Origin of the sequence: Zhongshania marina (assembly GCF_002915595.1) — a bacterium.
Taxonomy (GTDB): Bacteria; Pseudomonadota; Gammaproteobacteria; order Pseudomonadales; family Spongiibacteraceae; genus Spongiibacter; species Spongiibacter marinus_B.
The window spans coordinates 93734-209076 of sequence record NZ_PQGG01000028.1; the positions used below are offsets into that span (position 1 = coordinate 93734).

Below are 115343 nucleotides of genomic sequence, written 5' to 3' on the forward strand. Positions count from 1 at the left end.
GTGGCCTAGGACACTGCCCTTTCACGGCAGTAACAGGGGTTCGAGTCCCCTAGGGGACGCCAATTTCTACGTTACAGCGCGTAGAATACTGTCAGATAAATTGCCTGCCACGGCGGTGTTGACAGTTTAAAGAAAACTTTTTATTATGCGCCCCGTCTTGAAGAGGGCAGTAAAAAAGTGTTTTTTATCAAGGCTGTACGGAATTTGTGATTAACAATATTCCGGAATTTGCGGGAATAGCTCAGTTGGTAGAGCGCAACCTTGCCAAGGTTGAGGTCGGGAGTTCGAGCCTCCTTTCCCGCTCCAAATTCTAAAAAGCGAAGCAGATGCTTCGCTTTTTTTTCGCCTGTAATTTTCTTGTTTGTGATAAGCGACGCTTTTGCTCGCTTAATGCATGTTAAAGACCTGTGCGCGTAGATTGCGATAGCTGACGTTTTCGTCGGTATTCGTTAATTCGTAGTAGCGCTCTTCCAGCTCTTGGTATTTTTGTATTTCTTCGTCCCCCAAAAAGTGCAGGCAGTCGCCACCAAAAAACCAGAGTAAGTCCCGGTGCACCTGCGGTGTGATGTCGGGGTAGTGGCTGACAATTTTGTTAATGATTTGCTGGCCAAGTAGTGCGTAATCTTCATTGTTGGCGAAGCAGTCGTCTAGCTGAGTGAATAACTCGAGTAATTCATTATTGCTTTCTTCGCTGTGATTTGGGTGCTGGGCAACCACCTTGTTACATAGCTCGTTGAGTGCGTCGTTTAGGTGGCGGTAGTATTCTAAGCGCGTCGTCACTGTGACTCCATTTCTCGTAGATTTAAGACTTTAGTGTATTCCACTGCGCGGGCGTGGCAAAATAAGCGGCTAACAGTAGGTGTTCTCGTCAGTTAATACATTTCATAAAGATGAGTATTGTTTGCTTTGCAAGCGGTGCTTTTTAGTGATTGTTACGTTTCGTAAATCTAAGTCGCTTAAGTGACCGATTTGGTTTTGTACATTTCAGCAGCGAAAATTTTAGGCAGATACTATGGCAATTGCCCTGCAAATTAAAGGATTGCGTAAGGTCTACGACAATGGTTTTGAAGCCTTAAAGGGTATTGACCTTGAGGTGAAGGAGGGTGATTTCTTTGCCCTGCTCGGTCCCAATGGGGCAGGTAAGTCGACGACTATCGGTATTGTTTCGTCTTTGGTTAAAAAAACGGCGGGCGATGTTCATGTGTTTGGGCATTCCATTCAGACAGATTTAGCCGCGGCAAAGCGTGAGATTGGGGTTGTTCCTCAGGAATTTAACTTCTCTAATTTTGAAACGGTTTGGGATATTGTGGTTAACCAAGCTGGTTATTACGGCTTGAGCCGAGCAGTTGCCGGTGAGCGCGCCGAAAAATACTTAAAAAAGCTGGGCCTTTGGGATAAGCGCAAGGTGGCCTCGCGAATGCTGTCCGGTGGCATGAAGCGGCGTTTAATGATTGCCCGGGCGCTTATTCATGAACCCCGTCTTTTGATATTGGATGAGCCTACCGCAGGGGTAGATATTGAGTTGCGGCGCTCGATGTGGGAGTTCCTGACGGAGATTAATAAAAGCGGAACGACCATTATTTTAACTACCCACTATCTAGAAGAGGCGGAGAGCTTGTGCCGCCATATTGCCATTATCGACGGTGGTAATATCGTAGAAAATACCAGTATGAAGGCGCTATTGCGGCAGCTTCAAAAAGAAGTGTTTATTTTAGATACGCCGGAAGCGATTAGTCCCGATTTGGTGGTTGAGGGTTTTGATACTCGCTATATCGATGAGCATATGTTCGAGTTGGTGCTCAATAAAGGGAGTTCGTTAAACGAGGTATTTGCCGCCTTAAATAAACAAGGTCTGGTGATTAGTAGTATGCGTAATAAAGCGAATCGCTTAGAAGAGTTGTTTGTTGGTTTACTGAACGCGAAGTAAGTCAGACCCTGTAATTATGATTCCGTCGGTGCTGGCCGGCGCTGAAGATATGGAGTAGTGAATGACATTAGCTGAACAGTGGGTGGCGTTTTACACTATTGTCCGCAAAGAAATCCGCCGCTTTTTGCGTATTTGGATGCAGACCTTATTGCCACCTGCCATCACCATGTCACTGTATTTTGTGATATTTGGCGCGCTCATTGGCTCGCGTATTGGCCAAATGGGTGGTTTCACCTATATGGAATTTGTTGTGCCGGGTTTGATCATGATGTCGGTCATCACAAATGCGTATTCCAATGTCGTGTCGTCATTCTTTGGGGCTAAATTCCAGCGTTTTGTCGAGGAGATATTGGTTTCGCCAATGTCAAACAATACGGTTTTATGGGGTTTTGTGATCGGCGGAGTTGCGCGGGGTTTACTGGTAGGTTTAATTGTTACATTGCTGTCCTTATTTTTCACTAGCCTCCACATTCAACATATCGGCGTTACTATTGCGATTGTGTTAATGACCTCAATTATGTTTTCGTTAGCCGGTTTTATTAATGCGGTTTTTGCAAATAATTTTGATGATGTATCCATCGTGCCGGTGTTTGTTCTAACGCCATTAACCTATCTTGGTGGCGTATTTTATTCGATAGATTTATTGCCGGATTTTTGGGCTGGCGTGTCGCGCTTAAATCCCATGCTTTATATTGTTAACGCTTTTCGTTACGGCGTGCTTGGTGTGTCAGATGTAAATGTTACGACGGCGTTTTTAATGGTTGGCGGATTTACGATAGCTGCCTATGCATATTGTATGTATTTGTTGTCTAGCGGCACGCGTCTTCGCCAATAGGGGCGTTAAGTAGTATGAGTGATCATAAAAGCCACGGCCCGCTCGGCGAAAAAGTTACTTATCCTGACCAGTACGACCCGACATGTTTGCACGCTATTCCGCGTCAGCAGGGGCGGGGGGAGTTGGGTATCGATTCGGCAAAATCACTACCATTTAGCGGTGTGGATATTTGGAATGCCTACGAATTGTCGTGGTTAAACGCATCAGGAAAGCCGGTGGTTGCATGTGCCGAATTTCGATTTGCCGCTGGCAGCCCAAATATTATCGAATCTAAGTCCTTTAAATTATATTTAAACTCGTTTAATCAAACGCGAATTGCGGACCTAGACATCTTAAAGCGAGCGCTAGAGCGCGATTTAAGTTTGGCAAGTGGCGCCGCGGTTGAGCTTAGTCTGTTTACCGCGGATCGCTGGGAAGACGCTTACGGGGTGTCTTGCCCTGAAGGTGAATGTTTGGATGATTTGGATATTTGTCCGACATCGTATAGCCCAAATTCAGACCTTCTTGTGGTGGAAAATACCGAAATTTGCAGCGAGCACTTATATAGCAATTTACTGCGATCGCGGTGTCCCGTCACCTCGCAACCAGATTGGGCTAGTGTAGAAATTCGCTATACTGGGCCCAAAATTCAGCGCGAAAGTTTATTGGCTTATATCGTCTCGTTTCGCGAACATGATGAGTTTCATGAGCACTGTGTTGAGCGAATATTTAGCGATATCAGCAAGCGCTGCCAACCCAAATACCTGAGTGTTTATGCGCGCTATACCCGTCGAGGTGGATTGGATATCAATCCCTGGCGCAGCAGCGATAAATCGCTTACTCCTAACAACACGCGGGGCGTTCGTCAGTAGCAGCTAGGGGGGTAGCGCGTCGACATGATAGGTAATTCACCGGATAGTTTGCGGCCCCTGTAAGCGCATAATAGCTCTCATTCAATGATGGAAAAGAGAGCCGCGATGCTGATTGCTAGCTATTTACTTGGTTTTGACAATAAAGATACGGTAAAGCACCTTGCCGTTGATAATGTCTTGCCTGAGCAACTGCAGCACGTTGACATGCGCCTGTGCTCTAGAGGCCATGGTGCTGATGGCAGTTCTGCTATCGTTGATCTAGTTCTGCTGTTCCCTGAGGCTTGTGCGCCGAATAATATTGTGTGTTTACCTGCGATTCCTTCGAATACGGTGAGGCATTTATTGGCTGGCAAGGCTTTACAGCTTATTGATTTTGCCCACGGACGAAAGTTGTCATTGGTGTATACCATTGAGCAGCAACGGTGCGCTTAATGGGATATATGCAAAAAACTCGGCCCCTGGAATCGCGACATTATTCCGTTCACGGCCCGCAATCGACCATTAGCCTTTGTTTGCAGCAGCGTCGAGTGAGTTATGGTCCCAATTTTTTAGCGCAGATTCCTGACAGTATCGGAGATCGTCTAGGAGAGGATTGCCGAGAAATAGTTGGTGCAGATTTGTTGCATTACTTTATAGAATTGGGCGAAAACCTTTCCCAGTAAGGTCGCTAGCTGGCGATCCCTCCACATTATAAAGCGGTAAATAGTCGCTGCTTAATACCTCGTCCTTGTTTATTATGTGCACTCAGATTTTAGATGGGTGGGTTTAATAGTGTCTGATTCAACGCGTCGTCCAGCTTTTATCACTATGCTGGATTTGCAGAACCGCATGAACAGCAAGGTGAATAGCGATTGGATGAACCAAGGCAATGCGTGGTACCGCGCAGCTTGGATCGAATGTGGTGAACTAATGGATCACTACGGTTATAAATGGTGGAAAAAGCAGCAGCCTGATTTAGGTCAGGTTCAGCTAGAAGTCGTCGATATTTGGCACTTTGGTATGAGTGCGCTGTTTCGTGACGGTGTGGCAATTGAGTCGCTAGCGGATGAAATTATTGAGGCCTTGGCAGCACACGCTCCATCAGGCTTGGGAGTATTGGAGGCTACCGAGGCCTTGGCGGAACACTGTCTGCGAACAAAAGGATTTTCCGTGCCCTTGTTTTGGGACCTTATGGTGGCAGCCGAACTAAGTTTCGATGATCTTTATAAACAGTATGTCGGAAAAAATGTTTTAAATTTCTTTCGCCAAGATCATGGCTATAAAGACGGCAGCTATATAAAGATATGGCAGGGTGAAGAGGACAATGTGCATTTAGTGGATATTTTGGCTAAAGCCGATGCCCAATCTAGCCAATTCGCCGATGAGGTTTACCAGGGTTTAGCTGCGCGCTATCCCAAGACATAGGTAATAAGGAATGTCCTCCGACAAACTGTCTACGTCAGCATTAGCGAAGCAGGGTGAAATCCCTGTGCAGCAGCTTTTTTCTGTTCTCAAAGATTACGGCTGGATTCGCAAAGTAGATGAGGGTTGGGCACTCACTGCAAAAGGAGAATTTGAGGGCGGTAGTTACCAAAGCAGCAAACGCTATGGCCGTTATATTGTGTGGCCACAGAATTTGCTAGAGCATCAGCTATTTAGGGCGATGGAAAGCAATAAGTTGCTGTCTGCGGTGGCGCTAGGGCGTTCTGAAGGCTTTAGTGGGCGAGAGTTGAACCGCCTATTCGTAGAGCTGGGCTGGCTAAAACCTAGCCCCCGAGGCTGGGAGCTCACCGCGACGGGGAGCGCAATTGGCGGTCAGGTCTTCGAAAATCAGCAAAGCAGCCTAAGTTATGTGCTGTGGCCTGAGGATATTCGCGAGCGAGAGGCGTTTACTCGTCTAGTGCGGGAATGCAAAATTGAGTCGCAGGTCACCGATGATTTATTCGCGGGCAGGGCGTCCGGCTGGACTGCTATTGATGGCGTGACTTGCAAGTCTCAGGAGCATTGTTGTATAGCCCAGTGGCTGTATTTAGCGGGGGTTCGTTACAGTATTTACCGCGCTTTGCCAGTTGATGAACATCTCGTTTGCGATTTTTATTTGCCCGACAGTGGAGTGTGCCTTGAATTTTGGGCTAGCGGTGAGCTTGCAGATGCAATATCGGCGCGAATGCGTCGCGCCGATGTTTGTAAGCAATTAAATATATCTGTATTAGATATTCATCCGGAAGATATGCCGAATTTAGACGATTATCTAAGCCGCCATTTGCAGCAGCTTGGTGTTGCGTTTTATTAGCGTCCAAACTCAATTTTAATCGCTTCGGCTAGGGCGAGATCTTTTGCAGTAAGGCCGCCGGCATCATGTGTTGTCAAGGCAATGGTAACGGTTTTGTATACATTGCTCCATTCGGGGTGGTGGTCAATCTTTTCAGCGCGAATTGCTACCCTCGTCATAAAGGCGAAGGCGCTAATAAAATCATCAAACTCAAACACGCGGCATAATTTGCCGTCTTTTAATTCCCAGTCTGGTAGATCGTTTAGTGCATTGCTAATTTCTAAATCGGTTAGCTTCACTGTCATGGCTGGACCCTTCTTTTTAAAAATACCCCACATTCCATATGATGAGTGTACGGGAACTGGTCGAACAGGGCGAAGGCATCTGCGGCATGAGTTTTGGTTAATATTTGCAAATCTCGGTGTAGCGTTTCTGGATTGCAGGATATATAGACGATATTCTCAAAACTAGAAATCAATTCGCGGGTATTGTGATCTAGGCCTGCGCGAGGCGGATCTACTAACACCGTGTCGATATTGTAGCTGTCTAAATCGACGTGCTCTAAACGGCGGAAGCTGCGTTCTTTGTTAAGCGCAGAGGTGAGCTCCTCGCTAGACATGCGCAACACTTCGATATTGCTTACTTTATTTAAGGCGAAATTCTCGTGAGCGGCTTTAACTGAGGTTTTTGATATTTCTGTTGCCAGTACTTTTCTGAATTGCTTAGACAGCGGAATGGTGAAATTACCGTTGCCACAATAAAGCTCTAATAAATCGCGGTCTAACTTCTCTTTAACTTGCTCTTTAGCCCAGCTAATCATAGTCGCATTGAGTATGCCATTAGGCTGGGTAAACCCACCCTCGTACTGCTTATAAATAAAGGTTTCGCCGTCTACCGGTAAATTTTCGACGACATAATCGCGGTCTAATACCAGCTTTTGCTTTTTACTGCGACCGATAATTTGAATGTTAAGCTCACTCGCTAAAGTCCTTGCTACAGCTTCCCACTCTTCATCTAGGCGTCGGTGATAAATCAGGCTAACGAGCATATCGCCGCTTAAGGTGCTGAGAAACTCAACTTGGAATAGGCGTTTGCTCAATACTGTTTGGCTATTAATCTTGTTTAACAGTAGCGGCATCAAGTCGTCTATGGTCTTTGATGCAGTTGGGAATTTATCAATCCGCACAGGGGTTTTCGGTTCGGCGGGGTCGAACATTGCGTAGTAGGCTTCCGCATTGTCGTGCCACAGTCGAAACTCAGCTCGCAGCCGGTAGTGGACGGCTTGAGATGGAAAGATCGTCGGTGCTGGCAGCGTTAAGTCCTTAAAAATCGATGCGACCTCTTGTGCTTTGTCTTGCAAAATAGCGGGGTAGTTGTCGATGTCGATAGGGTTAATGCTCATATTGTGTCCGTGGTGTAGCGCTTTTCAGCGTGGTGAGAGGCGCGCGCGATTTCGGCTCTGCCAAATGTCAGCTGCCTGGTCTAGGCATTGCTGTTGATCGAGTTCAGGGGATCTCAGTTGTATAACAATGGCGATAGTGCCGAGAATGGCGAGGCGTCCGTATTCGTCGACGCTATCGTCGCGCCAAGCGTGAATAAGATCGTCAATATTCAGTGTTTCCAGCTTTTCTTGCCGGCCATCAACCAGCTTCGGCCATTCAGATTCAGATAGCTCCGAGTTGTGAACCATTTTCACCTTGCATAGCGCTTCTGGTTTTCGTTCTGCCTCACCAGCTTCACCTTTAAAGACCGCAGCGTGTGCTTGGCCGAGGAGGGCGGCGGCGCGCTGGTGATTTTCTGCATAGGCGGGATGAAAAATACTTTGCAGGGAGTAGGGTGCTGATAGCGGATTTAATAGTCGAGACAGTGTGTGCACTGGAGAGCGCAGCCCAAATTGATTGCGCAGGTCTATCATCCGCTGTAGCACCGGTGAAAAATGGGCTAGTGGCAGATAAGCAAAATTCGATTGATCTAATTTGTCGCTAACTTCCTGCCAGTTTGCTGCAGCTGCTTCACCTAGTGACGCAAGCACGTGCTCGCTGTAAATCCGTTCTGCGGTGTGACCTGCCGCCCCGTGCATAAAGACCCGCAAGCCGCTATCGGCAAGTGCTAAGGCTGCGAGCAGATACCACGGTAATTGTCGGCGTTTGCCTGCATAGCTTGCCCAGTCGATATCTACCGCTATCGCAGGTGCCGAAATGTCATCTCTTGCCGCTATTACAAAACCTGCGAGTTCTTCGTGACTTTCTTCTTTCACCCGGAGCAGCATAAGAAATGCGCCGAGTTGAACGTCTTCAACGTCACCTCGTAAAATCATGCCCATGGCTTGCTGCGCTTCGGTTTCGTTAAGCGATCGCGAACCTGTTTTTCCTTTGCCTAGAATCCGCACATACTGTGCGAAGGGATGTTCTACCGACATGATGTACTCATTGAGGTTTAGAGGCAGTTATCGGGTCGTGGAAGACCTGCGATTTTGCTGAGTATTTTTGCGGGGCTGCCAGGAAAGAGTGTTAAAAAATAGAGACTATTTCCTTTTTCGGGCCCCAGTGTAAGCTTTGCGTATTTTATCAGCGGCCGCATCGCTGGTGATAGGCCAAATTCTTGATAAAAGCGCTGCACCAGCTCAATTAGCTCCCAGTGTTCGCTCTCTAGGTGTATTTCACATTCGTTTGCTAGGGCGTTGGCGACATCTGGCGACCAGTCGCTTAGGTTTTTTAAAAAACCGTCTGGATCGGTGGCAATGTTTTGGCCTAGAACCGTAAGAGTTGCCATTTTACCAGCTTAGGCATTGTGTGTGATCGGCACATAGATCGACGAATTCGCTAAAGCTTAGCGCTTTAATGCGGTCTGGTGGGTTAATGCCTCTGCGTGCGAGATCGTCATTTAAGGCGAAAACCGCAATACTTGCGCTTACTTTCTGCAAAATCGAGGTCGATAGCACAACGGCGTCTTCAATTAATATTATTGAATCCGTGTCAGAAATACTGCTTTGGCATCGGCTCAGGCTAGCGCTGCTATTAAGAATATGGAGCTGCATTAGAAACTTTGTACCCGATCTGCGGCGGCTATCAATTGCTGTAGTGCCGGGCGCGTTATAGCCGTCGCGTGTGTCAGAAGACTGCTTTCACTTATGGCGCGATGTTGGCGGTCATCATCTAGGTAATAGATATTCTCTATATCGTACAAGGGCAGGGCATTTATTACGCCGGTATGCGGTTTGGCCTCGACACTCTGAGCATCTGTGGCGTTTAGGAGCTGATATATAGCATCCTCTAAAAACACGATGCTCACCTTTTGATCAAAAGCTGCCGTCGCTAAAGCCATATCTAGAGCTTCACGCGCCAGGCTGTGCCCGTAGGCCTGCCGGCTAAATAAATAAAGGAAATGCATTTAACTTCCAAACCGAATGACGCGATCGGCATTAATACAGGCATCTACCCACTGGCCTAATCCGCCGATATTAAAACCTTCTGCCATATTATGGCCAGTTACGTCATAGCGATGCGCTTCTTTTTGATCGATAACGCCGCGACGCAATGCGCTGGAAACGCAGATAACTAAATCGAGATCGTGTTCCTTCTGAAGTGCCTGCCACTGTCTTGGGATGGCTTGCTCGTCTTGCGGAGGGGTAATAAAGCTATTGGCGCAATGTACACCATCGTTAAAGAAGAAGACGCGATAAATACTATGCTGGCGTTCGATTAAGGCTTTGCAAAACTGCAGTGCAGTTCTGCTGGATTGATCTGAATAGGGCTGACCCGTGACTAATATAGCAAAACAGAGGCTCATAAGAGCCCCTGTTCGGTGATATTCAAATCAATGTTAGGGGTGTGATTAGTCATCACCACTAAATACACCTAATAAATGCAGCAGGTGAACAAATAAATTATAAATGTCGAGGTATAGGGCGACTGTGGCGCGAATATAATTGGTTTCGCCACCGTGAATGATACGGCTAGTATCAAATAGGATGAGCCCAGACATAATAAATACCGCAGCTGCTGAAATAGCTAGCGAAGCGGCGGGGACTTGGAAGAACAGATTCGCAATGCTGGCGACAACCATCACAAGCAAGCCGATCATCAAAAAGCCGCCAAGGAATGAGAAGTCTTTACGGGTAGTTAAAACATAGGCAGAAAGGCCAAAGAATACTAAGGCGGTGCCACCAAGTGCCTGCATAACCAGCTCGCCTCCATTGGGCAGAGCAAGATAGGCCTTCAGCATTGGTCCCAAGGCTGCGCCAAGCAGGCCAGTGAAGACGAAAATGGCAAGAATGCCTTTGCTTGAGTCGGCGGTTTTGTTCACGACAAACAGCATTACAAAGCCGAGGAGTGAAAGAACAAGTCCAGTGCCGTGGCCAATATTCATTGCCATAGCTAAACCAGCACACAATGCGCTAGTTACTAGTGTCATGCCTAGCAGCATGTAGGTGTTGCGAAGAACTTTACTAGTTTCCAGTGCCGCTAAGGGCTGCGTATGCGCCTGAAAGACCGATTTGTCTTGCATGTCTTACTCCGTTAATTACTAAACAAAGATAGTGTAAACAGAGCTTATCATACTGGGTGTGGAGTGACTTGGAAAGGAAGATCGGATGTTGAAACGTGGTGGATAAAGTGGCGGAGGGGCAGGGATTTGAACCCTGGGTTGGGATGAACCAACGCCGGTTTTCAAGACCGGTGCAATCGACCACTCTGCCACCCCTCCGCAGCAGTTGCGAATTATACATAGCTTGTTTAGCGAAACAAGCAGTATTATAAAAAAGACTTATAAATCAGTTTGATGACGTGCAGATTGGCTGAAATTTAGACAAAAAAAGCCCAGCGTATAAGCTGGGCTTGGATTTAGCTAAAGAAGGTAGCTATTAGTTGCGTGGATCGTTAGCGGCTCTTGGCATTTTTGGCCGGTTTGGATCCGGCATAGCGACGATATTCGCGTCGAGTGCCGGTGGCATTGGCCGCGCTGTGCTAATTTGTAAATTTTGAACTGGCTGCGGCGCAATTCGAGGATCGTTTGCTGCGCGACCAACAGGTTTTACCTTTTTGACTGTATTGCTAGTGTCATCGCTCTTCTCAGCAGCTTTCTCCACAGCGGGTTTGGCTGGGGGCACAGTTTCTTTGCTCTCTGTTTTTACGGGCTCAGTAATTGGTGCGGCTTTAACTTCATCAACTTCTTCGGCAGTGGTTTGCTCGTTTGCTTGGTCTTGTTCTTGGGTCGCTGTCGAAGCAGTTTCCTCAGTCTTCTTCTCTTTAAGGTCCTCATTTGCGGCAGGACTCGCTGTAGCTTCAGATATAACTGGCGCGCTGAGCTCCTCCTTAGCAAGCTCGGTTTCAACTGGTGCTATTTCTGCGGCGCTAGTTTCCTTTGGCGCAATTGATTCCGGTTGCTCTAGTTTGGTGATGTCACTTGTTTGATCAATTGTTGTTTCGGCAACTGTATCTGCTTTGGCAGCGGTGTTGTCGCTGCTTTGGCGTTTGGGCTGCTCGACCTTTGTACTCGACGCTTCACTTGCGGATTGTGTTTCGGCGTTAAGCGGCTTCTGTGCCTCATTTACGGGCTCAGCTGCGTTATTTTCCTCGCTAACGGGTGCAGGAGTACGTTTGCGCTCCTGTGAGTTGCGGGGCTTGCGATTACCTGGGCGACGTTTTGGTCTGTTATTGTTTTCGTTGCTGTTATTCTGCTCGTTGTTTGTGGAAGCTGTATCTGCAACGACTTCATCTTGTTTTGGCGTGTTATCAGCTTTATTGCTGCGATTATCTGTAACGCGTTTGTCGTCGCGAGGGCCGCGCTGATCCGGGTTGCGACGGTTGCGGCCGCCACGATTGTTATTGCGGTTGCCTGAGCGATTGTTATTGCGCGGGTTGTTGTTGCGCTGGCGCGGTGCCGGAGTTGGCTCGGGCTCTGGTTCGGGCTCGGCTGATTTGAATAGACCGCTAATTGCCTTACCTAGCTTGCTGAAAAAGCCTTCTTCGCTTTCGGTATTAGATTTGTCTTTCGCTTTTTCGCTGCGATTTTCTGCAGGAGCCGGTGTCGGTTTCTTGGGTGCAAGCGTACGCACAACGGCTGCGGGCGCGGGAGCGCTAGTCGTTACTTCATCTAAAGCTTCAGCTTGCGCTTCAAGGTCGGCAACGATTTTATAGCTAATTTCCTTTTCATCACCAATATCGCTGTCTCGCAGACGCATTACTTCAAAATGCGGTGTGTCTAGTGCAGGAGTGGGGATGACGACTACTCGTACGCCGCTGCGTTGCTCTACTTCATAAATAGCGGTGCGTTTTTCATTTAGTAGGTAAGACGCGACATTGACGGGCACGACTACGCGTATTTCGGCGCTTTTTTCCTTGTTAGCTTCTTCTTCGACAAGGCGAAGTATAGAGAGGGCAAGTGAGTTGGTGTCGCGGATAGTGCCTTGGCCGCTGCAGCGCGGGCAGACTTTTGCGCTGGTTTCGCCTAGTGATGGGCGCAGGCGTTGGCGGGACATTTCTAACAGTCCAAAACGCGAGATACGACCAATTTGGATGCGGGCGCGGTCAGGTTCCATTGCGTCACGTACGCGATTTTCGACTTCGCGCTGGTTTTTTGCCGCCAGCATGTCGATGAAGTCAACGACGATTAGGCCGCCGATGTCCCGCAGGCGTAGCTGGCGGGCAATTTCGTCAGCAGCTTCAAGGTTGGTTTGTAGTGCTGTCTCTTCAATATCGCCACCTTTGGTTGCACGGGCGGAGTTGATATCGATAGAGACAAGGGCTTCAGTGGGATCGATAACGATGGAGCCGCCTGATGGCAGTTGCACTTCGCGTTGAAACGCTGATTCGATCTGGCTTTCAATCTGGTAGCGATTAAATAGAGGGACTTGGTCCTTATAAAGACGAATCTTGTTCTTAAAATGCGGCATAACCTGTTCAACAAAGTGCATGGCTTCGTTGAAGGATTCTTCGGCATCTATCAAAACTTGGTCGATATCGTCTCGTAAATAGTCGCGAATTGCGCGGATAATAACATTGCTTTCTTGCAGGATCAGGATGGGCGCCTTGCGTTCATCTGAAGCTTGCTTGATCGCCGACCAGAGGTGCAGGAGGTAGTCTAGATCCCATTGTAGCTCTTCTGAGCTGCGACCCACGCCTGCGGTGCGAACAATGACGCCCATTGAGTCTGGAATATTGATTGAGCTAAGTGCGTCGCGCAGTTCGCTGCGCTCGTCACCCTCAATGCGGCGAGAAATGCCGCCAGCGCGCGGATTGTTCGGCATTAACACCATATAGCGGCCGGCGAGGCTGATAAATGTTGTTAAGGCCGCGCCTTTATTGCCGCGTTCTTCTTTTTCAACTTGGACGATGACTTGGGTGCCTTCCTTGACCAAATCTTTGATTTTGGCGCGACCACTGACATCGGAAGGATTGCGGTAAAAGTATTCTTTAGAGATTTCTTTGAGGGGGAGGAAGCCGTGGCGTTCAGCGCCAAAATCGACAAAAGCCGCTTCTAGGCTGGGTTCTACGCGGGTAATGGTGCCTTTGTAGACGTTGGCTTTTTTCTGTACACGTGTACGGTTTTCTATATCCAGATCAAATAAGCGTTGGCCGTCTACGAGGGCAACGCGCAACTCTTCTGGCTGAGTTGCGTTTATAAGCATTCTTTTCATGAGCTAAAAATCCCAAAAGCCGGGATTTGTCGCGCCACTCGTGCGATCGAGCATCTTTAAGCGTTCTGATGTACGCTGCATTACCTTGTGGGTGCGGCAGTAGTTTATGCTGCGTTGCACGGGTACATCAGTGTGGCCTGTAACCTGGCCTTTATATTCCAGTTCGCTAGGGTCTATATCTTTATGATCCCGCGCTGGGCGTCTTTCATCTATTACTGTTGGGCGCTTATCTACTGCGCCAGTATTGGTAACGTTCTTTACGTCGCTTTCTCAGAGTTCTTTCACAGCCGTGGTGCAAACAAATATCGGCAGTACTATTAATTAATGTACCGACACTGCGTTAGAATGCCGCCGGTACACTGCTATTCACTGATGGAAATAAGGCTATGCGTCTTAATCGCGGTCTTTGCCTTAGTAGATGGCCGGCGGTCTTCCCTCACGTCACAGCCATGCTGTGGCGGGAACCGGACCCGGTAGCTACCGGGCGACTATATCAGTATTCAATAACTAACTCAATGAGTTACGGGAGTGTAAGTGAGTCCAGAAACTGTCATCAATCCGACTGTGCGCTTGGTGGCTGTCGAGGCTGATTATGCGGGTCAGCGTATCGATAATTTCTTAATGCGAGAATTAAAAGGCGTCCCTAAGTCACGGATTTATAACCTTTTGCGTCGTGGCGAGGTTAGGCTAAATAAGGCCCGGGTTAAGCCTGATCAAAAGCTGGCTTTTGGCGATATAGTGCGTGTTCCGCCGGTTAGGGTTGCGGTGCGCGAGGGGGTTGTAGTGCCAGGGGGCTTGGATTCCAGTCTTCGGTCCGCCGTTTTGTATGAAGACGAGGGCTTGATCATTATTAACAAGCCTTCAGGCTTGGCAGTTCATGGCGGTAGCGGTATTTCCTTAGGTTTAATTGAGGCGCTGCGGCAAATGTATCCTGAGCAGCGCAGCCTGGAATTAGTTCATCGCTTGGACCGCGATACCTCTGGCTGTGTGATGGTCGCTAAAAGGCGCAGTGTTTTAAAGCAGCTCCACGAGTTGCTAAAAGCGCGGAAGGGAGTTGATAAGCGCTATTTGGCTTTGGTGGCGGGTAAGTGGCCGGTAAGGAAGCAGCAAGTGAATGCGCCCTTGCAGAAGAATGTATTGAATTCCGGCGAGCGAATGGTACGGGTTGAGCTGGAGGGTAAGAAGTCGCTCACCGAATACACCGTAATCAGTCGTATATCTGGTGCCACCTTGGTCGAAGCGCGGCCTGTTTCCGGTAGGACTCATCAGATTAGGGTTCACTGCCAATATGCGGGTTATCCAATCCTAGGTGATGATAAATATGGTGACGATCAGGCAAATGCAAATTTTAAGCAGTTGGGCTTGAAGCGCTTGTTTCTTCACGCCCACTCTTTGGCTTTTACTTTGGATGGGCGGCGAATTAACGTTCAGGCGCCTTTGCCGCCTGATCTAGAAAAAATATTAGAAATAGGTGGTAGTGAGCTGTAATGCTTATAATTTTTGATTGGGATGGTACGATTTTAGATTCTAGCGATAAGATTGTGTTTTGCATGCAGCAGGGGGCAAGGGATTTTGGTGTTGCAGAGCGAAGTGCTGACGAGATACGAAATATAATTGGTTTGGAACTCAGCTTGGCCATAGCCTATTTGTATCCTGAGCTAGATGCGAAAGGGGTGGAGGGAATGCGCGGGCATTATGTGCGCTGCTTTATTGACGCTGATCGCAGGCCTTGCCAGTTATTCCCCGGCGTGACTGAAACGCTATATGCCCTAAAAGACGCTGGGCACGATTTGTGTGTGGCGACAGGCAAAAGTCGCCGAGGATTGGATAGGGTTTTTGCCAGCTTGGATATCTGTTCGCTGTTCAGTGCTAGTCGCTGCGCAGATGAAACTGCGTCTAAGCCCGATCCCTTAATGCTTCGCGAATTGTGCGCTGAACGTTCGGTGAACCCAAGTGATGCGGTTATGGTGGGTGACACTGAATATGACCTGGAGATGGCCAGCCGTATTGCTATGCCACGTATCGGTGTTTCTTACGGTGCCCACAGCGTAGAGCGCTTATTGCGTTGGGAGCCGCTGTCGGTGCTGGATGAGTTTTCCGAGTTATTGTCAGAAATTGAGCGACATAAGCGCTCTTTTAAATAATAGATAATCCTTCGTTTCTAAGAAACTCGCAGACTGTAATAAGGGGGAGGCCGATTAAGGCGTTGGGGTCGTCGCTCCGAATGTGCTTAAAAAGACTGATGCCTAAGCCCTCCATTTTAAAGCTGCCTGCGCAATCGAAAGCAGGCTCCTTCTTTATATACCTTTCAATTTCGCTGCTGCTTAGATTTCTGAAGTGAACAAATACCTCCGCAATGCGGTGTTGCAGTTGTTTGGTGGCGGAGTTTAATACGCAGACTCCGGTGTGAAAGACAATTTCGCGGCCTGAACAATAAGTTAATTGCTGTTTTGCGGTATCGGCATTCCCAGGTTTGCCTAAAATCACGCCGCCGGCATCGCAAACTTGATCGCCCGCGATAATAATAGCGTTGCTGTGACTTTTTGCGATCTTGTGTGCTTTTTCTATGCTTAATCGACTTGCTAGCTCCCCAGCGCTTTCACCTGAGTGGGGCGTCTCATCTATATCGGGGGAAATGCAAAGTGGGTCTAAGCCTATTTGCTGTAATAGCTTTTGCCGATATTTGGAGCCCGAGGCTAAAATTAAATAAGGGGGAACTTGGGTGCCGATTTGCATTGGAGGGGGTGTCCTGTTTGTTGGGCGTGGGCCGAATTCTGCTTGCAAACACAAGGTGTAGTGCTTTATAGCCCTAAGCCCCCAATAATACGGGTGTTTTTGCTTTGACAATAGACTGCGAAGTCCCTATGATTGCGCGCCTATGCAAAGACAGCCCCTGCCCAAGTTTGTTGATGCTCGTAAATTTGTTGCGTCTGGCATGGAAATTCATGCTTATCGACAAGTTGATGGCCTCGATCTTTTCGTTGCCGGTCTCGCCAATAACAGCGGCTCGGTAGACGTTGATTTGCGTTTTTTTCGAGATGAGCAGGGGTTTAAGTGCATACAAGGCAACGCGGTTGCGCAGGTTGAAGTTATTTGTCAGCGCTGCTTAAACCCGATGCCTATATGCATTGAAGCTGAATTTAATTTAGCTATCGTGTGGACGGATGAGCAGGCCAAGGCGCTGCCAAAATCATTGGATCCTTTGATTTTGGAAGAGGAAAGTCTAGTGCTCGCTGATTTGTTGCAAGAAGAGTTAATCATAAATACTCCCTTTGTCAGTTTTCATGACGAAGAGTGTCGCGAATTTATACCTGAGCCCGAACCGGTTGAGGTTGTTCAAGACGTAGAGGAAGGTGATAAGCCGTTTGCTATATTGGGGCAATTAAAGCCCCGCGATTAATCTTTAGTACGAGGAATTTTTAGGCCATGGCTGTTCAAAAAAGTAAAGTGACCCGTTCACGTCGCGGTCAGCGTCGTTCACATGATGCACTGACTGGTGCAACTCTGTCTGTTGATCAGACTAGCGGCGAAAAGCATCTTCGTCACAATGTGACTGCGGACGGATTTTTCCGCGGCCGCAAAGTTGTTGCTGGTAAAGACGACTAAATATTTGCGTGGCATCGCAGCTGCGATTAGCCGTTGATGCAATGAGCGGAGACCACGGTCTTCGCTCATCTATTTCTGCCTCGCTCAATGCGCTGAATCAAAATTCAGCCCTTCATATTTGTTTGGTCGGTGATGAAGCCGCCATTCGATCATCTCTACTTGCTAGCAATTACGACAGCGCGAGACTGTCAATTTGTCATAGCCCCGATGTTGTGGCCATGGACGATCTGCCCTCTAAAGCCCTTAGATACAAAAAACAATCTTCTATGTACCGTGCCCTTGAACTCCTTCGTGACGGCAATGTTGCAGGTGTTGTCAGTGCAGGTAATACCGGTGCGTTAGTGGCGATGGGGTGTATTATTTTGGATCGTTTGCCGGGTGTTCGTCGTCCAGCTATCTGTGCACCGGTTCCCGCTAAAAACGGCTATACCCTCATGCTTGATTTGGGTGCGAATATTGAGTGTGATGCTGAGCATTTATACCAATTTGCGGTGATGGGAGCGGCGCTATCTAATGCATTAGATGGGCGCGATGCACCGCGCTTGGCTTTGTTAAATGTCGGTGCAGAATTAATTAAAGGCACGTCTGTAGTAAAAGAAGCGGCCGAGCTGATATCTGCCGATTCCCGTCTCAATTACATTGGCTTTGCCGAAGGGAACGATATTTTTTCTGAAAATATCGACGTTATGGTGTGCGATGGGTTCACCGGTAATGTTGCTCTTAAGGTTTGTGAGGGCACGGCTAATTTTATACGCGGCCAATTAAAAGAAACCTTTATGAAAAGCCTGTATGGCAGGTTGGCGGCGCTGGTGGTTAAGCCGGTATTAAATGCATTTCAAAAAGACATTAATCCCGAGCGTTACAATGGCGCTGCTCTATTAGGCTTAAATGGCGTGGTCATAAAAAGCCATGGCGGTTCTAGTGTAAAAAGTTTTGAGGCAGCAATTCACCAAGCAGCGCGCGCGGTGGATGGTGATTTGACGCAGGCTATTGCTCGCCAATTACACACAACTGAATCTTAATAACTCGACGTTAAAAAGGAAGACATAATGGATACTCAGCAGCTTGCACTGGTTTTTCCAGGTCAGGGTTCTCAGAAAGTCGGTATGCTGGCCGAATTAGGTGAGTCATTTAGTATAATTAAAGACACGTTTGCAGAGGCGTCGGAAGCGCTTGCTTACGATATGTGGGATCTGATTCAGAACGGCGAGCAAGAACAGCTTAATCTTACCGAAACTACTCAGCCAGTTTTGTTGACCGCGAGCGTTGCAGTATGGCGCTTATGGTGCGAGCAGGGTGGATTGCGGCCTTCATTATTAGCAGGGCATAGTTTGGGTGAGTTTTCTGCGCTGGTGTGTGCTGGTGCCTTGAATTTTGCTGATGCGGTGCGCTTGGTACGTGCGCGTGGTCAATATATGCAAACGGCGGTACCGGTAGGTGAGGGTGCGATGGCTGCGGTATTGGGTTTGGAAGACGCGCAGATTGTCGAAATTTGCGCTCAGGCATCCGGCACTGGAGTGGTTGAGGCGGTGAATTTTAACTCGCCAGGTCAGGTGGTCATTGCTGGGCAGGTAGCGGCCGTTGATCAGGCAATTGAGCTATTGAAGGCCGCAGGCGCAAAGCGTGCCATGCCGCTACCTGTAAGCGCACCGTTCCATACGTCTTTGATGCGTCCTGCGGGCGATAAATTGGCCTTGGCACTTGCTGATATTAGCGTGCAACAACCTAACATTCCTGTTGTGCACAATGTGCATGGCAAAACCGAATCTGATCCAGCGGTGATTAAAGCTCTTTTGGTAGAGCAAATTTACAGCGCGGTTAAGTGGGTTGATTGTGTCGAAACGATGCTTGCCGCAGGAATTACTCACACAATTGAATGCGGCCCAGGCAAAGTGCTTAGCGGCTTGAATAAGCGCATTAACAAATCACTGAATTGCAGCAATATCGATTCACCAGAAAGCCTTAGCGCAGCCTTGGAATCTATCGCCTAATTTGTTGTTTGGGAAAATAAATTTATTAAGGAGTTTGGCATGACTGCAAAAATTGCATTAGTAACCGGCGCTAGCCGCGGAATAGGGCAGGCCATTGCGATTGCCGTCGGAAAAATGGGCTATACGGTTGTTGGTACAGCAACCTCGCAAAATGGCGCCGATGCTATTAGCGCTCATTTTAAAGAGTCAGGTGTTGAAGGTGTGGGCATGTTGTTGAATGTTGCCGACTCTGAGTCAGTAGAGACCGTGGTTAAGGCGATCGGCGAGCAATACGGTGCACCATCGGTATTGATTAATAATGCCGGTATTACCAAAGACAATATTATGCTGCGTATGAAAGATGACGAATGGTATGACGTTATCGATACCAACCTCAATTCGCTTTACCGTTTAAGTAAGGCATGTCTGCGCGGTATGACCAAGGCGCGTTGGGGTCGTATAGTTAATATAAGCTCTGTTGTCGGTGCGATGGGTAATGCAGGTCAAGCGAACTATGCGGCGGCTAAAGCAGGTATGGATGGCTTTACCCGTGCTTTAGCCCGTGAAATTGGCTCACGTGGTATTACCGTGAATGGTGTGGCACCGGGGTTTATCGATACCGATATGACCAAAAAGCTGGGCGATGATCAGCGTGATGCGCTAAAGACCCAGATTCCATTACAGCGTCTTGGTAGCCCAGAGGAAATCGCAGCTGTTGTTGCCTTTTTGGTAAGTGATGCTGCGGGCTACGTTACCGGTGAAACGATCCATGTAAACGGTGGCATGTATATGGCGTAAACATTTGTTCAGGAAGGGTTTTTTTGTCCTGAATGTGAATTTTTCATATTTTGCTATGCACAAGCGGCATTAGTCGCGGTAGAATGAGCGCCCAAGTGCTAGCAGTATGAAACACGATTTCGGCGGCTGCGGTTTTGTATAGGGTTTTACCCTTCTGCAAAATAAACAGCAGCCCTAAAATTTTAATTTTAATTAGGAGTCACCAACGACCATGAGTAGCATTGAAGAGCGCGTCAAGAAGATTGTTGCAGAGCAACTAGGTGTTAAAGAAGAAGATGTGTCAGAGTCTGCATCATTCGTAGAAGACCTGGGCGCGGATTCTCTGGATACTGTTGAGCTGGTAATGGCTCTCGAAGAGGAATTCGAAACTGAGATTCCTGACGAAGAAGCAGAAAAAATTACTACTGTTCGTTTAGCTATTGATTACATCAAAGAAAACCTACAGTAAGTATAATATAACGGCCTAGCCGTTTAAAAAGCCGTTTCTATGTAATGTAGGGCGGCTTTTTTTATGCCCGAACGCATAACATCCACAGGGAGAATATTGCGTATAATGGCATAAAGGGATTACGGGGGGATTTATGGCAAAAAGAAGAGTTGTCGTCACTGGCATGGGTATGATCAGCCCGCTAGGAAATTCAGTGGCAGAGACATGGCAAAACATTTTGGCAGCCAAAAGTGGTATTGCCATGATAGACCGCTTTGATGTATCTGAATTCGCTACCCGTATTGGCGGCGCAATTAAGAATTTTGACATCGCAAGCTATATGTCACCAAAAGAGGCTAAACGCTTCGATCCGTTTATCCATTATGGTGTGGCAGCAGCCGAGCAGGCCTTATCTGATTCTGGTATCGAAATTAACGACGCGAATGCTCATCGTATTGGTACTGCTATTGGCTCCGGTATCGGTGGTATTGGCTTAATTGAAAATAGCCGCGTTACCATCGACAAAAGCGGCCCCCGCAAATTGTCTCCCTTTACGGTACCCGGAGCCATTATCAATATGGTGGCTGGTGTATTAGCGATTAAACATAATTTACAAGGTCCGAGCGTCGCCATCACTACGGCGTGTACCACCGGTACTCATAATATTGGGGTCGCTGCACGGATGATTTCCTACGGCGATGCCGACGCGATGTTAGTGGGGGGCGCTGAAATGGCGACCACTCCGGTTGGCTTAGGTGGCTTTGCCGCTGCTCGAGCTATGTCTACCCGCAACGACGATCCCCAGGCAGCTAGTCGCCCCTGGGACAAACAGCGCGATGGTTTTGTTTTGGGTGACGGTGCGGGCATGTTGATGCTGGAGGAATACGAATTTGCCAAGCGTCGCGGTGCACGTATTCACGCTGAATTATTAGGTTTTGGTATGAGTTGCGATGCTTTTCATATGACATCGCCGCCAGAAGATGGCCGAGGTGCTCGCGCGGCGATGCAGAATGCACTTCATGATGCCGAATTAAATGCTGAGCAAATTGATTACATTAACGCCCACGGCACCTCAACCGTGGCTGGCGATATAGCAGAAAGTAAGGCTATTGAGCAGTTGATGGGGTCAGCCGCTGCAAAGGTGGCGGTGAGTTCAACAAAATCGATGATTGGTCATTTGCTCGGCGCTGCCGGTGCCGTTGAGGCGATATTTTCTATATTGGCTCTAAAGGATCAAGTGGCACCGCCAACGATTAATTTGGGCGAGGCTGACGATGGCTGTAACTTGAATTACGTTCCTAATACCGCCCAGCAACGCAAAATCGCTTACGTCCTGTCTAATTCCTTTGGCTTTGGCGGCACTAATGGCAGCTTATTGTTTGGTCAATTACAAAACTAATGGCAGGGGCGCTGGGCTTAACGCTGATTAATGGTCAGTTTCAAGAGCATATCTCAGCAGAAAACCGTGGTTTAGCCTACGGTGACGGCCTGTTTGAGACGATACTTGTTCGAGACTCTAGGCCATTGTGGTTGGAAGATCATTTGTGCCGGCTGTCCGAGGCTGCAAAGCAGTTAGCTATTCCCTGCGACCTCGTTAAATTAAAGCGGGATTGTGCATTATTATTGACGCGTATTGACCAGCCATTCGCAGTGTTAAAAATTGTGCTTACTCGCGGCCATGTTTCGCGGGGCTATACGCCTCATCATGCGCCCTCCGAGCGTATTGTTAGCGTGTCTAATTACACACAAAACCGCAATGCTTGGGAGCGGGGGATAGATTTAGCAATTTGCCAAACTTCGCTTTCAGAGCAGACCCAGTTGGCGGGAATTAAGCACTTAAATCGCTTAGAGCAGGTGCTCGCAGCGGAAGAGCTTTTGCGGCGCGGTTATCCCGAGGGCCTTATGATGCAGCGGGGATTAATTGTGGAAGGTAGTCGCAGCAATGTGTTTTGTGTTGCTAACGATGTCTTGATAACGCCATCCTTGAGTCAGGGTGGCGTACGCGGCATTATGCGGCAGCATATTATAAAACACGCAATTAAGCTGGGAATCGAAGTTCGCATTCGCGATATTGGTATTTCCACACTGCAGCGCGCTGAAGAGGTTTTTGTCTGTAATAGCGTTTTTGGACTTTGGCCTGTTAAAAAAATAGAGTGTATGCATAAATCCATAGGCCCAGTAAGCCGACTATTGCAGCGGGAATTTGATACCTACTTCTATGTTTAAACTATTCAAGGCTGCTTTGGCGGTCATTTTTCCGCTCATTTTGACAATGCTCGCTGCCGCGTGGTATTTGAATACCAATCTAAATAAAGAGCTGCCTTTGGCCGATGCAAGTGAAGTGTTTGTTTTGGCCCCAGGCACCGGATATTCCGCGATGATCAATCAGTTGCATCAGCGTGATTGGATAAGCAATCCGCAGCTTCTGAAGTTATATGGGCGTATAAATCCTGCGGTTGCTGAAATCAAAGCTGGGGAATACCGTTTTGAGCAGGGCATTAGCCTTGGGGAAAGTTTGGCGATGATGCGGGCTGGCGATGTTGTTCGTCATCAGCTTACCTTGTTAGAGGGTTGGACGGTCGCTCAGGTATTTATCCATTTAAATAATCAGAGCCTGTTAAAGCAGCAAGAGCTGATAAATGATGAAAGTATTTGGGAGCTGCTCGGCATTGCCGAACCGCTGTCGCCAAAACCTGAAGGCTTATTCTTCCCCGATACTTACGATTACCATCTTGGCGACGAACCTAGCGCGATTTTACTCAGGGCCTATAAGCGCTTGGAGCGTGTATTGAACGATGAGTGGCAGGCCCGCGACGCTAATCTTCCCTATAAAAGTGCTTATGAAGCACTAATTATGGCCTCGATTATTGAGAAAGAAACTGGCGTGCCTGAAGAGCGTGCTGAAATCGCTGGGGTCTTTGTGCGTAGGCTGCGATTGGGCATGCGCTTGCAAACTGATCCCACGGTTATTTATGGTTTGGGCACTAGTTTTGACGGGAATCTACGCGGCTCCCATTTGCGCGACGATGGCAATATTTACAACACCTATCGCCAAGTTGGCTTGCCGCCAACTCCGATTGCCTTGGCGGGGCGGGAGGCTATTCATGCGGCCTTACATCCAGCTGAGGGCGATGCCATTTTCTTTGTTGCGAAGGGCGATGGTACACATGCTTTTTCGGCAACTTTGAAGGAACATGAGGCGGCGGTGAGGCACTATCAGCTGAACCGACGCAAGGCTAATTACCGTTCCGCACCACCTGCCCCGGAGAAATAAATGAGCGAGCAAGTGAGAGGGCGTTTTATCACGGTCGAAGGCACGGAAGGTGTTGGAAAATCGACCAATATTGCGTTTATTCAAACCTTATTGGATAAGGCTAATATTCCTCATATCGTCAGTAGAGAACCGGGTGGCACACCTTTGGCTGAAGAGATTCGCAATGTGCTGGTCGTGCCTCGTGATGAGTCTATGAGTGAGCTCACCGAGTTATTGCTGGTGTTTGCAGCGCGAGCGCAACATTTAAAAAGTCTGATTGAGCCGGCGTTGGCAAAGGGTGTATGGGTGTTGTGTGACCGATTCACAGATGCCACATTTGCCTATCAAGGTGGTGGTCGCGGTTTGTCCGAGGCGGCGATAGAACAGCTACAAGAATTAGTGCAAGGTAGTTTAAGGCCAGACTGTACGCTCTTATTGGATGCGCCGGTTGATATCGGTATGGCTAGAGCCGGTGCGCGGGGCGCGCTAGATCGCTTCGAGCAGGAAAAGCAGGTGTTTTTTGACAAGGTTCGCAGTGCCTATTTGCAGCGGGTTGAGCGGGAGCCGGCTCGGTTTGCTGTGGTTGATGCCAGCGCCGAACTGGACACAGTGCAGCGTGAAATAGCGCTGGCCTTAAAACCGCTAATCGAACGCTATAATGGCGGTGCTCATGGCTGAGCCGGTGGTGGCCTATTCCTGGCAAATGAATCAATGGCAGGATTTGCAGCGCTTAATTGAATCCGGACGTTTGCCCCACGCCTTATTGCTGGCGGGCCCAGATTCCATTGGTAAGCTTAGATTTGCTAAGGCGCTGGCGGGATTTTTACTGTGTGAGTCACCTAGCAAATTAGCGGCCTGCGGTGAATGTCGAAGCTGTCATTTTCAAATTGATGCTAGCCACCCCGATTATCGGGAAATCTGTCCGGAAGAGGGCAAGCGTCAAATCGGTATTGATCAAGTACGAAGCCTGCAAAATTTTTCTGCCCAGCATGCTCACCGTGACAACGGTAAGAAAATAGTCGTTATTCATCCCGCCGAGGCGATGAATGTATTTACCGCTAATGCCTTGCTTAAAACACTAGAAGAACCAAGCGCGGGAACGCTGTTAGTGTTGGTAAGCCATAGCAGCAGCCAGCTGTTACCCACCATTCGATCACGTTGCGTTCAACTGCGGTTTGGCATACCAGATGCAGGATTAGCAGAGTCTTGGTTGCGCGATTATGTTGGCGATCAGGCTTTAGCTAATAAATTGCTAATGGAAACCGGTGGTCGCCCCTTGGCCGCTCGGCAAACTTTTGAAAATGATGGCTTGGCTCTCAGAGATCGTTACGATGCAGGCTTGCTAGCGATGTATGAGGGGCGCAAAACAGCTCTGCAAATCGCTGATGAATTGCTTGATCAGGACATTGTGCAGTTACTAGACTGGTGGTGCGCACGTTTAATGGAATTATCGCGGCATCAGCTTGCCTCCCAGCCCTTACAGTCAGAGATATGGCATTCTTTCAAAGCGCTACCCAGTAAATTGGTCATGCATACCCTGCAGCGGGGCTTGGAGTTGCGGGCCAGCTTTGCGCGTGGGGTGGCGCTGAATAAACGTTTGATTTTAGAAACGCTCTTTTTAGAGTGGATGGCCTTGTGCCAAAATCGTGCGGCATCGTAAGCATATTGGTATAGTGTCGGCACAACCGCAATTGGCTGAATGAGGTTAGATCTATGAGTGGTGCGCAAGGTGCACGTAACGGTATTTTATCTCTCACGATCAGAGACAAGGCTGTTCTCTACGCTGCGTATATGCCATTCATTCGCGACGGCGGTTTGTTCGTACCAACCACTAAGCCTTATCGAGTAGGCGACGAAGTATTTATGTTGCTTACTCTGATGGATGAGCCAGAAAAGCTGCCTATCGCCGGTAAAGTAGTGTGGATTACACCGCGGGGCGCCCAGAGTAATCGGGCAGCCGGAATAGGTGTGCAATTCGTTGGTGGCGACGGCGTTGCGAATAAAAAAATTGAATCCTATCTTGCCGGTATTATCGAGTCAGACAAGCCCACCCACACAATGTAAATTCATCGCTGACCGGTTCCGGTCGGCAAATAATTGGATATTTCATGCTCGTAGACAGTCATTGTCATCTAGATCGTATTGATTTGAAGCCCTACGGCGGTGATTTGAACTTAGCTGTTCAAGCCGCAGCTGAGCGCGGTGTTTCTAAAATGCTGTGCATTGGGATAGATCTAAATAACGCGCCTGCAGTTGTGGGTATTGCTGAGCGTTTCCCGCAGATATACGCCTCGGTTGGGGTGCATCCCTTAGATATTAGCGACGAGATCTGCTCGGTAAAAACCTTGAGCGAACTTGCCGATCACCCCAAGGTGGTTGCGATTGGCGAAACGGGCTTGGATTACTATTACAGCAGTGAGCGCAAGGAAGATCAGCAGCGTAGTTTTGCCCAGCATTTGCAGGTTTCCGCCACCTGCGGCAAACCGACAATAGTGCATACCCGTGATGCCCGCGAAGATACTTTGGCGATTATTGCTGAGCACGGCAAGCCAGAGGTGGGTGGTGTTTTGCATTGCTTTACCGAATCTTGGGAAATGGCAGAGGCGGCAATGGCGATGGGTTACTACATTTCCTTCTCGGGCATTATCACCTTCAAAAATGCCGACGAGCTACGCGAGGTTGTGCGGCGCGTTCCCATAGAGCGCTTATTAGTCGAAACCGACTCGCCGTATCTTGCCCCCGTGCCATACCGCGGCAAAAAGAACGAGCCCAAATACGTGGTTGAGGTGGCGGAATGTGTGGCTGAGTTAAAAGGTCTGTCCTACCAGCAGGTATTGCAGCACACCACTCAGAATTTCGAGCGGCTTTTTCCGCTAGCCAAATAAAATTTCATCTATATTTACTTGTTCATTCCAGTTTGGGAGATAGTGCATTGAGCACCGAGAGTTTGTTGCTTACCCCCTTGAATGCCTTGCATCGCGAGCTATCGGCAAAAATGGTTCCCTTTGCCGGTTATGACATGCCGGTGCAATATCCATTGGGGGTGCTGAAAGAGCATTTGCATGTACGCAGTGCCGCGGGCTTATTTGATGTTTCCCACATGGGGCAAATTAAAGTAAGTGGCAAAAATGTCGCCGCAGAGCTAGAGAAGCTCATGCCGCAGGACATTATTGGGCTACCCTTGAATCGCCAGCGCTATGGTTTGCTTACCAATGAGCACGGCGGTATTTTGGATGATTTGATGTTTGCGAACTGTGGCGATCACTATTTATTAATTGTGAATGCGGCTTGTAAGCAACAAGATTTTGCCTGGCTGAGAAAGCATCTCCCAGCTGATATAGAAATGACCATGCTCGACGATCAGGCTTTGTTGGCGCTTCAGGGGCCTCTTGCGCGCCAAGTTATGAAGCGCCTAGCGCCAGAAACGGCCACAATGACGTTTATGGATACGGCTAGCTGCGAAATCGAGGGTATTTCCTGTTGGTTAAGTTGTTCTGGTTATACCGGCGAAGATGGTTTTGAAATTTCGCTTAGCGCCGCTGACGCAGAGGCTTTGGCCCGTATATTACTGTCGCAGCCTGAGGTGGAATTTATTGGTTTAGGTGCGAGAGACTCACTGCGTTTAGAGGCAGGCTTATGCCTTTATGGCCACGATATGGACGATACAATCAGCCCGATATCTGCCAATCTCCTGTGGTCTATTTCCAAGGTTCGGCGCCCGGGTGGTGAGCGCAGCGGAGGCTACCCCGGCGCGGCGGTCATCGAAGCGCAACTTAGTCATGGTACAAAGGACAAGCGCGTACTCATCGACGTTGAAGGGCGGGCTCCGGTGCGGGAGGGTGTTGAGATTGTTGACGCCAGCGGCATTGTTGTTGGTCGCGTTAGTAGCGGTGGTTTTGGTCCCAGTATCGGGCGGCCTATGGTGATGGCGTATGTGTCCACTGCGGCCATGGATTCCGGTGATGCCATATTTGCAAGCGTGAGAGGCAAGCAAATACCGCTTACTATCAGGCAGTCGCCCTTTGTAGAGCAGCGTTATTATCGCGGATAATTTCTAAACTGTGGGGCTCTATGAGTAAACCTTTTACGCGGTCGATTATTGAAGGTTTTTATGGTCGCCAATGGAGCTGGGTGCAACGTTTTGCGTTGCCGGAATTACTTGCACAATGGCAGTACGCGAGTTACATCTACGCGCCAAAAGGCGATGCGAGTCTGCGCAATAACTGGGCACAGCCATTTACTACAAGCCATCGCGCGAATTTAGAAAACCTTGCGCAGCATTGCCACGCCGCTGGATTGAAGTGGGGGCTGGGCTTGTCACCGGTAGGTTTGCAAGCTGAGTACGATGTTGATAAACAGCTTGCACTAGAAAATAAAATTAAAGAAATTCAATCTCTTAAACCCGATATATTATGGGTTTTATTCGATGATCTGCCCGCAGGAAACCGGCATTTAGCGCGAAATCAGATCGCAGTGGTCAATGATATTCAGCGCTTAATGCCTGGCGTCGAGTTGGCGATGTGCCCAAGTTATTACAGTTTCGATCCCATATTGGAGGAGCTGTTTGGCGCCTGTCCTGAAAATTATTTCAAGGATTTGAATGCGGGACTTTCTCAAGAAGTTGAGCTGCTGTGGACGGGGAATCGCGTCATCAGTAGCGGCTATTCAGCAGAGGACTGCCGCCGTGCGACGGAGGTTTTGGGCAGAAAACCCTTGATTTGGGATAACTATCCCGTCAATGACGGCCGTAAAACCAGTCGATTTTTGCATCTTGCTGCATTTGACGGGCGCCCATATGAAATGGCGCAGTGGTGCAGCGGGCATGCTATAAATCCGATGAACCAGTTTCATTTATCACTGCTCGTTTTGCCCACCCTAGCGGAGGTTTATACGAGAGAGGCGGGCTACGACCCGATAGCGGCGTTTAATAATGTATTAGAAGGTTTGCCGCCGGCACTTTCCGAACTGTTAAAACGTGACGCTGGCTTATTTCAGTATTCTGGCCTAGATGCCATGAACCTTGAGCAAAAACAAAACCTAATTAAAACATACAGTGAAATACAGCATCCGGTAGCCAACGAAATTTGCGCATGGTTGCAGGAGGAGTACCGTTTCGATCCGGCGTGTTTAACGGATTAAATTGCGGCTTTGCTTGCCAAGAATTTCCGAATACGGTAGTTTTAGCATCCAATGTTTACATGGTAAACATGAAATATATGGCAAATGCCGCCGCCACCACTCACTTTGAGGAAATAAAATGATTTATCAAGGCAAGGCGTTAACTGCAAAGTACCTAGAAGAAGGCATTGCGGAACTCTGTTTCGACCTAGAGGGCGATTCAGTAAACAAATTTAATCGCGTAACCCTGCAAGAGTTGGGCGAAGCGACTGCGGCTTTAGCGGCCGAGCCCAAGTTGACCGGTGTTCTTGTTACCAGCGGTAAATCAGTATTCATCGTTGGTGCAGACATCACCGAGTTTACCGAATTATTTAAATTGCCAGATGCGGATTTGCGCGATTGGGCAAGCAAGGCTAATGATGTGTTTAATGCCTTTGAGGATCTGCCTGTTCCAACCGTAGTGGCCATCAATGGTGTCGCTCTGGGTGGCGGTTTTGAAATGTGTTTGGCCTGTGACTTCCGCGTGATGTCATCAGCGGCGATAGTGGGATTGCCAGAGGTGAAGCTGGGTATTAATCCAGGCTTTGGCGGCACAGTGCGCTTGCCCCGTGTTATCGGTTGCGATAACGCAATGATGTGGGTGGCGACCGGTAATCATCAGAAGCCAGATGCGGCACTTAAAGACGGCGGTGTTGATGCCGTAGTTGCCCCGGATGCGCTTCGCGATGCGTCGCTAGATCTGCTGAAAAACACGATTGCGGGTGAGTTTGATTACAAAGCGCGCCGCATCGAGAAAACCTCACCGGTTAAGTTAAATGACATTGAGCGCATGATGTCGTTTACAACCGGTAAGGCAATGGTTGCGCAACAGGCGGGGCGTCATATGCCAGCGCCGTTGACAGCGGCTAAATCGATGGAGCGTAACGCTGGCTTAAGTCGAGCTGAAGCCATCGAGGTTGAAATTGATCATTTTATTAAATTGGTGCGTACGCCCCAGTCTGCGGCCTTGGTCGGATTGTTTTTGAGCGAGCAGGCGGTGAGCAAGGCCGCCCGTGGCTTTGCCAAAACTGGTGGCGAGATTAAACAAGCTGCTGTTTTGGGTGCGGGCATTATGGGTGGCGGTATTGCTTATCAGTCGGCCTATAAGGGCACGCCTATTTTAATGAAAGATATCGCCGAGGCCGGTATTGAGCTGGGCATGAAGGAGGCGGGTAAATTGCTTGCCAAGCGCGTATCCCGCGGTCGGATGTCTGCTGATAAGATGTCAGCGGTACTAAATAGCATTCGCCCCTCGCTGACTTACGACGGTTTTGATAAGGCTGATGTAGTTGTCGAAGCGGTTGTCGAGAACGCCAAAGTTAAGCGTGCGGTACTTGCAGAGACAGAGAAACATATTCGTAAGGATGCGGTACTCGCATCAAATACTTCCACAATTTCTATTACTCACCTAGGCGAAGCGCTGGAGCGTCCAGAAAACTTCTGCGGTATGCATTTTTTTAACCCAGTGCACGCAATGCCACTTGTAGAGGTTATTCGCGGCGAAAAAACCAGCGATGAAACTATTGCCAAAGTTGTGAAATACGCCTTGCAGATGGGTAAAACCCCGATTGTTGTTAATGATTGCCCAGGCTTCTATGTGAACCGCGTGCTGTTCCCGTATTTTGCCGGCTTTGACATGTTGGTGAGAGATGGTGGCGACTTCCGCAAAATAGACAAGGTAATGGAAGGCTTCGGTATGCCAATGGGGCCTGCCTATCTTATGGACGTTGTGGGTATCGACACCGGCTACCACGCTGCGGAAGTCATGGCTGAAGGTTTCCCTGACCGTATGCGTCACGGTTTTACCGGTATTTCGCAACTTATGTTTGAAGCCAAACGCTATGGCCAGAAAAACGGTATTGGCTTTTATCGCTACGAAGAGGATGCCAAGGGCAAGCCCAAGAAGTGCGAGGACGACACCGCGCTGGCAATGGCTGAATCCGCTAAGCAATCTGCCGTGGAATTGTCTGATGATGACATTATCGCGCGCATGATGATCCCCATGTGTATTGAAACAGTACGCTGCATTGATGAGGGTATTTTACGAGATCCGGCTGATGCTGATATGGGTTTGATTATGGGGATTGGTTTCCCTGTATTCCGCGGTGGCGCATTGCGCTATATCGACCAAATGGGTGTGAAAGCGTTTTGTGAAATGGCCGATCGCTATGCGGCGCTTGGGCCTTTATATCACCCAACAGAAAGCCTTCGCCAAATGGCGGCAAATGGCGACTCTTTTTTTAAATAATCGGGCGGAGACTCAACCATGACTTTTAAAGCAAATGATGTAGTAATTGTCGATTGCGCCCGTACTCCTATGGGGCGTTCAAAAAACGGTGTATTTAGGAATGTGCGTGCAGAGAATATGTCTGCTGCGCTAATCGACGGCCTATTGGCTCGTAATGCCGGTATTGATCCCGCTTTGTTTGAAGATGTGATTTGGGGCTGCGTAAATCAGACCAATGAGCAGGGCTGGAATATTGCGCGGATGATTTCGGTCATGACCAAGCTGCCCCATGAAGTTGCTGGGCAAACGGTAAGCCGTTTATGCGGTTCGTCGATGTCTGCATTGCATACCGCTGCGCAAGCGATCATGAGTGGGTTTGGTGATACGTTTATGGTCGGCGGTGTTGAGCATATGGGGCATTTGGCCATGAATCACGGCGTTGATCCCAATCCGCAGGCTAGCAAATACGTAGCGCGGGCGGCGGGCATGATGGGTATGACCGCTGAAGCGCTTTCTATGATGCATGGCATCGGTCGCGAGCAGCAGGATGAGTTTGGTCTGCGCTCACATTTGCTAGCTGCAGATGCACAGGCAAATGGCCGTTTCGATAAAGAGATTATTGCTCTTGAGGGGCATGGTGACGACGGTCGTAAAATTCTGGTGAAGGCCGATACGACAATTCGCCCAGAGACGACCTTAGAAAGCTTGGCTCAGCTTCGTCCAGCGTTTGACCCTCGTAACGGTACCGTTACGGCTGGTACCAGCTCGCAAATTGCCGATGGTGCATCTGCGATGATCATGATGTCTGGTCAGCGGGCGATGGACTTAGGGCTTAGCCCCCGCGCTAAAGTCACGGGCATGGCAGTTGCGGGTGTTGATCCGTCGATAATGGGTTACGGCCCAGTGCCATCGACCCAAAAAGCGCTGAAGCGTCTCGGTATGAGCATGGATGATATCGAAACCGTTGAGCTTAATGAGGCTTTTGCCGCTCAAGCTTTGCCAGTCTTAAAAGACCTTAAGCTGCTCGACAAAATGGAAGAGAAGGTCAACTTAAATGGCGGCGCGATTGCGCTAGGTCATCCATTTGGTTGTTCTGGTACCCGGATTGTGACGACGCTGATCAATGTGATGGAGCAACGCGATACCTCGGTTGGTCTTGCTACCATGTGTATTGGTATGGGGCAGGGTATTAGTACAATTATTGAGCGGGTGTAAGTCGCCAAAAGGCCGATATTGGTGGTTTTATGCGCAATATCGGTCTTTCACAATAAATGTTTGTAGGTCTGCTTGATCGCGCCCATGTGCTGTGGCACAATCTCGTTCCTCGCGGAGCCAAGGCTTTGCGATATCATTTGTAAACCGTGATAATTCAATACCTTAAGGCGGTTTTACAAGTGTGCGGATGTGGTGAAATTGGTATACACGCCAGATTTAGGTTCTGGTGCCGCAAGGCGTGAGAGTTCGAGTCTCTCCATCCGCACCATTTCATAGAATTCTTTTAAATGGCCGCTTTGAATTCATAGTGGCCATTTGTGTTTAACAGCCCTGTTTTGAGGACCCCCCATGCAAGTCTCAGTTGAAACGACTTCTGGCCTAGAACGTCGCCTGATAGTAGGCGTTCCTGCTGCGCGCATTGATAGTGCAGTTGATTCACGTCTGCAAAATGCAGCGCGTACTATCAAGCTAGACGGCTTTCGCCCAGGCAAGGTACCAATGCGTGTCGTTCGTCAGCGTTTTGGCGAGTCCGTGCGTATGGAAGTGCTTGGCGAAGTAATGAACGAAAGTTTTTACGAGGCTATTCAGCAGCAAGGTCTAAAACCGGCTGGTCGTCCAAATATTGAGCCAAAGAGCCTAGAGGCTGGTAAAGACGTAGAGTTTGTAGCGACGTTTGAGGTTTTCCCAGAGGTTGAGGCAAAAGATTACAGCTCAATTGAGGTTAAAAAGCCGGTATCTGAGATTACAGCGGCCGATATCGACAAGATGATCGAAAATCTGCGTCAGCAGCGTGCTGAGTGGCAGCCTGTTGAGCGTGCTGCGGCAAGCGGCGACAAAGCAAATATCGACTACCTCGGTACAAAAGGTGGCGTTGCTTTTGATGGCGGCAAGGCCGAAGGAAGTGATTTGGAGCTGGGTTCTGGTCGCATGATTCCAGGCTTTGAAGATGGCATTGTTGGCATGTCTGCCGGCGAAGAAAAAGTGCTTGCCTTGTCTTTCCCTGATGATTATCACAGCGAAGACCTTAAAGGTGCTGCGGTAGAATTTAAAATCACCGTGAATAGCGTTAGTGAGAAAAAGCTTCCAGAATTGGACGAAGCATTGTTTGAAGCCTTTGGTGTTAAAGAGGGTGGTGAAGAGGCATTTCGCGCTGAAGTAGAAAAAAATATGGCGCGCGAGTTGAAAAATGCCACTAAGTCCCGCATTAAGAATCAAGTGATGGAAGGTGTTCTTGCCATCCATTCTGATTTACAAGTACCAAAAGCATTGGTTTCTCAAGAGATTGACGCATTGCGCAACCAGCAAATGCAGCAGTTTGGCGCAATGGCAGAAAAATTGAATGCCGCTGATATCCTGCCTGATGAGCTGTTTCGTGAAAATGCAGAGCGTCGCGTTAAGTTGGGCCTAGTGCTAAATGAGTTGATTAGCATTGAAGGTATTAAGGCTGAAGAAGACAAAGTACGCGCTGCTTTAGAAGAAATGGCTGCTAGCTTTGAAGACAAAGACGAAATTATTAATTGGTATATGAGCAACCCACAACAGCTTCAACAAATCGAAGGTATGGTTATTGAAGAGGAAGTGGTTGAAAAATTGCTTGAAAAATCGAAGGTTAGCGAAGAAACTTTAAGCTACGAAGAAGTTATGTCGCCACCAGCGAAAGAGGCAGAAGAATCCTAATCTGAATAAGGATACTCTGGTTTTTTCCGCTCAAGCGACTGAACGAAGGTTCCGTCGCTTGATTTTTTTCCGCTGGCCGTAAATTTAGAACATTAATTACGTACGGAAGAGTATTCAATATGTCGCGCAATTCGATTGATGGTTTGAACAATAATACTGTAACCAATCTGGGCTTGGTGCCTATGGTTGTAGAGCAAACGGCCCGTGGTGAGCGCTCCTACGATATTTATTCCCGGTTGCTAAAAGAGCGCGTTATTTTTTGCGTGGGCCAAGTAGAAGATCATATGGCCAACCTCATTGTGGCTCAGCTACTTTTCCTTGAGTCAGAAAACCCTGATAAAGATATCCACCTTTATATCAATTCTCCAGGTGGCTCGGTGACGGCGGGCTTGTCAATTTATGACACCATGAAGTTCATCAAGCCTGACGTGAGCACTATGTGTATCGGTCAGGCGGCCAGTATGGGTGCATTTTTGCTGAGTGGCGGCGCCAAAGGTAAGCGATTTATCGTGCCTAATGCCCGCACCATGATTCACCAGCCAAGTGGCGGGGCTCAAGGGCAGGCAACGGATATCGACATTCAGGCGCGTGAAATCTTGATTATTCGCGAAAAGCTGAATCATTTGATGGCCGAGCACACAGGGCAAACTTACGAGACTATCGCGCGGGATACCGAGCGCGATAACTTCATGAATGCACAGCAATCCTGCGATTACGGTCTCGTTGATGAGGTTTTAACTTCTCGCGGATAAGGCATTTAGCGGTGTTATCCGTACTAGCTTGCGGATAATGCAAACTTGCAAAAGTGGGTAAAAGGCGTCATCTTTACCCCAAGGTGCTTCGAACACCCTGCAAAATCAGAACAAGGTAGGTATGAATGAGTAGTAAAGACGGCACAGATGATAACGGCAAACTGCTGTACTGTTCCTTCTGTGGTAAAAGCCAGCACGAAGTCCGCAAATTAATTGCCGGACCGTCTGTCTTTATCTGTGATGAGTGTGTCGATCTTTGTAATGACATCATTCGCGAAGAAGTTCAGGAAGCTGCCAGCGAAGCGGGGCGCGATAAGCTGCCAACGCCGCAGGAAATTAATAACACTCTAGATCAGTATGTAATAGGGCAAAAACGCGCTAAGCGGGTTTTGGCAGTTGCGGTATACAACCATTACAAGCGTCTGCGGTACGGCGACAAGCACAAAGACGAAGTTGAGTTGGGCAAAAGTAATATTTTGTTGGTTGGGCCAACGGGTAGCGGTAAAACACTGCTAGCTGAAACGCTTGCGCGCCTGCTTGATGTTCCATTTACCATTGCAGATGCTACAACGCTGACTGAAGCGGGTTATGTCGGTGAGGATGTTGAAAATATCATCCAAAAGCTGCTGCAAAAATGCGATTACGATGTGGAAAAAGCCCAAATGGGCATTGTTTACATCGATGAGATCGACAAGATTTCACGCAAATCAGACAACCCCTCAATTACCCGTGACGTATCGGGTGAGGGCGTTCAGCAGGCACTTCTAAAGCTTATAGAAGGCACTGTAGCCTCGGTTCCTCCTCAGGGTGGGCGTAAACATCCGCAGCAGGAGTTTTAGCAGGTAGATACCTCAAATATTCTGTTTATCTGTGGCGGTGCATTTGCCGGCTTGGATCGCGTTATTCGCGACCGTTCAGAAAAAGGCGGAATCGGTTTTGGCGCTGAAGTGAAAAGTAAAAACGAGGCGCGTAACGTGGGCGAGATACTTGCTGATGTTGAGCCAGATGATTTGGTGCGCTACGGTCTGATTCCCGAGTTTGTTGGTCGTTTGCCGGTTATTGCCACCTTGGAAGAGCTGGATATTGATGCGCTAGTAAGCATTTTGACCGAGCCTAAAAACGCCTTAACCAAGCAATATGCCAAACTTTTCGATATGGAAGGTGTTGAAGTAGACTTCCGCGAAGACGGCTTGCGCTCAGTGGCTGAGAAAGCCATGACGCGCAAAACAGGTGCTCGTGGTCTGCGTTCGATACTTGAGTCAGTACTACTGGATACGATGTATGATCTGCCATCTATGGATAATGTCAGCAAAGTCGTTATCGATGATTCGGTAATCAAAGGCGACTCGACGCCAATACTTGTGTATCACAATAGTGAGCAGCGCAAAGCGGCTCCTAAAGAGTAGTTCCCGCTAGTCTAAACGCCGCAAAAGTCCTTTTTTGCGGCGTTTTTCTTTTTTGTCAGTTTCTTTACAGTCAAGTCTTGTTTTTAACTCTGCAAATCCCCATCTTAGAACTATGCTGTCTTTAATACAGGCAAATATCCGCTGCGGGCGGATTGAACCGAATTAACTAAGAGGAAAAGTAATGGCTGATACAAACGAGATACTGGAATTGCCACTGCTTCCTTTGCGCGATGTGGTCGTTTATCCCCATATGGTCATCCCACTATTTGTGGGGCGGGATAAATCAATTAGAGCGCTTGAGCTGGCTATGGCTAGTAATAAGGAAATCGTACTAGCTGCCCAGCGCAATCCGGATTTGGACGAGCCGGGCACCGACGATCTATACGATATTGGGACCGTGGCCAATATTCTTCAGTTGCTTAAACTTCCAGATGGCACGGTTAAAGTGCTGGTAGAGGGTAGCTACCGTGCGCAGCTTAATGCAGTTACCGCAGAAGAAGATTACTTCAGTGCTGAAATTACTGCTTTAGAAGGCGAGCGGATTGCCGCAGAAGAGTCTGAGGTGATGCTGCGCTCTGCTATTTCTCAGTTTGAAAAATACATCAATTTAAGTAAAAAAATTCCCGCTGAAGTGCTCACTTCTTTGTCCGGTATCGATGATCCTGGTCGTTTGGCAGACACCATCGCTGCGCATATGACAATGGAGTTAGAGCAGAAGCAAACTGTGCTTGAAATGGTAAACGAGCGCGAGCGCCTTGAACATTTGATGGGCCTGATGGAGTCGGAGATCGACCTCTTTCAGGTTGAAAAGCGCATTCGTGGTCGTGTTAAAAAGCAAATGGAGAAAAGCCAGCGCGAATATTATTTAAATGAACAAATGAAAGCGATTCAACGTGAGCTTGGCGAGTCCGAAGAGGGCGTCAATGAGCTTGAAGAGCTGGAAAATCGCGTTCAAAAAGCTGGCATGAGCAAAGAGGCGCTAGAAAAAGCCAAGGCCGAGTTAGCGAAACTGAAGATGATGTCGCCGATGTCAGCAGAAGCCTCGGTCGTGCGCGGCTATATCGATTGGCTAGTCAACATTCCCTGGCAGAAGCGCTCGCGGGTCAAGCATGATTTAAAGCGTGCACAAGAGATTTTAGATGAAGATCACTACGGCTTAGAGGAAGTAAAAGACCGAATTCTTGAGTATCTCGCGGTGCAAAAGCGGGTGAAAAAAGTAAAAGGTCCTGTACTTTGTCTAGTTGGACCGCCAGGTGTAGGTAAAACCTCCTTGGGTGAGTCTATCGCCCGCGCAACCAACCGTAAGTTTGTGCGTATGGCCTTGGGCGGTGTTCGGGATGAAGCGGAAATTCGCGGTCATCGCAGAACCTACATTGGCTCTATGCCGGGTAAGGTCATTCAAAAAATGTCTAAAACTGCGGTACGTAACCCATTATTTTTGTTAGATGAAATCGACAAAATGGGTATGGATCATCGCGGTGATCCGGCCTCAGCTTTGCTAGAAGTGTTAGACCCCGAGCAAAATCATGCCTTTAATGATCATTACCTCGAAGTCGATTACGACCTGTCAGATATTATGTTTATCTGTACGTCTAACTCTTTGAATATCCCACCGGCCTTAATGGATCGTATGGAAGTTATTCGTATACCTGGCTATACGGAAGACGAAAAAATCAATATCGCTCGTCGATACCTCATACCTAAACAGTTGAAAAACAATGGCTTGAAGGAAACTGAGGCTGAGATCGATGAGGAAGCCTTGCAAGATATCGTTCGCTATTACACCCGAGAAGCGGGTGTGCGTGGTTTGGAGCGTCAAGTTGCCAAGGTATGTCGCAAAGTTGTTAAAAGCGTCGCATTAAACGGCGATAGCGGCATAATTTCGGTCACTAGCGCGAATTTAGAAGACTATCTCGGTGTGCGCCGCTATACCTTTGGCAAGGCTGAGGAAGAAAATAAAGTTGGGCAAGTTACCGGCTTGGCTTGGACGCAGGTGGGTGGTGAGCTGCTGACTATCGAAGCGGTTTCCGTCGTTGGTAAAGGTCGTCATATCAAAACTGGCTCTCTTGGCGATGTGATGCAGGAGTCGATTCAGGCAGCTACGACAGTGGTGAGAAGTCGTTCTAAGCGTTTAGGCATCCCTGCACGCTACCACGACCGCCACGATATCCATATCCATATGCCAGAAGGGGCAACACCAAAGGACGGGCCATCTGCCGGTATTGGCATGTGTACCGCTTTGGTTTCTGTCATAACTGGTATACCCGTGCGCTCTGATGTGGCTATGACCGGAGAAATCACGCTTCGGGGGCAGGTGTTGGCAATTGGCGGTTTAAAAGAAAAACTGCTTGCGGCTCACCGTGGCGGTATAAAAACCGTTATAATCCCGATGGAAAACGAAAGGGATCTGAAAGAAATTCCGGAAAACATAAAAGCGGATTTAGAAATTCGTCCGGTCAAGTGGATTGACGAGGTTCTAGATATAGCGCTCGAAAGTCTTCCTGAAGAAATTTCTGAAGAAGCTTACCTTGCGGGTATTGACGACAGCCATAAAAACGTGGATGCGAATGGCGATATTCTTGGTGAGTCCCGTGCAAACGCACACTAGACGCAGAGATATCTTGACCATATACGGCGCAGTTGGTATAAATCCCACTCTTTACGCATACGGCTTTTGAAGCCGATGCGTATGTTTGTGACGGTCACCAGTCAGTTAATGTAAAAATATTTTTTATAACAATTTGAAGGGGAAGAATAAGTGAATAAATCTGAGCTAATCGACGCTATCGCAGAATCTGCAGATTTGTCTAAAGCAGCGGCAGGACGTGCATTGGATGCAGCCGTAGAAGCAATTACTAATGCACTGAAATCAGATGATTCAGTATCTTTAGTTGGCTTTGGTACTTTCAGTGTTAAAGACCGCGCAGCTCGCACTGGTCGCAACCCACAGACTGGCGCACCGATTGAAATTTCAGCTGCTAAAATTCCAAGCTTCAAAGCTGGTAAGGCGCTGAAGGATGCCTGTAACTAAGGTATAGGCCGCCATTCCCGTTTTACGGGGGGCCGTAGGGGTAAAACCTCTTACAGAAGGCGCATCGAGAGGTGCGCTTTTTTTTTGATTCGGAATCAGGTTTAGCATCAATGCTGCAAAATATTCGCAATAATATCCAAGGAACAGCGGCCAAAGTTATCATCGCGATAATTGTAGTGCCGTTTGCACTATTCGGGATCGACAGTTTATTCACTAGCTCAGGGCCCGCTGCGGCAGCGGTGGTGAACGGTGAAAAGATTTCAGAGGCGGAGTTGCAGCAGGCTATTAGTCTGCAGAAACGTCGCCTATTAGGCATGATGGGTGATCAAATAGACCCTGCGATGCTAGACGATGCAATTCTGCGTAAACCAGCGCTCAATACGCTGATTAAGCAGCAATTATTATTGCAGGCTGCAAAAGACGAAGGCATAGAGGTATCAGACCAACAACTGAATGCCACAATTGCTGCAATGCCTCAGTTTCAAGAAGATGGTCGTTTTTCTCAGGAGCGCTATCAGCAAGTACTTCGCCTGCAAGGATATAGCGGCAGCTTTTTTAAACAGCTACTTAAATCTGATTTAACGATTCAGCAATTATCTACTGCGGTCGCGGGCTCCGCCTTTATTAGCGATGCAGAGTTATCTCGCAGTGTTGGTTTGTTGTACGAGTCGCGGGATTACCATTACATTGATATTCCTCTCGCCAACTACAGTAAAAATGTCAGTGTCAGCGATAAAGAAATAGCCGATTATTACGCTAATAACGTCGAATCATTTTTGACCGATGAACAGGTTCGCTTTTCATATATAGAGCTAACGGAAGAGCAATTTTTTGAGCCGGTTTCAGAGGATCAGGTGCTTGCTGAGTATCAGCGATTGGTCGATACCAATAACGCACAAATTGAACGCGAGGCGGCGCACATACTTCTAGATATCACTGATGACAGAAGCAGAGAACAAGCGTTTGAGCAGCTTGAAAAAGTACGTAGCGATATTAATGCAGGCACTGACTTTGCCGAAGCAGCAAAGCAGGTCTCTGTTGATGCTGGCTCCGCTGCGAGTGGCGGTGTTTTAGGATTTACAAGCGGTGACAGCTTTCCTGCTGAATTTGAAGAGACACTGTCTGGCTTAAATGTCGGGGACGTGTCGCCGGTTGTTGAAACCGAGGCCGGTCTACACTTGATTAAATTGCTTAGTATTCGAAAGCCCGAGCTACCTAGTCTAGATGAGGCCCGCTTACAGATTACTGAGCAACTGCGTGCGCAAAAAGCACAGCCTCGTTTGGTGGGTGCCGTCGATACACTGAAAGATTTGGTGTTCAATGCAGAAAGTCTAGCAATGCCAGCAAAAGAAATGGCGTTAGAAGTCAAACAAGGTGATTGGCTGAGTAAATCTTCTGATGAGGGGCTGTTCGCCTACCAAGCTGTTAAGGAGGCCGCATTTAATGCTGAGTTGCGCAGCCAGGGTTTGAATAGTGATGTCATCGAACTTGCACCAGATCGTTATGTTGTTATTCACATCGAAGAACACAAAGCTCCGCAGGTTCAAGATTTAGAAAATGTACGGAATGATATTCAATCAATTTTGTCTGAGAATAAGGCTGAATCTGCAGCGCTGTCCAAGGCGGAAGAGTTGCAACTTGCTCTTTCATCTGGCGAGCGTGTCGAAGACGTGGCGAAAAAGCATGATCTCAAGTGGAATGCCATCGTAGACGGCAAACGAAGCGATATTGCCGTTGAAGCCGCTATACGGAATCAGGCATTTGCCATGCCTCGTCCGGAGGCGAGTGCTTCAATCAGCACTCTCCGTAAAAGCAATGGCGATTGTGCTGTAGTGCAGTTATTTGATGTTCGCTACGGTAATCTCGCCGCATTAAATGCAGATATTGTACAAGAGGCGGAAAAGAGCGCTTATAGAAATAAATCATCCCAGGAATTTTCTGCTTACTTTAATAGTTTGTGGGAAAGCGCTGAGATTAAAATTAATTGATATTATGCACTCACTCCTCGGTACTTTGGGGCCGAGGAGTGAATGCTTGGATAAATAAAAATAATGATTTCTGCTGTAGAAAAAAGACAGTCGGTAGCGGGCCACGTTGATGTTTGGTATTGCTTTACCGACGATCACCGTCTGAATAGCCGACTCGATCAATACGAAACCATGTTGTCTTCTGCTGAATTGCAGCAGTATCAACAACTGATGCATGGTAGCAATGGTAGAGATTACCTTATTAGTAGGGCGTTACTACGCACAGTGCTGTCGGAATATTGTGGTTATTCTCCTGAAAAAATCAGTTTTTGCGTCAATGCATATGGCAAGCCCGAACTTATTAATGGTGAGGGGCAAGGCCAAATTCAATTTAATACCGCCCACACCAGTGGTCTTACGGTATGTGTTGTTACCCGCGACAATGATGTTGGCGTCGACGTTGAAAGCCGAGCTGAAAACCGCGGTGTTTTAAATATGGCAGATGATTATTTCTCTGCGCTTGAGCTACAAGCTCTGAATGCACGGTCAGATGATCAGCAGTTAGATTATTTTTACCGCTATTGGACTTTGAAAGAAGCTTATATCAAAGCGCGGGGAGAGGGACTTTCTATCCCTCTACATGATTTTTCTGTAGTACTGGATGAAAAAGGTGTCTTTAGCGAATTTGTTGGCCCAGAGGCTGATCGCTGGGATTTCGATATCTTGTGTAAAAATCCTAATTACACTGCGGCATTAGCCATGGGCGGCAAAATAAATAGCATAGCGTATTTTCATAGTATTCCGCTTGGGCAGGAAGTTGAGCTGAGTGCTGAAGATGCATTCAATCATTTTCCAAATAACGTCAGCGGGCAACGCAACCGAATGATTGGATGACAAATTCGAGGATTAATTTGTGTATAAAGTATTAACCTTAAATCAAATTTCTACAAAAGGTTTGGAACGTTTACCACGCGAAAGCTACGAGATTGCCAGTGAGTTTAGCTCGCCAGATGCGATTCTACTGCGCAGCCATAAGCTACAAGCTGAGGATATCGCAAAGTCGGTAAAAGCAATTGGCCGCGCCGGTGCGGGAACCAATAATATACCCGTGGGAGCTTGCACGGAGCGTGGAATTCCGGTGTTTAACAGCCCTGGTGCAAACGCTAATGCAGTAAAGGAATTGGTGATTGCTGGTCTTGCACTTGGCTCGCGAGGCATTTTACCAGGTATTGCCTACGTCAACTCCCTTGGGCATATGAATGATGCCGGCGAAATGGCGAAATTGCTTGAGAAAGAAAAGAAGCGTTTTAAAGGTAATGAGTTAGCAGGAAGAACCTTAGGTGTCGTCGGCTTGGGTGCAATTGGTTCAATGATCGCCAATGCCGCGCTTAATTTGGGTATGGAAGTTGTCGGCTATGACCCGGCACTTTCAGTTGATGCAGCATGGCGTTTGCCAAGTTCTGTGAAGAAAATGGAAAACATCAACAGTCTTTTTGCTAAGGCTGACTACATCACCTTGCATTTGCCGGTATTAGATTCGACTCGGGGCATGGTTAATGCAGACTTATTATCTGCCTGTAAGCCAGGATGTTGTTTATTGAATTTTGCCCGCGAAGAGATTGTGAATGTTGACGCGGTTATTGCCGCCCTTGATAAAGGCCAACTCCGTCAATTTATTACTGATTTCCCAGTGCCGTCTTTGATTGGTCGTGAGGACGTAGTGCTTATGCCACATATTGGCGCTAGCACCGATGAAGCCGAGGATAATTGCGCGGTGATGGCTGCCGAACAGATTGATGATTTTCTGAAAAACGGCAATATCAAAAATTCGGTTAATTTTCCAAACCTTCAGCTAGAGCGAAGCGGGCATTGCCGTTTGGCGATAGCTAATCACAACGTGCCTAAGATCCTTGGTAGCATTTTAGGTATTTTGGCTGAGGCCAATATCAATATCGTCGATATGTTAAACAAGAGCAGGAATGAAATTGCGTACAACCTTATCGATTTGGGTGGCGACGTAAGCTCTGACTTATTGGCTGAGTTGGCTGCTCTTGAAGGTGTAATCAACGTAAGATTGATTCATTAAGCGTTTTTTGCGTAAGCTTTTCAATTCGCTGGGGGGTATTAATGGCGACATTAGCAGATATTGAAAGCTTGCTGAGTAATCAACGCGGCTCGCCGCCAATTGAAAACTGGCACCCAGATCTGAGTGGCGATATTGATATCGTCATTCGCAGCGATGGTCGATGGATTCATGAAGGCGGCGAAATAAAACGCCATAAACTCGTTAAATTATTTGCCTCTATACTCCGCCGTGAAGATGACGGTGAGTATTATTTAGTGACACCGATTGAAAAATGGCGTGTCACTGTCGAAGATTTACCTCTGCAGGTTGTCGATTTTGAGCTTAGCTCTTCTGGGGCAGCGCAGCGTATTGCCGTTAAGACCAATGTCGACACCTGGTTAGAACTCGGTAAAGAGCATCCACTACAGGTTAAAACCGATGCACTTACCCAAGAGCCTAAGCCATCGGTATTGTTGAATCATGGATTATCCGCAAGGGTTAATCGGGCGAGCTTTTATAAGCTTGTTGAGTTGGCTGAATGCCGTGACGATCAGATGATTCTTCATGCGGGCGGCGAGGAATTTGTGCTAGGGAAAACCTAATCACGATGGATGTCACAAGGAAACAAAAAAAGGCAGCTATCTTTAGCTGCCTTTTTTTGACCTTATTTTTCTTCTGGCTCAGCTGGTAATAAGCTTTTTAATTGCTTTTCTAACTGCTTTATCCGGTTAGACATCTCATCCAACTGGGTATAGCGGACGGAGTTGCGGCGCCATTTTTTGACATCTTGCATAGGTGGCGTAGAGGCAAAGACGCCGGCTTCGGTATTGCCTTTGGTGACGATGGTGCCACCGTGGAAATGACTATTGTCGGCAATGCTAATATGGCCGTTAATGGCGACGGCACCTGCGACTGTACAATTTTCACCAATGATGGCGCTTCCTGCAATTCCGACACAGCCCGCAATCGCCGAGCGCTTGCCAATCTTTACGTTGTGAGCGATATGCACGAGATTGTCGATAATAACGCCGTCTGCGATAACAGTGTTACCCAGCGCGCCGCGATCAATTGAACAGTTAGACCCAACTTCAACCTTATCGCCAATAATAACGCCGCCGAGTTGATGTATTTTCGTCCAACCGTCACGGCTTGGCGCAAAACCAAAACCGTCAGACCCGATAACTGTACCACTGTGAATGACGCAGTTTTTGCCAATACTAACCCCGTGGTAAACCACGACATTGGGATGGACGAGGGTGTTGCTGTCAATACTCGCGCGATCTCCAACGGAGACACCTGAATAAAGACGCACGCCACTGGCAATGTGCGCCTGTTCACCGATGACGCAATGAGCGCCAATGGCTGCATCGGAGGCGATATTGGCACTAGATGCCACAACGGCAGTAGGATGGATTCCCACCGGCAGTTCCGATAGCGATTCAAATAAAGCCGATACTTTCGCGTACGCTAAATAGGTATTGGCGACAACAAGCTTATTGCCGGCGTATTTATCAGCAAAATCAGCGTTAAGGATGACCGCCCCAGTTGCAGACTGGGGGAGATACTGTAAATAGGATTCTTGATTTACAAAGGACAGTTCAGATGTAGAAGCACACTGTAAGTCGGCAATGCCCGAAATTCGGTGCTCGGCGTCGCCGATTAATTCCGCATCAAGGTATTCCGCCAGCTCCGACAAACTTCGTTCGGTATTACCCATAGGGTTCGCTCCGTTGCTACCCTGCTAGGGTATAAATTAATTTCATGCTGAATACGGAATATAAAACTGCATGTGAGTATGCTTCAGGTTATTTAGCTAGTACGCTTATCGTCATCCTGAAATTTGTAGCGGTATTGTACATTTGCAGTGTGTTAATTGAATGAAAATGTTTTGTTGGCGTTAACCTACTTATTTTTTCAATACGGCATGAGTTGGCCAGCCTATCTTAATGCTCTTCTTTACCCCTTAAGTTTACGAGGCAGACGATGATTGCTCCAGCTGCTGCGCCGACAAGGCCATTAAATAAGGTCTGCGTAAGGCCGTCGGCAAGGGCGCTATTGAAAAGGTGTAAATGGGAGAGGGCGATCGCAAGCTCTAAATAGTGATCTGCGCCGTGGCTTAATATACCGCCACCGACCAAGAACATCGCTATTGTCCCCACGACGGTTAGCGTTTTCATGAGCGCAGGTGCCAGCCAAAGCAAAAATCTACCAATACTAAGTAGTGCTGAGGTGCTAGATTTAAGCAAATACAGCCCAAGGTCATCGATCTTTACAATGACGGCAACTAAGCCGTACACAGCTAAGGTAATTCCGAGCGCGACTATGGATAACACCAAAGCCTGCTTAGCAAATGGTGCGTCTTGCATGGTGCTCAGGGCAATAACAATAATTTCTAGACTTAAGATAAAGTCAGTCCGAATCGCACCTTTAACACGATCTGCCTCTATTGCCAGCAAATCTGCTTCGCTGTCTACAATGAGTGCCTTTGTTTGTGAATGGTCTTTGGCGTGGCGATGAATAATGCTGTGCCAGACTTTTTCTGCGCCTTCAAAACATAAAAATAGACCACCAAGCATCAGTACTGGGGTAATTAACCATGGCATAAATAGGCTAGCCAAGAGGACAATCGGCACAATAATAACTTTATTAATTAAAGAGCCTTTAGCGACAGCCCAGACTACCGGCAACTCGCGCTCAGCGCGAACATTGCCAACCTGCTCAGCATTTACGGCCAAATCATCGCCTAATACGCCGGCTGTCTTTTTTACAGCGAGTTTAGACATGACGGAAATATCATCTAATAGGGTCGCAATATCGTCAAAAAGAGCTAAAAGAGAAGCTGCGGCCATCGAGGCTACCTTTCAAATAGGAGTCATCACATAAATATACGGAAAGCATACTACAAGGAGACGCTCGAATATCGGCTATAGGACTAAGAATTGGCTGGCAGATTTATATGTTTGGCACTTATCTGAGCCTGCAAAAGATGAGGTTGTGCGAAGAGCAGGGTTTATCAGTGATCTTTCGGCAAAGCTATTAGGCGCAATTGAGTGGAGTAAAAACAAAAAGGCCGGCTTTGAGCGTCCGAACTCAAAACCGGCAAGCAGGTTTTTGTGGCATTACCAGCGATATGACGCTTGCAGTGCAAAAGTCCTAGGAGGGTTGGTGAAACCGTGATGGGTGGTCGTGCCCGCAATGACTTTCTTAGCTACGGGGGTATCGACGGCGTATAAAATAATCAGCTCGTCGCTAAGGTTTTTACCGAGCAATGCCACTTCCCACTGGCCATCATTAGATGACAAGGAAATTCGTCCGTTGTATTGAATAAAAGCATCCTGTTTAACGCGATCGTCTAAATTCGGAGACGGATGATATTCGTCGCTGAATATAGCGTCGAGATTGGCGCGTAATATTAATGTATTAGCAATTTCACGCTCGTAGCCAAGTAAGATATTCCCAGAATAGTCGGCAGCGTACTGATTGGTTTTACCACTATAGTCGCAGTTTATGCCGTTCGGGTTGTCGGGTAATTGGTCTTGAATGCAGGTACCAAATTTATGGTCCTGAAATTCAAAATCTAAAAACGCTAAACCAGCGCCCAAAATAATGTGTTCGCTTAATGCCACGCGTCCGTCAAACTCCATGCCTTGGGTTACAGCACCCGCAGCATTCCCGACGTTAAATCCCAGTGTGCCATCAAATACGCTGACCTGAAGATTATCGAATTGGGTGTAAAATAGTGCGGAATTTAGTTCAGCGATGCCGTCGAATAAAGTGGTTTTTAAACCAAGTTCATAGGAGGTTGCGCGCTCTTCCTCGAACTCGAAACTACCAATTAATACTCTAGGGTTTGCAGACGTTGCAGTAGGGTTAGTGGGAGTAGGGTCTGCACTGGGAGAGGAATTAGATCGCGCATCATAACCACCTGATTTAAAACCACGTCGTGCAGAGAAATATGCCATGGCCTCGTCGTTGACATCCCATTGCAGATTTAACAAAGGTGCAAACTGGGATTCGCTTCGTTTCCCTGCTAGGTCGTGGCGTTCTGCTGCAAATGTTACCGCTGCGGCGGTATCGGTTTCACCAATAGGCAAGATTGATCCATCGGGTAAGCCGAATTCTAGTTTACGACTACCACTCTTCTTTTCGTAGGTGTACCTGCCGCCAAGTGTTAGGCGCAGAGTATCGGTCATTATCCAAGTGCCCTGTATAAATGCAGAAGCAATAATGGAATCGCTTTTAAAATCCCGTGGCGATCGAATATCTATAAGTGAATTCCCAGCATCACCGATACCTAGTAGTTCAAAACCAGTGCTACCGTTTGCACCGGGATCAATATCCCCACGAGCACCTCCTTCTAGTATGTCGGCGGCGTTGATTAGCTGTGGTATAAGGGTAGATGGCAAAACAATCGAGTCAAAAAAGTAGAGTTCGTTGTACTGAAAATAAGTCCCTGCGATTAAGTCAAAGTTTTCACCAGGTGCAGATACCCAACGAAATTCTTGACTATATTGTTCGTACTCTTCTTCAAAGACCACCTGAAATAATGGTGCGCCGGTAAAATCACAGTCACACTCTTCGTCATATTGATAAGCCATGTAACCAGTAATCGATGTGAAAGTATTACCATTGGAATACCAGTTCATATTGACGGTAATATTTTGAGTATCGTTATTACTGAAGTCGCCGTTAGAAGAGCGCTTACGATCTGCTTTGCTATCCAATACCGAATCATCGGCCTGCATGTTAAGAATAGAACCGTTTGGTTGCAGCTGAATTAGATTGCGAATACCTGCGGGTAAAGAGCCTAACAATCCGCCAACGGCGCCCAGATCTGGAAACACGGTGTCGTTTAATATTTCACCGTAGGTGCGATCCGTGAACAAAAAAATGTCAGAATCGGAGGGGTAATCGGTCAAAATTTCTGACTGTCTCCCAACGACATCAAAGCTACCCATTTCAAGTTTTAACTTTGCATCAAAATCACTGCCTGCATCCCAGGAAAATTTCAATCGGTAGGTCGCTTCATTTCGCTCTGCCTCATCACGGTTTAAAACTTGGTTTTTAACAAAACCGTCGGTATGTCGTTGGCGCATGGCAAAGCGTGCAGTGAGTTCGTCGTTTATCGGGCCAGAGGCAACGAAATCTATTACTTGCTCGTTAAGGTCGGGTTCGTAAGTCCCTTGAACAAAGAACTCTGCTTCATTGCTTGGCGATGCGGTCCCGATATTTATTGCACCGGCTATACTGTTTTTGCCAAGTAGAATATTTTGCGGGCCGCGTAGTATTTCAACACGCTCAAGATCCAAAAAAGGTGCGCGGGCGAGCTGGGCGCGGCCATAGTAAATACCATCTACGTACATACCAACAGATTGCTCAAACCCCTGGTTCTCACCTGAGCCGATCCCTCGAATATAGATATCAGTGCCGATACTTGACTCGGTCATTGTAAAATTAGGAACGTAAGCTTGCAGATCCTCAATTTTAGAGAGGCCGGCCTCCATCATTTTTTCGCCGCTAATCGCACTAACCGACACCGGTACATCTTGGAGGCTTTGTGCTCTTATTTGAGCGGTAACAATCACCTCCTCAAGCTGGGGTGCTGCGTAGACCAATGCGCTTTGCATTGCAGTGAGGGAAATTGTGCTTAGCAATGTTGCTTTCTTAATCATAATATTACCTCTGTGGTGAGGCATGACGCGCCCACCTCGATCTAGTTATTGGATTGTTCGCGCGTTATGCGCTGAGGCCTTGATTAAAGCTATTGAAATAAGGTTTTAAAGTTTTAACTTTACGTGGATGAACATTTGCCTTGTTAAAATCTCCGCGATGATGCTCCACGACAAGCGGGTCCATGACCTTAAACCATAGCGGGGGAAAGTACGCTAACATCATCATTGAGGCGTAACCTGAAGGTAATTGCGGACTATCCTCGAAGTGCCGTAGCGCTTGAAAGGCACGATTTGGGTGGGCATGATGATCTGAGTGGCGTTGCAATTGATACAGAACAAGGTTGGTTACGATGTGATTACTATTCCACGAATGCTTAGGTAAGCATCGTTCGTAGCGCCCGTGGGCATCTTTCTGTCGTAACAAGCCATAGTGCTCAACATAGTTAATTACCTCAAGTAACGATGCGCCGAGTACAGCTTGTATTAAGAGGAAGGCTAGTGCTGACCAACCCAGTACAATTGTGCAAGCGCTATACAGAACGACGGTCATAGCCCAGGCTTGTAGAACGTCATTTCGCCACGTCCAAAATCCCATACCTTTACGGTAAAGTCGTTGGCGTTCAATCTCGCAGGCGGATTTAATACTTCCCACTACTGTGCGAGGCAGGAATTGCCAAAAATTCTCTCCCATTTTTGAGCTTGCGGGGTCTTCCGGTGTCGCGACTCTGCGGTGATGTCCAAAATTATGTTCCACGTAGAAATGCCCATAGGCGACGGGTGCAAGTGCTATTTTTGCTAAGAATTGACTTAAGGCGTCGCGTTTATGGCCGAGTTCATGCCCCGTATTAATGCCGATTCCGTTTACGTAAGCACAGCTGAATAGGCCGGCGATAATTCCTAGTGGGCCAAGTTCAGTGCAGGCAAACCATAAGGTAATTAACGTGCCTGCATACTGAAGTGGAATGTAGGCGTAGACGATATAGCGATAATAATTGTCGCTTTCTAATTGTTTAACCGCAGATTCTGGTGGGTTAGAGCGATCAGTTCCGATTAAAAAATCTAAGGCAGGGATGATTGCATACACGATGACGGGTGTTAGCCACCAACCCCAAATTTGTCCGGTCTGCATATAAATTATGGCGCCGAAGATTGGGAATAGAGGCACTAAAAGCCCCAGTGACCATAAATAGCGTTTCGGATCGTGCCATTGTAGTTCAGCGCTAGTATCCACTTTTTAACCCCTTTATTATGTTTACAAGTGTTAAGTTGTAATTTATGGCATAACTTTACGGGTGTCAAGTTGGGGTTTGTGTTATTTTCTGCGCTCAGAAATATTATTGATTTGCCGTAAATTCGGCGCATCGTCATACTATTCAACAGCAAATGCTGTATTGATATTGAGGAAGGTATGAGTTCGAGTAAGACCAAGCAGAGTCGAAAGGGTAATCGCGAAAAGTTAATGAATGCGGCTCTAGAGTTATTATTAGAGGATCAGAGTGGCTTGTCTGGTATCAGCCTGCGTCGTATTACTAAAGCTTGTGACTTGAGTCCACCAGCGTTTTACAGTCATTTTTCATCAATGGAAGAATTGGGTTTAGCGCTTGTTAACGAGGTTGGTAGCACGCTTAGAAGTATCTTAAAGGGTGTGAGAGATGCCGATACAGAGGCATTAGTTATTGCTGCGTCTGTTGAAGCCGCATTTGGGTATATTCGCGGCAATGAGTCTTTGTTTATATTAATTGCACGAGAAAGAGCAGGGAGTTCTGCTCTAATTCGAGGTGCAATTCGAAATGAAGTTCGCCAAATAGTTGAAGAAATGGCTAGTGACTTTCACTCGCGGGGGCTTTTCGCCCAATTTAGTTTGCCTGAAAAACAGGCGGCAGTAGCTGCGATAGTGTCTTTAGGTTTAGGCTTAATTCCAGATCTATTAGATTTGTCCCGAGAATCCGCTGCTGAGGGCGATGCGCTTTTGTCGCAATTTGAATCTCAAGTGCAGTTTATTTTCTCTTAATGGATGAATGGTTGGTGTTTGAAACCCTGCGCGCTTTAATTATATTTTTACACAAACGAAAAGTGCATTACCGGATTGGCCATTCCAAGGTAGTAATTTTTCATAATCGTGCTCAAATATATGGACTTCGAAGTAGGGTGAGAGAAGATTTTGAAGTTCAGCAAAACTTACCGCAACCATTGTATGTTCGTCCTGCCATAGCTGCTGGGTATTTTGCGTGGTTTTTTGAATGCTAAGTTTTAGACATTGTTGTTCACCTTTGCCGCAGTAATACCACCTAGAGCTAAATATGAATTGGCTGCCATCTTGTTCAGCACTGTGACGTGTAAATGAGTTATTGTCGATTTTATTTTTATCAACAGCGTTAAAGCAAAGCATACCATCCGGTTTTAGTGTTTTGTATGCACTCAGAATACAGCTTTTTAGATTGTCTATGCTGCCGCTATAGTGAATGGAATATAGAAAGCAACTAATTACATCGACGGATTCAGAAATTGTAAAATCGCACATGTTTTGGCGACTGAACAGGGCTTCTGGGCAACGTCGCTGCGCGATATCGAGCATTGCTTGGTTTAAATCAAGTCCTTGGCAGTGATAGCCAAGATCAATGAAATGCCTAATATGAGGCCCAGTGCCGCAGCCCAAATCTAAAAGGTTTTTCCCTTGGTTTCCAAAAATGTGTTGCAGCCTGTGGGCGGTATTGCTTTGTGCAAGGTAGTCGATATCTGCACACATTAGGTCGTAATATGCCGACAGGTCGGAGTAGAGAATGGTGTCGGTCATGAGTGTTTGCGCGGCGGTATAGATGGGGCCGCGCAGTATAGCAATTGCGCGAATTAAGGGAAGAAAAAGTGGCGGCGTAGCGCCGCCTTACTGGGTGCTTACTGCGGCCCTGTTTGTTGGCTGGGGGCAGTCCATAAGGCTGACCAAATATAATCTCCGGATAAAAAGTAGACGGCGTCGTCGTGAATAACTGAACGATGCTGTCCACCGTACCAATTTTCATTGGGAGCGGGGCTGGCGATAATATCGCCGATCAAGTCGAGGCTGGCGGCTGCAGCGTTTTCTTTGCCGTTAATTTCCATGAGATATAAGCGGTTCTCGTTTACGTAGCCGTTTTCTTCGCTGTTGTACGAGGACTGAACAGGCACCGTAAGACGGTCGCTGCCATCGGCTTGTTGAAGATAGGTAAACGCGTGGCGGTTGTACTGAGCCTCTGAGTAATTCCAGCCATCTTCCTTGCCTAATAGCAGGGTAGTGAGTTCGCTTGGATTACTAATATCAGTCACGTTGAATAGGCTGAGTTTTACTAAACCTTGATTCTGGGCAGATTGACCAACGCCGAGTAAAAGATTGTTATTTACTGGGTGTAAGAAATCTGAAAAGCCGGGAATTTCTAGCTCGCCTGCGATATATGGGTCCGCTGGGTTAGTGAGGTCGAGCACGTATAAAGGGTCAATCTGCTCAAAGCTCACAAGATAGAGGCGGTCGTCTAAAAATCTCACGCCATATAGATCTTCATTTGGTTTGCCGATTTCAGCAGGTCTATTTTTATTGGGTAAAACAGATATTTGCTCTAGGCGTAAGTCGTTCGACGCTTCTTGTAAGATCGTTAATTGGTGGTCGCGAATATCGCTGCTGTCGCCTGTATAGAGGGTGGTAACCACGCGCAACATATCGTCTTTCTCAGATAATCTAAAGTCGACTTGACCGCGATTCCATAAATACCCCATTAAATCTGCGGAACCGCGATAGGCAGGTTTGCCGCTTCCCAGTGCAAATTTATGTATACGGGTTTGGCCCTCGCTATTCCCGTAGCGAGCTTGACTTAGATAAAGCGCTTGGGCAGACATATATACACCGCTGGCGTCTTCGTTGTAACAGGTGGTTTGGGCGTTACTGGGGTTGCTTAATGGGACCGCAGTAATGCTAGTAATAACGGGATATGCATATTCGTCGCTGGGGTCGTCGCGGGTAATTAAACAGTCTTTTGCCGCAAATAGCGGCCGAGTCTGCTCGTTGACGGTGATATTGGGAATAATGTCTGCTGGCGTCGTATTGGCTAAGGTCTCTTTGTTTGCGTCAGCTTCTTGTTTATTTGCTGGATAGTAATAAATATTATCCCAGTGGGGGGTGTGACGGCTAATAAGGTACAGCGTGTCGCCAATGCGGCGACTATCCACAAAGCCTCCTTCAATCCTCAGATCCCAAGTTTTTTCGATATTATCTATATCTGCCGTATCGTAAATTTTAATGGCCAGCGCCTGCTGTCCCCAAGGCGCGATTTGTTGCCAAACATCGCCGTAGGTGCCGTAGTATTGGCTGGTGGCGATACTGATTAGGCTGTCGTTTTGGATGAATAATCCCTGTACATACTCACCATCTTCCAGCGGTATTGTCGCTACCTGTTGCGCTGTTGCGGCGTCTGGATTGGTACTTAAAATCCGAATACTGCCGGGGTTCTGTGGGTTTGGTGGTGGCACTAGGGCGTCGCTAGCAAAAGCCGCATCGGTGACAAAACAACAGCTGTGCTGGATGGTCGGTACGATATATAGATAGTCGCCGTCGTATTTGAGTACATCAAATTCATCAACATCAGTTTCTAATGTGTAAGTGCTCGAATATCCACCGGCAGATGCGTCATCAGCGGTGACACCTCCTACGGGCTGCTGCGCAGACAGTTCCTGTTCGTTGCGAGTAGTTTGGGTGTACGCGGCTTTAAAGCGCGAAACGAATTCCTCTTCGCTATTCACCGCGCGTAATAAGCTGCTTGATTGATCATCGTTGTTATTCGGAGGAGTGCTTGAACCGCCAGAGCCGCCTCCACAGGAGGCCACACTGATGGAAAGTATTGCCAAGTATAGGTACGTCGCTTTGCTTCTAAGGTGTCTGATGACATTGTTATTCATGGTGATACCCTTTGCACTCTACAGTATGTGGATTTTGTGCCGCTGGTGTGCCTACTATCAGTTTAGCGCTCCTGTAGCCCATGTAAATTGGTAGAAGCACTTAATTTACTGGAAATGCGAGGGAGTACACTGAAATACTTAACCTAGTCTCAGTGTATACGTTAAGCTTTGAAAACACTTACGAAACTCTAAAACTATGCGTTACTACAGCTTAGAAAAATACATCAATTTATTTGACGGCTACCGAAAGGTTTTTAAAATTGATAGCCATAATTTAATGCTGTTGCAAACAGATGGCGCCCGCTATTTGATTGAGAGCAGTTGTCCGCACCGAGAGTACCCGCTGAGTAGCTCAGATGTTGAGGGTTTAGAGTTGGTTTGCCCCCAACACGGCTACCGCTTTGATATACAGAGTGGCGCTCTCAAACACTATAGCGAAGAGTTATGTCGCAATTTGCGGTGTTATGAGCTGGTTGATCGAGATACTGAGGTGGGGGTTATGCTTGAGTATTAAACTGTAAAACCGATATAAACAAAAAAGCCCTGACAAGGTTTGTTGTCAGGGCTTTTTTAGGGCTTAGCTAAGTGTATTACTTAGCGGCAGCAGCTTTCTTTTCTTTCTCTTTCGCGATAACAGCTTCAGCTACGTTCATTGGGCATGGTGCGTAGTGAGAAAACTCCATCGAGAATTGGCCACGACCAGAGGTCATAGTACGCAGAGTACTGATGTAACCAAACATTTCTGAAAGTGGTACATCTGACTTGATACGCACGCCAGTAGCGTTTGGCTCCTGGCCAGAGATCATGCCGCGACGACGGTTCAAGTCACCAATAACATCACCAACGTGATCTTCTGGGCTGTATACGTCAACTTTCATCACTGGCTCTAGAAGCTGTGGGCCAGCCTTAGGCATAGACTGACGGAATGCACCTTTAGCGGCGATTTCGAAAGCAATCGCTGAAGAGTCAACTGCGTGGTAACCACCGTCTACTAGTTCAACTTCAACGTCTAATACTGGGAAACCGGCAAGTGGGCCAGTCGTCATCATAGACTTAAAGCCTTTCTCGATGGCGGGGAAGAATTCCTTAGGAACGTTACCACCAACAACAGAAGAGCTAAATGTGAAGCCAGTATTAGGCTCACCTGGACGGATCTTATAGTCGATTTTACCGTATTGACCAGAACCACCAGACTGCTTCTTGTGAGTGTAACTGTCTTCAATTGGCATAGAGATGGTTTCGCGGTAGGCGACCTGTGGCTGACCTACAACCAAATCAACACCGTAAGTACGCTTCAAAATGTCTACTTTGATATCAAGGTGAAGTTCACCCATACCTTTAAGGATGGTTTCGCCTGAATCAACGTCAGTTTCAACACGGAAAGTAGGATCTTCTGCAACCATTTTACCGATGGCGATACCCATTTTCTCAGTAGAGCCTTTATCTTTTGGCGTTACAGAGATAGAGATAACTGGCTCAGGGAAAACCATCGCTTCTAGAGTACATGGGTGCTTAACATCGCAAAGGGTGTGACCAGTTTGCACGTTCTTCATGCCCACGATTGCGATAATGTCACCAGCTTGCGCAAAGCTTAATTCGTTGCGCTCGTCAGCTTGCATCTCAACCATACGGCCAACACGCTCAGACTTGCCGGTGAAGGAGTTAAGGATGGTGTCGCCTTTGTTCAATTTACCGGAGTAAATACGAACGAAGGTCAGGGCGCCGAAACGGTCGTCCATGATTTTGAAGGCTAGTGCGCGGAATGGCTCGTCTGCAGAAACAATGGCGTGCTCGCCATTTGGATTACCTTCTTCATCGGTGAGTGGTTGTGGGTTAACTTCCGTTGGCGACGGTAGGTAATCAACAACAGCGTCTAAAAGTAACTGCATGCCTTTGTTTTTGAAGGCAGATCCACAGTATGTTGGGAAGAACGCCAGCTCCAGAGTACCTTTGCGGATGCAGCGTTTGATGTCGTCTTCAGAAGGTTGCTCACCTTCCATGTACGCCATCATGATGTCATCGTCCATTTCAACTGCATTTTCTATCAGTTGCTCACGGTACATTTCAACGTCATCAACCATATCGGCTGGAACGTCTTCAACGGTGTAGTTTTCTGGCTGTCCAGTCTCATCCCAAATGTAAGCTTTGCGGCTTAGCAGATCGACAACACCTTTGAAGGTGTCTTCACGGCCGATAGGCAGGGTCATGATGAGCGGGGTGGCGCCAAGTACGTTTTTAACTTGATCAGTTACACGAAGGAAATCTGCGCCAATGCGGTCAAGTTTGTTTACAAAGATAAGACGCGATACTTTTGAGTCGTTCGCGTAGCGCCAGTTGGTTTCTGACTGGGGCTCAACACCACCAGAGCCACAGAAAACACCAACACCGCCATCAAGAACTTTTAGCGAGCGGTAAACTTCGACAGTAAAGTCAACGTGGCCCGGTGTGTCGATGACGTTGAAACGGTGCCCTTTCCAGAAGCAGCTAACGGCCGCTGATTGGATGGTAATACCACGCTCAGCTTCTTGCTCCATGAAGTCGGTTGTTGATTCACCTTCGTGAACCTCTCCCAGCTTATGAATTTTACCAGTTAGCTTCAGGATACGCTCGGTAGTCGTAGTTTTACCGGCATCAACGTGGGCGAAAATACCAATATTTCTGTAAAGGGATAGATCAGTCATAGCGCTCTCTAGATAAGCTGGGTTGAAAATAGGCGGGTAATGTACAGCAAATTAGTCAATTTTGCTCGTGTAAAAGTAAAGAAGAAGGGTATTAGAGCGATTTTTTTGCGTGAAAATGCCCATATGCGCGAAAAAGTTGGAGTTGCGAATCGTGTTTCCTTGTAAATGTAAGAAATCTGTCACGTTATCAGGGGCTTGGCAGGACTGGAGAGGCCCTCGAAATAGTAATCTGTGGCTGTATTAAGCTTTACAATGCTTGTAGCTTAGATGATTAGTAGAGCTTTCGCAGATAGCGTGGTGTCTCAGCAAATTCCCACATATGATCAAAGCGATTTTGGTAATCCCTCACCTTTGGCGGCAGATGGTAACTACACCACGCTGCGTCCGCTGGTAGCGTGGTGTAGGTGAGTATTCCACTGTTGTCGGCGATGAGAAAATATTCGTCTATTGCTACCTTGGCACCCCGCGGTAATACCCGCAGCGGGATCGCCGACGGAAGTCGTTGGCTGAGCGCTACTAATGGGTGGCGTTGTTCCCTTAGCGCAGACTCGTCGCAAATAAGCAGCTGAAGCTGATTTTGATGATGTATTCTGGCGAAGGCAGATAAGGTCTGAACGAGCTCGTCCTGGGCGTAAAAATCGGCTTCTAATGCGTGGCTAAAAATACGGATTGTCCTGCGCGCTTGGCCACATAGGTCGAGAACTGCCGCTGCCGGGTTTTCTGGCCTAAAGCTTTGACTATCCCTGCCGAGTTTACGCTCTTTACGCAGAAGCAATTGCATTGATTGATGGGGAATACCTGCGTCCATAAACAGGTCACCGTGGGCTACAAAGCCCGCTGCGGCATAAAAATCAATTGCGTGGTCTTGCGCGGCGAGCTTAAGCTCCCGCCAATCTTGGTCCTTTGCGTATGTTATGGCGGCTTGCAAGAGGGCTTTGCCAATACCGCGGTTGCGATAAGCTTTGCTTACCGCCATACGGCCGATGCTACCATTATTTCGCATTCTGACTGTGCCCACAGCTTGCCCGTCAACTAAGGCCAGCCAGTGGTGGCAGTAGGGGTCGTGTTCGTCGAGTTCTAACTCAAGCGGCACGGCTTGTTCGTCGACAAAAACTTCATGACGTATGCGGGTTAGTAAGGCCTTATCGGTTTGCCAATCAGTCTTGCGTATCATCATAAAAACACAGGGTGCCATTGCAAAATAATGCGTAGATCATGTCTGGGCTGAGGCGATGGGCTGTGTCGATGGTGATGCCACTTTCAATTTCACAGAGTGACTTAACGTCGTCCCGCTGTTCTGGCGGGTAGGGGAAGGCGAGACCATCGGCGAACAAATAGGTGTCATCAAAGGCCAGCCTTGCCCCTAGTCTTAGTTGTAATACGGCACCTTCGGCTAACTCCAGCAGAAATGCTTCTGGGCTTAGGGAGTCGTCAATCATGCTCTCTTGGTCGGGAATGCGGGTCATCATTTCGCCGAACCAGCGGGCCAAGTGTGCGTCATTATCTATATGACGCATAATCAGGGATTTCACGTGTTGGCGGACGTCGGCCGAAATTTCTGCAGGGTGGGCCTTTGCGTCGAGTTGGGGATCTTGGTAGCGGATCGATTCATCGAGAAAGCTGGCAATATCATCGCCAAAATCGCTGACTAAAGCAGCTTCCGATGGGGCGCGAAACCCAACTGACATGGTAATACAGTCATCGCCCTCGGCTACTCCCCAGTGCGCTACCCCTGGCGGCACATAAAGCACGTCGCCTGCTTCGAGCAGGTATTCTTCTTCGGCAGTAAAGTCTTGTAGCAGGCGCAAACCAGAGTGGTTGGAAATTGCGGTGTCAGCAGAGCAATGGGCACCGATTTTCCAGCGCCGGCGACCGCTACCTTGTACCAAAAATACGTCGTATTGGTCGAAGTGGGGGCCTACATTGCCGCCATCGCAGGCATAGCTGACCATGATATCTTCGGTGCGCCAGCGCGGAATGAAGCGGAATTGCGCCAGTAACTCAGACAACTCTGGCAGGTAGTGATCTACACTTTGCACTAGCAGCGTCCAATTGGACGCGGGCAGGGCGCTAAAATCCTCTTCTTCAAAGGGGCCGTTACGCAATTCCCAGCCGCCATTTTTTTCAAGAATAATGCGGCTATCGACGCCGTCTTCGCAGGCTAGGCCCGCGAGGTCGTTGCCGTCTAGCGGGCACTCATAGTCTGGCAGTGCCGCTTTTAATAGCAGGGCCTTGCGCTGCCAAACCTGATCTAGAAACCATTGTGGATCAAAATTTTGCAGCGCCACGGAGTTATATCCGCTTGGCTTGGGCAACAGCGTTGCCGATATAGCGCGCAGGGGTTAATTCACGTAGCTCTGCCTTCGCGGTCTCTGGCATATCGAGCCCGTCGACAAATGCTTTTAAGATATCTGCTGTTATGCGTTGGCCGCGGGTAAGCGCTTTGAGTTTTTCATACGGCTCTTCAATGCCGTAGCGGCGCATAATGGTCTGAATGGGCTCGGCAAGCACTTCCCAGCTATCGTCTAAATCCGCCGCAATTCGCGCAATATTGATTTCGAGTTTGCTCAAACCTTTCATAGTGGCTTGATAGGCCATTACGCTATACGCAATCCCTACGCCCATATTTCGCAGTACCGTCGAATCGGTTAAGTCACGCTGCCAGCGCGAAATAGGCAGTTTTACAGCCAAATGGTGCAGTACCGCATTGGCTATGCCCAGATTGCCCTCGGAATTTTCGAAATCGATAGGATTGACTTTGTGGGGCATTGTTGATGAGCCAACTTCGCCGGCAATAGTACGTTGCTTGAAGTACCCTAAAGAAATATAACCCCAAATGTCGCGGTCTAAATCGATCAGAATCGTATTAAAACGTGCGATGGCGTCGAATAATTCGGCAATGTAGTCATGGGGTTCAATCTGGGTGGTGTAGCGATTCCAGTTGATACCAAGCTTGCTGATAAAGTCTTCCGCATTGGCTTCCCAGTCGATGTCTGGATAGGCGGATAAGTGGGCGTTGTAGTTACCGACGGCGCCGTTGATTTTACCCAGCAGCGCTACGTCAGCAATAGCGTCACGCTGACGGCGCAGGCGTGCAACTACATTGGCGAACTCTTTGCCCATAGTGGTTGGGCTGGCGGTTTGGCCGTGGGTGCGCGACAGCATTGCTACATCGGCAAATTCATGCGCTTGCTCGGTGAGCTTGGTGATTATGGCGTCACATTCTGCCAAGAGCAATTCGCGGCCTTCACGCAGCATTAAAGCATGGGATAGGTTGTTGATGTCCTCAGAGGTGCAGGCAAAATGGACAAACTCTGAGATGGCCGCCAGTTCTGCGTTGCTGCTGATAGCCTCTTTAATAAAGTACTCAATCGCTTTAACGTCGTGATTGGTGGTGGCTTCAATATCTTTAACTTTCTGAGCGCCGGTTTCGTCGAAATTCGCAATTAGCGCTTCTAATATTGCGTTGGCGTCACCACTCAAACTGGGGACTTCAGTGATGGCGGGGTTTGCAGCGAGCTGCTGAAGCCAGCGCACTTCTACAATAAGACGATACTTGATCAGTCCAAATTCACTGAAAACAGGGCGCAGGCTAGCAGTTTTGCTGCCGTAACGGCCATCGACGGGTGAGATGGCTGAAAGCGCGGATAAGTCCATATTGAGTACCTTTTCTATAGCGGGGCGGGCAGTTCGGAAAGCGCGCAATAATACACGATTTAACGTCTAATTTCAGTTGCCAGCAGTTGTTTGGTTTGGGTGAAAATACGGTTTCTTTGCAGCACTAATTTCCAGCGGCTGCCGCCGGCTTGATGCCACAGAAATCCCGCGCGTATGGCGGCCAGTAAAAGTGTCCGAATACGCGCGGCATTGTTTGCGTTTTGAAGCTCTTGAGCGCTGCCGGTGATCTGAATTCGAAAGTTATACTTCGAGATAGTATCTTGATAAATAGCTGAAACAGAGTTGGATAAGCTATTGATATCATTACTCGTTAGCTCTTTTTGTTTGGCTGTGTGTTGCAGTCTGTTACGCAATAGGGCAGAGGTATCGGCATCGTTTTTGAGTTTTTTGTGGAGATGCAAAATACCTAGGCAGTAACGCATTACATTCTTGCGTTCCCCGTAGTCATTGCCGCTAAGCAAGTCGCGTAGACCGCGAACGCCTAGTTCAAGGTTTTCAATGCTGCCATAGGCCTCTTCTACCGTCGTAGCGGAAAAAGCAAAGACGCTATCTATTGTTGCCTCAATGGCCTGCGGCTCTCCTTGGCCAGTGCGGGCAATTTGATCAACTAATACCGCTGCCTGAACAATTGCCGCTAGCGCCAAGGTTTGCTGGCGCAATGGTACGTTTTTATCTGTTTGCATGGCTTGTCTGGTGTCACTCATTAATATTGGTATCCCGCCTCAATAATACCGCCACCTAGACAAACCTCATCGTCGTAAAACACGACCGATTGCCCCGGGGTGATAGCGCGCTGAGGTTCTACAAAGTGCACATCAAAGCCATTGCTTGTTGGGCGAATTTCGCAAGCTTGATCCGCTTGGCGGTAGCGGGTTTTGGCTTTGCATATAAGGGGGAGTTTGGGGGCTTCGCCGCTAATCCAGTGAATTTCGCTCACCTGTAGGGCTTGTTTAAACAGCGCGGGATGCTGGCTACCTTGGGCTACCAAAAGCACGTTGCGCTCTAAGTCCTTTTCGATCACATACCACGGTTCTTCGCCACCGCCTTTTACGCCGCCAATGCCGAGGCCTTGGCGCTGGCCAATGGTGTGATACATCAAGCCACTGTGTTGGCCCAAATCCTGTCCATCTAGTGTTTCAATGCGGCCGGGTTTGGCGGGTAGATACTGCTGTAAGAAATCTTTGAAGCGGCGCTCGCCAATAAAGCAGATGCCGGTGCTGTCTTTTTTGTCGTGGGTAACAAGGTCGTGTTTTTCGGCAAGGGCTCGAACTTGTGGTTTTTCAATTTCGCCGACAGGGAATAGTGTTTTGGCTAATTGCTCGCTTCCCACTGCATGCAGGAAGTAGCTCTGATCCTTGTTGGGGTCTAGGCCCTTTAATAGTTGGATTGTGCCGTTAATATCCCTGCGCCGAGTGTAATGGCCAGTGGCAATATAATCGGCGCCGAGCACAATGGCGTAGTCTAGAAACGCCTTAAACTTAATCTCGCGGTTACACAAAATATCAGGATTTGGTGTGCGGCCGGCTTGGTATTCTGCCAAAAAGTGCTCAAATACATTGTCCCAATATTCGGCGGCAAAATTCGCCGTGTGCAGATGAATACCGAGCTTTTCACAGACCGCGCTAGCATCCGCTAAATCGTCTTTAGCTGTGCAGTATTCGGTGCCGTCGTCTTCATCCCAGTTTTTCATGAACAGGCCTTCAACCTGATAACCTTGTTGCATGAGGAGTAGGGCTGAAACTGAGGAGTCCACGCCGCCGGACATACCGACGATAACTTTGGTGTCATTTGGGTGGTGCTGATTCATTCACATAATCCGTTAAGCGGTGTATTGCCTTAATAAATCATGGTCAGCGGGTAGCGCTGGCCATCTAAATATCGCTCTAAACACTCTAATACCAGTGGGCTGCGGAGCTGGTGCCGGCGTTTTCGTAATTCGTCAGGCGTCAGCCAAATGGCCTGTTCAATATCGCTGTCTAGTTTTTGCTCTGGGCAAAACGCTATTGGACGCGCAAAAAAACTGGTTCGATGATAGGTCACGCCGTTGGCTGGTGCAGTGTATAAGCCTATGCCGACGACACCTAATATTTCAACGCGCCACTGGGTTTCTTCTAGCGTTTCTCGGTAGGCCGCTTCAAGCAAGCTTTCGTCTTTCTCAAGGTGCCCTGCGGGCTGGTTTAGCACTCTACGGCCGTGTTTGATTTCTTCAACAAATAAAAATTTACCGTCGTTTTCCACCAGGGTTGCGACAGTAACATGGGGGTGCCAATCCATAGGGTGTTCCGATCACAAAAGGGTTGTGGGTTTTTCGTATCTCAATGTTATCTATATCGAATCCCTCGCGCTTTGTGCGCAAGCCGACCGACAAGGGTGAGGTGCCACCGATATGTATAGTGGGCGTAATTGTAACAGGGGCGAGGCTTTAAGGACTATATTTACGCCTTGTATGCGCTTTTGGTTTGCGCCGATTGATGCTTGGTTTGCTATTCTTATTCGATTTATAGCGAATAAATTCTGGGCCAAGACTAAGGGTTTTGTGTTCGCCAGGAGCCAAATTATCAATGCTCCAATCACCAATTTGGGTGCGAATGAGGCGTAAAGTCGGGAAGCCAACCGCTGCCGTCATCCGCCTGACTTGGCGATTTCGCCCTTCACTTATGGTTAGGCTTAGCCAGCTAGTGGGAATGTTAGCCCTAAAACGCACCGGTGGCGTTCGCGGCCAAAGCATGTCTGGTTCGTCAATTTTTTCTGCCGCTGCTGGGAGCGTAGGACCGTCGTTGAGCTGGACGCCATTTTTTAGCCTATCGATTGCATCTTGATCTATTTCGCCGTCTACCTGTACCCAATATGTTTTTGCCAGTTTGTGGCGCGGATGGCTTATTTGGTGCTGGAGTTCGCCATCTCCGGTCAAAATCATTAAGCCTTCGGAGTCATAATCTAGTCTACCGGCTGGATATATCTTTGGGATCCTGATGTAATCAGAGAGGTTCGCTCGTCCGTCGTTGTCGGTAAATTGACTCATGACTTGGAAGGGCTTGTTAAATAAAAATATGTCGCTCACGCTAAAATAGGCTCATTCATAGAAGAAATCTCGGTATAAAGTGTTATAATGCCGCGCTTTTTACAGAAGCTGTCATTGTAGCAAATTGCTTTGTTTTCGTTTGTGAGCGAGCACGAGCACAGATACTAACTGATAAACCATGGAGTCAAAAATGGGATACCAACATATCAAGGTACCTACTGCGGGCGAGAAAATCACCGTTAATGCGGATCTTTCCCTCAATGTACCCGATCGGCCAATTATTCCTTTTATCGAAGGTGATGGCATCGGGGTCGACATTACTCCGGTGATGATCAACGTAGTTGATGCAGCCGTTGAAAAAGCCTACTCAGGCGCTAAGAAAATCAGCTGGATGGAAATTTATACCGGCGAAAAAGCAGCAGAGCTATACGACGGTGACTGGTTCCCCGCCGAAACGCTAGATGCGATTAAAGACTATGTAGTAGGCATTAAAGGTCCACTGACTACACCTGTTGGCGGTGGCTTCCGTTCTTTGAACGTAGCGCTGCGTCAAGAATTAGATTTGTATGTTTGTCAGCGTCCAGTGCGTTGGTTTGAAGGCGTGCCTTCTCCGGTAAAAGAGCCGGGTAAAACCAATATGGTGATTTTCCGCGAAAACTCAGAAGATATTTATGCTGGTATCGAGTGGAAAGCGGGTACACCAGAAGCGAATAAGGTGATTGAATTCTTCCAAGAAGAAATGGGTGTAACTAAAATCCGTTTCCCGCAGGAATGCGGTATTGGTGTTAAGCCAGTTTCTAAAGAAGGTACTCAGCGTCTGGTTCGCAAGGCCATTCAATACACAATCGATCAAGATTTGCCGTCACTGACCATCGTGCATAAAGGCAATATCATGAAATTCACCGAAGGTGCTTTCAAAAACTGGGCTTACGAGCTGGCGATGGAAGAGTTTGGTGGTTCACTGATTGACGGTGGCCCTTGGGTTAGTATTAAAAACCCAAATACTGGCAAAGATATTGTTATCAAAGACGTTATTGCTGATGCAATGCTGCAGCAAGTATTGCTGCGTCCAGACGAGTACAGCGTTATCGCAACGCTTAACTTGAACGGCGACTACCTGTCTGATGCGCTAGCTGCTCAGGTTGGTGGTATCGGTATCGCGCCGGGTGCAAACCTAAGCGACAATATCGCACTGTTTGAGGCGACTCACGGCACAGCACCTAAGTACACAGGTCAAGACAAAGTAAACCCAGGTTCTTTGATTTTGTCTGCGGAAATGATGTTGCGTCATTTGGGTTGGAACGAAGCGGCAGACCTGATTATTAATGGTATGAACGGCGCGATCCAAGCTAAGACAGTAACCTATGATTTCGAGCGTTTGATGGAAGGTGCAACCTTGCTGAAATGTTCAGAATTTGGTGATGCAATCGTTAAGCACATGGCGTAAAGCCACTTCACCACCGGCATATGCCGGTGGTGATCTTTTCTACATTTGGAAATTCTCTTCTGTTACTCGTCAGATGTTTGAATGTCTGTGGCATGTAGGCCCTTTGGGCCCGGCTCAGCGCTAAACTTCACACTTTGTCCCGCCTTTAATGTTTTGTAGCCTTCCATCGTAATGGCGGAATAGTGCGCAAAAATTTCATCTTCACTATTCTCAGATACGATGAAACCGTAGCCTTTGGCGTTATTGAACCACTTTACAACACCCTGCTGCATAGCTTTATATCCTTAATTGTCGTTATAGTTATTGTCATATTTACGCAAACTACCTTGTATTTTGCGACTTAGCCCCCATTTTTAAAACAGTCCGGCCTCGTCGTCAAGTATAGATGGTGTATGTAGTGAAGTTGGTGAATTTCCCTATTGCGCGGGGTTAAAGTGGTGATAAGCTCAGGTAAAGCCAGTGAAAATGAACATTAATATACAGAATTCAGGTGATAAGTCAGATGAAGATCACGGTAACGGCTTGGCAATTCAGGAGTCGAAACCGGAGCTAAAGAAACCTCGTATGTATGCAGTAGTACTGTTAAATGATGATTACACTCCGATGGAGTTTGTTGTCGAAGTATTAGAGGATTTCTTTTATTTGGATCGGCAGCGCGCCACTCAAGTAATGCTTGCAGTGCACACCAAGGGTAAAGGGGTGTGCGGTGTGTTTACCAAAGATATCGCTGAAACCAAGGCGGCACAGGTAAACCAATACGCAAGAGATAATGGGCACCCGCTACTTGCTGAAATAGAAGAAAGCGATGCTTGAAGTTTGCAATGTCAAAGGGCGGAAGTAGTCTATGTTGAGCAAAGATCTCGAAACAACATTGAGCCAGGCATTTAAATCGGCTCGTAGTCGCCGGCATGAGTTTATGACCGTCGAACACCTATTGCTGGCTTTAGCAGATAATGAAGCCGCAGTAAAAGTTCTGCTCGCATGTGGCGCAGATTTAACTCAGCTTAAAGGCGAGTTGAAAGAATTTGTTGAGGCGACCACGCCTCGAATCCCCGAAGATGACGCAGAGCGAGACACCCAGCCAACATTGGGTTTTCAGCGCGTGCTGCAGCGCGCAGTGTTTCATGTGCAGTCTTCAGGTAAACAAGAAGTCACCGGCGCAAATGTGCTGGTAGCTATTTTTAGTGAGCAAGAAAGCCAAGCGGTTTACTTCTTGAAATCACAAAATGTAAACCGCCTCGATGTGGTTAATTATATTACCCACGGTATTTCTAAGGTGTCTGGCCCAGAAGGGATTGAGCACGATCAGCAGCACGACCAAGACGCTGAAAATGCCGATCCCGAACAGCGTCCGCTAGAAAATTTTGCGACTAACTTAAATGAAGAGGCGAAAGCTGGCCGTATCGACCCCTTGATTGGCCGTGCTGAAGAAGTAGAGCGCGTTGCGCAAATACTAACTCGTCGCCGCAAAAATAATCCGCTGTTGGTGGGGGAGTCTGGGGTAGGTAAAACCGCCATCGCCGAGGGCTTGGCCAAGCGCATTGTTGACGGTGACGTGCCAGATGTCCTTATCGGCAGTGTGGTTTACTCCCTCGATATGGGGGCTCTGCTCGCGGGCACTAAATACCGTGGCGATTTTGAAAAACGCTTAAAAGGCCTGCTTGCGGACCTCAAAAAGCGTGAAGGCGCCATTCTGTTTATCGATGAGATTCACACCATTATCGGTGCTGGGGCGGCTTCCGGTGGGGTGATGGACGCCTCTAATCTCTTAAAACCACTGTTAAGCTCTGGGCAAATGCGCTGCATTGGCTCAACCACTTTCCAAGAGTACCGAGGTATTTTCGACAAGGATCGCGCTCTTAGCCGGCGCTTCCAAAAAGTGGATGTTAACGAGCCCTCTGTCGATGACACTTTCTTGATTTTGAAAGGCCTGCGTTCGCGTTTCGAAACCCATCACGACCTTAAATACAGCGACGGCGCTTTACGCTCAGCGGCGGAGTTGTCGGCGCGCTATATTAATGACCGCTTTTTGCCTGACAAAGCTATCGACGTGATCGATGAAGCCGGCGCTTATCAGCGACTGCAAAAGCCTGAAAATCGCGTAGAAAAAATTGATGTCGCTGAAATCGAAGCGATTGTTGCCAAAATTGCGCGCATTCCGCCTAAGAGCGTGTCTTCCGACGATAGGGCTTCACTTGCGAAGCTCGAAGACAATCTCAAAATGGTGGTATTCGGTCAGGATCAAGCGGTGGCGGAGCTTAGCGCCTCTATCAAACTGGCCCGCGCTGGTTTGAAATCCGTTGAAAAGCCAATTGGTAGCTTTCTGCTGGCGGGCCCAACAGGCGTGGGTAAAACTGAGATATGTCGTCAGCTTGCCAAATTGCTTGGCTTGGAGTTGATTCGTTTTGATATGTCTGAGTATATGGAGCGCCACACAGTCTCGCGTTTAATCGGTGCACCTCCTGGCTATGTTGGTTTTGATCAAGGCGGCTTGTTAACAGATTCGGTAACTAAACACCCGCATTCAGTGGTGTTGCTTGATGAAATCGAAAAAGCGCATCCCGACCTCTTTAATCTGCTCTTGCAGGTTATGGATCACGGCTCGCTCACGGATAATAATGGTCGTAAAGCAGATTTCCGCAATGTGATATTTGTGATGACGACCAATGCCGGCGCCGAAAGCATGAGTCGTCGCTCGATCGGCTTTACTGAGCAGGATAATCAAACTGATTCTACCGAGGCGATTAATCGCCTGTTTACACCGGAATTCCGCAATCGCTTAGATAGCGTTATTTCCTTTGCGCCGCTGGAGTCCGACGTGGTGCTCACCGTCGTTGATAAATTCTTGGTTGAATTGCAGGCACAGTTAGACGACAAGAAAGTTGTGCTCAACGTCGATGACGCTGCACGACACTGGCTGGTTTCTAATGGCTACGACAAAACCATGGGCGCACGCCCAATGGCACGCGTCATTCAGCAGCATATTAAAAAGCCGCTGGCAGAAATGGTGTTGTTCGGTAGTTTGGAGAAGCAGGGCGGGCTGGTTAATATCACCGTGAAGGGTGACGGTCTAGCTCTAACCGCAGAAACGGTGGATGAGGAGGAGAGCCAGACCTGCGATTGAGTTATCGCACTTAACGGCCGCGGAAAGTAATGCGGCCTTTGGTAAGGTCATAGGGGGTTAATTCAACCTTGACCTTATCTCCGGTTAGAATCCGGATGTAATGCTTGCGCATTTTTCCTGAGATGTGAGCAGTAACAACGTGGCCATTTTCTAAGCGCACGCGAAAAGTTGTGTTCGGCAAGGTATCAATGACTTCGCCTTCCATTTCGATCTGGTCTTCTTTCGCCATTCGGCAACTATCCTCGAAAGTCTTTAAGAATTAATAATTGAGAAGCACTGAGGCCACGGCGGGCTGTCAAAACTGCGCGCATTTTGCCTTAATTTGCCGAGCTTGGCAATTTACCAAGGGTATTGCTCAATAGCCGCAGGGCTAGCAACTTAATTGAGGCGCACCCAGCGACTGTTTATTAGCAGTTCTATTGGGCGGTAGTCGGTTTTGTAAGACATTTTTTGGCAGTCTCGAATCCAGTAACCAAGGTAGATATAGGGTAAATTGCGGGATTTAGCCTCTGAAATTTGCCAAAGAATACCGTAAACACCTAGGCCTCGTCGGCTAAATTCCGGATCGTAAAATGTATAGATGGCAGACAAGCCGTCATCAAGTACATCGGTCACTGCCACCGCGACTAAATCGTTACCGAGATAAAAATGCACGTATTCAGTTGTTGCGTTGCTGGGGCCAAGAAAACTATTGAATTGCTCACGCGATGGCGGAAACATATCACCGTCGCGATGACGGCCATTTATATAACGCTCGTAGAGTGCATAGGACTCTTCTGACGGCGCTGAGAATATTTTGGTGCTCAAGTCTGCGTTGCGTTTTATGCTTCTCCGCTGGCTGCGAGTCGGAGAAAACAACGCCACCGGAACACGGCTCGCGATGCACTCTCTGCAGCGATTGCAGTCAGGCCGGTATATATGATTTCCACTGCGCCGAAAGCCGCGGCGAGATAATTCGCTGTACAGTGCCGGCGATGGTGTCATGTCTGGGTCAATAAAGATTGTTTTTGCTTCTCGGTCATCAAAATAGCTACAGGGGTGAGGGTGGGTAGCGTAGAGTTTAATTTCCTTAGAATCTGTCATGCTTATTCCGGCGACGAAACGTTTCCGTATCGCCAATTTAGGGTCCATTTATTGACGGGGCGCGCGGCCATATTGCAATACTGATCTAGATATTGCCTAAAGGTGTCGCGATTAATTTCCTCCGCGCCCATGCTGTCAAGGTAGTCATTTCCAACCTGACAATCAATCAGTGGATATCCCCATTCCTGTAACTGCCCGCAAAGGTGTACCAATGCGATTTTGGAGGCATTTGCCTCGCGGCTAAACATCGATTCCCCAAAAAATAGCTGACCTATACCCATACCATACAGGCCGCCAATTAATGTTTTTCCGCGCCAAACTTCGACGGAGTGAGCCCAGCCGTCTTTGTGAAGACCTAAATACGCCGCGCGCATTTCGTCTGTAATCCATGTTCCTGGGCGTTTGGGACTGAGTGTGGCACATCCGTCCAATACATCGCTAAAGGCGGTATCAAAGCTCACTGAATAGTCGCCCCGACGAAGGGCTTTGCGTAAGCTTCGGTTGATGTATACCTGCTCTGGATACAGCACGGTTCGAGGTTGGGGTGACCACCATAGAATCGGTTGGGATTCCTCGTACCAAGGAAAAATGCCTCGACGATAGGCGGCCAAAATACGCTCTTTACTGAGGTCGCCGCCAACGGCTAGCAAGCCGTTGGGGTCTTCTAGGGCGTGTTCAACGTTAGGAAAATCCAGCTTATCGACGTCGAGCCAAGGAATAGTCGGCATGAGATAAGCTGCTTTGCCTTAGGCTAGGTCGTCTAGGTAGCGCTCTGCATCAAGTGCGGCCATGCAACCAAAACCCGCAGAGGTAACAGCTTGGCGATATATATGGTCGGCAACGTCGCCAGCGGCAAATACACCCTTAACACTGGTGCGGGTGGCATTGCCTTCGGTGCCGCTGTGGATTTTTAAGTAGCCATCTTTCATCTCAAGTTGGCCTTCAAAAATATCGGTGTTTGGTTTGTGACCAATGGCAATAAAAACCCCAGCGACATCAATTTCTTGTGTGCTACCGTCTGTGGTGCTTTTTAGTCGTAAACCAGTTACGCCGCTATCGTCACCTAAAACTTCATCCAAAGTATTGTTCCACAGGATGTTTACATTGCCGTTTGCCGCACGTTCTAGCAATTTGTCCTGCAGAATTTTTTCTGAGCGCAGGCTGTCGCGACGGTGTACCAAGGTTACTTCGGAGGCAATATTCGATAAATACAGTGCTTCTTCTACAGCCGTGTTGCCGCCGCCGATAACCGCTACTTTCTTGCCGCGGTAAAAAAAGCCGTCACAAGTGGCACAAGCCGAAACGCCTTTACCCATAAAGGCTTCTTCTGAAGGCAGTCCCAGGTATTGCGCAGATGCGCCAGTGGCTATGATCAAACCGTCACAGGTATAGGTTTTGCTGCCCTTAAGCGTGAAGGGTTTGTTTTTTAAATCGACAGACTCAATGTGGTCAAAAATAACTTCGGTGTCGAAACGCTCGGCATGTTCTTGCATTCTCACCATTAACTCTGGACCTTGAACGCCATTTTGGTCGCCAGGCCAGTTATCAACGTCGGTGGTGGTGGTGAGCTGACCGCCCTGTTGGATACCGGTTATAACTACGGGATTGAGGTTCGCGCGGGCAGCGTAAACAGCGGCGGTGTAACCGGCAGGGCCCGAACCTAGAATGATTAGACGATGGTGTTGGCTGTCGCTCATAAATTTACTGCATTCCATTTAGGGGGAGTGAACTTGGTTCAATCCAAAATGACTGATATAAGGCGCATATCATAGGGGATTTTGTTATCCGCATCAAAATGTCTGTGCGGCGACAAATGCCCTGACATAGTGCTAATATTGGGCCCGATTTGGGTTTTTCAATAGGCTCAGTAACAGCGGATAAACATATAATTTTTTTCGTGACGGCATCGTGAATGTGTGATTGGCCGTTTAAGCTAGAAGTAACTAGGAATTTGTTTTCTTTTGCCTAAACCGACAACAAAATCAGCGGTGGATAATCGCGAAATATTGCATTTACGTCTACGTGAAGGGCTGTTAATCGCCTTTGTGGCGGTGTGCATTTATATTTTCGTCTCTCTTTTAACCTATAGCGGCAATGATCCTGGCTGGTCTAGAACGGGAAATGGCGATGAGGTAATGAACGCCGGAGGCCCAGTCGGAGCATGGCTTGCGGATGTGTTTTTTGCGCTGTTTGGTTATATGGCGTATTTATTTCCTAGCATGTTAGCGTTTCGGGCATGGCGGCTATTCAAATCGCGTTACCGCCCGCCGGCATTCGACTCTCTTATTTTTTCTCTGCGCGTCATCGGCTTGGTCTTGGTGATGATATCGAGCACTGGGCTCGCGGCAAACGGTGACTATGGCACCAGTGGCTTGCCTTTTGGCGCTGGTGGGGTATTGGGTGATGCGGTTGGTCATGCGACTTTGGCGTCCTTTAACGAGTTCGGCAGTCGCTTATTACTGCTGGCGATATTATTGTTTGGTTTGACGGTATTCACAGATTTATCGTGGATTAAATTGATGGATAACGTCGGCGCGTTAACATTGCGTCTTTACGACAAAGCAAACGATGCGCTCTATCGCTATCGGCAGGCTCGCACTGAGCGCAAAAAAGCTGCGCTGGCTGCCAAGGAACGCCACGAAGCATTTACAACGAAAACTGAAATTCAAAAAACGCGAATTCCTCCACAAATAGCGCCGCCGCCAAAGCCCGCTGCAAAATCTTCTCGCCCCGACAAGGAGCGGCAAACCTCCTTGTTTGATGGCCCAGTGACAGGTACCTTACCGTCCCTCAGCCTGCTAGATAAAGCGGTGCACAACCCTGAACGCGGATTTTCGCCAGAAACCTTGGACGCAATGTCCCGCCTATTAGAAATTAAATTATTGGATTTCGGGGTGTCGGCAAAAGTTGTCGCCGTTTTCCCAGGACCGGTGATTACACGGTTTGAATTGGAGCCGGATGCAGGGGTTAAAGTCAGCAAAATCTCTAATTTGGTGAAAGACTTAGCGCGCTCATTGGCGGTGGTCAGTGTTCGTGTTGTAGAGGTTATTCCAGGCAAGCCCTATGTTGGTATTGAAATTCCGAATGAAGATCGCGAGATTGTTAATTTCCACGATGTGCTTTCATCGGAAGTGTTTGAATCAAATAAATCCCCACTTACTCTTGCTTTAGGGCACGATATTTCCGGCGAGCCGGTATGTGCAGACCTTGGGAAAATGCCTCATTTATTGGTAGCCGGTACTACCGGTTCCGGTAAATCGGTGGGCGTAAACGCCATGCTGATTAGTTTGCTGTATAAGTCGACGCCGGAAGAAGTGCGACTGATGCTGGTTGATCCGAAAATGTTGGAATTATCTGTTTATGACGGTATTCCGCATTTATTAACGCCAGTTATTACCGACATGAAGGATGCCGCTAACGGCTTGCGTTGGTGCGTAGCGGAAATGGAACGCCGATATAAGCTCATGTCGAAAATGGGGGTTCGTAATTTGGCCGGCTTTAATCGCAAGGTTAAAGACGCCATTCTTGCCGGCGAACCCATCAAGGACCCGCTTTGGAAGCCTGAAGAACATTATCAAGCAGGTTTAGAGGAGGCGCAGGCGCCGGATCTTGAGGTGCTGCCGTCTATCGTCGTGGTAATTGACGAATTTGCCGACATGATGATGATCGTTGGTAAAAAAGTCGAAGAGCTTATCGCTCGCATTGCTCAAAAAGCGCGTGCGGCGGGAATTCACTTACTACTTGCCACCCAGCGTCCGTCGGTGGACGTTATTACCGGCTTGATTAAGGCCAACGTGCCAACCCGTATCGGCTTTCAGGTTTCATCTAAAATCGATTCGCGAACTATTCTGGATCAAGGCGGTGCGGAACAGCTTCTCGGGCACGGCGATATGTTGTATTTGCCACCTGGTGCAGGTATCCCGATTCGGGTTCACGGCGCTTTTGTGTCGGACGAAGAGGTCCACCGTGTCGTTGCCGACTGGAAGCGGCGGGGCGAGCCCCAATATATTGATGGCCTGCTAGAAGAGGGCAGCGCGACGGATGCTATGCCGGGCATGCCCCCTGAAGGTGGCGGCGATAATGGCGAAAGCGATGCGCTTTACGACGAGGCGGTGCAATACGTTACAGAAAGTCGTCGCGCGTCTATCTCTGCTGTTCAACGCAAATTGCGCATTGGTTATAATCGCGCAGCGCGATTAATTGAAACAATGGAGGCTGCTGGTGTCGTAACAGAGATGGCCAGTAACGGTAGTCGCGAAGTACTGGCTCCACCGCCACGTGATTAGAAGTGAGAAATATGCGTCAATTGTTTCTATTACTATGTTTGTCTGTTTTCCAGTTGTCCGCCTTTGCTGAGGGCGACGTAGCACAACTACATTTACACCTATCCGGTGCGCAAAGTATTAACTCAAAATTTGTACAGCAGGTTAGGGATGCCAGCGGCGAACTATTGCAGGAAAGCAAGGGCACGATCGCGCTGCAGCGCCCCAATAATATCCGTTGGGAAAGCTTGGAGCCGTTCCGCTATTTGCTAGTCAGTAACGGCAAAACAGTATGGCGCTACGATGCAGATCTTGAGCAGTTAAATACTGATCCCTTTGATGCCGAGCTTTCACAAACCCCGGCGATGATTATTGGCGCATCTATCGACCAACTTGCGGCTGATTACGTTGTAAACGTTATTAAATCAGGTAATACGCGGGAATTTGTATTAGTTCCAAAACAGCAGGGCGCTTTTTCTGAAATGCGACTCTTGTTTAATATGGGCAAGCTTAGCGGTATGCGCTTGACGGATACCCTTGAGCAAACTACGCAAATCGATTTTGTTGAGCCCAAATACAACGTTAAATTCGACGCTAAAATGTTTGAGTTTAATGAGGCTGAGGCGAGCAGGTCTTGAGCGACACGCCAGCTGCCATGCCACTGGCTGCAAGGATGCGGCCGCAAACACTGGAATACTATCTCGGCCAAGAGCACCTATTAGCAGAGGACAAGCCACTGCGTAGGGCGCTAGACTCAGGCCAACTTCATTCAATGATTTTTTGGGGACCGCCAGGGGTTGGTAAAACCACCTTGGCGCAACTAATAGCTCATCTTTGCGACGCACACTTTATTAGCATTTCCGCTGTATTGGCTGGGGTAAAAGATATTCGTGCTGCTGTGGAAGAGGCAAAAAAACAACAGTTTTTCCAGCGCCGCACCATTCTGTTTATCGACGAAGTCCATCGTTTTAATAAGGCCCAGCAAGACGCATTTTTACCCTATGTGGAAGACGGGACGGTGATTTTTGTCGGTGCGACGACGGAAAATCCCTCCTTTGAAATCAATAATGCACTGCTGTCTAGGGCACGGGTTTATCAGCTTAATGCGCTGAATGACGATGCGTTAATACGTATTATTAAACACGCAGCCGAACGTGAAGGCTGGATTATTGATGCGGCACAAGCTGCACGCATCGCTTCTCACGCAGATGGCGACGCAAGGCGTGCGCTCAATCTAATCGAGTTGGCTGGCGACATGGTGCTCAGCCGTGGCGAAGCGCGGGATTTAAACGAAGAAATCATCGACCAAGTGCTTAATGGTCAACCACGGCGCTTCGATAAGGGCGGCGATCTCTTTTACGAGCAAATTTCTGCCCTGCATAAATCCGTGCGAGGCAGCTCGGCAGACGGCGCCTTATACTGGTTTGCCCGCATGTTAGATGGTGGCTGCGAACCCCTCTATATTGCGCGGCGCCTCGTTCGTATGGCAAGTGAAGATATCGGCAATGCCGACCCGCGGGCGCTGCGAATTTGTTTAGATGCTTGGGATGTGCAGGAGCGACTAGGCAGTCCAGAAGGCGAATTAGCGATGGCCCAGGCGGTGTGTTACTTGGCCGCCGCCCCAAAGAGTAATGCGGTGTATACCGCTTACAATGCGGTTAGGCGCGATATAGCCGCTGCACCCAGCTACGACGTTCCAATGCATTTGCGCAATGCACCCACCGGCATGATGAAAAAGCAGGGCTTTGGCGACGGCTACCGCTACGCCCACGACGAAGTCGATGCCTACGCCGCCGGTGAAAATTATCTACCTAAAGAAATAAAAGACACGGTGTACTACCAACCGGTCGAGCGCGGTTTAGAGAAGAAAATCGCTGAAAAGCTGCGATATTTGCGCCAGCGCGATGCGGAGTCACCGCATACACGCTATCGTTAATGCAAATACGGTAGAATAGTGCGCCTCAAATCGGAGACAACGACGTGCAAGTCTATTTGCTAATTGCCTTAGGCGGCGCCTGCGGTGCATTAAGCCGCTACGGTATCGGCCGAGCGGTGAATATCTATTTAGCGCAGATCCACTGGCCCTTGGGCACATTTGCGGTCAATATTGCCGGCTCGTTTACCATTGGTGCCATCTACGTTTTGATAACGGAAAAATCGAGCTTACATGCCGATTGGCGCTATGTATTAATGGTGGGATTTTTAGGGGCCTTCACGACTTTCTCGACGTTTTCATTAGAGTCAGTGGCCATGTTAGAGGCCGGTAAAATTGCAATGGCGATGCTGTATATGGTCGCTACGCTAGCCAGCTGCGTTATCGGGTGCTGGTTAGGAATGAGCTTGGTTCGTTAAAAGAAATATATTAAATACATAAGGTTGGAGATTTATTTTAATGTTAGATATAAAGCAGGTCCGGCTCGATCCACAGGCAGTTGCCGGCGCGCTGAGCAAAAAATTCTACAGTTTTGACGCGGCCCAATTTGAAGCCCTCGATGCCGTGCGCAAGCAGGCCGATATGAATAGTCAAAACTTGCTTGCCGAGCGGAAAAAAGCGTCTAAGCAAATCGGTGAGCTTATTAAAAATGGCCTTAATATCGACGAAGCAAAAGCGCAGGTAAACGAAAGCCTGGCAAAAATTGAAGCTGAATTAGAAGCGCTTAAGCTGCAGGCAAAAGAAGCGAATGATGCTTTAGATCAATTATTGATGGCAGTGCCGAATTTACCTGCCGAGGAAGTACCTGAGGGTAAAGACGAATCAAACAATATTGAAGTTTTGCGCTGGGGTGAACCGCGAAACTTCGACTTTGACGTAAAAGACCATGTTGATGTAGGCGAACATCTGGGCGGCTTAGATTTTGAAGTAGCCACAAAAATCACCGGCAGTCGCTTTGCTGTTATGCGTGGCGGCTTGGCCCGCATGCACCGCGCCCTTATTCAGTTAATGTTAGATACCCACACCCGCGAACACGGCTACCAAGAAGTGTATGTACCATACATGGTGAATGCCGACTCACTGCGAGGCACCGGTCAGCTACCAAAGTTTGAAGCGGATTTGTTCAAGCTGCAGGGCGATTCTGAGTACTATTTAATTCCGACGGCAGAAGTACCGGTCACGAATTTATACCGCGACACCATTGTTGAAGCGGCGGAATTAGAGAAAGGGCTGCGCTTCACCTGCCATACTCCATGCTTTAGAAGCGAGGCGGGCAGCTATGGACGCGATACTCGCGGTATGATCCGCCAGCACCAATTCGAAAAGGTAGAGTTGGTGCAATTTGTTCGCCCAGAAGAGTCTGATGCAGCCCTAGAGGCCTTAACAGGTCACGCCGAAGCGATTTTGCAAAAGCTGAATTTGCCGTATCGCAAGGTCATTCTTTGTGGCGGCGATCTCGGGTTTTCTGCGCGCAAGACTTATGACTTAGAAGTGTGGCTGCCGGGGCAGAGTGCCTACCGTGAAATTTCTTCTTGCAGTAATTTTGGCGATTTTCAAGCCCGCAGGATGTTAGCCCGCTGGCGCAATCCAGAAACCGGCAAGCCTGAACTACTTCATACCCTAAACGGCTCTGGCTTGGCGGTTGGGCGCACCTTGGTGGCAATCTTAGAAAATTACCAACAAGCTGACGGCTCCTTAGCCGTTCCCGCCGTGTTGCAAGGCTATATGGGTGGAGTGGAACAACTACTGCCGGGAGAGTTCTAGTTAGATGGACTTTCTCCCTCTGTTTACCGATCTTCGCAATAAACCCTGTTTATTAATTGGCGGCGGCCAAGTTGCGCTGCGAAAAGCACGCTTGCTGTGTAAAGCCGGCGCAAAATTAAGGCTGGTTGCCCACGATATTCTCCCCGAACTTTCGACGCTGTGCTTGAATGCCGGCGGTGAATGTATACGCGGGGATTATGGCGATCACCTGTTAGACGGCGTGTTTTTAGTTATCGCCGCCACGGATGATCAAGACGTAAACAGCCGCGTATCAGCAGCCTGTCACAGCCGACAAATTCCGGTAAACGTCGTAGATAGTCCAGATCTATGCAGCGTGATTCTACCGGCAATTATCGACCGTTCACCCCTAATGATTGCGGTGAGTAGCGGTGGAAAAAGCCCTGTACTTGCGCGGATGATGCGGTCGCGTTTGGAAGCAAGTATTCCCGCTGCTTACGGCAGACTAGCTAATTTGGTTGGACAATTCCGCGATGCGGTGAAAACACGTTTTGCCGACATTGAAGATCGACGCCATTTTTGGGAGCAAACCTTGCAAGGCCCTGTTGCTGAAATGGTATTTGCAGGCAATGAAAAGGCTGCTGCCACGATGCTCGGCGACGCCATTAAAAAAGGGGCGGTGGAAGTCGGTGGCGAAGTGTATTTAATTGGCGCTGGCCCAGGCGATCCAGATTTAATGACCTTTAAAGCGCTTCGCCTACTGCAGCGTGCAGATGTGGTTTTATACGACCGCTTGGTGGCACCGGCAATCGTTGATATGTGCCGTAAAGATGCTGAGCGCGTCTACGTTGGCAAGGCCCGCTCTGACCATGCGGTTCCTCAACAAGATATAAATATGCTGTTGGTGAAATACGCGCAAGAAGGCAAAAAGGTGGCGCGCTTAAAAGGTGGCGACCCGTTTATTTTCGGTCGCGGCGGTGAGGAAATCGAAGAACTCGCAGAACAAAAAATACCCTTTCAAGTAGTGCCCGGTATCACCGCTGCCGCAGGCTGTGCGAGCTACGCTGGCATTCCGCTTACTCATCGCGATTATGCACAGTCAGTGCGTTTTGTAACCGGACATTTAAAAGATCACAGCATAAATTTACCTTGGGAGGAGTTAGTCAAGCCGGCGCAAACAGTGGTGTTTTATATGGGCTTGGTTGGCCTGCCAACAATTTGCGAAAAAATGATAGCCTTTGGTAGATCCGCGGATACTCCCATTGCGGTCGTGCAGCAGGGCACCACTCCCGATCAGAAAGTTGTTGTAGCGACCTTGGCGACAATGGTTGATGCTTTAAAACAAGAGCCTGTGCAGGCGCCGACGCTGATCATTGTGGGCGAGGTCGTCAAATTACGAGAAAAACTCGCTTGGTATGAGAAATACGATTTAGCCTCAACATCAATTTAGAGAAAGGCTAATTCACAGGCCTAAGCTCAAAGGAGAGTGCGTGAGCGAAACAATTTACGATCTATTTGTTATTGGTGCAGGTTCTGGTGGCGTTCGCGCGGCGAGAATGTCAGCTAGTTTCGGTGCAAAAGTGGCGATTGCTGAATCGCGCTATTTAGGTGGCACCTGCGTTAATGTTGGCTGTGTTCCCAAAAAGCTATTTAGTTATGCCGCGCATTACCGCGAAGACTTTAGTGATGCTCAGGGTTTTGGTTGGGACAGCTCCGTTAGCGACTTGGATTGGCCGCGGCTTCGAGACAATAAAACCAAAGAAATCGAACGTCTCAACGGGATTTACGGCAATTTATTAAATAATGCAGGCGCAGACTTAATCAACGGCCATGCGCGAATTGTTGACGCTAATACCGTTGAGGTAGACGGCAATAAATATACCGCTAAAAATATTCTTATTGCGGTTGGAGGCTGGCCGTTTATTCCCGATATTCCCGGCTGTGAATTAGCGATTAGTTCCAATGAATTATTTTATTTAGATACGCTACCAAAGCATGCAGTGGTTGTAGGAGGCGGTTATATTGCCACTGAATTTGCGGGGATTCTCCACGGCTTAGGGGTAGAAGTTGAACAAATTTATCGTCGCGATTTGTTTTTGCGGGGCTTTGATACAGAAATTCGCGAGCAGCTTGCGGAGGAAATGACGAATAAGGGCGTGAAGCTGCGTTTTAATGAAAACGTAACTGCCATTGCCGAGCAAGACGGTCAGTATTTACTGACGCTTGAAAGCGGCGAAAGTCTGCTCACCGACAAGGTTTTGTATGCCACTGGCCGCAAGCCGCTATTAGAAGGGCTTGGTTTAGAAAATACCAAGGTCACCTTAAACGACAAAGGCTATATTGCGGTGAACGAAGGGTTTCAAACCGCTGAGCCGTCAATCTATGCCGTTGGCGACGTGACCGGAGGTATGGAGTTAACACCGGTGGCGCTGGCCGAAGGTATGAATTTGGCGAAGCGATTATTTAAGGGGGACAACACTGTTCTCGATTATAGCTTTATTCCCACGGCTATATTTTCACAGCCCAATCTTGCAACCGTTGGATTTAGTGAGGAAGAAGCGCGAGAGCGTTTTGCAGATATCGCGGTGTATACCTCGCGCTTTACCCATTTAAAGCACACTCTTAGCGGTAATAAAACCAAGACCTTTTTAAAGCTCGTGGTAGATAAGGCCAGTGATAAAGTAGTTGGCGCTCATATGATGGGTGACGATGCGGGCGAGATCATTCAGGGCTTGGCAGTAGCAATTAAGGCGGGGGCGACCAAGGCCGACTTTGATTCGACGATTGGTATTCACCCCACGGTGGCAGAAGAGTTTGTAACGATGCGAGACGCTACTCGCTAAACCTTAAAGCCAGCACGCCTATGGGCGTCTGGCTAAGCGTTCTGGTTGGAAGTAGGGCAGCGCATCAACGAGGATGTGGCTGGCTTCGGTCAGAAGCGGATCTGGCGCCTTTTCCTTATCTTTGTCTTCTTCCTTCTCGGTTTCAGCCTTCAGTTCTGATTCTTCGTCGTTCATTGCGATATCGTCGGTGTTTTCTTCCTCAAGGGCCTCTAAGGGCTCTTCACCCTTGGCAACTCGACGGCGATTTTCCATTGCTAATTGCTGCACTTTTTGTGCGTCTCGCTCTTTCTTGCGAAGATCGATATTCAAAGACAGGTGGGTTTTCGCACGCATTTTCTCAACGACAGAAATCTGTTCTTGCAAGAACTGGAAATCAGGATCTTTTGCGATGCGTTTGTCGTGCTTGCGCTGCAAGGTGTCGATACCGGATTTTAGATCAAAGTAGTAGCGATGATTTGCCTGGGGAATACGATCCCAGTGCAGGGCATTGTCGAGTACGCTTTCACCGATGTCCTCTAAATTGTAGAGGGGCGGGAAGGCGATGTCGGGAATAACACCACGGTTCTGGGTACTATCGCCGGAAATACGATAAAACTTAGATTCTGTGAGCTTCAACTGACCGTGGCTCAACGCATTTACGGATTGCACGGTACCCTTACCAAAGGACTGAGTGCCGATAACCAAACCGCGCTGATAGTCCTGTATCGCACCCGCAAATATTTCGGAGGCCGACGCACTCATGCGGTTAATCAACACCGCTAGGGGGCCGGTGTAGTAGGGTGAACTGCGGCGCTTGCCTTCGCGTAGAACTCTGGCATTTGACTGCCGAATTTGTACGGTAGGGCCCGACTCTATAAATAAGCCCACCATGCCATTTGCTTCTGCTAGTGAACCGCCGCCATTGTCGCGCAAGTCTATAACAATACCTTCTGCACCTTCGCTAAGTAGCTCACCCATAATGCGATGTACATCGCGGGTGGTGCTGCGGAATTCGGTATCGCCCATGCGGTAGGCTTCAAAATCCAGATAAAAGGTCGGAACATCGATTACGCCAACTTTATGGGTTTCGCCATCGCTGTCGATAATTTCAATCATTTCGCCCTTGGCGCTTTGATCTTCAAGTTTTACTTCATTGCGTTCGATGATGATTTCGCGGCGGGTTTCATCGCTTTTGGCAATGGCTGGAATGACTTCCAGGCGAACAAAGGATCCCGCAGCGCCGCGTATTAGATCAACCACGTCGTCTAAACGCCAACCGATAACATCCTGCATTTCGCCTTTTTTGCCCTGCGCTACACCGATGATTCTATCTGCAGGTTGCAATTGCCCTTGCTTATCAGCGGGGCCGGCGGCAACAAGACGCACAACCTTGGTGTAATCGTCTTCCATCTGCAATACAGCGCCGATGCCTTCCAATTTCAAACTCATATTAATTTGGAAGTTTTCGGAAATACGCGGCGAGAAATAATCCGTATGGGGGTCATACAGCGAGGCAAACGCATTGGCATAAATCTGGAAAGCGTCCTCCGCTTCCAATTGCTTCATCCGTTTAATTTGGTTTTTAAAACGCTTTGTGAGTAATTCAATAATGCCTTTGTCGTCTTTGTCGGCAAGGCGCAATCCTAACACTCGGTTCTTAATTTGCTTGCGCCAAATTTCATCGGCTTCGGCTTTGTTTGCAGGCCAAGCGGCTTTGTCGCGATCAAGTTCAATGTCTTCATTAACGCTAAAATCCATTGCCTTAATATTGTCGGGCAGTGTGTCTAGGGTATTTTGCAAACGCGCAATCATACGTTCGCGGTAACGATTGAAGATGAAAAAACCAGCGCTTAAATCAGATTTCTTTAGTTCATCGTCTAATTGCGTGCTGTATTTTTGGAACTCAGTGATATCGCTTTGGAGTAGAAACAGGCGATTGGGATCTAGGTCGTCGAGAAAGGCGCTTAGCAGTCTTTCTGAGAGCGCGTCATTTAAAGACAACTTCACATAGTGGCGACTATTCAGTTGTTCAACCATGTCGTGAACAGCGGTTTTGTGTGATTTTTCGGGCTCAAGAGGTTTGAGTGCGCTGTCGGCAAAGACAGACAAGCTGAACATAGACAAAAATAAGGCGGTAATGAGCGCGCCAGTAAATTTGTCATTGCGAAGTGATTTTATAGTTAGCATTGAATACCGCATCTCAAAGTTCTAGGTGGACGTGACTATGTTACACCGCCTGCGCAGTTAATGCAGGTATGACGGCGTTTTCAAATATACTCTGCTTCCGTTTTGCGCCGCATGCAAATCTCGCCGCTTATATTAACGAAATGGACATATTCATCCGATATTTCCCGCGTTACACTGCTTGTATACGCTAATTCATAAGTAAAATGGAGCAATTTACGTGAGTAAAAACCCAAAGTTAGCTGCAGTAGAGCAATATATCAGTGCCTTAAATAACCGCGATATGGCTGCAATTACTGACTTGTATGCGGATGATGCCACTATTGAAGATCCCGTTGGCAGCGATCCTATTCAGGGACAAGACGCTATTATACGATTCTACGAAGTCGCATTTAGTTCCGGAATTTCTGCTCGTTTGGAAGGCGCGGTTCGATTTGCCGCCAATCACGCGGTGTTTCCGTTTGTTGTTGAGCTAAATCCTGGCAATGGTGAAATGCGCATAGAAGTGATTGATCAATTCACCTTTAACGACGACAACAAGGTAATTGCCATGAAGGCCTTTTGGGGCGAACAGAATATGACCACGGCATAACGTGGTCATGGGTGCTAATAGCCGCCAAGCCAAGGCGGCTGTTAGTGCTTAAAACCACTCATTTTTCATCGTAAAGGGAATGTCGTCAAACCGACAAAGTAAATCGGCTTGTGGGCCTATTTCCGCTAGCTCCCACTGAATGTAATAGCGCGCAGCATGGAGTTTGCCCTCATAAAAATGCGCATCCGCTTCGTGAATATCTTTTCTGGCTAAACCTCCTGCGGCGGTAAGCGCCTGTTTAAGCCATAGCCACGACATCAAGATACGACCAAACAAATCAAGATAGACCGTGGCATTGGCCAAACTTAAATCGGTATGCTCGGTCATCTTGCCTAGCAGAGTGCTTGTTACCGTGCCCAGGGTTTGTAGTGCATCAGTAAGCGGCGGAATTAAGGGCAATAATTCTTCAAATTCGCGTGCTTCTGTTAAGGTCTTGCCGACGGTTTCCATCAACAAAGTTAAACCTGCACCCTTATTTAGCAGTATTTTGCGACCGAGAATGTCGATGCCGTGAATCGCTTCGGTACCTTCGTGGATAGGGTTTAGGCGATTATCACGGTAATACTGCTCTACAGGATACTCCCGAATATAGCCGGCGCCGCCTAAAACCTGTATCGCTAGCTCATTGGCCTTTAGCCCATACTTAGATGGCCACGATTTTACAATCGGGGTAATCAAATCTAGCAATAGAAAGGCTTGTTGCCGCTCCTGCTCGCTGCTTGCAGTGCGAGAATCTTCATATAACGAGGTTGCATACAGGCAAAGGGCAAGTGCGCCTTCAGCATAGGACTTTTGCGCTAATAGCATCCGCCGAACATCTGCGTGTTGGATGATAGCTACCTGCGCGGATGTGGGATCTTTTATAGAGGGCAGGCGACCTTGGGGCCGCTCGCGAGCGTAATTTAAAGAATACAGATAACCCTGATAGCCAAGTACGGCGGCACCTAGGCCAACGCCAATACGCGCTTCGTTCATCATTTGGAACATATATTGAAGCCCTTTATGAGCTTCGCCAACTAAGTAGGCTTTAGCGCCGCCGTTCTCGCCAAAACTTAATACGGTTGAGGTAGTGTTGCGATAGCCCATTTTGTGCAATAAGCCCGCCAAGGCCACATCATTGCGCTCACCAAGAGATCCGTCGGGGTTAACTAAAAATTTGGGGCATATAAACAGGGAAATGCCCTTGGTGCCAGCGGGGGCGCCATCTATACGGGCCAGCACCATGTGTACTATGTTTTCCGTGATGTTTTGATCGCCGCCAGATATATACATTTTCTGGCCTTTTATACGGTATGTCCCGTCATCATCGAGATAAGCCGTCGTTGTGATATCCGCAAGTGCCGAACCCTGACCGGGTTCGGTTAAGGCCATTGTTCCGGCGAACCGGCCTTCACGCATGGGGGGCAAAAATGTGGCTTTGTGTTCCTCACTGCCAAACGAGTGAATAAGGTTGGCGGCGCCGATACTTAAAAACGGATAGGCCGAACTAGCAATATTTCCGGCGTTAAAATAGGCCATTGCCGCGCGTAGAATAATTTCTGGCAATTGCAGGCCATCTTCATCGGCGTCGTAGTGTGCCGCTAAAAACCCCGCTTCTGCCAAGGCGTTCCAGGCCTCTTTAGTCTCAGGAATAATGTGTACTTCGCTACCATCAAACTGAGGTTCGTTAGCGTCGCCTTTGGCGTTGTGATTGGCAAAATATTTTTGGGCAATGGTGTGGGCAGTATCAAGTGTCGCGTTGAACACCTCCCGCGAATGGTCTTGGTAACGAGGTCGATCTAGCAGGGCTTCGGTATCGAGTAACTCGTAAAGCAAAAAATCAAGATCGCGGCGATTTAACAGCGTGTTACTCATAGGCCTATCTCGTCATTATTAGTTGGGTTTTGTGATGGAGGGCATCAAGAGTTAAGCATTAAGGCAATATTATGTAATGCGTATATTGCTATGATTGTGCCCGTTCACATAAGATTGAACTCTAATGTATTCTCTGCTTACATGTGTTCATGTGCAAGTGCTGTGCTAAAAATTTTAAGTAACCCTATAAAGGCTAATAATAATGACCCCAATGATGAACACCCAGCTCACTATCACCTCGCTCATGGCTCACGCCGAGCAAATTAATGGTTCAGTAGAGGTTGTATCGGTTACGGCGGATAACCCGCGTCATCGATACACATATCGGGAGGCTTTTGCTAGGGCGCGGCAATTGGCAAATGTGCTGCAGTCATTAGGCTTGGAACAGGGCGATACCGTCGCAACCTTCGCCTGGAATGATTACCGCCATTTGGAAATTTACTATGCGGTGTCTTGCTCGGGAATGATTTGTCACACTATTAATCCACGCCTATTCCCCGAGCAAATTGAATATATTGTGAATCATGGGCAAGACAAGTGGATTTTTGTCGATTTAACGATGGTGCCGCTACTGGAGTCACTACAGCACTTAATGCCTGAGGTGAAGGGCTTTGTGGTAATGACAGATCAAGCCCATATGCCTGAGACGAGCCTTACCAATGCAAAATGCTACGAAGCCTTATTAGCGGATCAAGCAACGGAATTTAGTTGGCCAGAACTAGATGAAAACACGCCCTCTGCGCTGTGTTATACCTCTGGCACCACTGGAAACCCAAAAGGGGTGATGTATACCCATCGCTCAACCTTATTGCATTGTTACGCAAGCATTGCGCCTGATGTCTTCGGTCTATCTGTTAAAGATGTAGCCTTGCCCATTGTTCCCATGTTTCACGTAAACGGCTGGGGCTTGGTCTATTCAGCACCAATGACTGGTGCAAAATTGGTAATGCCAGGCCCTAAAATGGGTTGTGGTGAAACCCTTTGTAAACTCATAAACGAAGAAAAGGTCACGGTTTCTGCGGGTGTTCCCACCGTTTGGCTCGCGTTACTGGATTACCTAAAGAAAACGAACAGCACCATCGACACGCTAAATCGCTTAACGGTTGGTGGCGCGGCCTGTCCTTTCACTATTTTTGATGATTTCCGCAATAAGTACGGCGTAGATGTGCAGCAGGGCTGGGGCATGACAGAAATGAACCCGCTGGGCACCTTTAATGGCAATGCCCCGGCGGTAGTAAATGAAATGCCCGCGGAGCAATACGACAAAATGCGCTTAAAACAAGGACGCCCGGTATTTGGCGTAGAAATGAAAATAGTGGATGCCGACAATAAGCCTTTACCTTGGGATGGTAAGAGCTCCGGGGCGGTGAAAGTGCGCGGGCCGTGGATAATTAATGAGTATTATCGCTACGACGGTCAAACTCTGGATGACGATGGCTGGTTTGAAACAGGTGACGTTGCCAGTATTGATGAATACGGCTATATGCAGATTACCGACCGGGTGAAGGATGTTATTAAATCTGGCGGTGAGTGGATTAGCTCGATCGAACTAGAAAATTGCGCGGTAAATCATCCGAAAGTCGCCGAGGCCGCAGTTGTTGGTATGCCGCATCCTACCTGGAGCGAAAGACCATTGCTGCTGGTGATTTTACACGAAGGCGAAACTCTCTCGCGGGAAGAGATGCTGGCGTGGTTTGATGGAAAAGTAGCGAAATGGTGGATACCGGAAGAGTGTCTATTTGTAGATACCTTGCCACACACCGCCACTGGAAAATTAAGCAAAAAAGATATCCGCGCTGAGTATGCAGACTTTAGTTGGCCAAATTTATGAGCATTTTTTTAGATAAGGGCGGAAAATGAAAAACTTTCAGGCATTGCTTGCAGGCGTTAAAGAAACTGATCAAGCCAATGAATACAGCGCTCATGTAGACGCCACGTGGTTGCAGGGCAGAACCGCTTTTGGCGGTCTAAGCACGGCGCTGATTGTAAAAGCTATGTTAGAGGCAATACCGGCAGATCGGCAATTGCGCTCCGTCGCAGTGATGTTTGTGGGGCCGGTTCCTGAGGGAGACCATCGGATTAAATTGCGCGAATTGCGCGTCGGTGGCTCGGTGACTCACATGCAAGGAGAATTGCTATGTGATGGCGAAGTTGCTGCAACGGTTAGTGCCGCCTTTGGTAAAGATCGGCAATCAGCGGCAAGCCTTGCTGGACCGGTAATGCCTGATGTCGTCGCGCCAGACGCAATACAGGCGCTGCCCTATATTGAAGGTTTAACCCCAACGTTTACGCAGCATTTTGAGATGCGTATTTGCAGTGGAGGTTTGCCCTTTAGTCAGTCTGAATCTGCTGATTTTTCCCTGTGGCTTCGTTTTAAAGAAACGGGGACAGCTGACTTGGCAGCACTTATTGCCATCGCAGATGTGCCCCCTATGCCTGGGCTGAACATGATTAAAGCCCCTGGCATAGGCAGTTCCTTAAGTTGGTATTTAGAGTTTCCGCAAGCACTTTCTGAGGCTGATATGTCGGACTGGTGGTTTTGCGACTACCGCAGTCAGGCTGCAGGCAGTGGCTATTTTCATAACTATGCCACCATATGGGACGCTAGTGGCAAGGCCGTTATGTTTAGTCGGCAGGTCGCAACTGTTTTTGAAAAATAAAATAGGGTGATCCGTATAAGTCGGGACATAGTCGCGGCTAACTCGTATTGTCAGAATCTTCTATACTGAGTCTAATGAACGATAAACTCAGTGTAGAGATGTACATGGCAATTGATTTAAGTCCTTTTATTGATAATACCGCTAGACTGCCGTCCATACCCCGGGTGGTGAGTAAAATCGTGGAACTAGCCCGATCTGGCGACATCGATATTCAAAATTTATCGACATTGATTGCCAGTGATCCAGCGCTAGCGGCAAAGACGCTACAATTCGCCAATTCCCCCATGTATGCGAACGAGCACAAAATAGAAAACGTGCGCCGTGCAATAGTCTTGCTAGGTTTAGACACAACCGTGAATTTGGCGCTAAGTTTTTCACTGACTTCATCGCTAAAAGAGCAATCGCAATCTGGTTTACATTACCCCTTGCTATGGCGTCGCTCCTTAATTGCTGCCGCAGCCGCGCGGGAATTGGGGCGTTTACTTGGTGAGCGTGCAATAGAGGAATTATTTCTCGCTGGTCTTTTACAAGATATCGGCATGATCGCGATAGATCGCCTGCAACCAGATTTTTATACCGACCTGCGCAGTGACCAAGTATTCCACCAACGGGTACGTGAATACGAAATCGAGCGAATGGGTGGCGACCATGCTGAAACCGGCGCATGGCTGTGCAAGCATTGGGGCTTGGCAGAGAGAACTAGCCTAGCAATTGCGACCAGCCACCGCCCGAACACTTTTGCCATTACCGACGTAGATGGGCTGTTTATACGCTGTGTTTGTGTTTCTGGTATTGCTGCAGATTATTTGATTTTGGGTGAATCCCCAGACGCGACCAAGCAGCTTTACCTTCAGGCCCAACGGATTTTGGGCTTAGATTCCGCAAAAGTAGACAGACTAATTCGTTTTCTACACGATCAAATTCCAGAAATGGAGGCATTGTTCGACGTAAAGCTAACGGAAAGCGCCAGTCAATCAGAACTACTAGAACAAGCAAATGAAACCTTAGCTGAGCTGAATTTACAAAATTTAAGCCGCAGCCGTCAGCGCGGCAAAAAATTACCCAAGTTGGCAGACGAAAAAAGACTAGACCCCGCAACGGCAACGTTTTCTCGCGAATTTATCAATGCCTTTTTACCCGATAGCTTTGATTTGGCAGTTAGGGCAGAGCGGGTGTTAAGTATTTTGTTCCTCGAAATCACTAATTTTAAATCCCTTCGTAAATCTCTTGGCGACAATCTTAATTCCTACTTGCAATCATTAGCCGCTAAATTAAAAAGCAATCTCCGCGCGGGCGATATTATTTCTCGCTATAGCGAAACGACATTCTTAATACTGCTGCATGATGCTGCGGAGCAAGATGCGAAGCTCGTGGGTGAGCGACTTATGCAAACTATTGGTAATGTAAAATCAAATGGCAGCTCAATAGCCGAAACAACAATAGGCATAGCGACTCATGGCCTCGATATCGACTTTGATAATGTGGATGAATGGATAGATCACGCCAACAAAAATTTGCGAGGCGAATCTACAGAGGTGTAGCAAAGCCGAAATTTATATACTCCAGCGTGGCCAACCGAGGCTTACATTAAAACCAAAATTTTATCCCCATTAAGTATTCAAGTGACTCCGTTCTTTGTCCGCTACTGCGGGTATAGTGTGCGGTGTCGCCGAATTGTCGTTCATAACTAAGTCCTATATATGGCGCAAATTCTCTGCGAATTTCGTAGCGCAAATAAAGACCCGCTTCTATTTCTGACAAACCGCTGCCAGTTTTTGTAGCTCGATCATTGCGGCCATAGATATCGGCTTCAAAGGCCGATCTTAGTACCCATTTTTGAGTCAGCAATAATTCATAATCGGTATCTAATCTAACTGCCGTTTGGCCGTGTTGACCTAGGTAAAGTGTGATTTCTGTTTCAAAAAAATAGGGTGCTAAGCCTTGTAAGCCAAGCGCAAACCACTGCCTATTATCGGTGTTGTTAAAATCACCTCGCCATCCGGTCTGAATATCCCAATAGGGAGAAACGCCACGGCTATACAATAATTCAAGCTCGCTACTTTCACGATTCCCGTCGCTGTAGCTACCTTCGGTTTTTATCCATAATTTGTGAAGATCTTTACCTAGCCAAGCATCAACATCCCATTGGGTTTCCGTGTCGTCTTCACCTATACGCTGTTCTAATCGATTAAAAGATAACATGCTGAGGACTGGGTCAGCAGCGGGGTGCCCCCAAGTCACGGATGCTGCGCTGAGTAAAATTAATCCGGTAAAAAAAAACCGGTAAATGAGGAATTGCTTATTCATTACACGCCTCCTTCACTGATGAGGACTTCTCTCATCATGCCAGGCATGTGATAAAGCAAATGGCAGTGATAGGCCCAACGACCAACCGCATCGGCGCTAACGAGATAACTAATTTTTGAACCGGGCTGAACTAAGACGGTGTGCTTTTTCGGTATATGCAGTGGGTCGCCGGTTTCAAGCTCACTCCACACGCCGTGTAAATGAATAGGGTGGGTCATCATCGAGTCATTAACGAGCACAATACGAAGGCGCTCACCGTATTTGAATTTCAAGGGGCTTGCGTCGGCGAACGGAACACCATCCATCGACCACATATAGCGTTCCATATTACCGCTTAGATGCAATTGAATTTCCCGCTTTGGGTCGCGACGGTCTTCGGTTTTATATAAGTTTCGCAAGTCAGAATATTTCAAAACTCGGCGACCATAGCGTTGTTGGTGATCTCGCAATCCAATACCCGGGTCATCTACTCCATTCATTGGTGACTCGGCACGCATATCAACTTGTGGCCCAAACTCTGTGGCTGGGTGTTTGATCTCACGCTGACTACCCATTCCTGCGGGCGCCGGAACGTCTACTTTATGTGCTGAGTGCTTCCCCATATCGTGCCCAGCATGAGGATTGCTAAGGTCGCCATTGGCTTTCATGGCAGACATATTATGTTTGCTGTGATCCATACTTGGCATTGCGTGCATGGCATGCATTCCTCCCATAGCCATCCCCATATCGCGGTGGCTGAGTAGTGGGGCTTGGTCCATTTTTGGAATTTCCGCCATCCATGATGGATTGGGACTTAATGTCCCTCGGCAAAACCCGCTGCGATCTATACTTTGCGCAAACACGCAATAGGCACTGTCGTCACTTGGGCTAATGACTACATCGTAGGTTTCCGCAACGCCAATCCGAAATTCATCAACACTAAAGGGTTCTACGTTTTGTCCATCTGCGGCGACGACGGTCATTTTTAAACCGGGAATTCGCACGTCAAAAATAGTCATCGCGGCACTATTTATAAAGCGCAGACGAATCCTTTCGCCCCGTTTAAATAGACCGTTCCAGCCTTGCTCTGGCGTGTTGCCGTTCATTAAATAGGTGTATGCGTGACCAGTAACATCGGAAATATCACGTTGATTCATGCGCATTTCATTCCACATGCGCCGTTCAGCCCAGCTGCGCGATACGCCTTTTTCTTTTATATCCTTCCATACATCCACCACTGTACGCTGCTTATAGTTGTAGTAGTCCGCCTGCTTTTTAAGCTTGATGTAGATGTCCTCTGGCGCCTGATCCGACCAGTCTGAGAGCTGAATAACATAGTCGCGGTCGTAGGCAACAGGATCGGGATTTGCGGGTTCAATAACAATGGCGCCGTATAGGCCTGTTTGTTCCTGAAATCCGGAATGGCTGTGATACCAATACGTGCCGTTTTGCTGCACCTTAAAAGCATAGTCAAAATATTCACCAGGTTTTATACCGGCAAAGCTCAGCCCCGGCACACCATCCATGCCGGTGGGTAAAATCATACCGTGCCAGTGAATTGAGCTGTCGTGATGTAAGTGGTTATGCACTCGAAGGCTGATATCGTCGCCTTCTTTCCACCGTAAAATAGGGCCGGGAACGCTGCCGTTGATGGCGGTAGCTATTTGTTGTGCGCCCGTAAAATTGACGTTTTGGTAGCCAATATGTAATTCAAAGTGCTGGCCCTGAAGCGTGTCAGGAAATTTCATTATTGGGGTGTCGGCTGCAGCAAAACTTAAAGGCGTGCCACCTAAACCAATCAATGCGCCTGCGCTGGCCGCACCTTGAACAAAGCGGCGTCGAGATAGACCTTGTTGATGCGTCATATGAGAGAAAGAAGAAATTGTTTTCATAATGTGTCCTACAAAATATCGCAATCGCTAATGGGCTTGCGAGCCAGCAAAAGATTCTGAAAAAGCTCTTAAGTAAATTTTTCGACACTGCCGAGAAAATTAGCGATTCGATCAATAATTAATGATCGTCACCTAAATTAAAGACGGAATACGCCTGTGTTAGGCAGAAATCGGAGGGCGAAATAGCGAGGAGGGAATTCTTAATTGCTGCTGGCTTGTAGCAAAGGAATGGCGGACTTGAAGGGGACGTTCACTATTAAAAAATACTGTAGCCGGCAAGGCTGGCGTATTGCAATGGACTGTGCAGCAATCGCATTTCAGCTCGCAGTTAGCACTCATTTTTTCGTGTTGTGAATGCTGTGCTGGGGCTTGTTCGTGATGATGGTGAGATTCAATTTGTGCCGGATTTGTGTGTGCATTAGTTGATGGCACTGGAGCAGATATAGCAAAGGCCATTTTGCTGATAAGTATCAACAAAACCCAGAGCGCTATATGTTTACGAGTGCGAAAATTCATTAATTCGACTGCCTGTTAAACCGCTTTACTAGCACATTCATTTTCTAAGCCTGACAAAATAGGGCAATCTGCGCGATTGTCGCCGTGACAGCTTGTGGCTAAATCGGCGAGTAAATCCCTCATTGCAGTGAGTTCACTTATTTTAGCATTTAATTCATCGATATGACTCATCGCCAGCGCCTTAACGTCGGCGCTTGCTCGATCTCGGTTTGCCCACAGTGACAGCAGTTGCTCGATCTGCGCTAATGAAAACCCTAGCGAGCGGGCGCTTTTTATAAAACGCAGGCTGTGCACATCATTATCTGAATATAAACGGTATCCGGCTGGCGTACGCGCCGCCTCTTTGATTAAGCCAAGGGATTCGTAGTGACGTATCATCTTTACCGAAATCCCGCTGGCTTTTGCCGCTTGACCTATATTCATTTTTTACTCCAAAAGCATGCTTTGCTTAGCGATTATGCACCCTTATTTTGACCAGTTTCAGGGCTTTGGTTCCCAGCGCCGGAGTAGCAGCGCGTTGCATACCACGCTGAGGCTGCTAAATGCCATTGCCGCGCCAGCGATCGCGGGGCTGAGTAAACCGCTGGCAGCAAGTGGAATGCCAAGCAAATTATAGATGAATGCCCAGAATAAATTTTGACGAATTTTTTGATAGCTGCGCCGCGAGATATCAATCGCATCTGCGACCAGCGCTGGGTCACCTCGCATTAAGGTGATGCCGGCGGTGTGCATGGCTACGTCTGTGCCTGTCGCCATCGCGACACCCACGTCAGCCGCAGCGAGGGCTGGGGCGTCGTTAATGCCATCACCAACCATGGCAACAATCGTATTCTCGTTTCGCAAGTCCTGAATGGCATCTGCTTTTCCGTCAGGTAGTATGTTCGCAAAATAGGTTTCTATCCCTAATTCGGCGGCATTAGCACGGGCGCTGCCTTCATTGTCGCCGGTAATCATCACGGTCTTTATGCCGGCATTTTGTAGCCGTTTGATGGCGGATTTTGCACTTGGTTTTAATTCATCGCCAAACCCGAGCAAACCAATTAACGTCGCTGTGTCTCCTGTTTCAGCAAGCCAAGAAACTGTGCGTCCCTGGTTTTCTAGTGCTTTTGCCTTGTCTTCTAATTGATCTAATGGAATCGCAGCTTCCCGCATGAGGCGGGTATTGCCCAATATATACGTCTTTCCGTCTACGCTTGCTTGAACACCTCGTCCAGCAAAAGTTTTAGCCTCATTAGCTGCCAGAATAGGGATGGCTTGTGAATCGGCCTCCTGCAACACCGCCTTGGCTAGGGGATGGTCGCTAGCGCTTTGAAGTGCCGCTGCTACGCTGAGAAGTTTTTTGGCGTTATCGCCAGTCGCAATCGTGTCGAGCAAACGAGGCTTACCGACAGTTAAGGTGCCGGTTTTATCAAAAGCTACGATGTTTGTATTGTGGGCGCGCTCAAGTGCCTGAGCATCTTTAATTAAAATGCCCCGACCTGCGGCCGCGCCAGTACCGGTCATAATTGCAGCGGGGGTCGCCAAGCCAAGTGCACAAGGGCAGGCGATGACCAATACCGTCACCGCGTTAATTATGGCCTCCTGCAAATGGCCGTTATATAAATACCACGTCACCAAGGTGCTAATCGCAATGGCAATGACCACTGGTACAAACACCATACTTACCTTGTCGACAAGGCGCTGCACTGGCGCCTTTGCGGCTTGGGCATTTTCCACTAGTCGAATAATACGTGCCAAGGTGGTTTCTGCCCCCACGGCAGTTGTTTTTATCAGCAACAGCGCATCGTTATTTATTACGCCACCGACAAGTTTATCGCCGATCGTTTTTTGCACAGGGAGACTTTCACCGCTAATCATAGACTCGTCGACGCTGGCGCTTCCCTCGACAATAACTCCGTCAACCGGTACTTGTTCACCGGCTTTCACTACCACTATGTCACCATTGATAATCTGATCGATGGCGACCTTGATATCGCCCTGTTGTTTACGGACAGTTGCGGTGTCTGGTCTAAGTGCCTGTAGTGCACGTATCGCCGCTGTGGTTTGATGTTTAGCGCGATTCTCCAGCCATTTACCTAGCAGTACCAGGGTAATAACAACAGCCGAGGCCTCAAAATAGTAGTGCCCCATCTGGTGAGCCGAAGGGCTTAAATATTCGCTGATTAATTGGAAAACACTTAATCCGTAACTGGCACTAGTGCCTAAGGCCACTAGTAAATCCATATTGCCGGTGCCTGCTTTTACCGCGAACCAAGCAGCTCGATAGAATCGTGCTCCCAGCCAGAACTGAATTGGTGTAGCCAGTAAAAACTGTAACCAAGCGGGGGGCATTAACTCAAAACCGATGGCATCTAAAATCATCGCAAAAACCATCGGTGCGGATAGCAGGGCAGCAATTATGAGGTGACTGGTTTCGCGGTCAATCTTGGGGCTTGCTGCATTATTCGGTTCAATAGTCTCGTGGTGAACATTGGCTGCGTAACCGCCTTCATGTAAGGCGCTAATAAGTGTGTCTGAGCTGATGCAATCTTTAGCGACACGGACATGGGCTGATTCTGTCGCTAAATTTACGCTTACGTCGAGTACACAATTGAGATTACTCAGTACTTTTTCAACGCGGCCTACGCATGATGCGCAACTCATTCCTTTTACATCTAAATGAATGTCATCAGTGGCAATGCCGTAACCTGCCTGCTCGATAGCCCGTGATAAGGTATGAAACGAAATCGCGCTGTTCAAACGAATATGCGCAGATTCCGTTGCGATATTGACACTTACCGTGTCTATTTCGGCTAGTTTTGCCAGCTGCTTTTCAAGGCGGCCAGCACAGGAGGCACAGCTCATACCGGTAATTGCTATGCTTATGTCTGTTAACGATGCCACTTTACTCGTCATCGCGTATTGCTCCGTGTTTGAGATAGACTCTAATGAATAGAGATTAGTGTCTCCCACCGTGGTAGGGTCAATAGTGCTATCAAACACTCACGCCTAAGTGAAAAGCGCTGTTTGCGGTAACAAATAGGTTTAAATATGATTCGCATTCGTCAAATTGGATTGCTGCTAAGTTTGCTCATTGGCCTAAGTACCGCCGCGGCCGAGCAATTAAGTATTGCAGTTGCATCGAATTTTACCGCGCCAATGCGTGAGATTGCGCTTGAATTTGAAAAAACCACAGGTCATCAACTGCGTATTTCCTACGGGTCTTCTGGCAAGTTCTTTGCGCAAATATCTCACGGCGCACCGTTTCAAGTATTTCTCTCTGCAGATCAAGCAAAACCAGCTGCATTATGTGATGCTGGTTTGGCCGTGCCAGCTAGCCAGTTCAGCTACGCCATTGGCGCATTGGCATTGTGGTCGCCAGAATCAAATACTGTTGACGAGCAGGGCGTCATACTTAGAACAGGGAATTTCAATAAACTGGCTATTGCTAACCCATTGCTTGCTCCCTATGGACGAGCCGCCGTAGAGGTTTTAAAGCACTTAAAGTTAGACGAAGTAACTCGGGATAAATGGGTCACGGGAGAAAATATTGCACAAACCTACCAGTACGTCAGCACAGGAAACGCTGAGATTGGTTTTGTCGCTGTCTCTCAGGTTATTGAGAATGGCAACCTCAAAAGCGGATCAGCATGGATTTTGCCCAGCGACTTATATTCCCCAATTAAACAAGACGCCGTTTTACTTACATCAGCTAAAGATAATCAAGTAGCTAAGGCCTTCATCGCCTATTTAAAAGGAAGCGAGGCGCAGGAAATTATCCGTGCTTACGGTTATAACGTCGCTGAAACAAACTAGCCTAGGGGCAAATAATCACTGCCGTATTGTATTGCCTGAATCTAATGGTGGTGATGACTAAGACTTGTTTTATTAGACACGGCTTCATCACGACAGGCCTCATCGGGAAATTCAAATTCTATCGTGGTGTGGCTCAAGGGATGCTCCCTCATTGAGTCGGCGATAATAGACTTTAAACGCACTAATTCTGCGTGTTCATAGTTCTGCTTTAATAGCAGATGCGCTGTTAATACATGTTGCTCACCATCTAGTGACCAAAGGTGGAGATGATGAACTTCATCGACATAATTAATGTTCATTAAATCTTGGTGTATCTCCTCGCGAAGGTCGTGATCCGGTGTGGCTTGTAAAAATAAACGCAGTGTTTCAGCTAGATTTTTAGCCACATTAAACAGAATAAATAAGGTGAAACCGATGGATAAAATTGGGTCTAGTATTGGTAATTCCACAAACATTAAGACGATTGAGAGCAGCAGTATTGCCACCCAGCCGAGTACATCTTCAAGCAGGTGCCAGTTCAGCATCCGCTCGTTAAGGGTTTTGCCATCGCTTAATTTGAAAGCGGCGTAGCCGTTAACGGCGACACCTAAAATAGCTAATCCCAACATGCCGGTGGCGTCTGGCATTTGCGGATTGAGCAGGCGTGGAATTGCTTCGCTTAATACCCACACCGAGCCTATTACCAAGATCACGCCATTGATGAGTGCGCCCAGTAAGGAGAAGCGACTGAATCCATAACTAAAACGACTGCTAGCTTCTTTTGCGCCAAGTTTATTCAGCCACCAAGCTAAGCCGATCGCGAGGCAATCACCAAGATCATGCACAGCGTCAGCCATAATCGCCGTACTATTGGTTAACCAACCCCCGATAAACTCGATAATAGTGAAGCAAAAATTCAGGCCAAATGCCCAGCCAATGCGTTCTGAGGCGGTATGGTGATGATGGTGCTCATGCATAGTTGTCTCGCTGCACAAATTTGAAAGGCAGTGAGAAGCAGGGCATTGATAACCCCTAACTCCTCATTACATGCTGTGAGCTTATGCGCTTTAGCGCTAACTGAAAAGTGATTTGCTGAGGGTTTTTAATAAGGAAGTACCCAGCTAATGACCGTGTTTGCCTCTTTTTTCCAGCGAACGGTGACGGTGTGCCCCCGTAAAAGTTGTGCAGACAAATCAATGAGTAGGCGCATCTCTAGCTCGCACTTGCTAATATTTATTGCGGATATTTCTACGTCTAAGAAATCAAAATAACGGCCCACTGCTGGGTAAAGTGCTTTAAATAGCGCTTCCTTGGCTGAGAAAACCACTGTAAAGCCGTATTCATTATCCAAAAAGTTAGCTGTCATGGTGTCCAGTTCTTTTCGACTAGCAATACTAGGACTAAGCAAGGCACGATCTTCAGCGTGAACAATCGATTCGACATCAATGCCAATAGAAATAAGCGGCTTTGGGGACGGTGTGGGCATCATCATACAGAATGCGCTATCAGCGTGGTGACTGATGGACGCCAATACCATTGCAGGCCATAGTGGCTGACGATGCCTTGCAATGGGAATTGCTTGGGGTGTTATACCTAGCTGGATAAATGCGTGGCGAGCGGCAATACGACCCGCAAGAAATTCTGCTTTTCTCACTTTTGTTGAATTCAGTAGCGCGACTGGAACAGCGTCTTGGTAATGACAAAACAGCGCGTCAGTATATTGTGTGGTTTCAAATCGGCAGCGACAGCATACGCCTTTGAAGCCACTGAGCTCGACAGCTTCATTCGCAACAACAAAATTCGGTGGCGCTGAAAGTAACCCAGCCAAGGCTTGAGTCAAACCGCCGTCGCTGTTTTAGGGTATTCAGCGTCGTTATTCAATATCGAGTCATTTTTGCCGTCTGGGGGAGTTAATAAGCCCCACTGTGTTAGCAGCGCTATGGCAGATTGAACGCCGTTCTCATTTGAAATTTTTCCCGCTAGTTCTGTTGCGGCAATTTGCATATTTGGCATAGAAGCCATATTAATGGCATCAGCTAATTTTTCTGCCGTGAGAGTTTTACGCTTTAGCATTTTGGGCGCTACGCCATTTTGTTCAAGCCGCCAGGCCCAGAAGGGTTGGTCGCCAAAAAATGGAATCACTACTGAAGGGATGCCTGCGCGCACGGTCGCTGCCGTGGTGCCTGCGCCGCCGTGATGAATGGCCAAGCTAAGCTTGGGAAATAACCAGTCATGGGGTGCGGCATCAATAACTAAAATATCGGGATTATTGTCCGCACTGGCTTTAAGTCCACCCCATCCCGTCGCAATAATTGCCCTGCGCCCAGATTGCGCAATAGCTTGATAAATGAGGGTGGTGAGATTGTCGGTGTCGTCACTCAGCATACTGCCAAAGCCAATATAAATTGGTTTGTCGCCACTGGCGAGAAACTGTTCAAGCTCCGCTGATGGTTGCCACTTTGACTCGCCGTTTAAAAACCAATTTCCCGTCACCTGCACACCGGCGGGCCAATGGGGTGAAGAAGGTAGCAGGGCGGGGCTATACCCATAAAGGATGCGACGATCTTCTTTTTTCTGCCGATAATAAGGGCCATACCAAGGCAAAGTCGGTAATTCAAGGGCTTTGCGAACAGGGCTGTAAGCGGCACTTAGCATGCGCCAAGTAACGGCGCGCAAAACATGATAAAGCAGCTCGTTCACTTTGCCGTTGCGGGGCGTATTTGGCGGCGTAAGCATCATAGGTGGAATGTCTGGACAGGGCGTTACCGGCTGCAAATGGGTTTCTACTGCGGGGATGTTAAGTGCTTCACCAAGCGAGTTAGCCAAAACGGCCATCATGCCATTGCCGAGTAATAGGTCTGCGTTTTTAGCGGCGGCCAAGCCCTCTTCGGCCCAGTGCTGGGCCATGTCTTTAAGATGTTTGCGAGCAGTACTCATCAAGGCTAAGGGATTCAATCCGCGCTGAAGGGCACGGGGATCCTTGGCCATAAGTTCTAAAAAATCTGCAGTTAAAGGCGCATAGTCAAGGCCATGATTAACTATCAATGCCTCACAGGTTTTACCACTGGCAATACAGACCTTATGACCTGCTGCCTGTAATCCCAAGCCTAGGGCAATAAAGGGTCTCACATCACCTTGAGTGCCAATACTAAAAATACTAATGTTCATTGACGGCCTATTGATCTATTAATCATGTTTGCAATTTACGCTGTTAGTGAGTCGGCGATGATGGGGCCAATTTGCTCAAGAGCCGAAGCGTCGAACATTTCTTGGTGATGACAGTCCACATTGTGAACCGTAAGTTGACCAACATGGTTTTCCCAAACCTCAGCGCTATTATGTAAAACCTCATTCATTTGCGTTTTTGCGGTGTCTGTTGCAGCGATAAACACCATTTTTGCCTTAATGGTTCCTGGCATAAATTGGCGAGACATGGCGAGATTGTTTTCGATAATGTGCTTAACACTATCAATAATATTGCTATTGCTCTGCTGCATTTCCTTCACGAACGGCAGATTTTGGATATCATATTCACGGCACAATAAGTCGCTAAGTTCTGCCATATTTTCTCTGCCTTGGGGCAGAGAATCGGACGGTAATCCCATAAAGTTTAAAGCGCTTTTGACTAAATGAATTTCGTCAGCCAGTTGCGTTGGCCCTTGCACGTAAGGGTAGGAATCTAGCAAGGCTAAATAGCTTATTTCCTCACCATCGGCTTCTAAGCGCCGTGCAATTTCATGGGCAACAAGGCCACCCAAAGACCAACCCAATAATTTGTAAGGCCCTGAAGGCTGCACACGACGTAGCTGTTCAATATATTCGCATGCCATTTCAGCAATACTCTGAGGCAAATTTGCCGCTCCGCCGTGCTGATATTCTGCTGTTAAGCCCCGAGCTTGCACGCCATAGAGTTTTTGCTCACTACCTAGATAGCGAGTTAAACCGCTATAAGCCCAACTCAAACCAATGACTGGGTGAATACAAAATAGCGGGCTTGCAGTGCCTGTTGATTTAAGTGGCAATACCATTCCCAAGGGATCAACAGCTTGATGATGCTCTAGCTGCGCTGCCAACTCTGCGATTGTGCTGGCTTCAAATATGGCTGCCAGGGGAATGTCGCGTTTTAATAACTCGCGTAAGCGCGCAACCATTCTTGCCGCTGTAAGTGAGTCGCCACCCAAGTCGAAGAAGCTATCGTGAATACCTATCCGTTCCTGCTCGAAAATATCACACCATAAGGCGGTGAGTTGTGTTTCTAAGCTCGTACGGGGTGCGACATAATCTAGTGTGAGCTGCCAAGTGGGCGCGGGCAATGCATTGCGATCCAATTTGCCATTGACGTTGGTAGGCAGCGCGTCGATACACATAAATACCGATGGAATCATGTAATCCGGTAAGCTGTTTTCCAAGCGTTTACGCAGTGTAGCCGCGTCAATTTTTGCATTATCGCCATTATCCAATTTGCAGGGGACAATATGGGCGACGAGTTTTTTCTCGCCGCGCGGATTTTCACGAAGGGTAACAACGGCTTGCTTAACACCATCGCAGCGTTGAATATTTGCTTCAACTTCTTCGGCTTCAACACGAAAGCCGCGAATTTTAATTTGAAAGTCATTACGCCCTAAATAATCCAACATACCGTCTGCGCGCCAACGGGCTAAATCACCAGTTTTATACAGGCGTCCTTCCCCAAAAGGATTAGGAATAAAGCGCTCTGCGGTAAGCTCGGGGCGATGTAGATAACCTTTGGCTAGGCCGGTTCCTCCAATATACAACTCACCAATTGCGCCTAAAGGTACTGGCTGCATTGCTTGATCTAGTACATATACGGTGGTGTTTTGAATGGGGCGACCAATTGGCGGCGAGTTTAGATCATCGCCATCTAGCTTCATGATGGTAGACCAAATCGTAGTTTCAGTTGGCCCGTAAAGATTAATAATAGGGTGGCCTAGCTTTCGCATTTTATGCGCGAGTTGCGCGGGTAAAGCTTCGCCGCCCACCAGCGGACGAACATAAGCAAGTTGCTCGGCATGGTCGGCCAACAATGCTTGCCAATGGGAAGGGGTAGCCTGCATTAGGCTAATTTTCTCGTCGTTTATAAGTGCCGCGAGCATTGACGGATCTTTAGCGGTGTCGCGATTTGCGATCACTACTTCGGCACCGCTAATAAGCGGTAAATACAATTCAAGTGCTGCGATATCAAAGGCGACGGTGGTTAAGGCTAATAATTTATCGCTATCTTGAATGCATAATTCGTCTTGCATTGCCAACAGGAAATTAAGCAAAGCGCGATGACTAATTTCAACCCCTTTTGGGCGTCCAGTTGAACCCGATGTGTATATTACGTAGGCACTGGTATCGCCCTGAATAAGTGGAGGCTTGATACTGGTTTCTGGGCTTACTGGGTTTATATCGATGGTATCTAAATTCAGTACAGCAATATCGCTTTCAAATAATGCGCTGCTAACTGCCGTTGTAGACAAGGTTAGTGTTGGTTTACCTTCATCTAAAATCAGAGCTAAGCGTTCAGCTGGCGCACTGGGATCTAGTGGCAAATAGGCTGCCCCGGTATTCATAATAGCGAGAAGGGCGGTTGGCATTGATTCGTCACGGGGTAGTGCAACTGCAACGATATCGCCATGACCAATATTACGCTTTAATAAGGTTTGGCTTAGGCGATCAACATTCTTCTGTAGCTGCCGATAAGTAAGCTTTTTATCAGCACTTGTTAGCGCAATGGCATCCGGTGTTTTGTTAGCTTGGCTGTTAAATAGAGCAATTAAATTAGTGTCTGGTAGTGGCTGCTCAGTGTTGTTCCACTTAGTTAAGATTAGGTGTTTTTCGGGGTCTGAGAGCAGATCTATACCGCCAATTGGCGCACTAGGATTGTTTAACACTCCGTTAATTAAGCGTACAAAGCGATCTTTGTGGGCATCTAAATCATGCTGAGTGTATAGCGCGGGGTTCGCATCTAAATCTATACGCAAGCCGTCGTTACCGCCGCGATCGTAGATAAAAATAGTTAAGTCTTCTACCGTGCCATTAGAAATATTGTGGGCAAGACATTTATGGCCGCCAAAGCGAAGGTCGTAATCGAAGGGTTCTATATTTACACCAACCCAGGATATTTGCTGCCCTTGCCCTAATAGGCCTAGCTCGCGGCGTAAATCTTCATAGCGAAACATTTGATGGCGTAGCGACTGCCTAACAATTTTAGAAACCTGCGCCGCCAGTGTGCCTAAATTTAGCTCACCGTCCATCGCCAGACGAATTGAAACCGCATTTGCCATCATGCCGGGAATACTGCGCATATCACGATTTGGGCGAGCAGACACAGGCATACCAAACACTAAGTCCTCTGCTCCAGTCATTCGGTATATATAGGCGGCAAACAAACCAATTAATAGCTGGGGTAAACTCGCTTTTGTTTCCCTTCCTAAATCACGCAGGATATGACTTGTCTCAACTGATAACGACGCGGTGCTTCTGCGCATTCCACCAGCTCGAATAGCATTATGTCGCGTAAGGGACACGGGATCAGGTAATGCTGATAATTGATTTACCCAGTATTCTCGGTCGCGCTCATAACGCGCGGATTCTCGGTACTGTTGCTCCTGTTGGTGCTGGACATTTAACGGTAAGAATGGGCTTGGGCCAATGTCGCGGTGTTCAAGCAAGGCGTTATAAACTTCCGCACAGCGCCGCGATATGATTCCTGCGCCAAAGCCATCAAGCACTAGATGATGACTGCGTTGATACCAGAAATAGCATTCCTCGCTAATTTTGAATAATGCGCAAAACCAAAGCGGGTCACAGGCGTGATCTACAGGCCGCTGGAGTTCCGCCATCATCCATTCCACTGCCTCGGCGCGGGGGGCTGTTTTATTGCTTAGGTCTATTACTGGAAACTCGCCTTTGTAGCGATCTAAGATAATCTGCCTAGGGCCATCATTTGTATCGTGAATTTCAAGTCGTGTCGTTTCCGCTTCGTGGCTTATTTGCTTTAGTGCGGCAACGAATATATCGGTATTTATTTCACCCAGAATTTCGCAATATTCCGCAATATTATAAATTGCATCTTGTGGACCAATTTTTTCGCCAAACCACAAGCCACGTTGCGCCTGCGCTAGAGGAAGAGATTTAGTCTCCGGTGTAATTAATCCGTTTAGCTTTGTATAACCCCGTTCCGCCTTGAGGTCCTTATAGGTATTCGCATCAAGCGATGAATAACCATTTGATTGCTTGACTAAGGCTATCGTCGAAGGTGATTTAGCGGCGATACTTTCGGTCATGGGATTAATCTCGATAGCTGTGGAATTAAAGAAACGGGTAATGTGGCAGCTATGGTTCTGCAGCAAAGGAAGTGCGAACGGATCAAAATACGGCAGGGTAGTACATGCTTGGCAATGCAATATTTTTACTTTTCAGAATACGAATATTCTTGTAAAGAAATATCTTACAGCCCGAGCATATCCCCATAGACCTTTCGTCTTCATGCTGCTGGCTGCGGAGCCATAATACGTTTTTGTACCGTCACTATAGTGTGACATAGTGCTCACGAATGGGTATTCGAGACATAGAAACACCTTATTTTTTGCCGGTAATTCACATATCTAAGGGCGTGTGCAGTGCTCATAATTTAAGTATTGTGCAATAGCGTTGTGTGACATAGTGATTATGGATGTGAGGGCCATCGAATAGGAGGCTGGTTATTCAGAGAGGAAGGCGAAAAAAATATACACTCAATTCGACACTTAATAGCGCCTAAGCGAAAATACCTTCACTTGGACCTTGGGCGAAAAGGGTCACGGGGAAGAGGAATTTAACAAACGGAGAATGCGGTCAAGCCTATAATCGTATTTCGGCTTTTGAAATGAACTTGTTCAGAACCACTTCATAGTTCTTTAATATAGGATTTAAACGCCCGCTAGACTTAACCTCGATGACCTCTTGGCTTTGCTTGATCGGCAGGTCTAATAGCGCCTGAAGTGAACGCATTGTCGCGGCGGGGTCCGCAACTAATGAGCGGTAATCTATTTCGATAGCGCGATTCTTTGGTAGGGATGCTATCTCGGCTTTATAAACTGCAACTTGACGGGCAACTTCTTTGGCTAATAGACGACGAAAAAGACGTGCGCAATTATTGCGACCAATTAGCTTCCTTACTCCTCTTAATAGCAACCAAGCTATATAACCAGCGCGATAGCTGCTGCGACCCCGGCCATTGTCCAATAAAATTTCAAGGTAGTCTTGCGGTCCTTCTAAATACGAAAGTAGGGCGTTTAACATACTATTGAGTACGGCAATTGGCTCACGGGATATATAAATAAAGCGTGCTTCCGGTGCGTGCTTTAGTATTGTTTTGGCGTTGCCGGTATCCCAGGGGTTCTTGAGTAGCACGGCGTGCGTGTCTTTCTGTACGGCCAATAACTTTTGGCACAAGTGAGTAAATAGTGCGGCATTTTTGTCGGCTAGTTTAAAGGTGCCACTTTTCTTTCTGAGCAGAAAGCCATATTCCTCGACAGCGTCGGCGTCGATATGGGTGCCGTCTATGTTTCTATCACTAATACCACGAGATAGAAAATAGCGATTGAGCAGGTCCTTATCTTCCTGTTCTTTATCATTCGCCTTATTGCTAAGTAAGCGGTCAAAGTATAGAAGGTGATAAAGACTTAAATGTGCGACAGGAAATGATTTTGAGACACAGTCGTAGAGGAAAGTGGTGCCCGAACGGTGCAAGCCCATTATTAGCACTGGTCTAAGTGGTAAATCCGCAATGTCACTTAGTAGTTCATGGTCTTCATCAGCAGCCGGAAAGTTGGCGTTTACGGGGCGTTTCATAAAATAACCTTGTCTATTTTGTAATTTGCGCTGATAAAAACGACGGTCAGTGTACGCAAATTAATTTCCGAAAACAGGACCGCGTTAACATTACAGGGCTTTTGCTTAAGCCCATTTCCATGGGTATAAAACAAGGGTTTTAGCCTATGTATTTGCCAGTTTGTAATCGACTTGACCTTTTGGGCTATTCCCATAGACTATGCCCACTAAAACATCTTCAGGGTTTGGGTCAGGTGCGAAGCACAAAATTACGCTGCTTTTTAATTATCATCATAATGCTGCAATCTTTGTCGGCCCTTGCTGATATGCATCAATACCATCAAGCTGATGATCAACATCAAGCAGTTGCCGAACATATTCATCAACTTGACCTCAGCAGCTTAGATTCTTCGGTAAGTGATTCACTTGATTGCCACCATTGCTGTCATTGTCACGGTGTCACAGCCTCAGTCATTCCCCCCTCTGACATGATTGCCGGCGTGTATAAGCACGCAAACGCTAGGTATAGCTACCATCCTCATTATTCTTCGCAAATAAGTAACTCCCTTTATCGCCCTCCAATAGCGTAAGTCTTGCCCAAAGAATGAGCCCTTATATTCGGCTTTTGATTCGATTTTGCAGGAATTACTATGAGTTTTATTCGACTTTCAGGCGCTGCGGTCCAGCGCTATATATCTATTTCTGTTGTAGCTATTAGCCTTACATCGCTACCAGTTTTTGCTAGCAATGCGCCTTTACCATTGTCGCTAGCTAAGGCGATGGCGAATACCTTGGCCAGTAACCCACAACTCCACCAGTTTGAGCCCAAAAATGATGCGTTAGTTGGTCGGCGTGAAAGTAGTGCGTTAGGCCCCCAAATTAATGCCGATATTGAGCTGGAAAACTTTGCTGGCAGTGGCAATTTTTCGTCCACTCACAATGCCGAGCTTACGCTAGCCCTGTCATCAGTTATTGAGCTAGGAAGTAAGCGCGGGGCTAGAACAATGCTAGCTGACACTAAATTACAGGCGCTGGAATATCGTCGGCAGGCCGCTACGTTAGATATTTTAGGCAGCCTAACGCGGGATTTTATTCAAGCCCTAGCTATTCAAGAATATATGAGGGTCGGCCGTCATTCTGGAAAAATTCGCCAAAGTTCATCTAATTGCATGTTTTTAATATAGTTTTTTACTACATCTTGATGTCCTTACTAGTCTAGTTAAGCTCACTGCGGACTGTGTGGGAGCCTTACACATCGTAAAAAAATTAAGACAATATAAGAAAATACCCAGCAGTCGGTCATCTGTGCTCACCGTCCAACTCTTTATTTTATTTTGGCTCCGGCGCTTTTGTTTTTTCCTCCAGTAAACGATTCATCATATCAGTCTTGATTGAAATTTCTGCTTCCAGTTTGCCTATCGATACCGACGCTTCTGCCTTCCAGGCTTGCAGCTCTTCGTTCAGCTTCTTAACTTTATCGAGTTCCTCTACTTGAGCTGCGAGCTCGGAAAGTTGAATTTTAAGCGAGTCAGACTCTTCCGCTTTGGAATCCAGATCCGTGGTAAGTTTACGTTGCTCGGTTTCCAGCTTTGCTGCTGCTTTCTGTATGGAGCCAAGCTCAGCCGCGAGCCGCCCGTTGTCCTTGTTTAACTGCGTGATATCAGATTGTTTAACTGAAAGAGTTTGATTCAGGGCGCGAATTTCAGACTGAAGCTGTTGGCTGTATTGCTCGTGCTTCCGTTGATCCTGATCGCGCTGTTCTTTTACCGACTGGCGATAATGCTCCATTGCCTCTCGACTGTGGCGATGTTTCTCTTCCAGTGACTCGATTTGGGTTTGTTTTTCAGCTAATAGCTCTCGAAGCTTTTCTTCGGTTTGAGTGGCTTTGGCTTCTTTTGCTTTTAGCTCTTCTTCGGAGGCTTTGCTCTCCTTCAGTTCAGCGAGCGTGCTTTGTAATTCGTGTTCTTTCTCTGAGAACGTTTTATTAATAGAGGCAAGCGAGCTTTCGAGTTCTTGAATTCTACCTGTAAGGGACTGCACTTGGTGCTGATGCTTGGACTGGCTTTCATCAATTGCGGCTTGTGCTTCCTGTTTCAGCGCTGAAGCTAAACGACCAATTAGTTCCTTGATGGGCTGACTGAGCAATGCTTCGTCATCCAGGCGGGCCGAAGCCTCTTCCTCTATCTCTCGTAGGTATCGATGAATGGTGGACTTGGAGCCAGTATTGCCAAGTTCCACGCGAATAGCGTCAATTGAGGGGTTTTCGCCTCGACGGACCAAGGTTTCACGCGCTTTGGATACCAGTGCTTTGTTGACGCCGCCTCTTGCCATATACCACCTCTCACTATATTTCGTACTGTATTACGTACCACGTATATACATACTATATTATATCGCTTTTCGAGACTTGAATAGCTTAAATTTAACTTTAAATAATCAAGAGTTATTGAATGTCAGGTGGATTTCGAGGCGGATTCCTTCAAAATTCAGTACGAATTTGGTACATTCCAACCAATCACGATAATACCCATACCGATCAATGCGATGCAGGCTCCCAGCCAGTCCATAGGAGAAAGTCGTACCCCATCAACCACGCGAAGCCAAACCAACGCTGTCGCCACGTAGACCCCGCCATAGGCCGCATATACCCGACCGCTGGCGGCGGGATGCAGTGTTAGCAACCAGACGAATAGCCCAAGGCATAATGCAGCAGGTAACAGAAGCCAGGTAGATCCCCCCTTGCGCAGCCAAAGATAAGGCAAAAAACACCCTACGATTTCCGCAATCGCGGTGAACACGAAAAGGCCAGCAGTTTTGATTAACAGCATACGTCACTCCTTTGGCACGTCATCACGACAAGGCTCATTGTGTAGTTCAAACTCAACGGTTGTGTGACTTAACTCAAACTCGGCCAGCACAGCGGACAAACGGCGTTTTAAATTTCTTTGATCCTCCAGTGATACATCTGCTGCAAGTTCGATATGAACCGTTAATACATGGCTTTCGCCATCCAGCGACCACAAATGCAGATGGTGAAAATGTTTAAACTCAGAAATGCTTTTAAGTTTCTCTTCGATTCCTTTTGCAATGCCTTGATCGGGTACGCCCTGTAAAAACAGCTTTAAGGTTGAGCCGATGTTTCGAACAACATTCACCAAAATAAATAAGGTGAAGCCGATCGCTAAAATGGGGTCGAGGATCGGCCACTCCACAAACATCAACACAACTGACACAATAAAAACAGCAACCCATCCGAGGACGTCCTCTAGCAAATGCCAGTTGAGCACTTTTTCATTCAGTGTCTCCCCTTTGCTGAGCTTAAATGCGGCGAACCCATTCACGGCAATACCGAAAATGGACAGCGCCAACATACCTTCTGTTACAGGCATTTCCGGATTGAAAAGACGAGGAATGGATTGATATAACACCCAACCTGAACCGGCGATAAGGACAATACCATTGATGAGCGAACCCAATAGCGATAAACGTTTGTAGCCGTAGGAAAATGAACTGGAAGCGGGCTTTTTTCCCAGTTTCGCGAGGACCCACGCCAAACCAATAGACAAACTATCTCCGAGGTCGTGGACGGCATCCGCCATAATCGCGGTGCTATTGGTCAGCACCCCGCCAATAAACTCAATAATCGTGAATCCAACATTGAGAAAGAATGCCCAGCCGATTCGTGTACTACTGTTGTCGTCGTGTGAATGAGAATGCATTGTTCCTCCAGCTCTTTTCTTTTTCTGTTTAGATTCAAAAAAAGTCGGCTCCGGCTTGTGCCGGAGCCAGACGATTATTTTTTGATTTTATTCTCTCGGCGATGAACCCACTGATACAGTACAGGCAGAACCAACAACGTCAGAATCGTTGACGAAATAATGCCCCCGATAACCACGGTTGCGAGTGGTCGCTGAACTTCTGCACCGGTACCAGTGTTTAAGGCCATGGGGACAAAACCGAGACTGGCCACGAGAGCAGTCATCAACACCGGGCGTAAACGAATCATCGCGCCGTCAATAATTGAGTTGGTCAATTCCCCTGTCTCATGCCAAAGCTGACGTATAAAGGCCAACATCACCAGTCCATTTAGTACCGCCACGCCGGACAGTGCGATAAAACCTATTCCAGCAGAGATCGACAGCGGCATGTCCCGTAAATACAGCGATAAAACACCACCAGTGAGCGCGAGCGGCACACCACTGAATATGATCAACGCATCCTTCACTGAGGCAAAGGCCATGACCAGAATACCCAATATCACCAACAAGGTAATCGGTACTACGACGGACAAGCGCTGGCTGGCAGACTCCAGCTGCTCAAAAGTGCCGCCATAGTCCAGCCAATAACCTGGCGGGATATCCGCGTTTTCACGAACACTCGCTTGTACCTCATTGACGAAACTCCCCAGATCACGTCCACGAACATTAGCGGTGACTACGATGCGGCGCTTACCGTTTTCACGACTGATTTGCGCTGGTGCAGGTGAGATGTCCAAGGTCGCGACTTCTTCGAGGGGCACATAATCCCCGTTCGGGAGTGGTACCGGCAGAAACTTCAAACGGTCGATATCGCGACGCGTTGTTTCCGGCAAGCGCACCACCAGCTCAAAGCGCCGATCACCTTCATAAATAATCCCGGCGGATTCACCGCCAATCGCAGCGGACACCCAATCCTGAAGTTCGGCAACATTCAAACCGTAGCGACCCAGGGCGGTGCGGTTCGGAATAACAGAAAGTGTTGGCAATCCCGTTACTTGTTCAACCCTAGCATCCGCAGCACCTTCAATCGAATTGACGACTTTAAGCACATCGTTGGCTGTTAACACCAACTGATCCAGATCATCTCCGAAAATCTTGATACCGAGATCCGCGCGTACACCGGAAATTAATTCGTTAAACCGCATTTGGATGGGTTGCGTAAACTCATAGTTATTGCCCGGCAACTCCTCTAGGGCTCGCTCCATTTCCTCAACAAGTTCCGCTTTGGTTTTGGACGGGTCTGGCCATTCACTATGCGGTTTTAAGGTCACAAAATTATCGGCGACATTGGGCGGCATCGGATCGGTGGCAACTTCCGCCGTGCCGATTCGGGCGAAGACTTTATCCACCTCAGGAAATGCTTTTATTCTCCGCTCAAGAATTTCCTGCATTTCCACGGCTTGCTCCAAACCTGTGCCTGGAATGCGCATCGCGTGCAATGCAATGTCACCCTCATTCAATTGAGGAATGAACTCTGAACCCAGAGTCGTAGCCAACCATAAACAAGACACCACCAAGACTGAGGCAAAACCGACCACGGCCCAGCGAAACTTTAGAGCGAGATTGAGCAGCGGTTTGTAGGCAGATTTTGCCTTGCTGATAACGATGCTTTCTTTTTCGCTGATTTTGCCGTTCATGAACACGGCAACAGCAGCAGGGACCACCGTTAACGAAAGCACCATAGCAGACAATAACGCCATCACTACGGTCGCCGCCATCGGGTGAAACATCTTGCCTTCCACACCGGTCAAACTAAATATCGGGATATAGACGATAGTGATAATGGCCACACCGAATAAGCTGGGACGAATCACTTCGGAGGTTGCGTCAAAAACAGTGTTCAATCGCTCCCGTAAATCTTGTTGACCGCTTTTGTGCTGATTCTCGGCCAGACGACGAACGCAGTTTTCAACAATAATGACCGCTCCGTCTACGATCAAACCAAAATCGAGTGCCCCTAGGCTCATCAAGTTGGCCGATACACCCGTTTTCACCATGCCGGTGATCGTCATCAACATAGCCAGCGGAATAACCGCCGCTGTGATCAAGGCAGCACGGAAATTGCCCAACAAGAGAAACAGCACCACGATAACCAGTAGTGCGCCTTCCATGAGGTTTTTGGACACGGTGGCAATGGCTTTGTCGACTAGCGCGGTGCGGTCGTAGACGGCTTCAGCCACCACGCCCTCCGGCAATGAGACCTGAATTTCTTCGAGCTTGTTAGCTACGTCTTGGGCGACCGTACGCGAATTAGCGCCGATCAGCATCATGGCAGTACCCAATACCGTTTCTACACCATCTCGCGTAGCGGCACCGGTACGTAGCTCTTTGCCAATCGCAATTTCGGCCACATCTTTTATTTTTATCGGTACAGAGTCATGTTCGGTAATGATCACATTACCGATGTCGTCCACCGTTGCGAGCTGACCTGGCGACCGCACCAAAAGCCGCTGACCGTTTCGTTCGATATAGCCCGCGCCCCGATTGTCATTATTGGCCTGCAAGGCTTGCACGACGTTTTCAACACTAACTTTGTAAAGTAGTAATTTTGTGGGGTCGGGCATCACATGATATTGCTTGTTGTAGCCACCGATGCTGTTGACCTCGATAACGCCTTTTACCTGAGCGAGTTGGGGCTTGATAATCCAGTCCTGAATTTCTCGCAATGCGGTCGCGTTATAGGACTCACCGTTAACCATGCGGGCATCAGGATTGGCTTGCACCGTATACATAAAAATTTCGCCCAAGCCGGTAGAAATCGGCCCCATTTCCGGTTCAAGCCCAGGCGGTAAGGCACTTTTGATTGCACCCAGCCTGGCGTTAATCAGGTTGCGTGCAAAATAGATATCAGTGCCTTCTTCAAACACCACCGTGACTTGAGACAAGCCATAACGTGACAGCGAGCGTGTATAGGAAAGTTTGGGTAAACCCGCTAGCGCAGTTTCTACCGGATACGTGATTCGCTGCTCGGACTCTAGCGGCGAGTAACCCGGAGCAGCCGTGTTAATTTGTACCTGCACATTGGTGATATCGGGTACCGCATCAATGGGGAGCTTTTGATAACTCCACACGCCGACTCCAACGATGACAAAAATAAAACAGAGAATTAACAAGCGCCTTTCAACGGCTAGGCGCACAATAGAATCAATCATAATGCGTCCCTTTTAGTGTTCGTGTTCGGCTTCGGATTTTTCGATATCGGCTTTGATCAGGTAGCTGTTTTTACTGACATATTCATCGCCGGACTCAAGCCCATCGACGACCTCATAAAAATGGTCGTCACTTTGACCCAGCACGAGCGGTTTAAAACGATATTCATCATTGATCTTTACAAAAACACCCTGCCGACCACCAAGTATTTGCACCGACTCTTTTGTAACAGCCAAAGAAACTGGAAAGCGACCGACCTGTACACGCGCTTCTACCATCATTCCCGGAGATAAGGTTTGCTTGCTGTTGTCCAGTTTGACTCGCGCTAACTGATAAGGGGATTCCAGCGAGGGCACAATATGATTTACTGTGGATTCGACACTGCCATCGGCAGTCAGAATATGGACGTCCTGACTTTCTGCAACCGAGGACTGCTGAGCGGGATAGACCCGCAGTTCCGCCCACACAGTGTCAAAGTTAGCAATGGAAAACAGAATTTGATCCTGGGTTACTTCGCCGGTGTTGGCGTGACGCTGAACGATGCGGCCTGAAATAGGCGAGTGGAGTTGGTAAGTCTTAAGGCTTTCATTGGATTCAATTTCCGCCAACAGATCACGGGTTTTTACTCGATCACCAATGGTCACACGTACAGATTTGACTAAGCCTTCGAAGCGGGCACGCACATGACTTAATTGTTCTGGCCCCGACACCAACGAGCCGTAAACAGTAATGGTTTGATTAAGTTCCTGGGAACCTGCACGACTGGTTACGATCCCCACTTGCTGTGCCATCTCGCCATCAATACGACTGCTGTTTTCTTCGCCGTGGCCATGCTCATCCTCTCCATCATCCTCATGGCCATATTCTTTGTGATCTGCCGAGGGATTCTCTTCGTGATTAATATGGTCGCCAGCCGCGTGTAGGTAAGTGCTGAAAACAAGGATTAAGACTGTAAGACCGGTGATAATTGCATTTTTCATAGTCATAAATTCCTGAGGTCTGATGGTGATCAAACCCGATGTAAACGATTGATTTAGCGGTTAAGAGCTTCACTGGATAGCTTTTCTATCAGCGCCTGACAGATGAGAGCTGTCGATGCCGCATCGATACGCGCCTGCTTGGTCGCCAGCAACTCTTCCTGAGCGGCAATCAAATCGAGATAGCGATAACGACCATTTTCGTAAGCTTCACGGGTTAATTTAAGTGCGTTTTCTAGCGCTGGGATCACCACATTTTGGGTTTTATTGGCGGCCGCGATGCTTTGCTTTCTGAGCGACCAGGCTTCAAAAAGTTGGGCATGCAAACGCAAGAGCAGATCCTGTCGGGCATAATCCACGGCATTGCGATTGGCCAGAGCCGCTTTCACTTCACCGCTGTTTCTCTTATTAGAGAACAAGGGAATGGAGAGCCCCACGGTGAATGCTGAATCGCCTGTTTCTTCGAAGCGTTTGATGCCTGCACGCCACGTCAGATCACTGCGTCCACCTGCGCGAGCCAATGTCACTGCGGCATCCCTGATCCGCGCCTCACTTGCAAACACCTGAATAGTCGGGGAAGTTTTTATTCGCGCATACAGCTGCTCAAAGCCTGAATTTTCTCCGAATTCAAAAAGGCTCCCCTCCAGTGTGCTAAATGCCGGGGTGGTGTCACCCCAAAACCGAGCGAGCTGCACTTTCTGGCGCTGAAACTGTTCCTCCAACGAAGCAAGACGGATTTCCGCACGCGCAACGGCGGCTTGCCCACGCATGACTTCCGCTTCAGGTGCCGCTCCCTGTTTGGAGCGTGTTTTGAGGGTTTTTAACAACGATTGGGACAGTGCTAGAGATTCCTCAGCGAGCCGAATGTTGGCCTGGGTTGCCAAGCCCTCTATATAGGCGGTCGTCAGCTCACCGAGCACATCAAGGGTAGTGGCTTGTTGTTCCCATTCCGCCTGATTGATACGAGCATCTGTATAGGAAACGCGGGCCTGACGTTTACCTGCCAGTTCAATCACTGACGATATCGCCAGTGTGGTTTCTGCTGAATCAAATCCTGCCGTACTGCCGGATCCAGCGAAGTTTTCTACCTCAAGTTCAAATGCCATCGCTGGGCGTAAGGCGCTGGTTTGCCTTCGGGCGCTCAGCGCTTCCTGTGTGAATCTGTATTGGTAGAGTTGTGGATTGTTTGACAGCGTGCGGGCTAGCGCGTCATTTAGAGTCAGCTTGGTATCGGCGTACGCAGCATTTGCCGTGATGGTCAAACTGCAGAGTAGAAAAGCAAGCCACGCACAGGGCTTATGGCACCTGTAAAAAGTGAGTAATTGCATGGATAAGTCCTAATATAAGTCGTAATTCCGCAAGTGCGGGTAAAAAACGGTACTTAGGGCTTATGCTTTAGGAGGGCGCAGGATGGTTTCGAAGGTATTGGGAAAAGCGCTTTCCGAATAAAAGGAAACAGGTGATGAACTCTTCGTCAATAAAAGCTGATCGGTAGAGACTAGAATAGCGGGACAAAAATGAGCGTGACCGTGGCAGCAGTGATGACAATCCAATGTCGAAGAGGCCGACGTATCTGTAGTAAGAGTTTTGACGTCGTGTTTTTCAACTTCAAGCACGCCAAGATGTTGATGGGCCTCGTCGAAAGTCACATGCTCAGAACTTGACTGGTGCAGTTGATGTGCGTCGCCCATAGACATACCGGATTGCAAAACAATCAGTGCAAGCAAAAAATATGTCAGGACACGTTTAAGCATTTTTTAATCTATCTGATCACTTGATCTCGAAAACAGGTCGCTATCGTAGCAGAAGTATACGCCGAGCGCCGTTTAAAACAATAAAGCCAATAATAACCCCAACCACCAAATCCGGAATGTGTGATCCCGTCATCGCCACTAGAATGCCGGCAATGATGACGCCGGTATTGGCCAACACATCATTGGCTGAGAATATCCAGCTGGCCTTCATATGTGCCCCTTGGTTACGCGATTTGAAGATTAGCAAGAGGCAAGCAATATTCGCTACCAAGGCAACGGCGCCTGCCCCCATCATGAGTACTGAAACGGGTTCGCTCCCGTAGACAGCTCGCCTAAAGACTTCGAGTAGGACGCCCACAGCAAGCGCGAGCTGTAGCCAGCCAGAGAAATGGGCAGCCTTGAGCTTAAGTCGAGCGGCCTTACCCACCGCATACAGCGACGCACCATAGACCGCAGCATCGGCAAACATATCCAGCGAGTCAGCGATTAAGCCAGTGGATTGCGCCACAATGCCCACGCCAAACTCAAGTGCAAACATGACCGCGTTGATTGCCAGCAACCACCGTAATACCCGCGCCTCTCTTACTTCGTCGGACTTTGCCGTTACCTGGGCTTGCCGAACGGCATCAAAATCTACCGGCTCCAATGAAATCAGTTGTGCCCGAAGACCAACAGAGATCATGGTTTTTTCCACTGTCTCCGCAATATCTGGGTGATATATCCGCACCCTGCGGTTGGAAATGTCGAATTCGAAGGTGAGCCCCTCATCAAAACTAGCAAATGCAGTGCGAATCAGGTTCTCTTCTGACGGGCAATCCATATCAGTGACATGAAACACGCTTACGTGGCTGGCTCCAGCCTGCATATCGCTGTTCGCTTCAGCCTGTGTTGGCGCTGTGCTGCTAGAGCCGCAGCACACTTTCGAATCTGTTGACATAGCCGACTCTTGTTAGATGGATATACCAAGGCTACACTCTATAGTAACAATAGAGTCAAGGGGGAAACCTATGAAAATTGGTGAGCTCGCTAAACGCAGTGGCTGTTCGATCCAAGCGATACGCCACTACGAAAAGGAAGGCTTAATCTCCGAGCCTGCTCGTACTGACGGCAACTTCCGTATATATAGTACTGGCGCGCTTGAAAAATTGTCATTCATCAAGAATTGCCGTGCGCTGGATCTGACGTTAAGCGAAATCAAACACCTCATCTCGCTACAACACTCACCAGGCACACCGTGTGAAGCGGTGAATGACATGATTGATGCTCACCTGCACATTGTCGAGACCCGTATCACGGATCTCCAAAATCTTCAGCGTGATCTAAAGCGGTTGCGACATAAATGTGGTCGCGCACGATCTATCGATCAGTGCGGAATATTAAATGAACTATCGCCAAAATCGCAGCATACGTTTACAGATAACAAAAGGAAGTAAGGGTGACAGACCTTGATCACTATATCCGGGCGGCAACACGCGATAACACGCGTTTAAGTTACCGTGCGGCTGTTGAACATTTTGAAAGTCACTGGGGTGGTTTTCTTCCTGCGACCGCCGATAGCGTGGCTCGCTATTTGGTGGATTATGCAAATACTTTGTCAGTAAACACACTGCGTCAACGACTAGCTGGTCTAGCGGCCTGGCATCTTGATCAGGGCTTTCCTGACCCGACCAAAGCCCCGCATGTAAAAAAAGTGTTAAAGGGCATCGCCG

General features: G+C 48.0%; 103 protein-coding genes, 3 tRNA genes and 1 pseudogene (1 of these 107 cut by a window edge). 57 read left to right on the forward strand and 50 right to left on the reverse strand.

The features are described 5' to 3' along the window. The first annotated feature begins 230 nt into the window (after positions 1 to 230). Positions 231 to 306: transfer RNA gene (locus C0068_RS11665), tRNA-Gly, on the forward strand. Between the two features lie 81 nt (positions 307 to 387). Here C0068_RS11665 and C0068_RS11670 read toward each other — a convergent pair. Then, on the reverse strand, positions 388 to 780 hold the full coding sequence (locus C0068_RS11670; protein ID WP_103684658.1) for a PA2817 family protein: 393 nt from the start codon (positions 778 to 780) through the stop codon (positions 388 to 390). Between the two features lie 232 nt (positions 781 to 1012). Here C0068_RS11670 and C0068_RS11675 point away from each other — a divergent pair, with 232 nt between their 5' ends. The 7 genes from C0068_RS11675 to C0068_RS11705 all read left to right on the forward strand — a co-directional run bounded on the left by C0068_RS11675 (position 1013) and on the right by C0068_RS11705 (position 5885). Beyond that, positions 1013 to 1927, forward strand: coding sequence for an ABC transporter ATP-binding protein (locus C0068_RS11675; RefSeq protein ID WP_103684659.1), 915 nt, complete (start codon positions 1013 to 1015; stop codon positions 1925 to 1927). A 61-nt stretch (positions 1928 to 1988) separates the two neighbouring features. Next, positions 1989 to 2762, forward strand: a complete 774-nt coding sequence (locus tag C0068_RS11680; RefSeq protein WP_103684660.1) for an ABC transporter permease — start codon at positions 1989 to 1991, stop codon at positions 2760 to 2762. 14 nt (positions 2763 to 2776) lie between these two features. Next, positions 2777 to 3613, forward strand: a complete 837-nt coding sequence (gene queF / locus C0068_RS11685) for an NADPH-dependent 7-cyano-7-deazaguanine reductase QueF (RefSeq protein WP_103684661.1) — start codon at positions 2777 to 2779, stop codon at positions 3611 to 3613. Between the two features lie 105 nt (positions 3614 to 3718). Beyond that, positions 3719 to 4045, forward strand: a complete 327-nt coding sequence (locus C0068_RS11690; RefSeq protein WP_103684662.1) for a hypothetical protein — start codon at positions 3719 to 3721, stop codon at positions 4043 to 4045. Continuing rightward, entirely contained in the window at positions 4045 to 4275 is a 231-nt protein-coding gene (locus C0068_RS11695; RefSeq protein ID WP_103684663.1) for a hypothetical protein, read from the forward strand. The genes C0068_RS11690 and C0068_RS11695 overlap by 1 nt, the downstream gene beginning before the upstream one ends. A 145-nt stretch (positions 4276 to 4420) precedes the next feature. Next, positions 4421 to 5017 (forward strand): dUTP diphosphatase, encoded by a 597-nt coding sequence (locus C0068_RS11700; RefSeq protein WP_103684758.1) that lies wholly within the window; start codon positions 4421 to 4423, stop codon positions 5015 to 5017. Between the two features lie 10 nt (positions 5018 to 5027). Further along, positions 5028 to 5885 (forward strand): hypothetical protein, encoded by an 858-nt coding sequence (locus C0068_RS11705; protein ID WP_103684664.1) that lies wholly within the window; start codon positions 5028 to 5030, stop codon positions 5883 to 5885. Here C0068_RS11705 and C0068_RS11710 read toward each other — a convergent pair. From C0068_RS11710 to rne, 10 genes are all read right to left on the reverse strand, one after another. Continuing rightward, a complete protein-coding gene (locus tag C0068_RS11710; RefSeq protein ID WP_103684665.1) occupies positions 5882 to 6169 on the reverse strand; it encodes a 4a-hydroxytetrahydrobiopterin dehydratase in 288 nt (95 codons plus the stop codon). The genes C0068_RS11705 and C0068_RS11710 overlap by 4 nt on opposite strands. Continuing rightward, on the reverse strand, positions 6166 to 7266 hold the full coding sequence (gene trmA, locus C0068_RS11715) for a tRNA (uridine(54)-C5)-methyltransferase TrmA (RefSeq protein ID WP_103684666.1): 1101 nt from the start codon (positions 7264 to 7266) through the stop codon (positions 6166 to 6168). Before trmA ends, C0068_RS11710 begins: the two co-directional genes overlap by 4 nt. Positions 7267 to 7290: 24 nt before the next feature. Next, positions 7291 to 8283, reverse strand: a complete 993-nt coding sequence (locus C0068_RS11720) for a glycosyl transferase family protein (RefSeq protein ID WP_103684667.1) — start codon at positions 8281 to 8283, stop codon at positions 7291 to 7293. Between the two features lie 17 nt (positions 8284 to 8300). Continuing rightward, a complete protein-coding gene (locus tag C0068_RS11725; RefSeq protein WP_103684668.1) occupies positions 8301 to 8636 on the reverse strand; it encodes a TusE/DsrC/DsvC family sulfur relay protein in 336 nt (111 codons plus the stop codon). Between the two features lies 1 nt (position 8637). Beyond that, positions 8638 to 8901 carry a sulfurtransferase complex subunit TusB gene (gene tusB / locus C0068_RS11730; protein WP_103684669.1) on the reverse strand — a complete coding sequence of 88 codons (264 nt, stop codon included), beginning with the start codon at positions 8899 to 8901 and terminating at the stop codon, positions 8638 to 8640. Continuing rightward, positions 8901 to 9254 carry a sulfurtransferase complex subunit TusC gene (tusC, locus tag C0068_RS11735; protein ID WP_103684670.1) on the reverse strand — a complete coding sequence of 118 codons (354 nt, stop codon included), beginning with the start codon at positions 9252 to 9254 and terminating at the stop codon, positions 8901 to 8903. The genes tusB and tusC overlap by 1 nt, the downstream gene beginning before the upstream one ends. Next, on the reverse strand, positions 9255 to 9653 hold the full coding sequence (tusD, locus tag C0068_RS11740) for a sulfurtransferase complex subunit TusD (protein WP_103684671.1): 399 nt from the start codon (positions 9651 to 9653) through the stop codon (positions 9255 to 9257). It abuts the gene before it with no gap. A 45-nt stretch (positions 9654 to 9698) separates the two neighbouring features. Next, positions 9699 to 10370, reverse strand: a complete 672-nt coding sequence (locus C0068_RS11745) for a Bax inhibitor-1/YccA family protein (protein ID WP_103684672.1) — start codon at positions 10368 to 10370, stop codon at positions 9699 to 9701. A gap of 108 nt (positions 10371 to 10478) precedes the next feature. Continuing rightward, positions 10479 to 10568, reverse strand: a tRNA-Ser gene (locus C0068_RS11750). A 157-nt stretch (positions 10569 to 10725) separates the two neighbouring features. Beyond that, positions 10726 to 13500, reverse strand: coding sequence for a ribonuclease E (rne, locus tag C0068_RS11755; RefSeq protein WP_103684673.1), 2775 nt, complete (start codon positions 13498 to 13500; stop codon positions 10726 to 10728). Positions 13501 to 14034: 534 nt separating this feature from the next. On the opposite strand from rne, the gene rluC reads away from it, so the two are divergent. Together rluC and C0068_RS11765 are read left to right on the forward strand one after the other, a co-directional pair. Continuing rightward, positions 14035 to 14988, forward strand: a complete 954-nt coding sequence (gene rluC / locus C0068_RS11760) for a 23S rRNA pseudouridine(955/2504/2580) synthase RluC (RefSeq protein ID WP_103684674.1) — start codon at positions 14035 to 14037, stop codon at positions 14986 to 14988. Then, a complete protein-coding gene (locus C0068_RS11765; protein ID WP_103684675.1) occupies positions 14988 to 15644 on the forward strand; it encodes an HAD-IA family hydrolase in 657 nt (218 codons plus the stop codon). Before rluC ends, C0068_RS11765 begins: the two co-directional genes overlap by 1 nt. Here C0068_RS11765 and C0068_RS11770 read toward each other — a convergent pair. Continuing rightward, on the reverse strand, positions 15637 to 16236 hold the full coding sequence (locus tag C0068_RS11770; protein ID WP_103684676.1) for a Maf family protein: 600 nt from the start codon (positions 16234 to 16236) through the stop codon (positions 15637 to 15639). The genes C0068_RS11765 and C0068_RS11770 overlap by 8 nt on opposite strands. Before the next feature lie 142 nt (positions 16237 to 16378). On the opposite strand from C0068_RS11770, the gene C0068_RS11775 reads away from it, so the two are divergent. From C0068_RS11775 to C0068_RS11905, 27 genes and pseudogenes are all read left to right on the forward strand, one after another. Continuing rightward, positions 16379 to 16900, forward strand: a complete 522-nt coding sequence (locus C0068_RS11775) for a YceD family protein (RefSeq protein ID WP_103684677.1) — start codon at positions 16379 to 16381, stop codon at positions 16898 to 16900. 26 nt (positions 16901 to 16926) lie between these two features. Then, positions 16927 to 17106, forward strand: a complete 180-nt coding sequence (gene rpmF, locus C0068_RS11780; protein WP_103684678.1) for a 50S ribosomal protein L32 — start codon at positions 16927 to 16929, stop codon at positions 17104 to 17106. A gap of 8 nt (positions 17107 to 17114) precedes the next feature. Then, the gene (gene plsX, locus C0068_RS11785; protein ID WP_103684679.1) at positions 17115 to 18128 is read left to right on the forward strand and encodes a phosphate acyltransferase PlsX; all 1014 of its coding nucleotides are present in this window, start codon (positions 17115 to 17117) and stop codon (positions 18126 to 18128) included. A 27-nt stretch (positions 18129 to 18155) separates the two neighbouring features. After that, positions 18156 to 19097: an ACP S-malonyltransferase gene (gene fabD / locus C0068_RS11790; RefSeq protein WP_103684680.1), complete on the forward strand. Its 942-nt coding sequence runs from the start codon at positions 18156 to 18158 to the stop codon at positions 19095 to 19097. 39 nt (positions 19098 to 19136) lie between these two features. Further along, positions 19137 to 19874: a 3-oxoacyl-ACP reductase FabG gene (gene fabG / locus C0068_RS11795; protein ID WP_103684681.1), complete on the forward strand. Its 738-nt coding sequence runs from the start codon at positions 19137 to 19139 to the stop codon at positions 19872 to 19874. A gap of 211 nt (positions 19875 to 20085) precedes the next feature. Beyond that, a complete protein-coding gene (gene acpP / locus C0068_RS11800) occupies positions 20086 to 20322 on the forward strand; it encodes an acyl carrier protein (protein ID WP_103684682.1) in 237 nt (78 codons plus the stop codon). Positions 20323 to 20455: 133 nt separating this feature from the next. Further along, a complete protein-coding gene (fabF, locus tag C0068_RS11805) occupies positions 20456 to 21700 on the forward strand; it encodes a beta-ketoacyl-ACP synthase II (RefSeq protein ID WP_103684683.1) in 1245 nt (414 codons plus the stop codon). Beyond that, positions 21700 to 22527 carry an aminodeoxychorismate lyase gene (pabC, locus tag C0068_RS11810; protein WP_103684684.1) on the forward strand — a complete coding sequence of 276 codons (828 nt, stop codon included), beginning with the start codon at positions 21700 to 21702 and terminating at the stop codon, positions 22525 to 22527. Before fabF ends, pabC begins: the two co-directional genes overlap by 1 nt. Next, the gene (mltG, locus tag C0068_RS11815) at positions 22520 to 23575 is read left to right on the forward strand and encodes an endolytic transglycosylase MltG (RefSeq protein ID WP_103684685.1); all 1056 of its coding nucleotides are present in this window, start codon (positions 22520 to 22522) and stop codon (positions 23573 to 23575) included. Before pabC ends, mltG begins: the two co-directional genes overlap by 8 nt. Then, a complete protein-coding gene (tmk, locus tag C0068_RS11820; protein WP_103684686.1) occupies positions 23576 to 24232 on the forward strand; it encodes a dTMP kinase in 657 nt (218 codons plus the stop codon). It begins immediately after the preceding gene. Further along, positions 24225 to 25214: a DNA polymerase III subunit delta' gene (locus C0068_RS11825; protein WP_158249982.1), complete on the forward strand. Its 990-nt coding sequence runs from the start codon at positions 24225 to 24227 to the stop codon at positions 25212 to 25214. Before tmk ends, C0068_RS11825 begins: the two co-directional genes overlap by 8 nt. Positions 25215 to 25267: 53 nt before the next feature. Beyond that, the gene (locus C0068_RS11830) at positions 25268 to 25618 is read left to right on the forward strand and encodes a PilZ domain-containing protein (RefSeq protein WP_103684688.1); all 351 of its coding nucleotides are present in this window, start codon (positions 25268 to 25270) and stop codon (positions 25616 to 25618) included. Between the two features lie 44 nt (positions 25619 to 25662). Then, positions 25663 to 26439 carry a TatD family hydrolase gene (locus tag C0068_RS11835; protein ID WP_103684689.1) on the forward strand — a complete coding sequence of 259 codons (777 nt, stop codon included), beginning with the start codon at positions 25663 to 25665 and terminating at the stop codon, positions 26437 to 26439. A gap of 47 nt (positions 26440 to 26486) precedes the next feature. Beyond that, on the forward strand, positions 26487 to 27605 hold the full coding sequence (gene gcvT / locus C0068_RS11840) for a glycine cleavage system aminomethyltransferase GcvT (protein WP_103684690.1): 1119 nt from the start codon (positions 26487 to 26489) through the stop codon (positions 27603 to 27605). A 20-nt stretch (positions 27606 to 27625) separates the two neighbouring features. Then, on the forward strand, positions 27626 to 28693 hold the full coding sequence (locus C0068_RS11845; RefSeq protein WP_103684691.1) for a beta-N-acetylglucosaminidase domain-containing protein: 1068 nt from the start codon (positions 27626 to 27628) through the stop codon (positions 28691 to 28693). Between the two features lie 118 nt (positions 28694 to 28811). Continuing rightward, the gene (gene fadB / locus C0068_RS11850; RefSeq protein ID WP_103684692.1) at positions 28812 to 30959 is read left to right on the forward strand and encodes a fatty acid oxidation complex subunit alpha FadB; all 2148 of its coding nucleotides are present in this window, start codon (positions 28812 to 28814) and stop codon (positions 30957 to 30959) included. Between the two features lie 18 nt (positions 30960 to 30977). Then, the gene (gene fadA, locus C0068_RS11855; RefSeq protein ID WP_103684693.1) at positions 30978 to 32153 is read left to right on the forward strand and encodes an acetyl-CoA C-acyltransferase FadA; all 1176 of its coding nucleotides are present in this window, start codon (positions 30978 to 30980) and stop codon (positions 32151 to 32153) included. A gap of 183 nt (positions 32154 to 32336) precedes the next feature. Beyond that, positions 32337 to 32421 (forward strand) — tRNA-Leu (locus C0068_RS11860). An 80-nt stretch (positions 32422 to 32501) separates the two neighbouring features. Continuing rightward, positions 32502 to 33830, forward strand: coding sequence for a trigger factor (tig, locus tag C0068_RS11865; protein ID WP_103684694.1), 1329 nt, complete (start codon positions 32502 to 32504; stop codon positions 33828 to 33830). A 119-nt stretch (positions 33831 to 33949) separates the two neighbouring features. Beyond that, a complete protein-coding gene (clpP, locus tag C0068_RS11870; protein WP_103684695.1) occupies positions 33950 to 34582 on the forward strand; it encodes an ATP-dependent Clp endopeptidase proteolytic subunit ClpP in 633 nt (210 codons plus the stop codon). Between the two features lie 125 nt (positions 34583 to 34707). Continuing rightward, positions 34708 to 35988: pseudogene (gene clpX / locus C0068_RS11875) on the forward strand (ATP-dependent Clp protease ATP-binding subunit ClpX). A 181-nt stretch (positions 35989 to 36169) separates the two neighbouring features. Then, complete coding sequence (gene lon / locus C0068_RS11880; protein ID WP_103684696.1) at positions 36170 to 38596, forward strand: endopeptidase La; 2427 nt, start codon at positions 36170 to 36172, stop codon at positions 38594 to 38596. A gap of 150 nt (positions 38597 to 38746) precedes the next feature. Continuing rightward, positions 38747 to 39019, forward strand: a complete 273-nt coding sequence (locus C0068_RS11885; RefSeq protein ID WP_103684697.1) for an HU family DNA-binding protein — start codon at positions 38747 to 38749, stop codon at positions 39017 to 39019. 110 nt (positions 39020 to 39129) lie between these two features. Beyond that, positions 39130 to 41007, forward strand: a complete 1878-nt coding sequence (locus C0068_RS11890) for a SurA N-terminal domain-containing protein (RefSeq protein WP_146047888.1) — start codon at positions 39130 to 39132, stop codon at positions 41005 to 41007. A gap of 63 nt (positions 41008 to 41070) precedes the next feature. Beyond that, entirely contained in the window at positions 41071 to 41880 is an 810-nt protein-coding gene (locus C0068_RS11895; RefSeq protein ID WP_103684699.1) for a 4'-phosphopantetheinyl transferase family protein, read from the forward strand. A gap of 19 nt (positions 41881 to 41899) precedes the next feature. Continuing rightward, positions 41900 to 43072, forward strand: coding sequence for a phosphoglycerate dehydrogenase (locus C0068_RS11900; protein ID WP_103684700.1), 1173 nt, complete (start codon positions 41900 to 41902; stop codon positions 43070 to 43072). Between the two features lie 41 nt (positions 43073 to 43113). Beyond that, entirely contained in the window at positions 43114 to 43653 is a 540-nt protein-coding gene (locus tag C0068_RS11905; protein WP_103684701.1) for a DUF1285 domain-containing protein, read from the forward strand. Positions 43654 to 43715: 62 nt separating this feature from the next. Here the strand turns inward: C0068_RS11905 and lpxD are convergent, their stop codons facing one another. From lpxD to C0068_RS11925, 4 genes are all read right to left on the reverse strand, one after another. Further along, a complete protein-coding gene (gene lpxD / locus C0068_RS11910; RefSeq protein WP_103684702.1) occupies positions 43716 to 44768 on the reverse strand; it encodes a UDP-3-O-(3-hydroxymyristoyl)glucosamine N-acyltransferase in 1053 nt (350 codons plus the stop codon). Between the two features lie 226 nt (positions 44769 to 44994). Next, on the reverse strand, positions 44995 to 45900 hold the full coding sequence (locus tag C0068_RS11915; RefSeq protein WP_103684703.1) for a DUF808 domain-containing protein: 906 nt from the start codon (positions 45898 to 45900) through the stop codon (positions 44995 to 44997). A 270-nt stretch (positions 45901 to 46170) separates the two neighbouring features. Continuing rightward, positions 46171 to 48723 (reverse strand): TonB-dependent receptor, encoded by a 2553-nt coding sequence (locus C0068_RS11920; protein WP_103684704.1) that lies wholly within the window; start codon positions 48721 to 48723, stop codon positions 46171 to 46173. Between the two features lie 64 nt (positions 48724 to 48787). Continuing rightward, positions 48788 to 49954, reverse strand: coding sequence for an alkane 1-monooxygenase (locus tag C0068_RS11925; RefSeq protein WP_103684705.1), 1167 nt, complete (start codon positions 49952 to 49954; stop codon positions 48788 to 48790). Positions 49955 to 50131: 177 nt separating this feature from the next. On the opposite strand from C0068_RS11925, the gene C0068_RS11930 reads away from it, so the two are divergent. Then, positions 50132 to 50734, forward strand: a complete 603-nt coding sequence (locus tag C0068_RS11930) for a TetR family transcriptional regulator (protein ID WP_103684706.1) — start codon at positions 50132 to 50134, stop codon at positions 50732 to 50734. A 39-nt stretch (positions 50735 to 50773) separates the two neighbouring features. Here the strand turns inward: C0068_RS11930 and C0068_RS11935 are convergent, their stop codons facing one another. Continuing rightward, complete coding sequence (locus tag C0068_RS11935) at positions 50774 to 51517, reverse strand: class I SAM-dependent DNA methyltransferase (protein WP_103684707.1); 744 nt, start codon at positions 51515 to 51517, stop codon at positions 50774 to 50776. 98 nt (positions 51518 to 51615) lie between these two features. Next, entirely contained in the window at positions 51616 to 53643 is a 2028-nt protein-coding gene (locus C0068_RS11940; protein ID WP_103684708.1) for a beta-propeller domain-containing protein, read from the reverse strand. Between the two features lie 196 nt (positions 53644 to 53839). On the opposite strand from C0068_RS11940, the gene C0068_RS11945 reads away from it, so the two are divergent. After that, entirely contained in the window at positions 53840 to 54157 is a 318-nt protein-coding gene (locus C0068_RS11945; protein WP_103684709.1) for a Rieske (2Fe-2S) protein, read from the forward strand. A gap of 76 nt (positions 54158 to 54233) precedes the next feature. On the opposite strand, the gene fusA is transcribed toward C0068_RS11945, so the two are convergent. From fusA to C0068_RS11985, 8 genes are all read right to left on the reverse strand, one after another. After that, the gene (gene fusA / locus C0068_RS11950; RefSeq protein WP_103684710.1) at positions 54234 to 56324 is read right to left on the reverse strand and encodes an elongation factor G; all 2091 of its coding nucleotides are present in this window, start codon (positions 56322 to 56324) and stop codon (positions 54234 to 54236) included. Between the two features lie 271 nt (positions 56325 to 56595). Next, a complete protein-coding gene (locus C0068_RS11955) occupies positions 56596 to 57501 on the reverse strand; it encodes a GNAT family N-acetyltransferase (protein WP_158249983.1) in 906 nt (301 codons plus the stop codon). Then, the gene (locus tag C0068_RS11960) at positions 57482 to 58612 is read right to left on the reverse strand and encodes a cupin domain-containing protein (protein WP_103684712.1); all 1131 of its coding nucleotides are present in this window, start codon (positions 58610 to 58612) and stop codon (positions 57482 to 57484) included. Before C0068_RS11960 ends, C0068_RS11955 begins: the two co-directional genes overlap by 20 nt. A gap of 4 nt (positions 58613 to 58616) precedes the next feature. Further along, a complete protein-coding gene (gene purB / locus C0068_RS11965; protein ID WP_103684713.1) occupies positions 58617 to 59981 on the reverse strand; it encodes an adenylosuccinate lyase in 1365 nt (454 codons plus the stop codon). A 59-nt stretch (positions 59982 to 60040) separates the two neighbouring features. Next, a complete protein-coding gene (gene hflD, locus C0068_RS11970) occupies positions 60041 to 60706 on the reverse strand; it encodes a high frequency lysogenization protein HflD (protein WP_103684714.1) in 666 nt (221 codons plus the stop codon). Continuing rightward, on the reverse strand, positions 60706 to 61809 hold the full coding sequence (gene mnmA / locus C0068_RS11975; RefSeq protein WP_103684715.1) for a tRNA 2-thiouridine(34) synthase MnmA: 1104 nt from the start codon (positions 61807 to 61809) through the stop codon (positions 60706 to 60708). The genes hflD and mnmA overlap by 1 nt, the downstream gene beginning before the upstream one ends. 29 nt (positions 61810 to 61838) lie before the next feature. Continuing rightward, complete coding sequence (locus C0068_RS11980; RefSeq protein WP_103684716.1) at positions 61839 to 62276, reverse strand: NUDIX hydrolase; 438 nt, start codon at positions 62274 to 62276, stop codon at positions 61839 to 61841. A 148-nt stretch (positions 62277 to 62424) separates the two neighbouring features. Next, positions 62425 to 63063 (reverse strand): rRNA large subunit pseudouridine synthase E, encoded by a 639-nt coding sequence (locus tag C0068_RS11985; RefSeq protein WP_103684717.1) that lies wholly within the window; start codon positions 63061 to 63063, stop codon positions 62425 to 62427. A gap of 151 nt (positions 63064 to 63214) precedes the next feature. On the opposite strand from C0068_RS11985, the gene icd reads away from it, so the two are divergent. Further along, positions 63215 to 64471: an NADP-dependent isocitrate dehydrogenase gene (gene icd / locus C0068_RS11990; protein ID WP_103684718.1), complete on the forward strand. Its 1257-nt coding sequence runs from the start codon at positions 63215 to 63217 to the stop codon at positions 64469 to 64471. A 62-nt stretch (positions 64472 to 64533) separates the two neighbouring features. On the opposite strand, the gene C0068_RS11995 is transcribed toward icd, so the two are convergent. After that, positions 64534 to 64743, reverse strand: a complete 210-nt coding sequence (locus tag C0068_RS11995; RefSeq protein WP_103684719.1) for a cold shock domain-containing protein — start codon at positions 64741 to 64743, stop codon at positions 64534 to 64536. Positions 64744 to 64936: 193 nt separating this feature from the next. On the opposite strand from C0068_RS11995, the gene clpS reads away from it, so the two are divergent. Together clpS and clpA are read left to right on the forward strand one after the other, a co-directional pair. Next, positions 64937 to 65284, forward strand: coding sequence for an ATP-dependent Clp protease adapter ClpS (gene clpS, locus C0068_RS12000; protein ID WP_103684720.1), 348 nt, complete (start codon positions 64937 to 64939; stop codon positions 65282 to 65284). A gap of 31 nt (positions 65285 to 65315) precedes the next feature. Beyond that, positions 65316 to 67595, forward strand: coding sequence for an ATP-dependent Clp protease ATP-binding subunit ClpA (gene clpA / locus C0068_RS12005; RefSeq protein ID WP_103684721.1), 2280 nt, complete (start codon positions 65316 to 65318; stop codon positions 67593 to 67595). Positions 67596 to 67605: 10 nt separating this feature from the next. On the opposite strand, the gene infA is transcribed toward clpA, so the two are convergent. The 4 genes from infA to trxB form a co-directional block, all read right to left on the reverse strand. Then, complete coding sequence (gene infA, locus C0068_RS12010; RefSeq protein WP_022957154.1) at positions 67606 to 67824, reverse strand: translation initiation factor IF-1; 219 nt, start codon at positions 67822 to 67824, stop codon at positions 67606 to 67608. Between the two features lie 149 nt (positions 67825 to 67973). Beyond that, positions 67974 to 68678 (reverse strand): arginyltransferase, encoded by a 705-nt coding sequence (locus C0068_RS12015; RefSeq protein WP_103684722.1) that lies wholly within the window; start codon positions 68676 to 68678, stop codon positions 67974 to 67976. Between the two features lie 2 nt (positions 68679 to 68680). Further along, positions 68681 to 69406 carry a leucyl/phenylalanyl-tRNA--protein transferase gene (gene aat / locus C0068_RS12020; protein WP_103684723.1) on the reverse strand — a complete coding sequence of 242 codons (726 nt, stop codon included), beginning with the start codon at positions 69404 to 69406 and terminating at the stop codon, positions 68681 to 68683. An 18-nt stretch (positions 69407 to 69424) separates the two neighbouring features. Next, entirely contained in the window at positions 69425 to 70375 is a 951-nt protein-coding gene (trxB, locus tag C0068_RS12025) for a thioredoxin-disulfide reductase (RefSeq protein WP_103684724.1), read from the reverse strand. A 264-nt stretch (positions 70376 to 70639) separates the two neighbouring features. Between trxB and C0068_RS12030 the strand changes: the two genes are divergently transcribed. Genes C0068_RS12030 through gorA form a run of 7 tightly spaced genes read left to right on the forward strand, consistent with a single transcriptional unit; the run spans position 70640 to position 79438 of the window. Beyond that, positions 70640 to 72964: a DNA translocase FtsK gene (locus tag C0068_RS12030; RefSeq protein ID WP_199176163.1), complete on the forward strand. Its 2325-nt coding sequence runs from the start codon at positions 70640 to 70642 to the stop codon at positions 72962 to 72964. An 11-nt stretch (positions 72965 to 72975) separates the two neighbouring features. Further along, positions 72976 to 73578 carry an outer membrane lipoprotein periplasmic chaperone LolA gene (lolA, locus tag C0068_RS12035; RefSeq protein ID WP_103684725.1) on the forward strand — a complete coding sequence of 201 codons (603 nt, stop codon included), beginning with the start codon at positions 72976 to 72978 and terminating at the stop codon, positions 73576 to 73578. A gap of 17 nt (positions 73579 to 73595) precedes the next feature. Further along, entirely contained in the window at positions 73596 to 74876 is a 1281-nt protein-coding gene (locus C0068_RS12040; protein WP_103684760.1) for a replication-associated recombination protein A, read from the forward strand. Positions 74877 to 74920: 44 nt separating this feature from the next. Next, positions 74921 to 75292, forward strand: coding sequence for a fluoride efflux transporter CrcB (gene crcB / locus C0068_RS12045; protein WP_103684726.1), 372 nt, complete (start codon positions 74921 to 74923; stop codon positions 75290 to 75292). Positions 75293 to 75332: 40 nt separating this feature from the next. Beyond that, complete coding sequence (gene serS / locus C0068_RS12050; protein ID WP_103684727.1) at positions 75333 to 76637, forward strand: serine--tRNA ligase; 1305 nt, start codon at positions 75333 to 75335, stop codon at positions 76635 to 76637. 4 nt (positions 76638 to 76641) lie between these two features. Continuing rightward, positions 76642 to 78045 carry a siroheme synthase CysG gene (gene cysG / locus C0068_RS12055; RefSeq protein ID WP_103684728.1) on the forward strand — a complete coding sequence of 468 codons (1404 nt, stop codon included), beginning with the start codon at positions 76642 to 76644 and terminating at the stop codon, positions 78043 to 78045. Positions 78046 to 78085: 40 nt separating this feature from the next. Next, positions 78086 to 79438, forward strand: coding sequence for a glutathione-disulfide reductase (gene gorA, locus C0068_RS12060; RefSeq protein WP_103684729.1), 1353 nt, complete (start codon positions 78086 to 78088; stop codon positions 79436 to 79438). Positions 79439 to 79456: 18 nt separating this feature from the next. Here the strand turns inward: gorA and C0068_RS12065 are convergent, their stop codons facing one another. After that, positions 79457 to 81604, reverse strand: coding sequence for a carboxy terminal-processing peptidase (locus C0068_RS12065; RefSeq protein ID WP_233208803.1), 2148 nt, complete (start codon positions 81602 to 81604; stop codon positions 79457 to 79459). A gap of 217 nt (positions 81605 to 81821) precedes the next feature. Between C0068_RS12065 and C0068_RS12070 the strand changes: the two genes are divergently transcribed. Then, a complete protein-coding gene (locus tag C0068_RS12070) occupies positions 81822 to 82193 on the forward strand; it encodes a nuclear transport factor 2 family protein (protein ID WP_233208804.1) in 372 nt (123 codons plus the stop codon). Between the two features lie 48 nt (positions 82194 to 82241). Here C0068_RS12070 and C0068_RS12075 read toward each other — a convergent pair whose 3' ends face one another. Then, positions 82242 to 84047 carry an acyl-CoA dehydrogenase gene (locus tag C0068_RS12075; protein WP_103684731.1) on the reverse strand — a complete coding sequence of 602 codons (1806 nt, stop codon included), beginning with the start codon at positions 84045 to 84047 and terminating at the stop codon, positions 82242 to 82244. 202 nt (positions 84048 to 84249) lie between these two features. On the opposite strand from C0068_RS12075, the gene C0068_RS12080 reads away from it, so the two are divergent. From C0068_RS12080 to C0068_RS12090, 3 genes are all read left to right on the forward strand, one after another. Continuing rightward, a complete protein-coding gene (locus C0068_RS12080) occupies positions 84250 to 85878 on the forward strand; it encodes a long-chain fatty acid--CoA ligase (RefSeq protein WP_434061422.1) in 1629 nt (542 codons plus the stop codon). 25 nt (positions 85879 to 85903) lie between these two features. Further along, positions 85904 to 86707, forward strand: coding sequence for an acyl-CoA thioesterase (locus C0068_RS12085; RefSeq protein WP_103684733.1), 804 nt, complete (start codon positions 85904 to 85906; stop codon positions 86705 to 86707). A 74-nt stretch (positions 86708 to 86781) separates the two neighbouring features. After that, positions 86782 to 88248 carry a sensor domain-containing diguanylate cyclase gene (locus C0068_RS12090; RefSeq protein WP_103684734.1) on the forward strand — a complete coding sequence of 489 codons (1467 nt, stop codon included), beginning with the start codon at positions 86782 to 86784 and terminating at the stop codon, positions 88246 to 88248. 46 nt (positions 88249 to 88294) lie between these two features. Here C0068_RS12090 and C0068_RS12095 read toward each other — a convergent pair whose 3' ends face one another. From C0068_RS12095 to C0068_RS12110, 4 genes are all read right to left on the reverse strand, one after another. Further along, positions 88295 to 89014, reverse strand: coding sequence for a copper resistance protein B (locus C0068_RS12095; protein WP_103684735.1), 720 nt, complete (start codon positions 89012 to 89014; stop codon positions 88295 to 88297). After that, positions 89014 to 90885, reverse strand: a complete 1872-nt coding sequence (locus tag C0068_RS12100; protein WP_103684736.1) for a copper resistance system multicopper oxidase — start codon at positions 90883 to 90885, stop codon at positions 89014 to 89016. The genes C0068_RS12095 and C0068_RS12100 overlap by 1 nt, the downstream gene beginning before the upstream one ends. A gap of 531 nt (positions 90886 to 91416) precedes the next feature. After that, the gene (cueR, locus tag C0068_RS12105; protein ID WP_103684737.1) at positions 91417 to 91824 is read right to left on the reverse strand and encodes a Cu(I)-responsive transcriptional regulator; all 408 of its coding nucleotides are present in this window, start codon (positions 91822 to 91824) and stop codon (positions 91417 to 91419) included. A 57-nt stretch (positions 91825 to 91881) separates the two neighbouring features. Then, positions 91882 to 94296 carry a heavy metal translocating P-type ATPase gene (locus C0068_RS12110; RefSeq protein WP_103684738.1) on the reverse strand — a complete coding sequence of 805 codons (2415 nt, stop codon included), beginning with the start codon at positions 94294 to 94296 and terminating at the stop codon, positions 91882 to 91884. A gap of 135 nt (positions 94297 to 94431) precedes the next feature. Between C0068_RS12110 and modA the strand changes: the two genes are divergently transcribed. After that, on the forward strand, positions 94432 to 95196 hold the full coding sequence (modA, locus tag C0068_RS12115; protein WP_103684739.1) for a molybdate ABC transporter substrate-binding protein: 765 nt from the start codon (positions 94432 to 94434) through the stop codon (positions 95194 to 95196). A gap of 41 nt (positions 95197 to 95237) precedes the next feature. On the opposite strand, the gene C0068_RS12120 is transcribed toward modA, so the two are convergent. From C0068_RS12120 to C0068_RS12145, 5 genes are all read right to left on the reverse strand, one after another. Further along, positions 95238 to 96152 carry a cation diffusion facilitator family transporter gene (locus C0068_RS12120; RefSeq protein ID WP_103684740.1) on the reverse strand — a complete coding sequence of 305 codons (915 nt, stop codon included), beginning with the start codon at positions 96150 to 96152 and terminating at the stop codon, positions 95238 to 95240. Positions 96153 to 96277: 125 nt separating this feature from the next. Beyond that, the gene (locus C0068_RS12125) at positions 96278 to 97015 is read right to left on the reverse strand and encodes a 4'-phosphopantetheinyl transferase family protein (RefSeq protein ID WP_103684741.1); all 738 of its coding nucleotides are present in this window, start codon (positions 97013 to 97015) and stop codon (positions 96278 to 96280) included. Continuing rightward, positions 97012 to 98343, reverse strand: coding sequence for a glycosyltransferase (locus C0068_RS12130; protein WP_103684742.1), 1332 nt, complete (start codon positions 98341 to 98343; stop codon positions 97012 to 97014). Before C0068_RS12130 ends, C0068_RS12125 begins: the two co-directional genes overlap by 4 nt. Positions 98344 to 98378: 35 nt before the next feature. After that, positions 98379 to 102467: a non-ribosomal peptide synthetase gene (locus C0068_RS12135; RefSeq protein ID WP_103684743.1), complete on the reverse strand. Its 4089-nt coding sequence runs from the start codon at positions 102465 to 102467 to the stop codon at positions 98379 to 98381. 556 nt (positions 102468 to 103023) lie between these two features. Beyond that, positions 103024 to 104016, reverse strand: coding sequence for a sulfotransferase family protein (locus tag C0068_RS12145; RefSeq protein ID WP_103684745.1), 993 nt, complete (start codon positions 104014 to 104016; stop codon positions 103024 to 103026). A gap of 629 nt (positions 104017 to 104645) precedes the next feature. On the opposite strand from C0068_RS12145, the gene C0068_RS12155 reads away from it, so the two are divergent. Further along, complete coding sequence (locus tag C0068_RS12155; RefSeq protein WP_103684747.1) at positions 104646 to 105179, forward strand: hypothetical protein; 534 nt, start codon at positions 104646 to 104648, stop codon at positions 105177 to 105179. A 145-nt stretch (positions 105180 to 105324) separates the two neighbouring features. Here the strand turns inward: C0068_RS12155 and C0068_RS12160 are convergent, their stop codons facing one another. The 8 genes from C0068_RS12160 to C0068_RS12195 form a co-directional block, all read right to left on the reverse strand. After that, the gene (locus tag C0068_RS12160) at positions 105325 to 106326 is read right to left on the reverse strand and encodes a DNA-binding protein (protein ID WP_008251014.1); all 1002 of its coding nucleotides are present in this window, start codon (positions 106324 to 106326) and stop codon (positions 105325 to 105327) included. A gap of 155 nt (positions 106327 to 106481) precedes the next feature. Continuing rightward, entirely contained in the window at positions 106482 to 106823 is a 342-nt protein-coding gene (locus tag C0068_RS12165) for a YnfA family protein (RefSeq protein ID WP_008251016.1), read from the reverse strand. Positions 106824 to 106826: 3 nt separating this feature from the next. After that, positions 106827 to 107714, reverse strand: a complete 888-nt coding sequence (locus tag C0068_RS12170; RefSeq protein WP_008251018.1) for a cation diffusion facilitator family transporter — start codon at positions 107712 to 107714, stop codon at positions 106827 to 106829. 74 nt (positions 107715 to 107788) lie between these two features. After that, positions 107789 to 110905, reverse strand: a complete 3117-nt coding sequence (locus tag C0068_RS12175) for an efflux RND transporter permease subunit (protein WP_008251023.1) — start codon at positions 110903 to 110905, stop codon at positions 107789 to 107791. 12 nt (positions 110906 to 110917) lie between these two features. After that, on the reverse strand, positions 110918 to 111883 hold the full coding sequence (locus C0068_RS12180; RefSeq protein ID WP_008251025.1) for an efflux RND transporter periplasmic adaptor subunit: 966 nt from the start codon (positions 111881 to 111883) through the stop codon (positions 110918 to 110920). 53 nt (positions 111884 to 111936) lie between these two features. Next, positions 111937 to 113208: a TolC family protein gene (locus C0068_RS12185; RefSeq protein ID WP_008251026.1), complete on the reverse strand. Its 1272-nt coding sequence runs from the start codon at positions 113206 to 113208 to the stop codon at positions 111937 to 111939. Positions 113209 to 113268: 60 nt separating this feature from the next. Then, on the reverse strand, positions 113269 to 113634 hold the full coding sequence (locus tag C0068_RS12190) for a hypothetical protein (protein WP_081482686.1): 366 nt from the start codon (positions 113632 to 113634) through the stop codon (positions 113269 to 113271). Positions 113635 to 113674: 40 nt separating this feature from the next. Beyond that, the gene (locus C0068_RS12195) at positions 113675 to 114571 is read right to left on the reverse strand and encodes a cation efflux transmembrane domain-containing protein (RefSeq protein ID WP_008251027.1); all 897 of its coding nucleotides are present in this window, start codon (positions 114569 to 114571) and stop codon (positions 113675 to 113677) included. A 70-nt stretch (positions 114572 to 114641) separates the two neighbouring features. Between C0068_RS12195 and cadR the strand changes: the two genes are divergently transcribed. Beyond that, positions 114642 to 115067 (forward strand): Cd(II)/Pb(II)-responsive transcriptional regulator, encoded by a 426-nt coding sequence (gene cadR / locus C0068_RS12200; RefSeq protein WP_008251028.1) that lies wholly within the window; start codon positions 114642 to 114644, stop codon positions 115065 to 115067. Between the two features lie 2 nt (positions 115068 to 115069). Then, positions 115070 to 115343, forward strand: the 5' end (the start) of a protein-coding gene (locus C0068_RS12205) for a site-specific integrase (RefSeq protein WP_008251029.1). The gene runs 977 nt beyond the window's last position; 274 of the gene's 1251 nt are visible here — the first part of the coding sequence; the start codon lies at positions 115070 to 115072; the stop codon falls past the right edge of the window.

Bases quoted from the DNA above. Each gene is read 5' to 3' on its own strand.
- C0068_RS11675 (WP_103684659.1), top strand. From the start codon at position 1,013: ATGGCAATTGCCCTGCAAATTAAAGGATTGCGTAAGGTCTACGACAAT.
- C0068_RS11680 (WP_103684660.1), top strand. From the start codon at position 1,989: ATGACATTAGCTGAACAGTGGGTGGCGTTTTACACTATTGTCCGCAAA.
- queF (WP_103684661.1), top strand. From the start codon at position 2,777: ATGAGTGATCATAAAAGCCACGGCCCGCTCGGCGAAAAAGTTACTTAT.
- C0068_RS11690 (WP_103684662.1), top strand. From the start codon at position 3,719: ATGCTGATTGCTAGCTATTTACTTGGTTTTGACAATAAAGATACGGTA.
- C0068_RS11695 (WP_103684663.1), top strand. From the start codon at position 4,045: ATGGGATATATGCAAAAAACTCGGCCCCTGGAATCGCGACATTATTCC.
- C0068_RS11700 (WP_103684758.1), top strand. From the start codon at position 4,421: ATGCTGGATTTGCAGAACCGCATGAACAGCAAGGTGAATAGCGATTGG.
- C0068_RS11705 (WP_103684664.1), top strand. From the start codon at position 5,028: ATGTCCTCCGACAAACTGTCTACGTCAGCATTAGCGAAGCAGGGTGAA.
- C0068_RS11710 (WP_103684665.1), bottom strand. From the start codon at position 6,169: ATGACAGTGAAGCTAACCGATTTAGAAATTAGCAATGCACTAAACGAT.
- trmA (WP_103684666.1), bottom strand. From the start codon at position 7,266: ATGAGCATTAACCCTATCGACATCGACAACTACCCCGCTATTTTGCAA.
- C0068_RS11720 (WP_103684667.1), bottom strand. From the start codon at position 8,283: ATGTCGGTAGAACATCCCTTCGCACAGTATGTGCGGATTCTAGGCAAA.
- C0068_RS11725 (WP_103684668.1), bottom strand. From the start codon at position 8,636: ATGGCAACTCTTACGGTTCTAGGCCAAAACATTGCCACCGATCCAGAC.
- tusB (WP_103684669.1), bottom strand. From the start codon at position 8,901: ATGCAGCTCCATATTCTTAATAGCAGCGCTAGCCTGAGCCGATGCCAA.
- tusC (WP_103684670.1), bottom strand. From the start codon at position 9,254: ATGCATTTCCTTTATTTATTTAGCCGGCAGGCCTACGGGCACAGCCTG.
- tusD (WP_103684671.1), bottom strand. From the start codon at position 9,653: ATGAGCCTCTGTTTTGCTATATTAGTCACGGGTCAGCCCTATTCAGAT.
- C0068_RS11745 (WP_103684672.1), bottom strand. From the start codon at position 10,370: ATGCAAGACAAATCGGTCTTTCAGGCGCATACGCAGCCCTTAGCGGCA.
- rne (WP_103684673.1), bottom strand. From the start codon at position 13,500: ATGAAAAGAATGCTTATAAACGCAACTCAGCCAGAAGAGTTGCGCGTT.
- C0068_RS11765 (WP_103684675.1), top strand. From the start codon at position 14,988: ATGCTTATAATTTTTGATTGGGATGGTACGATTTTAGATTCTAGCGAT.
- C0068_RS11770 (WP_103684676.1), bottom strand. From the start codon at position 16,236: ATGCAAATCGGCACCCAAGTTCCCCCTTATTTAATTTTAGCCTCGGGC.
- C0068_RS11775 (WP_103684677.1), top strand. From the start codon at position 16,379: ATGCAAAGACAGCCCCTGCCCAAGTTTGTTGATGCTCGTAAATTTGTT.
- rpmF (WP_103684678.1), top strand. From the start codon at position 16,927: ATGGCTGTTCAAAAAAGTAAAGTGACCCGTTCACGTCGCGGTCAGCGT.
- fabD (WP_103684680.1), top strand. From the start codon at position 18,156: ATGGATACTCAGCAGCTTGCACTGGTTTTTCCAGGTCAGGGTTCTCAG.
- fabG (WP_103684681.1), top strand. From the start codon at position 19,137: ATGACTGCAAAAATTGCATTAGTAACCGGCGCTAGCCGCGGAATAGGG.
- acpP (WP_103684682.1), top strand. From the start codon at position 20,086: ATGAGTAGCATTGAAGAGCGCGTCAAGAAGATTGTTGCAGAGCAACTA.
- fabF (WP_103684683.1), top strand. From the start codon at position 20,456: ATGGCAAAAAGAAGAGTTGTCGTCACTGGCATGGGTATGATCAGCCCG.
- pabC (WP_103684684.1), top strand. From the start codon at position 21,700: ATGGCAGGGGCGCTGGGCTTAACGCTGATTAATGGTCAGTTTCAAGAG.
- mltG (WP_103684685.1), top strand. From the start codon at position 22,520: ATGTTTAAACTATTCAAGGCTGCTTTGGCGGTCATTTTTCCGCTCATT.
- tmk (WP_103684686.1), top strand. From the start codon at position 23,576: ATGAGCGAGCAAGTGAGAGGGCGTTTTATCACGGTCGAAGGCACGGAA.
- C0068_RS11825 (WP_158249982.1), top strand. From the start codon at position 24,225: ATGGCTGAGCCGGTGGTGGCCTATTCCTGGCAAATGAATCAATGGCAG.
- C0068_RS11830 (WP_103684688.1), top strand. From the start codon at position 25,268: ATGAGTGGTGCGCAAGGTGCACGTAACGGTATTTTATCTCTCACGATC.
- C0068_RS11835 (WP_103684689.1), top strand. From the start codon at position 25,663: ATGCTCGTAGACAGTCATTGTCATCTAGATCGTATTGATTTGAAGCCC.
- C0068_RS11845 (WP_103684691.1), top strand. From the start codon at position 27,626: ATGAGTAAACCTTTTACGCGGTCGATTATTGAAGGTTTTTATGGTCGC.
- fadB (WP_103684692.1), top strand. From the start codon at position 28,812: ATGATTTATCAAGGCAAGGCGTTAACTGCAAAGTACCTAGAAGAAGGC.
- fadA (WP_103684693.1), top strand. From the start codon at position 30,978: ATGACTTTTAAAGCAAATGATGTAGTAATTGTCGATTGCGCCCGTACT.
- tig (WP_103684694.1), top strand. From the start codon at position 32,502: ATGCAAGTCTCAGTTGAAACGACTTCTGGCCTAGAACGTCGCCTGATA.
- clpP (WP_103684695.1), top strand. From the start codon at position 33,950: ATGTCGCGCAATTCGATTGATGGTTTGAACAATAATACTGTAACCAAT.
- lon (WP_103684696.1), top strand. From the start codon at position 36,170: ATGGCTGATACAAACGAGATACTGGAATTGCCACTGCTTCCTTTGCGC.
- C0068_RS11890 (WP_146047888.1), top strand. From the start codon at position 39,130: ATGCTGCAAAATATTCGCAATAATATCCAAGGAACAGCGGCCAAAGTT.
- C0068_RS11895 (WP_103684699.1), top strand. From the start codon at position 41,071: ATGATTTCTGCTGTAGAAAAAAGACAGTCGGTAGCGGGCCACGTTGAT.
- C0068_RS11905 (WP_103684701.1), top strand. From the start codon at position 43,114: ATGGCGACATTAGCAGATATTGAAAGCTTGCTGAGTAATCAACGCGGC.
- lpxD (WP_103684702.1), bottom strand. From the start codon at position 44,768: ATGGGTAATACCGAACGAAGTTTGTCGGAGCTGGCGGAATACCTTGAT.
- C0068_RS11915 (WP_103684703.1), bottom strand. From the start codon at position 45,900: ATGGCCGCAGCTTCTCTTTTAGCTCTTTTTGACGATATTGCGACCCTA.
- C0068_RS11920 (WP_103684704.1), bottom strand. From the start codon at position 48,723: ATGATTAAGAAAGCAACATTGCTAAGCACAATTTCCCTCACTGCAATG.
- C0068_RS11930 (WP_103684706.1), top strand. From the start codon at position 50,132: ATGAGTTCGAGTAAGACCAAGCAGAGTCGAAAGGGTAATCGCGAAAAG.
- C0068_RS11935 (WP_103684707.1), bottom strand. From the start codon at position 51,517: ATGACCGACACCATTCTCTACTCCGACCTGTCGGCATATTACGACCTA.
- C0068_RS11940 (WP_103684708.1), bottom strand. From the start codon at position 53,643: ATGAATAACAATGTCATCAGACACCTTAGAAGCAAAGCGACGTACCTA.
- C0068_RS11945 (WP_103684709.1), top strand. From the start codon at position 53,840: ATGCGTTACTACAGCTTAGAAAAATACATCAATTTATTTGACGGCTAC.
- fusA (WP_103684710.1), bottom strand. From the start codon at position 56,324: ATGACTGATCTATCCCTTTACAGAAATATTGGTATTTTCGCCCACGTT.
- C0068_RS11955 (WP_158249983.1), bottom strand. From the start codon at position 57,501: ATGATGATACGCAAGACTGATTGGCAAACCGATAAGGCCTTACTAACC.
- purB (WP_103684713.1), bottom strand. From the start codon at position 59,981: ATGGACTTATCCGCGCTTTCAGCCATCTCACCCGTCGATGGCCGTTAC.
- hflD (WP_103684714.1), bottom strand. From the start codon at position 60,706: ATGAGTGACACCAGACAAGCCATGCAAACAGATAAAAACGTACCATTG.
- mnmA (WP_103684715.1), bottom strand. From the start codon at position 61,809: ATGAATCAGCACCACCCAAATGACACCAAAGTTATCGTCGGTATGTCC.
- C0068_RS11980 (WP_103684716.1), bottom strand. From the start codon at position 62,276: ATGGATTGGCACCCCCATGTTACTGTCGCAACCCTGGTGGAAAACGAC.
- icd (WP_103684718.1), top strand. From the start codon at position 63,215: ATGGGATACCAACATATCAAGGTACCTACTGCGGGCGAGAAAATCACC.
- C0068_RS11995 (WP_103684719.1), bottom strand. From the start codon at position 64,743: ATGCAGCAGGGTGTTGTAAAGTGGTTCAATAACGCCAAAGGCTACGGT.
- clpS (WP_103684720.1), top strand. From the start codon at position 64,937: ATGAACATTAATATACAGAATTCAGGTGATAAGTCAGATGAAGATCAC.
- clpA (WP_103684721.1), top strand. From the start codon at position 65,316: ATGTTGAGCAAAGATCTCGAAACAACATTGAGCCAGGCATTTAAATCG.
- infA (WP_022957154.1), bottom strand. From the start codon at position 67,824: ATGGCGAAAGAAGACCAGATCGAAATGGAAGGCGAAGTCATTGATACC.
- C0068_RS12015 (WP_103684722.1), bottom strand. From the start codon at position 68,678: ATGACAGATTCTAAGGAAATTAAACTCTACGCTACCCACCCTCACCCC.
- aat (WP_103684723.1), bottom strand. From the start codon at position 69,406: ATGCCGACTATTCCTTGGCTCGACGTCGATAAGCTGGATTTTCCTAAC.
- trxB (WP_103684724.1), bottom strand. From the start codon at position 70,375: ATGAGCGACAGCCAACACCATCGTCTAATCATTCTAGGTTCGGGCCCT.
- lolA (WP_103684725.1), top strand. From the start codon at position 72,976: ATGCGTCAATTGTTTCTATTACTATGTTTGTCTGTTTTCCAGTTGTCC.
- C0068_RS12040 (WP_103684760.1), top strand. From the start codon at position 73,596: ATGCCACTGGCTGCAAGGATGCGGCCGCAAACACTGGAATACTATCTC.
- serS (WP_103684727.1), top strand. From the start codon at position 75,333: ATGTTAGATATAAAGCAGGTCCGGCTCGATCCACAGGCAGTTGCCGGC.
- cysG (WP_103684728.1), top strand. From the start codon at position 76,642: ATGGACTTTCTCCCTCTGTTTACCGATCTTCGCAATAAACCCTGTTTA.
- C0068_RS12065 (WP_233208803.1), bottom strand. From the start codon at position 81,604: ATGCTAACTATAAAATCACTTCGCAATGACAAATTTACTGGCGCGCTC.
- C0068_RS12075 (WP_103684731.1), bottom strand. From the start codon at position 84,047: ATGAGTAACACGCTGTTAAATCGCCGCGATCTTGATTTTTTGCTTTAC.
- C0068_RS12080 (WP_434061422.1), top strand. From the start codon at position 84,250: ATGACCCCAATGATGAACACCCAGCTCACTATCACCTCGCTCATGGCT.
- C0068_RS12085 (WP_103684733.1), top strand. From the start codon at position 85,904: ATGAAAAACTTTCAGGCATTGCTTGCAGGCGTTAAAGAAACTGATCAA.
- C0068_RS12090 (WP_103684734.1), top strand. From the start codon at position 86,782: ATGAACGATAAACTCAGTGTAGAGATGTACATGGCAATTGATTTAAGT.
- C0068_RS12095 (WP_103684735.1), bottom strand. From the start codon at position 89,014: ATGAATAAGCAATTCCTCATTTACCGGTTTTTTTTTACCGGATTAATT.
- C0068_RS12100 (WP_103684736.1), bottom strand. From the start codon at position 90,885: ATGAAAACAATTTCTTCTTTCTCTCATATGACGCATCAACAAGGTCTA.
- cueR (WP_103684737.1), bottom strand. From the start codon at position 91,824: ATGAATATAGGTCAAGCGGCAAAAGCCAGCGGGATTTCGGTAAAGATG.
- C0068_RS12110 (WP_103684738.1), bottom strand. From the start codon at position 94,296: ATGACGAGTAAAGTGGCATCGTTAACAGACATAAGCATAGCAATTACC.
- modA (WP_103684739.1), top strand. From the start codon at position 94,432: ATGATTCGCATTCGTCAAATTGGATTGCTGCTAAGTTTGCTCATTGGC.
- C0068_RS12120 (WP_103684740.1), bottom strand. From the start codon at position 96,152: ATGCATGAGCACCATCATCACCATACCGCCTCAGAACGCATTGGCTGG.
- C0068_RS12130 (WP_103684742.1), bottom strand. From the start codon at position 98,343: ATGAACATTAGTATTTTTAGTATTGGCACTCAAGGTGATGTGAGACCC.
- C0068_RS12135 (WP_103684743.1), bottom strand. From the start codon at position 102,467: ATGACCGAAAGTATCGCCGCTAAATCACCTTCGACGATAGCCTTAGTC.
- C0068_RS12145 (WP_103684745.1), bottom strand. From the start codon at position 104,016: ATGAAACGCCCCGTAAACGCCAACTTTCCGGCTGCTGATGAAGACCAT.
- C0068_RS12155 (WP_103684747.1), top strand. From the start codon at position 104,646: ATGAGTTTTATTCGACTTTCAGGCGCTGCGGTCCAGCGCTATATATCT.
- C0068_RS12160 (WP_008251014.1), bottom strand. From the start codon at position 106,326: ATGGCAAGAGGCGGCGTCAACAAAGCACTGGTATCCAAAGCGCGTGAA.
- C0068_RS12165 (WP_008251016.1), bottom strand. From the start codon at position 106,823: ATGCTGTTAATCAAAACTGCTGGCCTTTTCGTGTTCACCGCGATTGCG.
- C0068_RS12170 (WP_008251018.1), bottom strand. From the start codon at position 107,714: ATGCATTCTCATTCACACGACGACAACAGTAGTACACGAATCGGCTGG.
- C0068_RS12175 (WP_008251023.1), bottom strand. From the start codon at position 110,905: ATGATTGATTCTATTGTGCGCCTAGCCGTTGAAAGGCGCTTGTTAATT.
- C0068_RS12180 (WP_008251025.1), bottom strand. From the start codon at position 111,883: ATGAAAAATGCAATTATCACCGGTCTTACAGTCTTAATCCTTGTTTTC.
- C0068_RS12185 (WP_008251026.1), bottom strand. From the start codon at position 113,208: ATGCAATTACTCACTTTTTACAGGTGCCATAAGCCCTGTGCGTGGCTT.
- C0068_RS12190 (WP_081482686.1), bottom strand. From the start codon at position 113,634: ATGCTTAAACGTGTCCTGACATATTTTTTGCTTGCACTGATTGTTTTG.
- C0068_RS12195 (WP_008251027.1), bottom strand. From the start codon at position 114,571: ATGTCAACAGATTCGAAAGTGTGCTGCGGCTCTAGCAGCACAGCGCCA.
- cadR (WP_008251028.1), top strand. From the start codon at position 114,642: ATGAAAATTGGTGAGCTCGCTAAACGCAGTGGCTGTTCGATCCAAGCG.